The 113108-nt window shown below is 62.7% G+C and carries 110 protein-coding genes and 1 tRNA gene (1 of these 111 running past the window's edge); 44 read left to right on the forward strand and 67 right to left on the reverse strand.

Going from position 1 to position 113108, the window contains the following annotated elements; genetic code table 11:
- Nucleotides 1-276 precede the first annotated feature (276 nt).
- Nucleotides 277-1764 carry a glyceraldehyde-3-phosphate dehydrogenase gene (locus ACIQT2_RS16400; protein WP_402948481.1) on the forward strand — a complete coding sequence of 496 codons (1488 nt, stop codon included), beginning with the start codon at nt 277-279 and terminating at the stop codon, nt 1762-1764.
- The gene (locus ACIQT2_RS16405; protein ID WP_402948484.1) at nt 1761-2786 is read left to right on the forward strand and encodes an ATP-dependent 6-phosphofructokinase; all 1026 of its coding nucleotides are present in this window, start codon (nt 1761-1763) and stop codon (nt 2784-2786) included. The genes ACIQT2_RS16400 and ACIQT2_RS16405 overlap by 4 nt, the downstream gene beginning before the upstream one ends.
- Here the strand turns inward: ACIQT2_RS16405 and ACIQT2_RS16410 are convergent.
- The 9 genes from ACIQT2_RS16410 to ACIQT2_RS16450 form a co-directional block, all read right to left on the reverse strand.
- Nucleotides 2783-3103 carry a hypothetical protein gene (locus ACIQT2_RS16410; protein ID WP_402948487.1) on the reverse strand — a complete coding sequence of 107 codons (321 nt, stop codon included), beginning with the start codon at nt 3101-3103 and terminating at the stop codon, nt 2783-2785. The two genes, ACIQT2_RS16405 and ACIQT2_RS16410, sit on opposite strands and share 4 nt — an antisense overlap.
- Nucleotides 3100-3702, reverse strand: coding sequence for an Asp23/Gls24 family envelope stress response protein (locus ACIQT2_RS16415; protein WP_402948490.1), 603 nt, complete (start codon nt 3700-3702; stop codon nt 3100-3102). The genes ACIQT2_RS16410 and ACIQT2_RS16415 overlap by 4 nt, the downstream gene beginning before the upstream one ends.
- Nucleotides 3699-4274 carry an RNA polymerase sigma factor gene (locus ACIQT2_RS16420; RefSeq protein ID WP_402948493.1) on the reverse strand — a complete coding sequence of 192 codons (576 nt, stop codon included), beginning with the start codon at nt 4272-4274 and terminating at the stop codon, nt 3699-3701. Before ACIQT2_RS16420 ends, ACIQT2_RS16415 begins: the two co-directional genes overlap by 4 nt.
- Nucleotides 4275-4337: 63 nt before the next feature.
- Entirely contained in the window at nt 4338-4943 is a 606-nt protein-coding gene (locus ACIQT2_RS16425) for a hypothetical protein (RefSeq protein WP_402948496.1), read from the reverse strand.
- Nucleotides 4940-5521, reverse strand: coding sequence for a hypothetical protein (locus ACIQT2_RS16430; RefSeq protein ID WP_402948499.1), 582 nt, complete (start codon nt 5519-5521; stop codon nt 4940-4942). The genes ACIQT2_RS16425 and ACIQT2_RS16430 overlap by 4 nt, the downstream gene beginning before the upstream one ends.
- The gene (locus tag ACIQT2_RS16435; RefSeq protein WP_400335052.1) at nt 5518-5877 is read right to left on the reverse strand and encodes a hypothetical protein; all 360 of its coding nucleotides are present in this window, start codon (nt 5875-5877) and stop codon (nt 5518-5520) included. The genes ACIQT2_RS16430 and ACIQT2_RS16435 overlap by 4 nt, the downstream gene beginning before the upstream one ends.
- A complete protein-coding gene (locus ACIQT2_RS16440) occupies nt 5874-6065 on the reverse strand; it encodes a DUF2273 domain-containing protein (protein ID WP_400335050.1) in 192 nt (63 codons plus the stop codon). Before ACIQT2_RS16440 ends, ACIQT2_RS16435 begins: the two co-directional genes overlap by 4 nt.
- Nucleotides 6062-6535, reverse strand: coding sequence for an Asp23/Gls24 family envelope stress response protein (locus ACIQT2_RS16445; RefSeq protein ID WP_397324099.1), 474 nt, complete (start codon nt 6533-6535; stop codon nt 6062-6064). The genes ACIQT2_RS16440 and ACIQT2_RS16445 overlap by 4 nt, the downstream gene beginning before the upstream one ends.
- 125 nt (nt 6536-6660) lie before the next feature.
- On the reverse strand, nt 6661-7065 hold the full coding sequence (locus ACIQT2_RS16450) for a rhodanese-like domain-containing protein (protein WP_400335049.1): 405 nt from the start codon (nt 7063-7065) through the stop codon (nt 6661-6663).
- Nucleotides 7066-7354: 289 nt separating this feature from the next.
- Here ACIQT2_RS16450 and ACIQT2_RS16455 point away from each other — a divergent pair, with 289 nt between their 5' ends.
- The 3 genes from ACIQT2_RS16455 to ACIQT2_RS16465 are packed head-to-tail and all read left to right on the forward strand — an operon-like array spanning nt 7355 to nt 10339.
- Entirely contained in the window at nt 7355-7720 is a 366-nt protein-coding gene (locus tag ACIQT2_RS16455) for a metal-sensitive transcriptional regulator (protein ID WP_402948502.1), read from the forward strand.
- A 49-nt stretch (nt 7721-7769) separates the two neighbouring features.
- Nucleotides 7770-8003 (forward strand): heavy-metal-associated domain-containing protein, encoded by a 234-nt coding sequence (locus ACIQT2_RS16460; protein ID WP_397324105.1) that lies wholly within the window; start codon nt 7770-7772, stop codon nt 8001-8003.
- An 8-nt stretch (nt 8004-8011) separates the two neighbouring features.
- Nucleotides 8012-10339 (forward strand): heavy metal translocating P-type ATPase, encoded by a 2328-nt coding sequence (locus ACIQT2_RS16465; RefSeq protein ID WP_402948505.1) that lies wholly within the window; start codon nt 8012-8014, stop codon nt 10337-10339.
- Nucleotides 10340-10377: 38 nt separating this feature from the next.
- On the opposite strand, the gene ACIQT2_RS16470 is transcribed toward ACIQT2_RS16465, so the two are convergent.
- On the reverse strand, nt 10378-10650 hold the full coding sequence (locus ACIQT2_RS16470; RefSeq protein WP_397324107.1) for a DUF2277 domain-containing protein: 273 nt from the start codon (nt 10648-10650) through the stop codon (nt 10378-10380).
- 157 nt (nt 10651-10807) lie between these two features.
- Here ACIQT2_RS16470 and ACIQT2_RS16475 point away from each other — a divergent pair, with 157 nt between their 5' ends.
- Nucleotides 10808-11071, forward strand: a complete 264-nt coding sequence (locus tag ACIQT2_RS16475) for a WXG100 family type VII secretion target (protein WP_397324108.1) — start codon at nt 10808-10810, stop codon at nt 11069-11071.
- 119 nt (nt 11072-11190) lie between these two features.
- Here ACIQT2_RS16475 and ACIQT2_RS16480 read toward each other — a convergent pair whose 3' ends face one another.
- The gene (locus ACIQT2_RS16480; RefSeq protein ID WP_402948509.1) at nt 11191-12240 is read right to left on the reverse strand and encodes an EamA family transporter; all 1050 of its coding nucleotides are present in this window, start codon (nt 12238-12240) and stop codon (nt 11191-11193) included.
- A gap of 71 nt (nt 12241-12311) precedes the next feature.
- Here ACIQT2_RS16480 and ACIQT2_RS16485 point away from each other — a divergent pair, with 71 nt between their 5' ends.
- Entirely contained in the window at nt 12312-12860 is a 549-nt protein-coding gene (locus ACIQT2_RS16485) for a CGNR zinc finger domain-containing protein (protein WP_402948512.1), read from the forward strand.
- A 13-nt stretch (nt 12861-12873) separates the two neighbouring features.
- Here ACIQT2_RS16485 and ACIQT2_RS16490 read toward each other — a convergent pair whose 3' ends face one another.
- The 4 genes from ACIQT2_RS16490 to ACIQT2_RS16505 all read right to left on the reverse strand — a co-directional run bounded on the left by ACIQT2_RS16490 (nt 12874) and on the right by ACIQT2_RS16505 (nt 15773).
- A complete protein-coding gene (locus ACIQT2_RS16490; RefSeq protein ID WP_402948514.1) occupies nt 12874-13314 on the reverse strand; it encodes a hypothetical protein in 441 nt (146 codons plus the stop codon).
- A 114-nt stretch (nt 13315-13428) separates the two neighbouring features.
- Nucleotides 13429-13776, reverse strand: coding sequence for a hypothetical protein (locus tag ACIQT2_RS16495; RefSeq protein WP_402948517.1), 348 nt, complete (start codon nt 13774-13776; stop codon nt 13429-13431).
- Between the two features lie 74 nt (nt 13777-13850).
- Nucleotides 13851-14423 carry a hypothetical protein gene (locus ACIQT2_RS16500; protein WP_397324114.1) on the reverse strand — a complete coding sequence of 191 codons (573 nt, stop codon included), beginning with the start codon at nt 14421-14423 and terminating at the stop codon, nt 13851-13853.
- Nucleotides 14424-14432: 9 nt separating this feature from the next.
- Nucleotides 14433-15773 carry an MATE family efflux transporter gene (locus ACIQT2_RS16505; protein WP_402948519.1) on the reverse strand — a complete coding sequence of 447 codons (1341 nt, stop codon included), beginning with the start codon at nt 15771-15773 and terminating at the stop codon, nt 14433-14435.
- Nucleotides 15774-15816: 43 nt separating this feature from the next.
- Here ACIQT2_RS16505 and ACIQT2_RS16510 point away from each other — a divergent pair, with 43 nt between their 5' ends.
- Nucleotides 15817-16386 (forward strand): antibiotic biosynthesis monooxygenase, encoded by a 570-nt coding sequence (locus ACIQT2_RS16510; RefSeq protein ID WP_402948521.1) that lies wholly within the window; start codon nt 15817-15819, stop codon nt 16384-16386.
- Nucleotides 16387-16484: 98 nt separating this feature from the next.
- On the forward strand, nt 16485-16919 hold the full coding sequence (locus ACIQT2_RS16515; RefSeq protein ID WP_402948524.1) for a DoxX family protein: 435 nt from the start codon (nt 16485-16487) through the stop codon (nt 16917-16919).
- A gap of 209 nt (nt 16920-17128) precedes the next feature.
- Here ACIQT2_RS16515 and aztD read toward each other — a convergent pair whose 3' ends face one another.
- Nucleotides 17129-18415, reverse strand: a complete 1287-nt coding sequence (gene aztD / locus ACIQT2_RS16520; RefSeq protein ID WP_402948527.1) for a zinc metallochaperone AztD — start codon at nt 18413-18415, stop codon at nt 17129-17131.
- A 192-nt stretch (nt 18416-18607) separates the two neighbouring features.
- On the opposite strand from aztD, the gene ACIQT2_RS16525 reads away from it, so the two are divergent.
- The 3 genes from ACIQT2_RS16525 to ACIQT2_RS16535 all read left to right on the forward strand — a co-directional run bounded on the left by ACIQT2_RS16525 (nt 18608) and on the right by ACIQT2_RS16535 (nt 22897).
- Nucleotides 18608-19582, forward strand: a complete 975-nt coding sequence (locus ACIQT2_RS16525; RefSeq protein ID WP_402948529.1) for an acyl-CoA thioesterase — start codon at nt 18608-18610, stop codon at nt 19580-19582.
- 106 nt (nt 19583-19688) lie between these two features.
- Nucleotides 19689-22277, forward strand: a complete 2589-nt coding sequence (locus ACIQT2_RS16530) for a LuxR C-terminal-related transcriptional regulator (protein ID WP_402948532.1) — start codon at nt 19689-19691, stop codon at nt 22275-22277.
- An 8-nt stretch (nt 22278-22285) separates the two neighbouring features.
- Entirely contained in the window at nt 22286-22897 is a 612-nt protein-coding gene (locus tag ACIQT2_RS16535) for a hypothetical protein (RefSeq protein WP_397324122.1), read from the forward strand.
- Nucleotides 22898-23008: 111 nt separating this feature from the next.
- Here the strand turns inward: ACIQT2_RS16535 and ACIQT2_RS16540 are convergent, their stop codons facing one another.
- From ACIQT2_RS16540 to ACIQT2_RS16560, 5 genes are all read right to left on the reverse strand, one after another.
- Nucleotides 23009-23740: a hypothetical protein gene (locus ACIQT2_RS16540; RefSeq protein ID WP_397324123.1), complete on the reverse strand. Its 732-nt coding sequence runs from the start codon at nt 23738-23740 to the stop codon at nt 23009-23011.
- An 82-nt stretch (nt 23741-23822) separates the two neighbouring features.
- Nucleotides 23823-24479 (reverse strand): GntR family transcriptional regulator, encoded by a 657-nt coding sequence (locus tag ACIQT2_RS16545; protein WP_400335019.1) that lies wholly within the window; start codon nt 24477-24479, stop codon nt 23823-23825.
- A 122-nt stretch (nt 24480-24601) separates the two neighbouring features.
- Nucleotides 24602-25636: a transketolase family protein gene (locus ACIQT2_RS16550; protein ID WP_402948724.1), complete on the reverse strand. Its 1035-nt coding sequence runs from the start codon at nt 25634-25636 to the stop codon at nt 24602-24604.
- 5 nt (nt 25637-25641) lie between these two features.
- A complete protein-coding gene (locus ACIQT2_RS16555) occupies nt 25642-26535 on the reverse strand; it encodes a transketolase (RefSeq protein ID WP_397324126.1) in 894 nt (297 codons plus the stop codon).
- Between the two features lie 63 nt (nt 26536-26598).
- Nucleotides 26599-27936 carry an MFS transporter gene (locus ACIQT2_RS16560; protein ID WP_397324127.1) on the reverse strand — a complete coding sequence of 446 codons (1338 nt, stop codon included), beginning with the start codon at nt 27934-27936 and terminating at the stop codon, nt 26599-26601.
- Nucleotides 27937-28141: 205 nt separating this feature from the next.
- Between ACIQT2_RS16560 and ACIQT2_RS16565 the strand changes: the two genes are divergently transcribed.
- The 7 genes from ACIQT2_RS16565 to ACIQT2_RS16595 all read left to right on the forward strand — a co-directional run bounded on the left by ACIQT2_RS16565 (nt 28142) and on the right by ACIQT2_RS16595 (nt 34191).
- Complete coding sequence (locus ACIQT2_RS16565) at nt 28142-28984, forward strand: sugar phosphate isomerase/epimerase family protein (RefSeq protein ID WP_402948536.1); 843 nt, start codon at nt 28142-28144, stop codon at nt 28982-28984.
- A 28-nt stretch (nt 28985-29012) separates the two neighbouring features.
- The gene (locus ACIQT2_RS16570; RefSeq protein WP_397324129.1) at nt 29013-29786 is read left to right on the forward strand and encodes an SDR family NAD(P)-dependent oxidoreductase; all 774 of its coding nucleotides are present in this window, start codon (nt 29013-29015) and stop codon (nt 29784-29786) included.
- Between the two features lie 41 nt (nt 29787-29827).
- Nucleotides 29828-31567 (forward strand): dihydroxyacetone kinase family protein, encoded by a 1740-nt coding sequence (locus tag ACIQT2_RS16575; RefSeq protein ID WP_402948539.1) that lies wholly within the window; start codon nt 29828-29830, stop codon nt 31565-31567.
- Between the two features lie 10 nt (nt 31568-31577).
- The gene (locus ACIQT2_RS16580; RefSeq protein ID WP_400335013.1) at nt 31578-32036 is read left to right on the forward strand and encodes a ribose-5-phosphate isomerase; all 459 of its coding nucleotides are present in this window, start codon (nt 31578-31580) and stop codon (nt 32034-32036) included.
- Nucleotides 32037-32171: 135 nt separating this feature from the next.
- Nucleotides 32172-32552, forward strand: coding sequence for a DUF1304 family protein (locus ACIQT2_RS16585; protein WP_402948543.1), 381 nt, complete (start codon nt 32172-32174; stop codon nt 32550-32552).
- Between the two features lie 177 nt (nt 32553-32729).
- Nucleotides 32730-33773, forward strand: coding sequence for a metallophosphoesterase family protein (locus ACIQT2_RS16590; RefSeq protein ID WP_402948546.1), 1044 nt, complete (start codon nt 32730-32732; stop codon nt 33771-33773).
- Between the two features lie 43 nt (nt 33774-33816).
- Nucleotides 33817-34191 (forward strand): VOC family protein, encoded by a 375-nt coding sequence (locus ACIQT2_RS16595; RefSeq protein WP_402948549.1) that lies wholly within the window; start codon nt 33817-33819, stop codon nt 34189-34191.
- A gap of 153 nt (nt 34192-34344) precedes the next feature.
- On the opposite strand, the gene dnaB is transcribed toward ACIQT2_RS16595, so the two are convergent.
- Nucleotides 34345-35730: a replicative DNA helicase gene (gene dnaB, locus ACIQT2_RS16600; protein WP_397324136.1), complete on the reverse strand. Its 1386-nt coding sequence runs from the start codon at nt 35728-35730 to the stop codon at nt 34345-34347.
- A gap of 626 nt (nt 35731-36356) precedes the next feature.
- Between dnaB and ACIQT2_RS16605 the strand changes: the two genes are divergently transcribed.
- Together ACIQT2_RS16605 and ACIQT2_RS16610 are read left to right on the forward strand one after the other, a co-directional pair.
- The gene (locus tag ACIQT2_RS16605) at nt 36357-36794 is read left to right on the forward strand and encodes a hypothetical protein (RefSeq protein ID WP_402948552.1); all 438 of its coding nucleotides are present in this window, start codon (nt 36357-36359) and stop codon (nt 36792-36794) included.
- A 9-nt stretch (nt 36795-36803) separates the two neighbouring features.
- On the forward strand, nt 36804-37379 hold the full coding sequence (locus tag ACIQT2_RS16610; protein ID WP_400335007.1) for a hypothetical protein: 576 nt from the start codon (nt 36804-36806) through the stop codon (nt 37377-37379).
- Here ACIQT2_RS16610 and ACIQT2_RS16615 read toward each other — a convergent pair.
- The 5 genes from ACIQT2_RS16615 to ACIQT2_RS16635 form a co-directional block, all read right to left on the reverse strand.
- On the reverse strand, nt 37376-37735 hold the full coding sequence (locus ACIQT2_RS16615; protein ID WP_400335005.1) for a zf-TFIIB domain-containing protein: 360 nt from the start codon (nt 37733-37735) through the stop codon (nt 37376-37378). The genes ACIQT2_RS16610 and ACIQT2_RS16615 overlap by 4 nt on opposite strands.
- A gap of 37 nt (nt 37736-37772) precedes the next feature.
- On the reverse strand, nt 37773-38396 hold the full coding sequence (locus ACIQT2_RS16620; protein WP_402948555.1) for an FMN reductase: 624 nt from the start codon (nt 38394-38396) through the stop codon (nt 37773-37775).
- Between the two features lie 90 nt (nt 38397-38486).
- Nucleotides 38487-39434, reverse strand: coding sequence for an alpha/beta hydrolase (locus tag ACIQT2_RS16625; protein ID WP_402948558.1), 948 nt, complete (start codon nt 39432-39434; stop codon nt 38487-38489).
- A gap of 45 nt (nt 39435-39479) precedes the next feature.
- Nucleotides 39480-40523: an alpha/beta hydrolase gene (locus ACIQT2_RS16630; protein ID WP_402948561.1), complete on the reverse strand. Its 1044-nt coding sequence runs from the start codon at nt 40521-40523 to the stop codon at nt 39480-39482.
- A gap of 219 nt (nt 40524-40742) precedes the next feature.
- Nucleotides 40743-41039, reverse strand: a complete 297-nt coding sequence (locus ACIQT2_RS16635) for a DUF4287 domain-containing protein (RefSeq protein ID WP_402948564.1) — start codon at nt 41037-41039, stop codon at nt 40743-40745.
- A gap of 104 nt (nt 41040-41143) precedes the next feature.
- Between ACIQT2_RS16635 and ACIQT2_RS16640 the strand changes: the two genes are divergently transcribed.
- On the forward strand, nt 41144-42028 hold the full coding sequence (locus ACIQT2_RS16640) for a hypothetical protein (RefSeq protein ID WP_402948567.1): 885 nt from the start codon (nt 41144-41146) through the stop codon (nt 42026-42028).
- Nucleotides 42029-42030: 2 nt separating this feature from the next.
- Here the strand turns inward: ACIQT2_RS16640 and ACIQT2_RS16645 are convergent, their stop codons facing one another.
- A complete protein-coding gene (locus tag ACIQT2_RS16645) occupies nt 42031-42924 on the reverse strand; it encodes a diacylglycerol/lipid kinase family protein (protein WP_402948570.1) in 894 nt (297 codons plus the stop codon).
- Between the two features lie 188 nt (nt 42925-43112).
- On the reverse strand, nt 43113-43964 hold the full coding sequence (locus ACIQT2_RS16650; RefSeq protein WP_402948573.1) for a PhzF family phenazine biosynthesis protein: 852 nt from the start codon (nt 43962-43964) through the stop codon (nt 43113-43115).
- 58 nt (nt 43965-44022) lie between these two features.
- On the opposite strand from ACIQT2_RS16650, the gene ACIQT2_RS16655 reads away from it, so the two are divergent.
- Nucleotides 44023-44448, forward strand: a complete 426-nt coding sequence (locus tag ACIQT2_RS16655; protein WP_402948576.1) for a DUF1801 domain-containing protein — start codon at nt 44023-44025, stop codon at nt 44446-44448.
- A 134-nt stretch (nt 44449-44582) separates the two neighbouring features.
- On the opposite strand, the gene rplI is transcribed toward ACIQT2_RS16655, so the two are convergent.
- The 4 genes from rplI to rpsF all read right to left on the reverse strand — a co-directional run bounded on the left by rplI (nt 44583) and on the right by rpsF (nt 46302).
- The gene (gene rplI, locus ACIQT2_RS16660; RefSeq protein WP_347109016.1) at nt 44583-45035 is read right to left on the reverse strand and encodes a 50S ribosomal protein L9; all 453 of its coding nucleotides are present in this window, start codon (nt 45033-45035) and stop codon (nt 44583-44585) included.
- Between the two features lie 18 nt (nt 45036-45053).
- Entirely contained in the window at nt 45054-45293 is a 240-nt protein-coding gene (gene rpsR, locus ACIQT2_RS16665) for a 30S ribosomal protein S18 (protein WP_003800144.1), read from the reverse strand.
- Between the two features lie 63 nt (nt 45294-45356).
- Nucleotides 45357-45947: a single-stranded DNA-binding protein gene (locus ACIQT2_RS16670; RefSeq protein ID WP_397324155.1), complete on the reverse strand. Its 591-nt coding sequence runs from the start codon at nt 45945-45947 to the stop codon at nt 45357-45359.
- Nucleotides 45948-45996: 49 nt separating this feature from the next.
- Nucleotides 45997-46302 (reverse strand): 30S ribosomal protein S6, encoded by a 306-nt coding sequence (gene rpsF / locus ACIQT2_RS16675; protein ID WP_397324157.1) that lies wholly within the window; start codon nt 46300-46302, stop codon nt 45997-45999.
- A 228-nt stretch (nt 46303-46530) separates the two neighbouring features.
- Between rpsF and ACIQT2_RS16680 the strand changes: the two genes are divergently transcribed.
- The gene (locus tag ACIQT2_RS16680; protein WP_402948581.1) at nt 46531-46869 is read left to right on the forward strand and encodes a YnfA family protein; all 339 of its coding nucleotides are present in this window, start codon (nt 46531-46533) and stop codon (nt 46867-46869) included.
- Between the two features lie 60 nt (nt 46870-46929).
- Here the strand turns inward: ACIQT2_RS16680 and ACIQT2_RS16685 are convergent.
- Nucleotides 46930-47012, reverse strand: a tRNA-Leu gene (locus tag ACIQT2_RS16685).
- A gap of 113 nt (nt 47013-47125) precedes the next feature.
- Between ACIQT2_RS16685 and ACIQT2_RS16690 the strand changes: the two genes are divergently transcribed.
- Both ACIQT2_RS16690 and ACIQT2_RS16695 read left to right on the forward strand, forming a co-directional pair.
- Nucleotides 47126-47278 carry a hypothetical protein gene (locus ACIQT2_RS16690; protein ID WP_402948584.1) on the forward strand — a complete coding sequence of 51 codons (153 nt, stop codon included), beginning with the start codon at nt 47126-47128 and terminating at the stop codon, nt 47276-47278.
- Nucleotides 47279-47288: 10 nt separating this feature from the next.
- Nucleotides 47289-47948: a DUF1345 domain-containing protein gene (locus ACIQT2_RS16695; protein ID WP_402948587.1), complete on the forward strand. Its 660-nt coding sequence runs from the start codon at nt 47289-47291 to the stop codon at nt 47946-47948.
- A gap of 210 nt (nt 47949-48158) precedes the next feature.
- Here ACIQT2_RS16695 and ACIQT2_RS16700 read toward each other — a convergent pair whose 3' ends face one another.
- The 4 genes from ACIQT2_RS16700 to ACIQT2_RS16715 all read right to left on the reverse strand — a co-directional run bounded on the left by ACIQT2_RS16700 (nt 48159) and on the right by ACIQT2_RS16715 (nt 52519).
- A complete protein-coding gene (locus ACIQT2_RS16700; RefSeq protein ID WP_402948590.1) occupies nt 48159-48506 on the reverse strand; it encodes an ArsR/SmtB family transcription factor in 348 nt (115 codons plus the stop codon).
- Between the two features lie 85 nt (nt 48507-48591).
- A complete protein-coding gene (locus ACIQT2_RS16705) occupies nt 48592-49560 on the reverse strand; it encodes a DMT family transporter (protein ID WP_402948592.1) in 969 nt (322 codons plus the stop codon).
- Between the two features lie 31 nt (nt 49561-49591).
- Nucleotides 49592-51061, reverse strand: coding sequence for a class I adenylate-forming enzyme family protein (locus tag ACIQT2_RS16710; protein WP_402948594.1), 1470 nt, complete (start codon nt 51059-51061; stop codon nt 49592-49594).
- A gap of 15 nt (nt 51062-51076) precedes the next feature.
- The gene (locus tag ACIQT2_RS16715) at nt 51077-52519 is read right to left on the reverse strand and encodes a hypothetical protein (RefSeq protein WP_402948727.1); all 1443 of its coding nucleotides are present in this window, start codon (nt 52517-52519) and stop codon (nt 51077-51079) included.
- 221 nt (nt 52520-52740) lie between these two features.
- Between ACIQT2_RS16715 and ACIQT2_RS16720 the strand changes: the two genes are divergently transcribed.
- Nucleotides 52741-54270, forward strand: a complete 1530-nt coding sequence (locus ACIQT2_RS16720) for an aldehyde dehydrogenase (NADP(+)) (RefSeq protein WP_402948597.1) — start codon at nt 52741-52743, stop codon at nt 54268-54270.
- A gap of 129 nt (nt 54271-54399) precedes the next feature.
- Here the strand turns inward: ACIQT2_RS16720 and ACIQT2_RS16725 are convergent, their stop codons facing one another.
- The 8 genes from ACIQT2_RS16725 to ACIQT2_RS16760 form a co-directional block, all read right to left on the reverse strand.
- Nucleotides 54400-55812: an amino acid permease gene (locus tag ACIQT2_RS16725; protein WP_402948600.1), complete on the reverse strand. Its 1413-nt coding sequence runs from the start codon at nt 55810-55812 to the stop codon at nt 54400-54402.
- Nucleotides 55813-56048: 236 nt separating this feature from the next.
- Nucleotides 56049-57350, reverse strand: a complete 1302-nt coding sequence (locus ACIQT2_RS16730) for a M18 family aminopeptidase (RefSeq protein WP_402948602.1) — start codon at nt 57348-57350, stop codon at nt 56049-56051.
- 37 nt (nt 57351-57387) lie between these two features.
- A complete protein-coding gene (locus ACIQT2_RS16735) occupies nt 57388-58308 on the reverse strand; it encodes an intradiol ring-cleavage dioxygenase (RefSeq protein WP_402948605.1) in 921 nt (306 codons plus the stop codon).
- A gap of 62 nt (nt 58309-58370) precedes the next feature.
- Nucleotides 58371-59066 carry a response regulator gene (locus ACIQT2_RS16740; protein WP_400334982.1) on the reverse strand — a complete coding sequence of 232 codons (696 nt, stop codon included), beginning with the start codon at nt 59064-59066 and terminating at the stop codon, nt 58371-58373.
- Nucleotides 59063-60352 carry a sensor histidine kinase gene (locus ACIQT2_RS16745; protein WP_402948609.1) on the reverse strand — a complete coding sequence of 430 codons (1290 nt, stop codon included), beginning with the start codon at nt 60350-60352 and terminating at the stop codon, nt 59063-59065. The genes ACIQT2_RS16740 and ACIQT2_RS16745 overlap by 4 nt, the downstream gene beginning before the upstream one ends.
- Nucleotides 60353-60370: 18 nt before the next feature.
- A complete protein-coding gene (locus tag ACIQT2_RS16750; RefSeq protein ID WP_402948612.1) occupies nt 60371-61261 on the reverse strand; it encodes an ABC transporter permease in 891 nt (296 codons plus the stop codon).
- Nucleotides 61262-61275: 14 nt separating this feature from the next.
- Entirely contained in the window at nt 61276-62217 is a 942-nt protein-coding gene (locus ACIQT2_RS16755; RefSeq protein ID WP_397324191.1) for an ABC transporter ATP-binding protein, read from the reverse strand.
- Between the two features lie 163 nt (nt 62218-62380).
- Nucleotides 62381-63886, reverse strand: a complete 1506-nt coding sequence (locus tag ACIQT2_RS16760; protein WP_402948614.1) for a bifunctional phosphatase PAP2/diacylglycerol kinase family protein — start codon at nt 63884-63886, stop codon at nt 62381-62383.
- Here ACIQT2_RS16760 and ACIQT2_RS16765 point away from each other — a divergent pair.
- Complete coding sequence (locus tag ACIQT2_RS16765) at nt 63854-64663, forward strand: phosphatase PAP2 family protein (protein ID WP_402948616.1); 810 nt, start codon at nt 63854-63856, stop codon at nt 64661-64663. The genes ACIQT2_RS16760 and ACIQT2_RS16765 overlap by 33 nt on opposite strands.
- Here the strand turns inward: ACIQT2_RS16765 and ACIQT2_RS16770 are convergent.
- From ACIQT2_RS16770 to ACIQT2_RS16800, 7 genes are all read right to left on the reverse strand, one after another.
- Nucleotides 64608-65801 carry an MFS transporter gene (locus tag ACIQT2_RS16770; protein WP_402948618.1) on the reverse strand — a complete coding sequence of 398 codons (1194 nt, stop codon included), beginning with the start codon at nt 65799-65801 and terminating at the stop codon, nt 64608-64610. The genes ACIQT2_RS16765 and ACIQT2_RS16770 overlap by 56 nt on opposite strands.
- Nucleotides 65798-66553, reverse strand: a complete 756-nt coding sequence (locus ACIQT2_RS16775; RefSeq protein ID WP_402948620.1) for a DeoR/GlpR family DNA-binding transcription regulator — start codon at nt 66551-66553, stop codon at nt 65798-65800. Before ACIQT2_RS16775 ends, ACIQT2_RS16770 begins: the two co-directional genes overlap by 4 nt.
- 157 nt (nt 66554-66710) lie before the next feature.
- Entirely contained in the window at nt 66711-68393 is a 1683-nt protein-coding gene (locus tag ACIQT2_RS16780) for an ABC-F family ATP-binding cassette domain-containing protein (RefSeq protein ID WP_397324198.1), read from the reverse strand.
- Nucleotides 68394-68502: 109 nt separating this feature from the next.
- Nucleotides 68503-69768, reverse strand: coding sequence for an FAD-dependent oxidoreductase (locus ACIQT2_RS16785; protein ID WP_402948622.1), 1266 nt, complete (start codon nt 69766-69768; stop codon nt 68503-68505).
- Between the two features lie 13 nt (nt 69769-69781).
- Nucleotides 69782-71761: a penicillin-binding transpeptidase domain-containing protein gene (locus ACIQT2_RS16790; protein ID WP_402948624.1), complete on the reverse strand. Its 1980-nt coding sequence runs from the start codon at nt 71759-71761 to the stop codon at nt 69782-69784.
- A 58-nt stretch (nt 71762-71819) separates the two neighbouring features.
- Nucleotides 71820-72476, reverse strand: coding sequence for a response regulator (locus tag ACIQT2_RS16795; RefSeq protein WP_402948626.1), 657 nt, complete (start codon nt 72474-72476; stop codon nt 71820-71822).
- Complete coding sequence (locus ACIQT2_RS16800; RefSeq protein WP_402948628.1) at nt 72473-73765, reverse strand: sensor histidine kinase; 1293 nt, start codon at nt 73763-73765, stop codon at nt 72473-72475. Before ACIQT2_RS16800 ends, ACIQT2_RS16795 begins: the two co-directional genes overlap by 4 nt.
- A 195-nt stretch (nt 73766-73960) precedes the next feature.
- On the opposite strand from ACIQT2_RS16800, the gene ACIQT2_RS16805 reads away from it, so the two are divergent.
- Nucleotides 73961-75040, forward strand: a complete 1080-nt coding sequence (locus ACIQT2_RS16805; RefSeq protein ID WP_402948630.1) for an ABC transporter permease — start codon at nt 73961-73963, stop codon at nt 75038-75040.
- Between the two features lie 23 nt (nt 75041-75063).
- Nucleotides 75064-75762: an ABC transporter ATP-binding protein gene (locus ACIQT2_RS16810; protein ID WP_402948632.1), complete on the forward strand. Its 699-nt coding sequence runs from the start codon at nt 75064-75066 to the stop codon at nt 75760-75762.
- 48 nt (nt 75763-75810) lie between these two features.
- Here ACIQT2_RS16810 and ACIQT2_RS16815 read toward each other — a convergent pair whose 3' ends face one another.
- Nucleotides 75811-76209, reverse strand: coding sequence for a winged helix-turn-helix transcriptional regulator (locus tag ACIQT2_RS16815; RefSeq protein WP_400334956.1), 399 nt, complete (start codon nt 76207-76209; stop codon nt 75811-75813).
- A gap of 83 nt (nt 76210-76292) precedes the next feature.
- Between ACIQT2_RS16815 and ACIQT2_RS16820 the strand changes: the two genes are divergently transcribed.
- Complete coding sequence (locus tag ACIQT2_RS16820) at nt 76293-76898, forward strand: NAD(P)-dependent oxidoreductase (RefSeq protein ID WP_402948634.1); 606 nt, start codon at nt 76293-76295, stop codon at nt 76896-76898.
- 11 nt (nt 76899-76909) lie between these two features.
- Here the strand turns inward: ACIQT2_RS16820 and ACIQT2_RS16825 are convergent, their stop codons facing one another.
- From ACIQT2_RS16825 to ACIQT2_RS16845, 5 genes are all read right to left on the reverse strand, one after another.
- A complete protein-coding gene (locus ACIQT2_RS16825; RefSeq protein WP_402948636.1) occupies nt 76910-78352 on the reverse strand; it encodes a phytoene desaturase family protein in 1443 nt (480 codons plus the stop codon).
- On the reverse strand, nt 78345-79835 hold the full coding sequence (locus ACIQT2_RS16830; protein WP_402948637.1) for a glycosyltransferase family 87 protein: 1491 nt from the start codon (nt 79833-79835) through the stop codon (nt 78345-78347). Before ACIQT2_RS16830 ends, ACIQT2_RS16825 begins: the two co-directional genes overlap by 8 nt.
- 166 nt (nt 79836-80001) lie before the next feature.
- Complete coding sequence (locus ACIQT2_RS16835; RefSeq protein ID WP_400334948.1) at nt 80002-80142, reverse strand: hypothetical protein; 141 nt, start codon at nt 80140-80142, stop codon at nt 80002-80004.
- A 588-nt stretch (nt 80143-80730) separates the two neighbouring features.
- Complete coding sequence (locus ACIQT2_RS16840) at nt 80731-81312, reverse strand: histidine phosphatase family protein (protein ID WP_397324211.1); 582 nt, start codon at nt 81310-81312, stop codon at nt 80731-80733.
- A complete protein-coding gene (locus ACIQT2_RS16845; RefSeq protein ID WP_400334946.1) occupies nt 81313-82779 on the reverse strand; it encodes a CCA tRNA nucleotidyltransferase in 1467 nt (488 codons plus the stop codon).
- A 196-nt stretch (nt 82780-82975) separates the two neighbouring features.
- Here ACIQT2_RS16845 and ACIQT2_RS16850 point away from each other — a divergent pair, with 196 nt between their 5' ends.
- The 5 genes from ACIQT2_RS16850 (at nt 82976) to trxA (ending at nt 88837) form a co-directional block, all read left to right on the forward strand.
- Nucleotides 82976-83479, forward strand: coding sequence for an NUDIX hydrolase (locus tag ACIQT2_RS16850; RefSeq protein ID WP_090822121.1), 504 nt, complete (start codon nt 82976-82978; stop codon nt 83477-83479).
- Nucleotides 83480-83505: 26 nt separating this feature from the next.
- Nucleotides 83506-85515 carry a murein biosynthesis integral membrane protein MurJ gene (gene murJ, locus ACIQT2_RS16855; RefSeq protein WP_402948640.1) on the forward strand — a complete coding sequence of 670 codons (2010 nt, stop codon included), beginning with the start codon at nt 83506-83508 and terminating at the stop codon, nt 85513-85515.
- Between the two features lie 139 nt (nt 85516-85654).
- A complete protein-coding gene (locus ACIQT2_RS16860; protein WP_402948642.1) occupies nt 85655-87280 on the forward strand; it encodes an ABC transporter substrate-binding protein in 1626 nt (541 codons plus the stop codon).
- Nucleotides 87281-87520: 240 nt separating this feature from the next.
- Nucleotides 87521-88477: a thioredoxin-disulfide reductase gene (gene trxB, locus ACIQT2_RS16865; protein WP_400334940.1), complete on the forward strand. Its 957-nt coding sequence runs from the start codon at nt 87521-87523 to the stop codon at nt 88475-88477.
- 33 nt (nt 88478-88510) lie between these two features.
- Complete coding sequence (gene trxA / locus ACIQT2_RS16870; RefSeq protein ID WP_387437532.1) at nt 88511-88837, forward strand: thioredoxin; 327 nt, start codon at nt 88511-88513, stop codon at nt 88835-88837.
- A gap of 7039 nt (nt 88838-95876) precedes the next feature.
- Here trxA and ACIQT2_RS16875 read toward each other — a convergent pair.
- The 8 genes from ACIQT2_RS16875 to rpmH form a co-directional block, all read right to left on the reverse strand.
- On the reverse strand, nt 95877-97118 hold the full coding sequence (locus tag ACIQT2_RS16875) for a ParB/RepB/Spo0J family partition protein (protein ID WP_402948645.1): 1242 nt from the start codon (nt 97116-97118) through the stop codon (nt 95877-95879).
- 66 nt (nt 97119-97184) lie between these two features.
- On the reverse strand, nt 97185-98237 hold the full coding sequence (locus ACIQT2_RS16880) for an AAA family ATPase (protein WP_402948647.1): 1053 nt from the start codon (nt 98235-98237) through the stop codon (nt 97185-97187).
- Nucleotides 98238-98324: 87 nt separating this feature from the next.
- Nucleotides 98325-98975, reverse strand: a complete 651-nt coding sequence (gene rsmG, locus ACIQT2_RS16885; RefSeq protein ID WP_402948649.1) for a 16S rRNA (guanine(527)-N(7))-methyltransferase RsmG — start codon at nt 98973-98975, stop codon at nt 98325-98327.
- Nucleotides 98976-98981: 6 nt separating this feature from the next.
- Nucleotides 98982-99533 (reverse strand): protein jag, encoded by a 552-nt coding sequence (locus ACIQT2_RS16890; protein WP_400334932.1) that lies wholly within the window; start codon nt 99531-99533, stop codon nt 98982-98984.
- Nucleotides 99533-100507, reverse strand: a complete 975-nt coding sequence (gene yidC / locus ACIQT2_RS16895) for a membrane protein insertase YidC (RefSeq protein ID WP_402948651.1) — start codon at nt 100505-100507, stop codon at nt 99533-99535. Before yidC ends, ACIQT2_RS16890 begins: the two co-directional genes overlap by 1 nt.
- A gap of 16 nt (nt 100508-100523) precedes the next feature.
- Nucleotides 100524-100865, reverse strand: a complete 342-nt coding sequence (yidD, locus tag ACIQT2_RS16900) for a membrane protein insertion efficiency factor YidD (RefSeq protein ID WP_402948730.1) — start codon at nt 100863-100865, stop codon at nt 100524-100526.
- Between the two features lie 73 nt (nt 100866-100938).
- The gene (gene rnpA / locus ACIQT2_RS16905; protein ID WP_402948653.1) at nt 100939-101349 is read right to left on the reverse strand and encodes a ribonuclease P protein component; all 411 of its coding nucleotides are present in this window, start codon (nt 101347-101349) and stop codon (nt 100939-100941) included.
- A 41-nt stretch (nt 101350-101390) separates the two neighbouring features.
- Nucleotides 101391-101528: a 50S ribosomal protein L34 gene (gene rpmH, locus ACIQT2_RS16910; RefSeq protein ID WP_011776797.1), complete on the reverse strand. Its 138-nt coding sequence runs from the start codon at nt 101526-101528 to the stop codon at nt 101391-101393.
- Between the two features lie 465 nt (nt 101529-101993).
- On the opposite strand from rpmH, the gene dnaA reads away from it, so the two are divergent.
- The 8 genes from dnaA to ACIQT2_RS16950 form a co-directional block, all read left to right on the forward strand.
- On the forward strand, nt 101994-103415 hold the full coding sequence (dnaA, locus tag ACIQT2_RS16915) for a chromosomal replication initiator protein DnaA (RefSeq protein ID WP_400334927.1): 1422 nt from the start codon (nt 101994-101996) through the stop codon (nt 103413-103415).
- Between the two features lie 563 nt (nt 103416-103978).
- The gene (gene dnaN / locus ACIQT2_RS16920) at nt 103979-105103 is read left to right on the forward strand and encodes a DNA polymerase III subunit beta (protein WP_400271910.1); all 1125 of its coding nucleotides are present in this window, start codon (nt 103979-103981) and stop codon (nt 105101-105103) included.
- A gap of 91 nt (nt 105104-105194) precedes the next feature.
- Complete coding sequence (gene gnd, locus ACIQT2_RS16925; protein ID WP_402948656.1) at nt 105195-106079, forward strand: phosphogluconate dehydrogenase (NAD(+)-dependent, decarboxylating); 885 nt, start codon at nt 105195-105197, stop codon at nt 106077-106079.
- A gap of 24 nt (nt 106080-106103) precedes the next feature.
- On the forward strand, nt 106104-107297 hold the full coding sequence (gene recF, locus ACIQT2_RS16930; RefSeq protein WP_402948658.1) for a DNA replication/repair protein RecF: 1194 nt from the start codon (nt 106104-106106) through the stop codon (nt 107295-107297).
- Complete coding sequence (locus tag ACIQT2_RS16935; protein WP_402948660.1) at nt 107284-107838, forward strand: DUF721 domain-containing protein; 555 nt, start codon at nt 107284-107286, stop codon at nt 107836-107838. The genes recF and ACIQT2_RS16935 overlap by 14 nt, the downstream gene beginning before the upstream one ends.
- 335 nt (nt 107839-108173) lie before the next feature.
- Nucleotides 108174-110249, forward strand: coding sequence for a DNA topoisomerase (ATP-hydrolyzing) subunit B (gene gyrB / locus ACIQT2_RS16940; protein WP_400334920.1), 2076 nt, complete (start codon nt 108174-108176; stop codon nt 110247-110249).
- A gap of 62 nt (nt 110250-110311) precedes the next feature.
- On the forward strand, nt 110312-112984 hold the full coding sequence (gene gyrA, locus ACIQT2_RS16945; RefSeq protein ID WP_400334918.1) for a DNA gyrase subunit A: 2673 nt from the start codon (nt 110312-110314) through the stop codon (nt 112982-112984).
- Nucleotides 112981-113108 carry the 5' end (the start) of a DUF3566 domain-containing protein gene (locus ACIQT2_RS16950; protein ID WP_402948662.1) on the forward strand. 556 nt of this gene lie beyond the right edge of the window, so the window shows 128 of its 684 coding nt (coding positions 1-128); its start codon is at nt 112981-112983; the stop codon falls past the right edge of the window. Before gyrA ends, ACIQT2_RS16950 begins: the two co-directional genes overlap by 4 nt.

The following is a 113108-nucleotide window of genomic DNA, read 5'->3' on the forward strand; positions in this document are numbered from 1 at the left end:
CCACCACCACCCCACAAACACCCGCACCGAACACGGCCTCGAAGCCGCCGGCGCCACCACCATGGCCCTCATGTTCGCCACCATGACCACCTAAAACCACCACCACCCAAACCACCGGCCGGCACCACGCAGCGCCCACCCTAAAGAGTGGTTAAAACCATCCCGAATTAGCGTTTCCGGAACCTGGTCCGGGACGGACGATGGATGCTAAGCCCCTGAAGCATCCCGGAGGCTGGAAGCAAAACCTACCGACCCCTCTTCTGGAAAGGCAGTCCGATGCAAACCTCAGATACGTGTCTTGCAACGTGGATGGGCCGGGAGGCCCTTGCTGAAGCGATGATTCCGGTGATTGGCCGGCTCTACCGCGAAAACAACGTGGTGACCAGCATCCACGGCCGCAGCCTGGTGAACAAGTCCACCATGAGCATCCTCAAGGCCCACCGCTTTGCCCGCCGGATCAGCAAGGAAGAGCTCCTCCTCGAAGAGACTGCTCCCCTCCTCAATGCCCTTGCGGAATTGCAGCTCGGCTCGGCAGCCATAGACATCGCCCGCCTGAACCAGAAGTACAAGGAGAAGGGCAACGGAGCCTCCCTTGGGGACTTCCTTCGGACCGAACTGGCTGGAGTGGTCGGCAAGCGGGGCACCAACGCCGGCGCCAGCACCGACGTCGTACTTTATGGTTTTGGCCGCATTGGGCGTCTGCTGACGCGCATCCTCGTGGAGCAGGCCGGTGGCGGCCATGGCCTGCGGCTCCGTGCGATCGTTGTCCGCAAGGGCGCGGACAACGATCTCACCAAGCGCGCCAGCCTGCTTCGCCGCGACTCCGTCCACGGCTCTTTCGAAGGATCCATCAAGGTGGACAACGAGGCCAACACCATCACCGCCAACGGCGTCCGGATCCAGGTGATCTATTCGGACGATCCGGCCACCATCGACTACACCGCGTATGGCATCAAGGACGCGCTTGTCGTGGACAACACCGGTCGCTGGCGGGATGCCGAAGGGCTCTCGCAGCACCTGCTCAGCAAGGGCGCGGCCCGGGTCCTGCTGACCGCACCGGGCAAGGGCGATCTCAAGAACATCGTGCACGGCATCAACCACGGTGACATCACCGACCAGGACCGGATTGTCACCGCCGCATCCTGCACCACGAATGCCATCACCCCGATCCTGCAAGCGATCAACGACAAGTACGGTGTCATCCACGGGCACGTTGAAACCGTGCACTCGTTCACCAACGACCAGAACCTCATTGACAACTTCCACAAGGGCGACCGTCGTGGCCGGTCCGCAGCCCTGAACATGGTGATCACCGAGACGGGCGCCGCCAAGGCCGTGGCCAAGGCTCTCCCCGAACTGCAGGGCAAGCTCACGGGCAGCTCCATCCGGGTTCCGACGCCTGACGTTTCCATGGCCATCCTGAACCTGAACCTGGAACGCGGCACCACCAAGGACGAGGTCAATACCTACCTGCGCGAGATGGCCCTCCATTCGGACCTGCGGCAGCAGATCGATTACATGGATTCGCCGGAAGTGGTCTCCACCGATTTTGTCGGCTCCCGCCACACGGGCATTGTCGATGGCCTGGCCACCATTTCCACTGACAAGAACCTGGTCCTCTACGTCTGGTACGACAACGAGTTCGGCTACAGCTGCCAGGTGGTCCGTGTCATGGAGGAGATGGCAGGCGTGAACCGGCCGTCGTTCCCCGCGGCAAACGTGGTGGAAGAAGCCATGTCGGTGCTGGCGGCTGTGGGCTCATGAAGATTGGAATCCTGACCAGCGGTGGCGACTGCCCCGGATTGAATGCAGTGATCCGGGGCGCTGTCCTCAAGGGCATCGCCATCCAAGGGCACGAATTCGTGGGATTCCGCGACGGCTGGCGCGGTGTGGTGGAGGGGGATGTCATTGATATCCCCCGTGCCATGGTCCGGGGGATCGCCAAGCAAGGCGGCACCATCCTGGGCACCTCGCGCACCAATCCGTTCGAAAACGGCGGCGGACCGGATGTCATCAAGGCCCACATGGAGCGGCTGGGCATCGACGCGATCATCGCGATCGGCGGCGAGGGCACCCTCGCCGCAGCGAAGCGCCTCACGGACGCCGGACTGAAGATCGTTGGCGTGCCCAAGACCGTGGACAACGATCTCGACGCCACCGATTACAGCTTTGGTTTCGATACCGCCGTGCACATCGCCACAGAAGCCATGGACCGGCTGCGGACCACCGGCGAGTCCCACCACCGCTGCATGATCGCGGAGGTCATGGGCCGCCACGTCGGCTGGATCGCCCTGCACGCAGGCATGGCCGCTGGCGCGCATGCCATCCTGATTCCCGAGCAGAAGGTCAGCGTGGAGCAGATCGGCCAATGGGTCAAGGAGGCCCACGCCCGTGGCCGCGCACCGCTGGTGGTGGTGGCCGAGGGCTTCGTACCCGACCATCTTGAAACCCCGCACTCGGAGCGCGGGCTGGACACGTTCGGCCGTCCCCGGATGGGCGGCATCGCGGACCAGCTCGCCCCGGAGATCGAGGCCCTGACCGGGATCGAAACCAGGACCACCATCCTGGGCCACATCCAACGCGGCGGCGTCCCCTCCGCGTTCGACCGCGTTCTGGCCACCCGTTTGGGCATGGCCGCCGTGCATTCCGTAGTGGAAGGCCGCTGGGGATCCATGGTCGCCTTGAAGGGCACGGACATCCGCCAGGTTGGCTTCGATGAGGCCCTCGGCAAACTCAAGGTGGTGCCGCAGCGCCGCTATGAGGAGGCTGCGGTGCTGTTCGGCTAGCCCTCGATCTTCACAACGGACACCTCGACGACGGCAGCTGGCTCCTGGAGGCAGGTCCTGATTGCTTCGGCTACTTTCCGGGCCACGGCCGGAGCGGGGTGGCTTGCCCCAACACCGATACGTACTTTGACGGAGACCCCGTCCGGATTCTCCGAAAGGCCCACCAGGGGCTGGGCCTCCCCCGTCACTGCCTGGATGGCAGCACCGGCAAGTGATTGCCACAACGGCCGTGCGGGGAAGAGCGCGCTGACGCCATCCACGGCCTGGACAACCTGCGTCAGTTCCTCGGCGAGCGCACGTGCCACTGGTTCCGTCATGACTGCTCCTCGCGCGGGTTCCCGAAATCCGGGCCTGGGTCCAGGACGTCCGTGATGGTCACGTCGATCCCGGTGATGTTCATTTCGGTCTGCGTCCGCAGTGCCTCTGCCAAGGCTTCGCGGACCTGGGTTGCCCGTTCCTCAAGGTGGTGGCCGTACACCACCGCGATGTCCACCGTGACGGTAATTCCAGCCCCCGGATCCGTCACATCGCCCAGGAGGTGGCACTTTCCTGCGGCCGTGCCCGGAATGGCGTCCACCACGGAGCGAATGAGCGCGGTCACCGCGCCTTCAGTCTCCGACAGGACATCCGCCGGGTTGTCCGAAAGCAGGGGGATGGTCCGGCCTGGCCGAAGCTCCAGGCGCAGGTTGGACAGTATCGACTGCATCCAGTCGTCGGTGCCAGAGCCTGCCTCGGCTACGTCTGCATGCACCAGTTCTCCCGCGAAGCCGGACAACCGGCGGAGGGTGGCCAAACCTGATTGGCATTCCGGGCACGTCTCCAGGTGTCCTGGGTCGCTGAAAGCGCCGGTGTCCAGGTAGGCGCTCAGCTCCGCCAGGGAATGACCGCATTCCAGGGTGTCGGGGGAGGTGCTCATCGCCATTCCTCCATTCTGCGTGCAAGGGTGACGCGTGCCCGGGCGAGCCGGCCACGGACGCTGGCAGGGCTGATGTTCAAGGTCTCGGCGATCTCCTCGTAGCTTTGGTCGTTGAACTCCTTGAGCACCCAACATCGCCGTTGTTCCTCGGGCAAGGCGGCGAGGGCTGCTTTCAGGGCTTCCACCCCGGAGCCGTTGAGAGCTGCCGGTTCCGGATCCTGCGGGCTGAGCCGGGGTGCCTGGGGCTCCGACGTTTCCAAGGGTGCGTGGTTCCTGCGCTTGCGCAGGTAGTCCACGCCTCGACTGCCCAAGATCCTGAGAAGCCAACTCCTCACCGTGGACGGGTCCCGCAGGTTTTCCAGTTGCTTCCATGCCTGGACCAACGATTCCTGGACCACGTCGTCAGCATCGGCCCAGGATCCGGTCAGTCGGCGGGCGCTGGCGCGCATCAGTGGTCCATGCCTGCGGGCCAAGGCCTCAAAAGCTGCCGTGTCACCATCGGCGGCCCGACCGGCAAGAATGGCGTCCGGAACCAGGTCCAACGGATGCTGGGCCCGTTGTGCGTCTGTCACGCAACTCCTTCCCTCCCTGGCTTCCGCGAAGCCCGGGGAGGCTTCGCGATAACCCTTGAAACGTCATGTGGTCCGCCGGCGTTTGGCCAGGCTGCTCCTGTTACCGTTGGTGATTCGCACCAGCACCGGCATCGGATGGCCCATCCAGGCGTCGATTTCCTTGACCAACTCTTCGGCTGTGTCCGCCAGTTCCCGCGGAGATGCTCCTTGCCGGGCTTCGATCGCCAACCGCAGCATGGTCCCACGCCGCGATTCCCAAGCCGTTACCGACGTGGCGAGTACTTGCCTGTGGTCCGCGAGTGCTTCCTGGACTGCGAGCGAAACCAGGCCGGAGTCAATGACCGTGGTTCCGTCAATACCGTCCGATTGCCTGCCCATCACCGGGGTATGTCCACCGCCTTGGCGCGAAATCCATGCCAAGCACAGAGCGGCGCAGAGGAGCAGCGCTGCGATCCCTGCCACCAGCCACCAACTACGGAGAGGTCCGGCCAGCGGCGCGGACTCCAGGAGCTGGCGTGCCTGCTCGGTGGCGCGGGTGCCCGTTGAGGTCCACGTGGTTGCAGCAGAGGGCAATTGGCCTGCCGCGAAAACCGCCGCTCCCAGAATCACCAGGAGCAGCCCCAGAACGCCCAGGAGCAACCTGTTCAGTGCCCTGTTCGTGTTCCTCATTGGCCAACCACCCCTTCGTCCACTATGCGCACCGATGACGAAACCCGCCGCTTCAGTCCCAAGGCGGCCAGTTCGCCGTCGACCGCTGCTTTCAGTACCTCCGCTTTGAGTGGAACGCCCGACGTCGGACGCATCACCACCCGCACTGAACGGGCGCCTACGGTGGTGGTCACCTGTCCGGGCGCGAGTCCCGCTTCCAGCCGGCACCGCCGGGACAAAGCCGCCGCAATGAGTTGGTCGTCGACGACGATGGCGCTACGGTCGCTGCCGAGGGACCGCCGGGCTTTCCGCCCGGGGGCTGCAGCAGCAACCAGGACCAGCACGCCCAGCAGTGCAACCCCAACCCCGGACGCCCCCAAGGCGCCCGGGATGGTTGTTGCGGGGAGCTGGACCAACCAGTCCCCCACCCGGGGAGGATCAGCCAGCAAGGGCCGGTCCTTCAGAATCCACAGGACCGTTTCTGCCGCGGCCCAGAGAAACGCCAGCGCGAGCAGCGTTGCCACGACGATGGAGACCAGCGACCTGGATGAATGGGTTTCCCTGCGCAGCATCCTCTTGATGGTTCGGACGTGACTCATTGAACCCTTCCTTCCGGCCTCGGGGCACGCTTGGCGGCCGTGAGCCTGATGTCCACCCTGCCCAGCCGCATCCCGGTGAGGGCGAAGCCCCGAACCGCGATGGCCGTCCGTGCGCGCTGGGCCTGCTCGAAGACCGTGGGACCTCCCTGCAGGGCCCGAAGCGGTGGCGCTGCCAACTTCACTGTCACTTTCACGCCCAAGAGGCCGCGGTCATCCTCCAGTTCCGCGCCCACAGCACCGGGGCTGACGTGGAATGCCTGTGCCGTAACGGCCTCCAGGGTTTTGCGGAGCGCCGCGTGGGTGATCCTGGTGTGGCCTGCGCGTGCGCCGGTCACAGTCCCGGTCCCGCCGCTCATGATGAGGAGCGTTTGCCGCGCAGCGCGTCCAGTACTCCGGCGAGGTCAAGCCTTCCCTCCGCCGCCCTGCCCACGGCAGCGCCCACTGCCATGAACAGGGCCGTGACCAGGAAACCCCAGAAGCCGAAGGACAAGGCCACCACTGCCAGGACGGCGCCGGCCGCCAGGCCGGTTACCGTGGGGCTCACGCGACCCTCGGCTCATGGTCGGCGCCATCCGAGTCGTCGTCGCTCGGCACGTGGATGTCCGTAATGGTGACGTTGACCTCGGTGACTTCCATGCCCACCAGGTCCTCGATTGCGGTGTATACGGCGTCCCGCGCGTTGTCCGCCACTTCCTGGAGGGGGTGCGGGTATTCCACAACAAGTGTGACGTCTACTGCCACTTGCGTTTGGCCGACCTCGACGCTGACGCCCTGCGTCAGGTCCTTCTGGCCGACCTTCTCGCGCAGAGTGCCGATCGCACGGGCTGCGCCGCCACCCAGGGCGTGGACGCCGTCGATCTCCTGGATGGCGATGCCTGCGATCTTGGCTACTACGCCGTCAGCAACGGTGGTGAGCCCGCGGCCGTCCTTGCCTTTGAACTGGGGTGCTTTGGCAGCGGACTCCTTGCCGTTCTTGGCGGGGACGTCTGCCGGGGTGTGCGTCTGGATGGTCATGGCACTTCACTCCTCGTGTTCGTGGGCGCCTGTTTGCGCCGTTACAAGGAAGACGAGACTGGGGACCGGATCCTCACGCTCAGATTTATGTGATGTGCATCACTATTAATGCACGACGGCGATACTCACCCGGCATGGGCCGTCACCAAGGGATCGGGGTACTCCGCGCGAAGGCCGGCCGCCGTTTCCACGGGGAGTCCGTTCCTGATCCAGTACTCGATGCCGCCGATCATTTCCTTCACCGAATATCCCAACTCCGCGAAGGCGAGCGCTGCGAACGTGCTGCCGTTGCACCCCGGCCCCCAGGAGTACACCACCACCCGCGACCCGGGCGGGACCAGGCGGCCTGCGAGCTCGGGAATCTGTGCGGTTGGAAGATGTACCGCTCCGGGAATATGTCCGTGGTCCCACGATGACTGCCGGCGGGTGTCCACCACCACCAGGGAGCCCGGCTCGGCGTCGGCCACGTCCATGACGTCGATTTCGAGTTCCAACTTGGCCCGGAAGTACGCCGCCGGATCAGCGCTCATGATGCGCCCACCCTCGATGCCGTCCGGACAGCCGCCCGTCCTCCACCCTGTCCCGGCGATGCGCTCAGGGCATCCTTGCATTCAGTAGCCACTAAGTTTCCTATCCCGCTCTGGCGTATTGTTCGGCTCCGTAGCCGCGCTTCCAGCCTCGCACACCAGGCGCCGCCGCCACGCCCGCAGCGAGTCCAGGCATTCGGTCCGGATGGTGGCGTGGACCCATTGCCGGAGATCACAGAGATACCCCCTGGGGGTACTTGCGATATACCCCCTATGGGTATAGTTTGGGTTCATGAGCACGGTAGACCTGAACCACGGGAACTCGAACCTGCCGACCGTCGAGGTTGAGCTGGAGACGGCAACTCCGCACGGCTATACCAGCAACAAAGACGCCTACCTCCGCCGCCTCAAACGGATTGAAGGCCAAGTCCGCGGCATTGCCCGGATGGTCGAGGAGGACAAGTACTGCATCGACATCCTCACGCAGGTGGCTGCTGCCACCAAGGCGCTGCACGCGGTGAGCCTGGGCCTCGTCGAAGAGCACATCGGCCACTGCGTCGTCGGTGCCGCCTCCGAGCCGGATCCGGATGCACGCGCCGAACAGATCGACGCCAAAGTGAAGGAGGCCACCGATGCCATCGGGCGCCTGTTGCGGTAACCCCTCAAGCACACACCACGCCATTCAACTCACCACCAAGGAGCGCATCATGAGCCAAACCATCACCACCAACGTCAACGTTTCGGGCATGACGTGCGGGCATTGCATCTCCAGCGTGAGTGAAGAACTGGAGGCCCTCAGCGGCGTCGAAGAGGTCTCGGTAGACCTCAACCCCGGTGGCCTGTCCACCGTGACCATCACCTCCACCAGCGAACTCTCGCCGTCTGAAATTGGCGAAGCTGTCGCAGAAGCCGGCTACGTGGTGGTAGCCAACGAAGCCTAGGAGTTCCTTTGACCAACCAGGAGATCTTCAACCAACCCGAAACCCGGGTGGTTGAACTCGACATCGAGGGCATGACCTGTGCCTCATGTGTCAATCGAGTGGAACGGAAACTCGGCAAGCTTGAGGGCGTCGAGGCCACCGTCAACCTTCCCCTGGAATCAGCCCATGTCACCGTCCCGTCGACCGTCACGGATCAACAACTCGTAGACACTGTCAACGCCACGGGCTACAAGGCCACCGTCCGCCAACCCCCTGCCCCGCATGCCCATCACCACACCGGGCACCCGGATGACGGCGCCAGCGAGTCCTCGCACGCCGAACACGAAACCCATGCCGAACACGAGAACCACATGGACCATGGGCCTGCCGCCTCGATTCTGCGGCCGCGCCTGTACTTGGCAGCCATCCTTACGGTCCCCGTTTTCGCCATCTCGATGATTCCCGCCCTCCAGTTCCCCAACTGGGGCTGGGTGGCTGCCGCGCTGGCGTTGCCGGTGGTGAGCTGGGCTGCGTGGCCGTTCCATAAAGCAGCAGCCATCAATGCACGGCATGTCGCGTCCACCATGGACACGCTGGTCTCCATCGGCGTGATCGCGGCCTACGCCTACTCTGCCTGGCAGTTGGTGGCAGATCCACGGATGACCGAGCATCCCGGCATGGAAGGCATGTCCGGCGGGCTCTACTTCGAAGTCGCCGCTGTGGTCACCACGTTCCTTCTCTTGGGTCGCTACCTCGAGGCGAATGCGAAGGCGAAGGCCGGGAACGCCCTGAAGGCCCTGCTGAACCTCGGCGCGAAGGACGCCACTGTCCTGGTGGACGGACGGGAGCAGAAGATACCTGCCGACCAGCTGTTGGTTGACGACGTCTTTGTCGTCCGCCCGGGGGAGAAGATCGCCACCGACGGCATGGTCACGGACGGCGCCTCCGCCGTCGATGCTTCCCTTGTCACCGGGGAGTCAGTACCTGTGGAGGTGGGCCCCGGCAGCAAAGTAACCGGCGCAACCATCAACACCTCCGGCCGCCTGCTCGTGCGCGCCACCCGTGTTGGCGCAGACACCACGCTTGCCCAGATGGGTCGCTTGGTCAGCCAAGCCCAGACCGGCAAGGCACCCATCGCCCGGCTGGCTGACCGGATCAGCGCGGTCTTCGTGCCAATCGTCCTGCTCATCGCGTTCATCACCTTCGTGCTGTGGCTGTTCTTCTCCGGCGACCTCAATGCATCGTTCACGGCAGCAGTGGCCGTTCTGGTGATCGCCTGCCCCTGTGCGCTCGGCCTGGCCACACCCGTAGGACTGCTCACGGGCACCGGTCGCGGCGCGCAGCTCGGCATCCTGATCAAGGGTCCGCAGGTCCTCGAGGACACACGGCACGTCGATACCATCCTCTTGGACAAGACCGGCACGGTCACCAGCGGCAAACTCGCCGTGGACCACACGGCGGCACTCAACGGACATGACTCAGAGGATGTCCTCACTCTTGCCGGCGCCGTCGAGGCCGCGTCTGAGCACCCCATCGCCCACGCCATTGCGGGGGCGGCGATGGATGCATTGCCCGACGCCGTCAACCTGCCATCCGTGGCCAACTTCAGCTCGGCACCGGGCGGCGGAGTCCGGGGTACGGTCGCGCTGCACGGCACCGCCATGACCGTCGTGGTGGGTCGTTCCGGTTGGCTTGAGGAAAACGGAGTAACCCTGGAGGCCTCGCACAGGGCTACCCTCAGGGAACAGGAAAATGGTGGAGCGACAGCCATCTGGGTTGCCGTCGACGGACAGCCTGCTGGAATCGTCAGCTTGCGCGACACTATAAAGTCCGGTTCGACCGAAGCCATAAGGAAGCTGAAGGAGCTCGGCATTCGCCCCATGCTCCTGACGGGAGACAATGCCGCCGTCGCCGCCCAGGTGGCTGCCGCCGTCGGAATTTCACCTGAGGACGTCTTCGCCGGAGTCTTGCCCGAAGGCAAGGTTGACGCGGTACGGAAGCTGCAGGAGAAGGGTGCGACTGTTGCCATGGCGGGCGATGGCGTCAATGACGCAGCTGCCCTGGCGCAATCCGATCTCGGGATTGCCATGGGGTCGGGCACGGACGTAGCCATCGAAGCCTCGGACCTGACCGTGATGGGTAGCGACTTGAACCAATTGGTCCAAGCGATCGAGCTGTCCCGCAAGACGCTGTCCACCATCAAGACCAACTTGTTCTGGGCCTTCTTCTACAACGCGATCGGAATCCCGGTGGCCGCACTGGGACTCCTGAACCCGATGATCGCGGGCGCGGCGATGGCTGCGAGCTCGGTGCTGGTTGTCGCCAACTCGCTGAGGCTCCGGTCCTTCGGCAAGTAACCCCAACTGACAGCTACTTTGAGATACCGAGGCTTGAACTAGGCCGTTCCGAACCGCACGGCCGACCTTGCCCGGGCCTTGGCGGCTTCCTCTTCACGGTTCTTCGCGGGAGCATGGCTCACCAACGAATCGAGCAAGTGTTGCGTGATGTGGGCGATCTCGTGCACCGCCTCCGCGAAAGCTTCCTCATTGGCCTTGGATGGCTTGGTGGCTCCGCTGATCTTGCGCACGTACTGCAGCGCGGCGGCCTCCACTTCGGCGGACGTGGCACGGGGTTCGAAGTTATGAAGGGTCCTGATATTGCGGCACATAACCCCATGCTAACTATGGGCAGTCCTCCATGGGGAGGGGTGCCCATCGACGGTCCTTGGATTCCCGGGATAGGTTTTAGTCATGGATCTTCCGGATGAGCCGGAGGCCGCTGGGGATGCCGAAGAGCTCGGGTCCGAAAAAAGAAGGAGATATCTCATGGCTATTTGGGGTGCAGACGTTGATCAGCTTCGCCAGCTCGGTAACAAGCTGAAGGCCGGTGCCGAGACCATCGAGCAGCAGCGCTCTCAGCTGAAGGGTGCCCTGGACGGCACCGACTGGAAGGGCCCGGACGCTGACAAGTTCCGCAGCGAGTGGGACAGCCACCACGCTTCCAGCCTCAAGAAGGTTGCTGACGCTCTTCGCGACGCCGGTTCACGCGCTACGAAGAACGCTGAGCAGCAGCAGCAGGCATCCAACTAAGACAGTTGGGAAAGGCCCGGACGCTACGGCGTCCGGGCCTTTCGCCTTTAACTCCGCTGTGGGGCCCGCTTTGCGTCCCATCCCCCAAGAATGGAACGCAGAGCGGGCCCCACAACGCGTCAGTTGCGGCGCACCTCAGCGACCGGCACCTCAGCGACCGGCCCCGAAGGGATTGGTTCGACGTCGTTCGCGTGATCCAAAACCCGGGTGGCAGCGGCATCCGCACTTCGCCGGTCGCCGCGCAGTTCGTCGACGCGCACCAGGACCACGCCCCCAACGATCAGCACGCCACCCATCAACTGGATCGGGCCGGGCAACTCTCCGAGCAGGAGCCAGGCCCACAGGACGGCGAACAACACTTCGGTCAGCGAAACGAACGAGGCCACCTTGGACCCGAGGCTTCGCGCGGCCATGATTCCCGAGACATAGGCGAGGACCGTCGCGAGGATGATCAGTCCGGCAGCCGAAACCCACCACGGCGTTGTCCATGGCCCCAGCGACGTGTTGGCCGTGCTGAACGTCATCGGCAACAGGCCTATAGCGCCAACCAACCACATGACGGCTGCGCCAACCACCAAGCCACCGGAGGCGAGGACGAGTGGCGGGAGGGTGTCGTTCTCTTTGGCCGTAATGAAAAAGTAGATCACCAAGCACACGGCCGCAGCCATTCCCCAGAGCACGCCGATGAAGTCCACTTTGACTGAGCCAGTCAGGTCCAGAACCAGCACCAGACCGCCCAATGACAGCAAAGCGCCAAGGGAAGTCAGTGCCCGTGGCCTGCGGCGGCTTGAGATCCACAGCCACAACACGATCATCACCGGCGCCAGGTACTCCAGCAGCAACGCGACACCCACGGACAACCGCGCCACCGCGTTGAAGTAGAAGAGCTGGCAGCCGGCTACGCCAATGAGGCCGAAGAGCAGGATAGTGAGCCAGTTGTCCTTAAGTTGGTGCCAGCGCCCGCGAAGAACCACGACGGCGGGAATCGCCAAGATGAGCGCGGCACCAGTCAGGCGCACGGCAACCGCTGCACCCGGTGACCACCCGGTTTCGAGCATCGACTTCGCAAACGCGCCGGAAGTACCGAAGACTGCCGAGGAAATCACGGCGATGCCGAGTCCCGATGCCAGGAATCCTTTTGCATCAGCCATCGTCTTTGTTGCTGACACAGCAGCCTCCTGTCAGGAGTAAAGTGGGCTTATGGTCATGACAGTACCCCCGAATGATGTAAGGAGTCAAAGTGCTTTTTGCGCCTGACACCGAGGTGGCGCTCCGCAGCGTCGTCAATCTGATCAACACCGCGGCCAATGGCGACGAATCGTTGGCAACCATGGACGAGCTCGACGCTTTCCTCGACACCGAGGGATTTTCAGGCTCGCGGACCAAGACCGCCGCAGAACTGCGCAGCGTCAAGCGGCTGCGCAGCGAACTGGCCGCCTTGTGGACCGCCGATGAGGACACCGCTGCGAAGTCCGTGAACAAGCTCCTCGCCGACGCCAAGGCACTCCCCCAACTGGCCAAGCACGACCAATGGGATTGGCACCTCCACGCCACCACGCCCGAAGCTCCGCTGGCCGACCGCATGGGCACGGAAGCCGCCATGGCCGTCATCGACGTGATCCGCAGCAAGGAAATGGACCGGATGCGCGTGTGTGCCGCGGAAGACTGCGACGCCGTGGTCCTGGACCTCAGCCGCAACCGCTCCAAGCTCTATTGCGACACCGGCAACTGTGCCAACCGTGCGCACGTGGCAGCGTACCGGGCCAGGAAAGCCGCCGAAGGCGAGTAGGCAGTCGCCCCCACTAACCTTCCGGCCAGATGACCCGCTCCCCGGCAACCAAAGACATGTCCCCTAGCTCAACATCCCCGCCGGGCACGAGCCTATACGGCTGATAGAGTCCCAAGCCAAGCCCCTCGGCGTGCTCAGTAGCGATGTACACAGCGTCGGAGTCTTGCTCGCGCAGCCGCACGTCGGAAACCACCACCGCCGCACGAATGCTGTTTCGCTGGGCTGCCAGCGCCTCATAGCTTTCTGCGATGACATCGTTGGATTGCGGGTGCTCCTCCATGCTCGACTCGGTCGCGATGAATATCGGCTCACCATCAACGCCAATCGCAATGCTGAAGGGAAAGAACTCGCCGTACTTGGTCAGGCATTGCTCCGCGAATGGCAGAGCCAAATTGAGCAATTGGTCCAGATCGTCCTGCGCCGCCTGCGATACCGAATCCCGCCAAGAAGCCATTATTCCCCCAAAGTAGACACCACGGTTCGGACCACACTACCCCGGGCCCACCCCGCACCGTGGCTGATCACAAACAAAAAGCGCTCCCCCACCCAGGTGGAGAAGCGCTGGAAGTTAGTGGCCGCCGTCGTGCGTTTCAGGCTCGTCAGGCGAGTCCGGCGACGCGTGTCCACCGTGCGGACGCTTGGAACTGAGGTTGACGCCGGAGCCCTTTCCGAGGTGTTCGGCATTTTCCTTGTAGCTCATGGACAGCATGGCCGCGACCACGAGGCTCACGATGAACGCGATACCCGCGCCGGTAAAAGCGAGATCGAAGCGGGGCGTGTGCGCGCTGCCGCCGGAAGCGAAAATCAGCACGGCAATAAAGGCCAGGACAGCAAAGAATGCGGAGAAAACGAGCGGTCCCTTGACCGAGGTCCGCATCTTGCGCGGTTCTCCTGGTGTCTGGTCTGCCACGGTCATTCCTCCAATGATGGCGGGCCTGTTCGGCTCCCCGCCGGTTGCAAAAGTTCTACAACGAGTAGAACGTCCAACTACTAGTTTACGGCCTCGGGCGAAGCGCCCGGCACAGACGCCGGGGAAGCGGTCCGGGCATCGTGGCGCAAGGTCAGGCCGGACAGGATCCACAACACGCCGGTAATGATGGCCCCGCCGCCGGCAACGCCCAGCAGGGCGTGCGCGCCAAGCGAGATGAAGAACGGCAGCGCGATCGCCGTACCCACAGCGATCACCCCGGAAATGAGCCAATCCCGGGCGAGCCCGTCCCGCTTCATCACACCGCGGGTCAGTTCGGAAGCGCCCAGGACGAGCAATGCCACAATGGCCGAGAGCGCCACTCCGGCGTCCGATTGGGTCACCAGCGCGGCAACTCCTGCCAGCGCGATCACCACCGGAACAAACACAGGCAACGCGCGCCACATCCACACGGCCGCAGCGGTCGCAACGAGATAGAGGCCCGCGGCCCAGGCAAGAACCTCAACCGAGGGGCTGCTCCAGAATGCCGTGACCACCCCAAACACGAGCGCCACAGCAGCACGGATCAGCACGGGTTTCCAGGGATCGGCCACGGCGGCAGAAGGAGTCTGGGCGGAATCAGCTGGGAGAGTCACGCATACAGTTTAGTGCGAACCCAGCACCATCCACCGATCGGTTCGGGCGCGCAGCCCCAGCGTCACCCCGCGCGCCAGCATGTAGCCCAGCGCAAACGCGAGCCACAACCACACCAGCCCCGCCGCGCCGTCGGGCCTGACCACGTGGACGGCCGCCAAAAGCGGCAGGTAGACAGCAAGATTTACGACGCCGGCGATCGCCAAGTAGCGTGCGTCGCCGGCGCCGATGAGGACTCCGTCCAGGACGAATACGTAACCGGCCAGCGGCTGGCCGACCGCCAACACCCAGAGGGCGACGGTCAGTGCATGGTGCACACCGGTGTCAGACGTGAAAATGTAGCCGGCCCACGGAGCCGCCACGGCGAGGAGGACTCCTGTGATGACGCCAAACCCCAGGCCCCACCGGACCATGGTGCGGGTCAGTTCGCGGGCCCGCCCCGCATTCCTGGCACCGAGCTCCTTACCGATCAAAGCCTGGGCCGCAATGGCCAGCGCATCCAAGGCGAAGGCGAGGAAAGAGAAGATGGTCATGGCCAACTGGTGTGCGGCCAGGTTCACGGCGCCTTGTGCCGTGACCACCACAACGGTCGCCAGGATGGCCAACCGCAGGCTGAGTGTCCTGAGCATGAGCCACGAACCCACCTTGGTCATGGCCCGGATTCCGTGCCAGTCCGGCTTGAGCGAAACGCCATGGCTCCGCGCATTGCGGCTGACCATCACCAGATACACGGCGGCCATGGCCCATTGCGCAATGCTGGTACCGATCGCTGAACCGGCCACGGACAAGTGCAAGCCGTACACAAGGAACCAGTTCAGGACGATGTTGAGGGCAAATCCTGCGGTGGCCACCAGCAACGGGGTCCGGGTATCCTGCAGGCCCCTGAGGACTCCCGTGCCGGCAAAGATCAAGAGCATCGCAGCCAACCCGGGCATGGACCAACGGAGGTAATCCACGGCGAAGCCCTGCACGTCACCGCTTGCGCCCATGAAGCCAACCAGCGGCTCGGCGAAGACAAAGCCAAGGACGGCGAGGGCCACGCCCAACAGGAGCGCCAGCCACACGCCGTCGCGCCCTGCTGCCAAAGCCTTGCCAAGTTTGGCGTCGCCGATGGCGCGGGCGACTGCCGGCGTCGTCGAGTATGCCAGGAAGACCATCAACCCAACTGCGGTGTGCAGGACGGTTGACGCGAGCCCCACGCCAGCGAGCTGGTCCACACCAAGGTGCCCCACGATCGCCGAGTCGGCCAGCAGGAACAGTGGTTCGGCAATGAGCGCACCGAAGGCGGGCACGGCGAGCCGCAGAATCTCGCGAGCGTTCGAACGGGCGGGGGCGGTTGTGGTTTCAGGCACTAAACAAGGGTAGTCCGACTACTTGCGGGGTATGTTTGGGGCCGTGTCACACGAGCAACCCATCACAGTTTCCGTTGCCCGCACCATCCTCCCCGGGTACATCCGGCAGGCCAATGCCTGGGCCCATGCCGGCCAGGAACTCGCCCGCGAATGGCCGGGCTACCTGGGCTCCGGGTGGGTCCGCAATGGCGCCGGTTCCCACGAATGGCACATGCTGTACCGTTTCGCGGATGCCTCGTCCCTTCAGGATTGGGAACAATCCGAGGAGCGCCGGTGGTGGATCGACAGCGCGAGGGACATGATGGAGACCACCCGCGTGGAACGGCATACCGGCATCGAAGGCTGGTTTTCGCAGCCGGGCGACGTTTCGGTTGTCGTTCCGGAAACCGTTGTGCCGCCTCGCTGGAAGCAGGCCATCAGCATCTTCCTGCCCTTCTTCCCTTTGAGCCTCTTGGCCAACTTCCTGCTGCATCCGTTGACGCAGGAGTGGCCGCTGGTGCTGCAGGTTCTTCTGAACATCGTGATCCTGACGCCACTCATGACGTACGTCTTCCTGCCGATCACCACCCGGCTCCTGCAGCCTTGGTTGCAAGCAAAACCACGACGGCGGTAACCGTAACCTACCGCTGGGCGCTTTGGCGGCACCGAGAGAAACGTCACGAATCGTCGCGATTAGTTGACTCTTCAACTTATCTTCGGAAGGGTGGAAGCATGAACAAGTCCACCTTGACCACCACAGCCCTGACCATCCTGCGCATCATTGCAGGATTCCTCTTCGCCGCGCACGGTTGGCAAAAGTTCAACGAATTCACCATTGCCGGTACGCAAGCCTCGTTCGCCCAGATGGGAGTCCCGGGCGCGTCCGTCGTTGCCCCGATCGTCGCCACACTCGAACTCGTGGGCGGAATCACCCTCATCCTGGGCCTGCTGACGCGTGTATTCGGCGCCCTCCTTGCCGTCGACATGCTCGGCGCCCTGTTCCTGGTACATGCTCCGGCAGGCATATTCGCGGCCAACGGCGGATACGAGCTCGTTCTCCTCTTCGCAGGCGCCGCACTGGCCCTGGCTTTGGCCGGCGCCGGCCGGATCTCCGCGGACAACGCGCTCTTCGCACGCGAGGGATCCAAACTCCGCGTCCTCGCCTAAACCCCCCAACGCTCTCTCACCAAACACCCCCAAACCCCCAACGCTCTCTCACCAAACACCCCCAAACCCTCAACGCTCTCTCGCTTTCTTGAAGGGAGTGACAGAGCATCGGGAAATTGGGGTCCACAGGTGAGAGAGCGTTGGGATTTAAGGGGCGGTACGTGAGAGAGCGTTGGGATTTAAGGGGCGGTACGTGAGAGAGCGTTGGGTTATCCTTCGATGCCGGTCAGTTCGTTCGGCACGTGCTCAAGCTGCACCGACTTCCCCACCTCACCCGTTTTCAGGTCCACTGCATGAATGGTGCGGGTTGCAGGCTCGGTGACGAACGCCGTCGAACCCTGCACGAACAGCGTGGGCCGCGGGTCCTGCCATGTCTCCGACTCCTCCCAAGCGGACACCACAGGTATGGCCTTCTCCACCATGCCCGTCAGCGGATCAATGATGCGGAGGCTGCCGTCTGTGCCCAAGACCAAGGCTTCACCCGAGGGACCACGACCCAAAGACCGGAACGAATAGCTGGTTCCAAGGTCCACCAACTGCAGCTTGGCCGTCTCCGTGTTGACGAGCGAAATCCGCGTGGGACGCTCCAGCTTGGCGGCCTTGTCCACCTTGTAGTCACCCAGGATCACGGGCGATTTCTCCGAGCCCGCCTGGTTCCCCATGCGTCCATAGGCATCCGGGCTGGCAACCTTGGTGATGGCCCCATCCTTGTAGATCAGCATTCCATTGGTGCAACCCACCACCACCGCCTCGCCGGCAGCCACGGCCTCACCATGCACGCCCGGGCAGTCTTCGTTGCGGACCACTTCCTGCCGGTCCTGCCCCTTCCCCGCAGAAAGCACGGCGATTCCCGTGCGGCTTTCCTCGTTGCCCAGGGTCACGAGCAGCTTGCCGTCCTCAAGTTCCACGGCCACCCCATGATGGGCTTCCGGCGTCGAGTAAACGTCGGTGGCGGGGAGCGCATTGGCTTTGGCGAGGTCGGTGGAGGCGAAGCTTTCCACCTTGCCGGAACCGTCGCTGAACAGGACGGTTTTGCCTGCATGCCGGACCACGTGCCCGGCCTTGTTGGCCTCAAAGGCAAGCTCAGTCAACCGGGGATCGGCCGTATATGAGTGGCTATGGTCCCCATGCGGTTCGGTCCACGCACCGACGTCGAAGACCCGGAAGGCATCGCCCGTGGACACGAGCACGTGGCGACCATCCCCCGCCGGATTGACCCGGTTGAAGCCATCAAGCTGAGTCCCGGCCCCAACGGGCTCAAGCGTCTTCGCGTCAAGGGCTGCCAGGCCGCCGTCGTACGTGTACACGAGGCGGGGCGTTGGTGCGCCTGCCTCCTTGGTGGAAGCCGTACTCGGCGACGGGTTGGACGCGGCCTGGTTTGCGGGCGCTGCACACGCGCTCAGCAAAAGGGCGGAAAGCCCGACGGCGGCAAGCGCCCGGGTGGGCCGGCTGGGGCTCCGCAGGGACAGGGAAAGTGAGGGTGCTTTTTGTGACATGGCTTAAATGATATTGATTCTCATTATGAGGGCAAATCGAGTTGTCACAGTCGACGGCTGCCACTAACTGGTGGAACACGCCCGACACAAAAGGTGAGCCAGCGAATCGGCGGATTGGCGCGTCTGGCCCACGCGACAACAGGGCAGCGACTTACGCACGTAACAGAAACATGGCGCCAGTAAACTGCCAGCATGAGCGAGTCCCCCGCGAATTCAGTGACCCTCCGCTTCCTCGCAGCCCCCATGGACGTGGGCCACAGCGGTTCCGTCGATGCCGGCACGGTGCTGGAATGGGTGGACAAAGCCGCTTACGCCGCGGCTGTGGGCTGGGCAAAGTCCTACTGCGTCACGGCATACGTGGGCAACATCCATTTCGCGGATCCCGTGAACAGCGGAGACATGGTTGAGGTCACCTCCACCATCGTCTACACGGGCCGTTCATCGATGCACATCCATACAGTGGTGAGTTCCCGCGACCCCAAGGGTGGGCCGGAGACCATGCACAGCCAATGCATGGTGATCTTCGTAGCTGTCGGATCGGACGGGAAGCCCATCCCTGTTCCCCAATTCGAGCCCTCCTCTCCGGAAGAGGTGGAGGCCCGTGAACATGCACTCGCGCGCATTGAAGTGCGCGAGCAGATCGTCAACGCCATGAACGCTCAGGAATATACCGACGCCGGCACCGCCGAGCGCGTCACGCTGCGTTTCATGGCGTCCCCCACGGACGTCAACTGGGGCGGCAAGGTCCACGGCGGCATCGTGATGAAGTGGATCGATGAAGCGGCCTACGTCTGCGCCTCCCGCTATTGCGGCAAGGACACAGTGGCAGTGTTCTCCGGCGGTGTCCGCTTCTACCGGCCTCTACTGATCGGCCACGTGGTGGAGGTGGAAGCCCGCCTCGTCTACACGGGTGCCAAAGGTATGCACATCGCCGTACATGTCCGGTCCGGCGACCCGAAAACGCGTGAAATGAACCTGACCACCTACTGCCTCACCGTAATGGTTGCCCGTGACGAGACCGGGACGGCGGTTCCCATCCCTGCCTGGGTGCCGGTGTCCGATGAGGACAAGCAGCTTCACGCACACGCCCGGGAGCTCCTTGAGATTCGCGGACGTGCGCCTGGAAACAGGCTGCCAGACCACCTGTTGAAGGCCGCCGGCCACTGATCCTGCCGGCTTTGCCGGAAATCTTCCCAGTTCTCCAACACGATCCGCGCATGCGCTCCACATTGACTATGCAGGAAAGCAGCACCATGCAGTCGGAGAGCGGGCATTGCATAACCACACAATCGATCGCGTCCTGGGATACGTGGCCAAGGGCTTGGGTGTCAGGATCGTGGGCGCCCCCGGGAGCGGCAAGTCCACTCTCGTAAGGTCCCTGGTTGCCCGGCTTGAGGAAGACGGTGTTGAAGTCTTCGCCATGTTCGGCACACCCGCGCTGGCCGCCGTGCCCTTCGCCGGCGTCTCGTCCCTGGGACTCGACTTCAATTCCCGGACCATCGGAATCCTCGGTGTCTCGGACTACCTTTCGGCCCAGTTTGCCCGGACCGGGGCCCGCGTGATGGTGATCGACGACGTCGGCAACCTTGACCGGGAATCACTGGCCGTAGTGAACATTCTGCGGTCCCGCGCCAACGTGCCTCTGGTCATCACCGTGAATGACAATCCTCTCCATCCCACAGCACCTGCCGGCCTGTTGGCCTGTCTTCCCGAAGCATCAGTGGCTCTCCCCGCGCTCGGATTTGGACAGATCAACAAGCTCATCGCGAAGATTCTCGGGGCTCCGGCTGAGGTGGATGTCGCGGCCCATGTCCTCACCAAGTCGGGCGGTAATTTGCGTCTGGCCGTTCGTCTCGTAGAAAGCTCCGTCCTCAGTGGAGGCCTGTTGCTCAAGAACGGCCGCTGGTCCATGCCCGGTGCCGGTTTGATGAATGAACACCTGTACGGCGCGCTCGAAGCCCTGCTTCAGGGCCTGCGGACCCACCAGCTCCGCGCACTCCACAAGATGTCGTTGCTCGGACCCACACCCGTCAGCCAACTCGTAGCAACGGTGGGCGAAGATGCCTTGGACGATCTGGAGGTTGGCGGACTGATTTCGGTGGTCAGCAGCCCGGACGGCACTCCTGTGGCCACAGTCTTCCCGCCCCTGCTGGACGACTACCTCGCAGCACGCGCCGTTGGGTCCAGGAGGGTTCTTCAAAGCACCCTGACGGGAAGAGTTGGCAGCCACGCCCTTGCCGAGGCACCCACCAACCGCCTGCCCGCCGCAGTGGCCGCCATCCGCGAGGAAATGAACGGTAACCATGCGGCCACGAACCGCTATTTCCAGCAGCGCTCCGAGGCCATGGAGAGAGACCACTTCTCAGCATGGGAGCACCAACGGAACCTGGCCAACGCGGTGCCGCTTCTGGCCTGCTACTGGGGAGCGCCGGTGGATCCAGAACGGGTCCAGGAAGTCTTCAGCCGGACCGACATGGAGTCCGGCACGGCGGGGGAGCTGTTTTTCTTCACCATGACCCAGGCCTGGTGGATGTACACCGCGAGGGGCGACCTCAAAGGAGGCGTAGCACTTCTCCGCACCACGGCGTCCAGGGAGCCCCGCCTGCGCCCGGAAGCCGAAGCATTCATCAGCTTCCTCGAGGCATCGTGCGCCGCAGACGGCAAGGTGACCATCCCCGATCCGGAACCAGGACCGCCAGGGGGCGCCTTTGCCATCATCAAAGGAATCCTGGAGCTGTACAGCCTCAAACCTGGGGCAGCCCTGACCAGCATCGCTGCGGGCGACATGCCGGACGAACTCCAACGCTTCGAAACCTTCATACGCGGGTTGGCCCTGTTCGCGAGCGGACGTGTCGAGGAGTCCCTGATCCTGGCGCTTGCCTCGCGACAGAAGGCGATGCAGGAGATCGACCAATTCACCCTGGTGAGCCAGAGCTACCTCGCTGCCCTGTCCCTGCAGAACTACGGCTTGTTCGACGAAGCCGAGTATCTGATGGGGCGGTCCTTTTCCTTCGGCACACCCAGCCCCCTCCTGAATTCCTTGCACGGCGCCATGCTGCGTTTGTCCTCCTTACGCGCTGGGGATGGCGGCGGCACCGCGGGCACCCCGGCAAAAGCCCCCGACGTCGGCCCCCTCCCCGGAGTGGGTACGGGCCTGCTGGACCTGGCCGCCAGCCGTCCCGTCAGCGCGAAGTCCTTCGACCAGCTGGCCAGTCGTGTCGTGTCGAAGGCCTTGGCCCGCGGGTTCGTCTTCGAAGCCGTGCACACCGGCATTTTCGCCTTGGGGCTGCTGGCCGGCCCCCGGGTCCGGGACCTGCTCAAGGGCATCCTGCGAGAACGGGGACTGGCCGTCCATGACCAACTCCTTGCCGCCGCAGATGCTGCCATTGAAGGCGACGTGGCGCGGCTCCGGCACGTGCTGGACACCTACGTACCGGATGCAGACACGTACCACATCTGCATGCTTCTGCGCGGGGCCGGTCAACGGTGGCAGCTGAGCGGAGAACCGGATATGGCACGCGAACTCGCCCGGGCTGCCAAGGATTTCAGCGCCCGGTTCCGGCCAACCGGTACCCTCTTCGACTTCTGCTCAGAAGCACCAGGTTCTTCCCTCACAGTGCGGGAGATCGAGGTGGCGATGGTCGCGGGCCAGCAAAGCAACCAGGACATCGCCGAGCACTTGGGGATCAGCATCCGCACGGTGGAAAGCCACATCTCCAATGCTTTACGCAAAACGGACTCCACAACACGGAAGCAACTCGCGGACCTGGTTCAGGGGATCCCGGAGGAGTCCCGTGTGGGTGCTGTGGGAGGTTTCCCGGATCAAGAGACAAACCGGCTCAACGCCGTACTGGAAGGTTAAGGACAGCCATGACAAACCCTGTTGAATCCCACTGGGCGAATTTCCGTTCCCAGAAACTGAGCAAGGCCACCCAGGGCTCGCGCCTTCGGGTCATCAGCAATAACCGTCAGTTCACGTCGCTGGTGCATTGGGCCACGGTCTCGCTGCAGTCCAGGATGCCGGGAAGCGTGGTGGTGGCAGACGGCGCCATGCCGGACCTGGAAGGAAGCGTCAGCGATTTAGTGCAGGCCGGCAAACGGGTGCTCGTTTACGGCGGCGTCCTGCACAGTTCACGCGTCTTGGGCCTCATGAATCTGGGCGTGCGCGGCTACGTGCCCGAGACGGCAACGCTCCAGGTGCTGCTCAGTGCGGTCAAAAGCATTTCCGACGACGGCACGCACCTGCCGTTTGACCCCGACTCCGGCCGTGAATGCATCGCTTTGACGGCGGCTGAGGAAATTGCCGCGGACGCCTACCTTCTGGACGCCCAGGAGCTCCCGCGCATGGAGGTGGCAAGACGGCTGGGCATCGCCGATGCCACCCTGCGGAACCACCTCGCATCGGTTCGACGCAAGTTGGGGATAGGCCCGCGGACCAGCCGGGCAGCGGTGAGCCGCCGGTACCGCGCCACCCTGCGGTGAGCACGCGGCTTGAAGCAATTGCCCGGCACCGACACCGGTTTTCTCCGTGGCCAAGGCATCCCGGCTCAGTGTTTACTGCCGGCCTCCTCAGTGGTGCCATGCCTCAGCGGGCTACCACCGTCCAACGGCGTGCCACTGGTTGTCCGTGATGCTGTAGCCAATGTCTTGGAGGGCCTTGGCCAGCTCTCCCCTGGTGACGCAACGCAGACCGGCGTCCGTCAGCTTCTTCCGTCCACGTGCCAGATGTCCGCGCACCGTGGTGGTCCTGAGACCCAAGGCTTGGGCCAAGGCCGATGCGGTGAGCGCACGTCGGCGGGCATAGAGCTCCAGTACTTGGATTTCCCTGTCCGTCAGTTCCTTGCCGACGCTGGGCTGGGGAACCAGGGGCCGGGTTGATCCAAGAACCACGGCTTCAATCAGGCGGGGAATCTCCGCCGCCGTGCTGTCCGGGTCGAGGATGGCGACGGCTCCTTCAGCGGACAGCGCTGCCCGTTGGGAGGGGGTCACCTGGCCAAGCACCAAGCAGCGGCGTCCGGCAGCAGTCAGGGACCGCACTTTGAGCGGCAGCGGAACGAGGTCATCCGCATACGCGTCCAGGACCACCCACAGGGCGGCTTCGAGGGGATCCTGCAGGAGCAGCGAGGACCAGGACGTGTGGATTCCGCCCAACGTGACGGTGGTGGCACGCCTCTTCCACTCCCAGGCAACTGCGCTTGCCAGGATGGGGTTTCTGTGGACGAAGTCGACGTCGGGACGCTCGGCCGGCTCTGCGTCGGGTCCCGGTGAAGGTGAATCAGAGGACGGGTTTTCAGCGATGGGGGAAGGTGGGCGTTGAACTGGCACCCGGACAAACTAGCCTTCGCCTCAACGCTCCTCAGTGGCGGTGAGCGCACTCTCTCAGTGGTGGGCCAACAGTTTGGCCAGGCTATCCCACCAGGTTTTCTGCAGCACCGTCCATGTGCGAGATGATCGTTTCGCGTGCCTTCGCAGCGTTGCCCGTCTCGATCGCCGCAACGATGTCATAGTGCCTGCCAACACTCATGTTCCCCGTGGCCCGTTCCACCCCGGCGAACATGATGGACATGCGGATGGAGCCTTCCAAAGACTCCCACTGGTGCAGCAGGGTCTCGTTGCCGGAGAGGCGGCACAGCGTGCGGTGGAATTCAAGGTCAGCCTCGATCTGCTCTTCCAAGGAGGATTCACTCGCCTTGCCCATGGCCTCCACGGCCTCTCGCAGTTCCCTGAGGGCCGCTTCCTTGTCAGGCATGTCGCTGAGCGTGCGGGCGGCCAGCGATTCGAGGACCCCCCGGACGGAAAAGATGTCCCGGATCTCCTTCACGTCCAGGTGGCGGACGGAAAGGCGTCCGCGTGCTCCGGCGGAAACCAGGCCTTCCTGTTCAAGCTGGCGGAGGGCTTCGCGAAGTGTTCCCCGGCTGATCTGGAGCATGTCGGACAGCTCGGTCTCCACAAGATGCCGCCCGGGTTCCAGCTCGCCGCTGGTAATGGCACCCCTTAGAGCGATGAGTGCCTGCTCGCGAAGGCTCTTCTTCTCCAATCCCAGGAGGGATGCGCCAAGGGCCATGATCTTTCCTCAATATCTTCGGGCAACAGCCGACAGTCCGGTGTTAACTGTCGATACTACGGGCAGGGGCGCGGTCCCGGCAGTATCGCCGGTTCCGCGCCCCGTGCTTGTGACTTTCGCGGTCAGGCGAGTTCCGCCAGGACCTTGGCGACGATGCGGTCCACGGAGAGACCGTAACGTTCATGGAGTGTTGGCAGCGCACCGGCGTCGAGGAACTGGTCCGGGAGCGCGATGGGTACCACGCGCTTGCCGAGGCCGGCGCTTACGACGGCGGAGGCAACAGTTTCGAACAGACCGCCAACTACTGTGTGGTTCTCCAGGGTGACGGCGAGCCGGTCGGTGTTGAGTTCGGCCAGCACGGTGGCGGAGTCGAAGGGCTTGATGGTGGGGGTGTGCACCACGGCCACGTCCACGTTGTGCTTGGCCAAGGCGTCTGCCGCCTGCAGGGCGCGCATGGTCATCAGCCCGGAGGAGACAAACACCACGTCGTTGCCGCCGCGCAGGACTTTGGCTTTGCCGAGTTCGAACGTGTAGTCGTACTCGTCCAGCACCGTAGGCACGTTCCCACGCAGCAAGCGCAGGTACGTGGGTCCATCGGATGCGGCCAGTTGGGGAACGGCCTGCTCAATGTCCACGGAGTCGCAGGGGTCCACGATGGTCAGGTTGGGCATGCCGCGGAAGATCGCCATGTCCTCGGTGGCCTGGTGGCTGGGACCGTAGCCGGTGGTGAGACCGGGAAGGCCGCCCACGATGTTGACGTTGAGGTTCGGCTCGGCGATGTCCAGGCACAGGAAGTCGTAGGCACGTCGAGCGGCGAACACGGAGTAGGTGGAGGCGAACGGGACCAAGCCGGTCTCGGCCATGCCGGCAGCAGCACCGAAGAGCAGTTGCTCGGCCATGCCCATCTGGAAGAACCGTTCCGGGAAGGCCTTGGCAAAGATATGCATGTCCGTGTACTTGCCCAGGTCCGCGGTCAAGCCAACGATCTTGGGATTGGCCGCGGCCGCGGCCACCAAGGCGTGTCCGAACGGTGCGGAGGTGGTCTTCTGGCCGGGATCCGCGAACGAGGCGATCATCGCCGAGGTCTTCAGCTTTGGCTTCCCAGCCGAAGCCGAACCGCCCGCGGCCGGGCCTGCCGCCGTCGTGGTTGTTGTCACTGAGCTCATGCCGTGGCCGTCCCTTCGTATCCAGCGGTCAGCTGCTCACGGCAGATCTGCCATTCGTGTTCTTCGATGCGCATGAAGTGCGCTTTCTCGCGGGCCTCCAGCAACGGCACCCCGCGTCCCACTTTCGTGTCGCACAGGATCACCGACGGCTGGCCGGAAGCGCCCGAAGCAGCCCGGCGCCCGGCGATGTTGTCGAACGCAGCCAGCAACGCTCCGACGTCGTTCCCGTCCACCCGCTGGGTGTACCAGCCGAACGATTCCCACTTCTCCGTCACCGGTTCGGTGCGCAGCACCGTGTTCGTGGCGCCGTCGGCCTGGAGGGCGTTGATGTCCACCATCGCCGTCAGGTTTCCGAGCTGGTGGTGGTGCGCGCCCATGGCTGCCTCCCACGTGGAACCTTCGTCGAGTTCACCGTCGGAGAGGAAATTGATGACCCGGGAAGCAGAACCCTGCGCCCGCAACCCGAGGGCCATACCCACGGCGATCGTCAGGCCGTGGCCCAGCGAACCGCCGGAAATTTCCATGCCCGGGGTGTAGGTGGACATGCCGGACATCGGAAGGCGGGAATCATCCGAGCCGTAGGTCTCAAGCTCGGCCACTGGCACAATGCCGGCCTCGGCCAACGCCGCGTAGTGGCCGATCGCGTAGTGGCCCGTAGAGAGCAGGAACCGGTCCCGGCCTTCCCAATGCGGGTCCTCGGCCCGGAAGCTGAGTTGGTCGGAGTAGACAGAAGCGAGCATGTCCGCTGCGCCCAAGGCCTGGCCGACGTATCCCTGGCCCTGCACCTCGCCCATGTTCAAGGCGTGGTGGCGGATTCGGTAGGCGGCGGCGCTGATGCGGTCCACGCGTTCCGCAGCGGGGGCGGCCGTTTCGACTGGAGTGAGAGTCATTGGTTTCCTTCCGGAGACGGGCGCGGTCCGATGGGGAGAGCGCGCCCGACGTCGTGTGGGTGCTTAGGCGGATACCGAATGGGGCGTGTTGTTGGCAGCTTCTTCGGCGAGCTGACGCTCGCGCTTGCCCCAGGTTTCCTTGGTGACGACAGCAGCCCAGAGGCCGATCGCACCGTAGATGCTGAACAGGGCGGCCGGGCCCACCCATCCGAAGCTGACGAACAGCAGGGTGGTGATGAACGGCGTGAAGCCGGAAACCATGGCGGAGATCTGGTAGGCGAGCGAGGCTCCCGAGGACCGGGTCTTGGCCTGGAACAGCTCTGGGAACCAAGCACCCTGGGCGCCGGCGAGGGAGTTCTGGCACACAGCATAGGCGATCACGATGGTGGCGATGATGAAGATGAACAGGCCGGTGTTGACCAGGAGGAACATCGGGATGCCGAAGACCACTGCGAAGGCGGTGGACCAGATGTAGACCGGACGGCGGCCTACCTTGTCCGTCAGCTTGCCCCAGGCGTAGGTGGCGAAGATACCAATGGCGGCGGCGATGCAGAGGGCAACCAGGGTCTGGGTCTTGTCGGCGAGCTTGGTGCTGTGCAGGTAGGAAATCATGTACGTCACGGAGACTGCGTAGCCGGCGGTTTCGGCGATGCGGAGGCCGATGCCGCGGACGATGTTGCGCCAGTCGGTCTTGATGACTTCGACGATCGGGGACTTGACGATGTCACCCTTGGTCTTGACGTCCTCGAACACCGGGGATTCAGGCACCTTGGAGCGGATGATCAGGCCAACGGCCACCAGGACAATGCTGGCCAGGAACGGAACGCGCCACGCCCACTCGCTGCCCAGGCCGACGCTGCTCAGGAAGACGAGGTTGGCAAGCAGCAGTCCCACGGGGAAGCCGGCCTGCACAATGCCAGTGAATTGCCCCTTCTTGCGCCACGGTGCGTGTTCGTAGCTCATGAGGATCGCGCCACCCCACTCCGCACCGAAGGCCAGGCCCTGGATAACGCGGACGATCACCAGGAGTGCCGGCGCCAGGAGGCCCACCTGCTGGTAGGTGGGAAGCAGGCCGATGGCGAACGTCGCCAGGCCCATGAGGATCAGGGAGGCAACCAGGACGGGCTTGCGGCCGAGCTTGTCGCCAAGGTGGCCGCCGATGATGCCGCCGAGCGGGCGGGCAGCGAAGCCGACGCCGAGGGTCGCGAACGAGGCCAACGTACCAGTCACCGGGTCGGCGCCCGGGAAGAACGCCGTACCGAAGTACAGTGCGGCAGCGGTGCCGAAACCGATGAAGTCGTAGGTTTCAATGACTGCGCCAACGCCGGATCCTACGGCGACGCGCTTAGCTTCTTTGGTTCCGTGAACCGGACCACGCATGGTCAGAGCTTCATTGCTCATTGCTTATTTCCCTTTCGAAGAGTGGGGTGCTTCTCCGCAACCTCACTGTCGACAGTCAACATAATACGTCAACTGTGACCGACACCACCAGCATTGTCAACAGTCAACTCCAAAGGTTGACTGTTGACAGTTAACGACTGTAACGTGGTTTGCATCACTACAGGCCCTCTCCGGCGAGGACCGCACGACTTGAGGATCAACGACGATGTTCCATCACCGACTTGGCTGTTCTTCGATCAGCTTCCGCCACCAGGACTTGGCAACAGCCTTGGAGACCATGGGCGGCCTGGGGTTTGAGGAAATTGACCTCGGGGCACTCCCCGGCGTCTGCGACCATGTTCCCTACGTCCTGGACGCCGAGGCTGTCGAGGCGGTTGCCGCCGTCGTCAATAACTCGGGAATGCGCGTCCGCTCGGTCAACGGCGACGTCGGGGACCTGAACGCAACGCTCGACGCCGACGCCTCGCGAAAGCGCGAACGTCACCTCGAGATGCTGCTCAGCCTCGCGGCAAAGACCGGCGCGAAAGCGTTGGTTCTCCCCTGCGGTGCGATCGACCACGAGCCCGTCAGGAGCCTCGAGGAAGACATCGAAACCGTCGCTGCGCAGTTGATCCACGCGGCCGACCGGGCTGCGGAATTTGGAGTGGAGTTGTGGACGGAGTCCCTCCACTACTACCGGCTTTGCTGGAACACCGAACGTGCGCAGCTGCTCGCAGACCGCCTGGCCGGTTCCGACGTCGGAATCGTCATGGACTTCAGCCACATCGTTGCCTCCGGCGGCGATCCCGTTGACTTCGTTGACCGGTTCGGCGGGCGCATCAAACACGTCCACCTGCGGGACGCCGTTCCCGCAACCGAAACCGGGCCCGGGAACATCAACCTCAGCATCGGCAACGGCCAGGCGGACTTCGCCGGCGGCCTCTCCAAGCTCCGGGATGCCGGCTACACCGGCCACTTCTCGCTGGAGCTTGAAACCCGCGACGTCACGCACGACGAGCGCCCGGCTGCCACCGCCAAGGCCGGCAGCTTCATCTCAGACCTCATCTAGTACCCCTTCAAACCACCCAAGGAGCATCATGTCCACCATCCAGCGCACCGCCGTCCTCACCGGAGCAACCTCCGAGCGCGGCATCGGCCTCACCACCGCCCGCCGCTACGCAGCCCAGGGCTGGGGCATCGCCATTCTGGACCTCGACGGCGAGAAGTCCGCCAAGGTTGCCGCCGAGATCGCCAACGAGTTCAACGTCCCCGCCTTTGGCTACGAGATCAACGTGGCCGACGAAGCTTCCGTCACCAAGGCACAGGCCGCCGTTGCCGCTGAAGTTGCCGCCGGAAACCTGCCGGTTGTGGGCGCCCTGGCGAACATCGCCGGCATCACCTCCCCCGTCCCGTTCCTGGAAACCACGCTTGAGCTGTGGCACAAGGTCATGGACGTCAACGCCACCGGCACGTACCTGGTCACCAAGGCCTTCCTGCCGGACATGATCGCCAACGGCTGGGGCCGCATCGTCAACATGTCCTCCGTCTCGGCCCAGCGTGGCGGCGGCGTCTTCGGCAAGGTTCCCTACTCCGCAGCCAAGGCCGCGATCCTCGGCTTCACCAAGGCCCTGGCCCGTGAAATCGGCGAAACCGGCGTGACGGTCAACGCCATCACCCCCGGCGCCGTGGACACCAACATCCGGGTCGGCAGCACCCAGGAGCAGGAAGACGCCATCAACGCAGGTATCCCGCTGGGCCGCAACGCCACCACCGAAGAAGTTGCCGCAGTCATCACCTTCCTCTCCTCCGAGGACTCCGCTTACCTCACCGGCACCACCATCGACATCAACGGCGGCAGCCACATCCACTAGTCCGCACTCCCCTCGCCCGGACTCCAGAACCAGGACCCACCATGACCAGAATCTTCAACGATCCCGCCGACTTCGCCGACGAAGCCCTCGCTGGTTTCTGCGACGCCCACTCGGACCTTGTCCGCCAGGTTGAGGGCGGCGCGGTCCGCCGCAACAGGCCCTCCACGCCGAAGGTCGCCGTCATCACCGGCGGCGGTTCCGGCCACTACCCCGCATTCGCCGGAATCATCGGCCCGGGCTTCGCTGACGGTGCCGTGGTGGGAAACATCTTCACCTCCCCCTCTACCCAGCAGGCGTACTCCGTGGCCAAGGCAGCCAACTCCGGCGCAGGCGTCGTCTTCACTTACGGCAACTACGCCGGGGATGTCCTGAACTTCGGCATGGCCAGCGAAAGGTTGAATGCCGAGGGAATCCGTGCGGAGAACGTGCTGGTCACGGACGACATTGCCAGCGCTCCCTTGTCCGAGATCGAGAAGCGCCGCGGCATTGCCGGTGACTTCGTGGTCTTCAAGGTCATGGGTGCCGCTGCCGAAGCCGGGCAGGACCTGGAATCAGTGGTCCGGCTGGGACGGAAAGCCAACGATCACACCCGCACCATCGGGACCGCCTTCAGTGGCTGCACCTTCCCGGGTGCTGACCAGCCGCTCTTCAGTCTTCCCGAGGGACACATGGGCCTGGGCCTGGGCATCCACGGCGAACCGGGACTGTTCGACACCGAGCTGCCCACCGCCGTCGAACTCGGCAACGAACTGGTGCGCCGCGTACTGGCCGAAGCCCCCGCTGGCGCGCCGGGCCGCGTCGCCGTGATCCTCAATGGACTCGGCTCCACCAAGAACGAGGAACTCTTTGTCCTGTGGCGCACGGTAGCTCCGCTGCTCCGCGAAGCCGGGTACACGCTGGTGATGCCCGAAGTTGGCGAACTGGTGACGTCTTTGGACATGGCCGGGGTTTCGCTGACGCTGACCTGGCTGGACGAAGAGCTTGAAGAGTACTGGACGGCTCCGGCCCTGACCCCGGCGTACCGTCGCGGCTCCGTCGGGTTTGACGTCACTGCTGCCGAAGACGCTGTGGACGAAGCTGCTGCTGTGGACACAGCCGACTACTCCTCCACAGAGGAATCACGCGCCTACGCAGGCCAGTGCCTCGCGGCGCTGGAGACCACCGCGGGCTTGCTCCGCGACTCCGAGTCGATGCTGGGCGACATGGACGCCATCGCGGGCGACGGCGACCACGGACGTGGCATGGTCCGCGGATCTGCTGCCGCCCTTGAGGCCGCAGCCACGGCCTTTGCTGCAGGCGCCGGTGCTGGTTCCGTGCTGATCGCCGGCGGCGACGCGTGGGCCGACAAGGCCGGCGGAACGTCGGGTGTCCTATGGGGTGCCGGGCTGCGCGCCTTTGGCGAGCGGCTGGGCAATGAGCAAAGCCCGACGCCGGACGACCTCGCCCAAGCGGTTCAGGCCTTCGCAGAGCGGATCACGGGACTCGGAAAGGCGGAGATCGGGGACAAGACCATGGTGGACTCATTGCTGCCCTTCACTTCCTCCCTGACATCCGCCGTGGCCTCGGGATCACCTGTTTCCGAAGCCTGGGCAACAGCTGCGGCCGCCTCAGCCGACGCGGCCGCCGCAACCGCCGACCTCCGGCCACTCAAGGGCCGCGCCCGTCCCCTCGCCGAGAAGAGCATCGGCACGCCGGACCCCGGGGCGACGTCGCTCGCCATGGTGTTTGCCGCCGTCGGACCCCACTTCACCGCAGTTCACGCAACTGCCGCCATCAACTAGGAGTATGACCATGCGCATCATCGTGGGCGCCGACGAAGCCGGCGTTGACTACAAGGACCGGATCCTCGCGGACCTCCAGGCCGATTCACGGATCACCGAAGTGATCGACATCGGAGTCCACCGTGACGATGAAGACTTCACCAAGCCCTACCCCTACGTGGGCATCGCTGCAGGTGAAATGATCCGCGACGGCAAGGCCGACCGCGCCATCCTCTTCTGCGGCACCGGAATCGGCGTGGCCATCGCCGCCAATAAGGTCCCGGGCATCCGCGCCACCGCGGCGCACGACTCGTTCTCCGTGGAACGCTCCATCCTGTCCAACGACTGCCAGGTGCTCACCATGGGCCAGCGCGTTGTGGGCGTCGAACTGGCACGCCGCCTGGCCAAGGAATGGATCGGGTACGCGTTCGACCCCACGTCCGGGTCCGCCGCCAAGGTGAAAGTGCTGAGCGACTTCGAGGGCTGCTAGTTCCCCGTTCCGAAGGCCAGGCCCCGCGCGATGCGTGGGGCCTGGCCTTCTCTTTTCCCGGGTTCTTGAGGGCCATTCCCTGCGGGCGTATCCTTCACGGAAACAGCCGGATCGGACATGGCTTGGAGGACGCTCATGAACCTCGTGAGTCAGATTCTTGCCGGAGTTACCGCCCTGACGCTGATTGGCGTCGGAGTACTTGAGGTCTTCTTTCACGGCGATCAACGCTTCCACCGGATCTTCCTGATCAAACCGGAGGATGTCCGGGCCGTTCGGATGTGGGCCATGAACGTGGGTGCCTACAACATCGTGTTCGGAGTCGGTTTGGCTGTCGGCTTGTGGATGGTGAACTCGGGCAGCACAGCCGGTGGAACGTCAATCGTCCTGTTCTGCTGCGCAAGCCACGTGTTCCTTGGCTTTTGGCTGTGGGTCACGGAGAAGAGTTTGCTCACAAGCGCCATTGGACAGGCGCTGATTCCCGGGCTCGCAATCGTGTTTTACCTGCTGCTTCACTAGGAAGTTGTCTATACAAGGGAACGGTCTGATCAGTCAATGAACTGAACAAAACTGCTCACAATCAGCGATGATCCCTCAACTTGTCTACACAACACGGCCATCCGGCATTCCTTTGGGATTCACCTGCTCTCCCTAGCTTCAGAGAGTCAACTGACCGAACCCAATGAAAGGCTCCCCATGGCCTCCCCCAGCCGCCGCTCCGCAATCACCGCATCGCTCGCCGGCCTCGCGACCCTCGGTGCCACCGCCGCCGTCGCATCTCCAGCCCATGCCACCGGACAGGGACACGGCAGCAACCGCCCATCCGGCAAAGCGAGCATTTTTACCGTCATCAGCGATATCCAAGGCGACCTGGGCGACTTCGAACTCGCCCTCAAGGACATCGAGGCCACCAACCCACGCAGCCAAAGCGCCGGCTTGGTAGTCAACGGTGACATCACGCCGCGAGGCTACGACTTCGAGTACGACGCTGTACGCAAGGTGCTGGACTCCAATGCACACGCCCCCAATGTCCATTGGTCAATCGGCAACCACGAGTTCTATGTTCCCAAGTACTCCAACCCCAGCACACTGGCCCAAGCAACGTGGCCCAACGGCACCACGGAAGCCTCGCTCTTCCAGAGCTTCTACCGGTTCACCGGCCGCGACAAGGTCTACACGGAGATCGACCTCGGGGGTGTGCCCGGGCTGATCCTGGGCACCGAAAAGTACATGCACTATCACGACGCAAAGCTGTGGGATGAGGTGTGGCTCAGCGAGGAGCAGATTGCCTGGATCGAAGAGCGCCTCGACTTCTGGGCCCGCCGTGGACAACCCGTGATGGTGTTCACCCACCACCCCTTCCCCGATACTGTCTCCGGCACCCGAAACAACCTGTACAAGAAGGACTACCTGCAGGCAGATCGGCTCCTGGGAATCCTCGGCAAGTACAAGAACGTGTTCGTTTTCACGGCCCACACCCACTGGGCGCTGCAGCTGGCTGATTGGGAGGTTCGCCGGACAGTCCCTGGCACCGGCAACCTCCAGGGCTTCCAGGTCATCAACACCGGCGCCATCCAGACGCTGTGGGAGGACAACGGTACGGGTGGGGAGCGGGCCCTCGACGGCCGCGAGGCCAGTGGCCTTCAGGTTGAGGTGTACAACGACTGCGTTGTGGTGAGGGCCCGCGATTACCGGCGCAGCGAATCGATCAAGGAAGTGCAGATTCCGCTGTTCCCGTGACACGGCGGCAGGGCATGGAGTGTGCCTGACTAGACTGGCTCCCATGTCCTGCCGAATCAGCGAACTGGTCCTCAATTGCACCGATCCGGAACTGCTGGCAAAGTTCTGGAGCGACGTCCTTGGCTACGTCGAGCTCGACCGCGAGGATGGCGCCATCGAAATCGGCCCACCGGAGGCGGGCTTCGGAGGGCTGCAGCCCACTATCATCCTGAGCCCGAGCAATAATCCGCGCACGGGAAGGCTGCCCCTCCACATCGACGTCAACCCTGTGGACCGGGACCAAGCAGCCGAGCTGGAACGTCTGCTGGCCCTCGGAGCCCGGCCCGCCGACGTCGGGCAGACCGGCGACGAACACTGGCACGTGCTGCAGGATCCCGAGGGCAACGAGTTCTGCCTGCTGCGGAGGCAGCTGGGGTAGGATAGAGCTTGCAACGGGCATTAGCCCTGAGAAGTGGGTCTGGCAGTCTTCCGGATGGTATGACGAGCCGGACCCGCGTTGTTTAAGGCGTGCAGTCGAAGATTCCCTCGACCAGATAACTCCCGCATTACTGTTCCCAACGGTGAACGCCCCTTAGAACCCGCCTCCACCGCCCGAATCGCCGGCCATGTTGGCGAAGCGTGAGTAGTGGCCCTGGAAGGCCACCACGATGTCCTTGGTGGGACCGTTACGGTGCTTGGCGATCAGGATGTCCGCTTCACCAGCACGCGGAGATTCCTTGTCATAGACGTCCTCGCGGTGCAGCAGGATGACCATGTCCGCGTCCTGCTCGATCGAGCCGGATTCACGGAGGTCGGACACCATGGGCCGCTTGTCCTGGCGTTGCTCGGAACCACGGTTCAGCTGCGACAGCGCAATGACGGGCACCTGGAGTTCCTTGGCAAGCAGCTTGAGCGCACGGGAGAACTCCGAGACTTCCTGCTGGCGGGACTCCACTTTCTTGCCCGAGCTCATGAGCTGCAGGTAGTCGAGGACAACCAGCTTCAGGTCGTGCTGCTGCTTGAGCCGCCGGCACTTGGCGCGGATCTCCATGAGGGACATGTTGGGGCTGTCGTCAATGAACAGCGGGGCGTCGTTCATCCGGCCCATGGTGGTGGCGATCTTGGACCACTGCTCGTCCTTGATGGTTCCCTTGCGGAGATCCTGGAGGCTGATGGTGGCTTCGGCAGACAGGAGACGCATGGCGATCTCGTTCCGGCCCATTTCCAAGGAGAACATGACGGTGGCCATGTTGTTCTTGATTGCGGCGGAGCGGGCGAAGTCCAAAGCAAAAGTGGACTTACCAACGGCCGGACGTGCCGCGATAACGATCATCTGGCCGGGGTGGAGGCCGTGGGTGAGCTCGTCGAGCTCGTAGAAACCAGTGGGGACGCCCACCATGCCTTCGCCGCGGTGCCCGGACGCCTCGATCTCGTCCACCGTGGACTCCAAAACGTCCTTCAAAGCCACGTAGTCTTCAGCCGTACGCTTTTCGGCAACGGCGTAGACCTCGGCCTGGGCCTGGTTGACCAGGTCCTCAACCTCGCCGTCCTGGCCGTAGCCCATCTGCACGATCTTGGTGCCGGCGTTGACCAAGCGGCGCAGCACCGCGCGCTCCGCCACGATTTCGGCGTAGTACCCGGCGTTGGCGGCGGTGGGGACTGTCTGGATGAGCTCGTGCAGGTAGGCGGGACCACCGATGCGGTTGATCTCACCACGCTTGGTCAACTCATCCGAGACAGTGACGGCGTCGGCAGGCTCGCCGCGGCCGTAAAGGTCGATGATCGACTCATAGATGGTCTCGTGTGCAGGACGGTAGAAGTCGTGCCCACGAACGATTTCCACCACATCGGCGATGGCGTCCTTGGACAGCATCATGCCGCCAAGAACAGACTGTTCGGCTGCGATGTCCTGGGGAGGTTTGCGGCTCGCTTCGGAAGAGCGGGAGCCCTCGATTGAGTCCAAATGCGTTACTGACAAAGCCGTCCTCCATATGTGTACCGCTGTAGAGATGTGGGTCCCTCAGTGGTGCGTAAAGCGCAAGTGGACCTGGGATGGTTTTGCCCGAGCCTTGCGGACCAGCCGAGTGCTCCTGTTGTATCGGCTGGGGCCGACATTTTTGGCCCACAGCAATTCCACAACTTATCCACAGAAGTATCCCCAAGCGGTTTTGCGCGCCGCTGCCTGGGGGCTGCCGGGAGGACCGATTCCATCCTGAAAGAGGTACCCCAGCCACGTTAGCGGTGCTCTGCGTAAGCACAAAGCCGGTTATCCAGCGTGGTTGTGGATAACCTGTGGAATAAGCCGCGCTCGTTGTGCACAGTCTGTGCGTTACCCTGTGGATAGAGAAATTCTTTTCGCAGTAAATGGCGTCTGACCTGCGAAAACACTCATCACAAGCTGTGGAAGAAAGAAACTTTTAGTGGATAACCATCCACAGACGCCCAGCCCTAGCCCGCCCCCACAGGGTGCAATACGTCGAAAAACATACCTCAAATGTGATGCGCCTTACATGCCCCACCCCAATTTGACACTTTCCTCTCGGAAGCCTATGCCAGGTGCGGAATGTGCTGTGGATAACCAGCGATCTGGCATAAGCTCTAGGCATGGGGAATAACCTTGGCGACCTGCTGCTGACAGCCCTTCCTTTGGTAGTCCTGGTCGGTCTCCTCTGGGCCGTCTCGGCAGCCCTCAGACCCCGCGAGACAGGCATCTCCGACGCCGAGCGGTACCAACGCGAGCTGGCGGCCCGCTCGGCCGCGCACCAGGCGTCCCAAGTCCAGGCGGCACTAGCGTCGCGGGCGCGGATCGAAGCCTCCACGCAACCGAGCCAGAACCGGGCACAGACCACCCAGCACGGAGCGGGCAGCCCCGCCAACCGCAGCCAGGCTGCTGTCCTTCCCAACGGCCAGCTGAACCCGCAGTTGGCCTTTGAAATCCAAAACCTGGTCCGCAGCGGGCAAAAGATCCAAGCCATCAAGGTGCTGCGACAAGCGACCCACTCAGACCTCATGACCGCCAAGAACTACGTAGATCGGCTCTGACAAAACGCCATGGATTCGCTCCTTATCCCCCTCGTGATCCTCATCCTGGTCATCGTGGGCGTACTGCTCCTGATTCGCTCTTTCACCAAGCGTTCTGCCGAGAACAAGGCCAACACGACTGCCGCCAAGGCACCCAAGGATCCGGTACAGCTTGCCAGGGAGTCGGCAGCAAAGCTGAATGAAGAGCAGCACCGCCGCCTGTACTCACTGATCGCGCAAGGCCAGGGTATGGCCGCCATCAAGCTTTACCTGCAGGCCACGGGCGAAGGCCTCCGGGCATCGCGGGACGCCGTGGGCGCCCTGGCCGCGCACCCCCAGCCGTTCCGTCCGGAGGCACCCGCAAAGGACCTGCTGGCGGACGACGACGATGAACCGGAACGCTTCCCCTACAGGTACCGCGCAATCGTCAGCAAAGGCGATGTGACCCGCGAGGTCAGCAGCAACATGCTCAACGACGAAATCTACGGACGCATCCGCACTCTGGCCAAGAGCGGCGACGTGGAAGGTGCAGCGTTGGCGCTGACCCGCCACTCGGACATCACCATCAAGCAGGCCCGGGAGTTTATTGAACTCCTGGACGACTAGAAGTCGAAGAGATCGCCCAGGAACCCTTCCTTTTTCTTGCGCTTCCGCCCGTACTGGTCGCGGTTGGATCCATAGCGCCTGTCGTCATCGCGCCTGTCGTAGTCACGGCGTTCCCGATCGTCATACCGGGGCCGTGACTCAAAGGGGTTGTAGATGGGAGGCGGCGCGATGGGAGGTTGCGCTGGCGCTGCAGCCGACCGCGGCGGCAGCGATCCGGTTTCACCGTTGACACGATCAATGATCTTGTCCAATTCGCCGCGATCCAGCCACACCCCACGGCAGGTGGGGCAGTAGTCGATCTCCACGCCGCTGCGTTCGCTCATCACCAGGTCAACAAAATCAACAGGACACTTCATGCCTGCCTCAACGACCCGGGAGCCCAAATGGTTCGCCCTAGTGACCCGCCGAAATGCCCGCGAGCAACTGCTCGAACGGCAACGACTCCAGAACCGGTGCCTTATGCCCCGGCTGGGGGCCGCTCAGCAGTTGCGCGAGTTCACCGGCGGCCCTGTCCACCCGCACCGAAAGGGGCGATCCGCCGTCGTCCGTTCCCCAGTCCTGGGGTCCGGCGAAGACGCCGGTGGCAGTCATCCTGGTGCGCAGGTAGCTGAAGAGCGGGCGTATGGCATGGTCCAGGACCATCTGGTGACGGTCGGTACCACCGGTGGCACCCAGCAGCACAGCCTTGCCGTCCAAAGATTTGGGGTCCAGGACGTCAATGAACGACTTGAACAGACCGCTGTAGGAGGCACTGAAGACCGGGCTGACGGCGATGATGCCGTCTGAGTTCTCGACGCCGGCAATCACCTCGGCAAGCCGCGGCGCGGCATAGCCGGTGACGAAGTTGTTGGCGATGTCCACCGCGAGGTCGCGCAGTTCGACGACGTCAATCCTCACCTCATAGCCGGCCGACCGCAACTGCCGCTCGGCTGAGGCGGCCAGCTGGTCGGCCAGGAGGCGGCTCGACGACGGCACGCCGAGCCCGGCGGAAAGGACGGTGATGCGGCGGGTTTCCATGGCATTCTCCTGTTGCTCGATCTATCCCATCATACATGCATATGCATCTAAATGACTGAACAGGGCGGTGAGTGAATGTATTCCCGGCGCCTAACCTCCGGCGAGTTGACCCATGGAGGTGACGGTCGCCGTCGAAATCTGCTCCTGGGCGGCAGTTCGATCAATGGAAGCCTCCCCATCGCCCGGCTGGGCACCGTAGCTGCCGAAGTAGGCATGATTGCCTCCCTGGACAGTGACGAAGGTGGTATCGAGCGGAAGCAATTCACGGGAAAGGTAAATCTTGGCCGGAGTGCTCAGGCCGTCCGCGGTCCCGGAGACCGACAAGACGGACAAACCCGTCCGGTCCCGCAACGAGTCCAGCGGATAGGAGGCGAAAAGGACGAGTCCTTTCACATCGGGGTTCTCCAAGGCGAAGGAACTTGCGCTCACCCCGCCCAGGGAATGGCCGCCCACAGCCCACGAGTGAACTTCGGGGTGGGCAGACATGGCTGCTCGTGCCTGGCTGCCGTCGAGGAGGCTGAGCCCAAGGGGTTCCTTCAGGATGACCACCAGATAACCTGCGTTGGCTACGGGCCCAAGGACATCTTCGTACGCCTTCGCTTCGACGCGGGCTCCAGGGTAGAAGACCAGGCCTTTGCTGGGAGTGGAGTTCACTGGAGCCATGGCAATGTCCGTTGGAGACTCCACGATCGCAACGTTCCGTGCAGGCTGGGGACCAGCAGGTTGGTGCGCGAACGGGTTCAGCCAAGCGAGAGCCGCCACGGCTGACAACGCAAGCAATCGGCCCACCCATGCGCCAATGGACCGCAGCATGGAGCGCTTGGGCCGCGACCCCCGACCCCGCCACAGCAGGAACCCCCACAGGAGGCCTCCAGCGGCGGCAACCAGTAACAGCACCGGAAGCGCCGGGTGGCCGCGCAGGACGGCCGGGTTGCCGAGCAGCATGGCGGCCGGAACCACGATCAGCGCCGAGGCGCAAACAATGGAGATCCATACGAGCAGCGGAGCACGGCTGGTCGACGCTTTAGTGACAGGCATGGTCCAATAATAGTTCCATCATGGAGATACTTTTTACCGCAGTGGTCAGTTCCGCGACACGTGAGTGGACAGGAAATCGAGCGTTCGCTGCTTGGCGTCACGTGCCTCAACGAAATTCAAGTGGAACTGGTACTCGTGCGGCAGCGCTGGTTGATGGTCCGCAGGCCAGAAGAGTTCAGTCACCGGAACGCCGGCGGCCTTCAGGCGGTTGCTGTAGGGAACGGATTGCAGCCACGTCAGGCCATCCCCGTTGCCTCCGCTGATGAACGTAGGCGGCAAGTCAGAGGTGACGAACTCAAGGGTGGACATGGTTCCGCCGGCATAGGTGGAGGACCAGTCCTTAGTGCCCGTGTAGGCCCACAGGGAGGTCTTGAACCCCCAGGCGACCAAGCCATTCAGATCAGCCATGGCGCGCAGGTCATAGACCCCGCAATGCAGGATAGTGGCGGCAAGATCTTCTTTGCGCAGCGCCGGCTCGATCCCCAGGAGGTTCGCGTAGGCCGGATTCACCGTCAACGTGGCCATCTGGCTGGCGAGTTGCGCCCCCGCTGAGTCACCCGCGAGGACGATCCTGCCTGGATCCACCCTCAGCTCGGCGGCGTGGGCCTTGATATAGGCCAAGGCATCGTTGAGCTCCCGGACAGCCGTGGGGTACGTCGCCTCGGGTGCGATCGTGTAGCCCACGCCGATGGTGGTGTAGCCCTCAGCAGCAAGGATCCGGAGGTACGGCTCCACGTTGGACTGAGCACCGGAAATCCAGGCGCCACCGTGAATCCACACGATGGCAGGGAGCGCTTCGGTAGTGCCCTGGGGGCTGAAGGTGTCGAACGAGAGTCCGGGCTTGTATTCCACCCCCGGGTTTGTCTGCAGCGGCGTATCCGGAACGTAGGGCAGCATTTCATCAACGGTGTCCTTGGCGCCGCGTTCAAAAACACTGCGAATCACCATCGCCGACGGCCACGGAGTAGCTGAGAGGGCAAGCAGCACAATGAGCACCACAACGATGGCGAGATCCAGCTTCCTCAGCCGCCACGGTCGCTTCCGCCCGCCCGAGCGCTTTACTTCGCTTGCCCCTGGGCGCCGAACCACGCCCTTATCAGTTTGAGCGGACTCCAAAGGCCCCATTACACACTCCCCCATCTGTGTACCTGCCGATAATGCTAGGACGGAACCCCGTTGGAGCGAAGGAAATGTCCACGGTTCCTTTGGCAGGCGGCGACAGTGACGCCACGAGCAGGGTCCCCCTCACCGCCGTCGAACGTCGCGCTGTGGGAGCCGGGACGGCGGGCACCGCGGCCACTGATCGCCCTACGGAGCGGAAGGTTTACTGGCTTTGCCATCCAACCACAGCGTGTCCGACTCGTCGCGGTGCACACCGTCGGTCCCCACGTGTTTGCTGTCGATCTGAGGGCCCTTCTTGATGACATGGACCAGGGCCATGCCGTGGCCCCGCCCAAGGTCGTAGTCCGCCTTCAGCCACTCAAGAATGGTTCCGGCCTTGACCGCGGGGTCGTTGAATCCTTTGCCTTCCGCAATCTCCACCAGTTGGCGCGGCGTGAGGCCGGTCTTGTCCTCGATCGCATCAAGATAAGCCTGGAACGACATGGGTTCGCCCTTCATCCGTGATTCGTTGTGCGTAGGCGTGACTCTACGGGATGGGTGGACAACGGGGAATGTTCGAGGCGTTCGCGCGGTCCTAGACTTTTGGAATGGTGAGCCGATCATGGCGGTACGTGGTTGCACTGGTAGCCGTCTGCTTCCTGCCGGCCTGTGAATCTGCCGGCCAGGCACCCGCCCCTTCTCCCGCCGGCTCGCACGGGGAAACGCCCATCTCCGTGGAGGTCAACCAGTCGCGGGACCAATACGGGAAGCAAGCCATCCTCATCCAACTCACCAACAACACGGAGGCTAACCTCACTGTCAGTGACGCTGTGCTGCGTTCGAACCTGTTCCGGGGCGACATCACCTGGCGTCCGGAAGGCGGCGCCTTGGACTTGCCACCGAAGCAACCCAAGAGCCTCCCCGCCACCCTTCCGGCAGCAGCCTGCTTGAGTGCATCCGACGCACCCATCACGGCCACCATCCACTACACGGACCCGGCGCGTGAACCAAAGACGACCAGCACGGACGCGAGTGACCCTTTCAACGTCCTCCCGCGGAACTCCGACGAACTCTGCCTGTCAGCGGAGGCGGCCGCGACAGCGACCATCGTCTTGGACCCCGGCCTGGAGGTGGCCCCGGACGGGGCTACCGCCGTCGTACGCCTTGTCATCACCCCGGTGGGCACGTCCAGCGGGACTGCACCAGGCCTCACTATCGAGTCGATCGACGGGACCACGCTGCTGGCCGAAGTGCCGGGCGATCCTTGGCCCCGCAGTGTCACAGTCGCTGCCAACACCGCGCCACAGGTGGTGCCGTTGCGGATCAGGCCTGCTCGATGTGATCCGCACGCGGTCGCCGAGGACAAGGTGGGGACCCTGTTGCCCCTGAGGGTAACCGTTGGGGACAGGAAGGGCCTGCTGAAGGTGGCGGCCTCAACGGAGCTTCGGGGACGGATCTATGACTTCGTGAGCACAGCCTGCGGCACCGGCTGAGCTCAAGCGATGGTGGGCAAGGCTTCGTGGGCGCTCTCCACCGTGATAGTGGCTCCTGCTTCGACGTGCTTGACCTCGCCATCCATCTGGAACGGCAGCGGTTTGAGGGTGGTGAATTCGTAGCTGCTGACGCTCGGCTGGTCGCCCAGCCCCTGCGTCGTGGCGCGCAAAGCATTCAGGACCACGCGCCACTTGGGCATATGCGGGAAAAGAACCACCTCGAACTTGCCGTCGGCGGGAACGGCTTCTGCCTCGCTCAAAGTGGCATATTTGGCCATTTCGGGAATGTTGGCGAAAACCAGGCTGTCCACTTTGTGCTGCTTTCCATCGGGCAGCCGCATCTCGAAGGGTTCGAACTCGGAGAAGGTCTTGACCACGGACAGCATCTCGGTGAGAGCCCCCTTGCTGCCCTTTTCCAACTCCGTGGCCACCACGGGCGTGAGGCCGAATCCGATGTACGAGTGCGCGAATTCGGCCGGCCCGCCCTCTCCGGTATGAATCCGCAGCAGATCGATGTTCTTCACGTGGCCCTCGGCGATGGCTTCATCCAACGGCTTGGTCCCGACGGTGCGGCGATGGTCGTTCGCGTTGCCCGCAGCCATGACGGCGCACACTGCCTGGGGATTCTCTGCCTGCATCACCCCGTTGACTACCTCGTTGTAGCCACCATCGCCGCTAACGGACACCACCAGGACGTCCCCTCCGCCAGCTGCCGCCTCGCGGGCGAGTTCCACCGCGTGGCCGGCACGCTCGGTAGGGCGAAGAACGATGTTCGCCTCGTACGGGAGCCGTTCCTTGAGCTTTCCCTGCAGTTCCTCCGCCAGATCCGGGGCGTTTCCCGTGCTGTTCGGGTTGAAAATGATGACGATCGATTCAAAGGTCCGTGCGGAATCCATAGTTCTCCTCTATGTGCATGCAACGGGGATCAATCCGTCAGTGCTGCGCGTCAATCACATGGCGTGGAATGGGCGATGAAGGGATTAGCTGCCCTCACCATTTAGTCCAGTTTCATGAGTGTTTCACGGCAGCGGACCACGGTGAAGCCAGGGCACGCGCCGAGATGCCAACGGCCTACTGGCGCGCCCTACAACAGCACTGTTCCCTCGATGCACGTGACCGACGCCCCGCCCACCCAGATCTCCCCGTCCTGGGCTTTCACGTGGATGCGCCCTGCCCGGCCCAGGACCGTTCCCTGTGCGGCAACGTACTCCTGTGGCGCGCGGCCAGAGCCGATGAGCCACTGTGCCGCTCCGGCGTTGAAGCTGCCGGTCACTGGATCTTCCACCATGGCGTCACCAGGAACGAACGTGCGGACCTCAAAATCCGTTGACGAACCTTCCGTGTGCGGACCAATCACGCCCACCTTGAGGTCACCCATGGCCGCAACGTCCGGTTCGAGGGCAAGCACCTGCTCCGCCGATTCGAGGAGCACGCCGATCCATTCCGGTCCATTGACCAGCCACGATGCATCGAGGATAGCCTCATCGGGCACCTGGAGCGCCGCCGCCAACTGCCCACGGATTTCCGGCTCGACGGGACCGAAGCGCGTCAGCGGCGGCGCCGCGAAAGCCAGACGTCCGCCGTCGTGCTTCACTTGGACCAGGCCCGCCCCACATTCCTGAACCACTACGCCCTGGGACTTGGGCACTCCCCCGGCCTGCAGCCACGTATGTGCCGAACCCAACGTCGGATGCCCGGCAAACGGGAACTCCTCGCTGGCCGTGAAAATGCGGACACGATAATCGGCACGCGGATCCGTAGGCGGCAGCAGGAAGGTCGTCTCGGACAAATTGGTCCAGTTCGCGTAATGCTGCATGGTTTCAGTGCTGAGCCCTTCGGCGTCAACCACGACGGCGAGCGGGTTGCCGAAATAGGGCCGGTCGGAGAAGACGTCCACTTGGTTGAACGGGCGGACTCGCAAGGATTCATTGGTCACCGGTGCAGGCTATCACTGGGTTCTGGCATCACTTTCCGTCGTCTGGGAGACTACGCACATGGCAGAAAACAAGACCCAGCCAACGGATGTGCCGGTGGAAGATTTCCTTGCGGCCGTGGAGCACCCCACCCGTCGTGCGGATGGGCTGGAGTTGATGGACCTGATGGGCGAAATCACCGGCCAGAAGGCCTACATGTACGGCCCCACGATTGTTGGTTTCGGCAGCTACCACTACAAGTACGCCACAGGCAGGGAAGGCGACTCCCCCGCTGTCGCCTTCTCGCCCCGTAAGTCCAACCTGGTGTTCTACGGGCTCACGGAAGGTCCCGACGCCGATCGGCTGCTGCCTGAGCTGGGCAAGCACAAGACCAGCACGGCCTGCCTGTACATCAACAAGTTGGACGATGTGGACCGCGCTGTGCTGGCCGAGTTGATCCGCAGCGGCTACCACCACACCATGTCGGAGATCCACAACCCTGCATAAGGCAACGCGGGGTCAGTTACAGCCCTTTAGTCGCCGAACATGGGCCCTAAGTGACTCCGCGTTGCTCCTGGGGAAATGAAAAACCCCCGCCACCGGAAATCCGGTAACGGGGGTCCTTCAGATGCAGTCAAAGACTACTTGCTTGCAACGACCTCGAGGTCGATGACAGCAGAAACATCCTCGTGCAGGCGGACGTTGGCCTGGTACGAACCCACGGACTTGATGTGGTTCGGCAGTTCAACGTTGCGCTTGTCGATGGCGCCGAGGCCAGCGGCCTCAACAGCAGCAGCGACATCAGCAGGCTTGACCGTGCCGAAGAGACGACCGGACTCGCCGGCCTTCACCTCGAGCTTGACCTTCTTGGAGGACAGAGCCTGGGCCTGTGCCTGTGCAGCTTCAACCGAAGCGTGGGCGCGGGCAGCACGTGCAGCTTTGATGGACTCAACCTGCTTCTCGCCACCGCGGGTCCAGGTCAGAGCGAAGCCGCGGGGCAGGAGGTAGTTACGTGCGTAACCGTTCTTGACCTCGACAACGTCGCCAGCAGCACCGAGACCGGTTACTTCGTGGGTCAGAATGAGCTTTGCCATGTTAGTTAATCCCTTCCCTTAGCCGCGGCCAGCGCCGGAGTAAGGCAGCAGAGCAACTTCGCGGGCGTTCTTGATTGCCTGGGCGATCTTGCGCTGTTCCTGAACGGTAACGCCAGTGACGCGACGAGCGCGGATCTTGCCGCGGTCGGAGATGAACTTGCGCAGCAATGCTACGTCCTTGTAGTCGATGACAGTGATGTCAGCGGCCTTCAAGGGGTTGGACTTTGGTTTGGGCTTACGGAGTTCAGCCTTAGCCATCGTGGAGCTCCTTTTCTATGGAGCCCGTGGATGTTGATCCACGGGATGGTGGTGTTTTTGTGTTTAGAAGGGAGGTTCGGAATCCGGGCCATTGCCCCAGCCGCCAGCGTTGCTGACACCGGGCGTTGCCCAAGGGTCGTCCTGCTGTGCGGGCTGGTTGTTGCCCCAGTTTCCACCGGAGTTGCCGCCCTGGTTTCCACCAGGAGCACCGCCTCCAAAGCCACCGGCGTTGCCGCCGCCGAAGCCACCCTGCTGGTTGCCGTTGCCGGCACCAAACCCGCCGCCGGAGCGCTGGGTGCGGTTGACTTTGGCGTTTGCGTAACGCAGGCTCGGGCCGATTTCATCGACTTCGAGCTCAATGACGGTGCGCTTCTCGCCTTCCTTGGTTTCGTAGGAACGGCTCTTCAAGCGGCCGGAAACAATGACCCGAGTACCCTTCGTGAGGGATTCGGCCACGTTTTCGGCAGCTTCGCGCCACACCGATGCGCGGAGGAACAGGGTTTCCCCGTCCTTCCACTCATTGGACTGGCGATCGAAGGTCCGGGGAGTAGAAGCGATGGTGAAGTTCGCTACTGCTGAGCCAGACGGGGTGAACCGCAGCTCGGGGTCATTGGTGAGATTACCGATGACCGTAATAGTGGTTTCGCCTGCCATCTACTGCCTCCTTGTTCGTTCCTGCGGGGTAAAGATTTGAAGGGGCTGACTACTCAGCAGCAACCTTCTGGTCTTCGGGGCGGATGATCTTGGTACGCATGATCGTCTCGTTGAGAGACAGCTGGCGGTCAAGTTCCTTGGCGGTAGCCGGCTCAGCGGTGAAGTTCACCACGGCGTAGATACCTTCGGACTTCTTCTTGATGTCGTATGCCAGACGGCGACGGCCCCAGATGTCAACCTTTTCGATGGTTCCACCATCGGTAGTGATGACGTTCAGGAACTTCTGAAGCGACGGCTCTACGGTACGCTCTTCGACCTCGGGGTCGATGATTACCATCAATTCGTAAGGACGCATATGTGAACCCACCTCCTTTGGGCTAAGCGGTTACGGTATTTCCGTAACAGGAGGTTCATTTGCGATGCTGTGCATCGCTCCCCCGCCGAAGTTTCGGAAGGAGGGCGCAGCACAGACTTCAATATCTTAGTGCATCTCCTGCACTCAAAGCTATTCGGCCGAATACCGCACCGAAACCAGCCATCGCTCGTATGTGGATAACAGCCAGCTGCAGCGAATACTTGGACCATGACCATCCTCAAGTCGACGATTCTCTTCATCCTCGCGGCAGTCGCCGAGATTGGCGGCGCCTGGCTGATCTGGCAGGCCGTCCGGGAGGGCAAGGCGTGGTGGTGGGCAGGACTCGGCGTCGTAGCGCTGGGCATCTACGGATTCTTCGCAGCGTTCCAACCCGATGCGCACTTCGGGCGGGTGCTCGCCGCCTACGGGGGAGTCTTCATTGCCGGCTCACTGGCGTGGGGGATGCTCATGGACGGCTTCAGGCCGGATCGCTGGGACGTCATTGGCGCCGCTATCTGCATTGTCGGCGTCGGGGTCATCATGTTCGCTCCGCGCCCCGGCGGATGAACCGCGCAACCAGACGAAAAAACCCCCGGAAGATCATCGACCTTCCAGGGGTTTCCTGTGTGCGCGGAGGGGGACTTGAACCCCCACCCCCTTTCGAGGACTAGCACCTCAAGCTAGCGCGTCTGCCATTCCGCCACCCGCGCAGGGTGATTCGGAGAGCCGGTTTCCTTTTTCTCCGTAACAGCGTCAAAGACACTAACACGAACTTGGCCATTCTGTGGATTCTGACGAGGAAACCGACGGCTAGGGTGGGTCCATGGATGCACTGACCTCGCTTGCCCTCACCGCCGTGTTCGGCGCAATCTTCCTCTACCTCCTGTATTTCGTGGTCCGATCCGGAGTCAGGGATGGCATTCTCCAAGCCGACGAGCGGCGGGCCGCCAGGGATCACCAGGGCAGCCAGCGCTAGGGTGGACCGCATGAACGCCCCGAGGGTCAGGCGCAGCCGGCTGCGCTTTGTGGTGATGGTCATTGCCGGCGCAATCGCCACGGCTGTCACGGGTTCCACCGGCAACTGGGTGGACGCTCCTGCCGTGGCCTGGGCTGTGGCTGCGTTCATCTACGTGGCCTGGGTGTGGCTGGTGATTGCGCGCCTGGACCCGGAGGGGACCCAACGGCACGCGACATCCGAAGACCCTTCCCGCGGCGTCACGGACCTGCTGATTCTCATCGCCAACCTGGGGAGCCTCGCCGCCGTTGCGGCTGTCATCGTCAATTCACACGCGGACGATACCGCCGCCAGGCTGAATTCCGCCGCGCTGGCGATGGTCTGCGTGGCGCTTTCCTGGATGCTGGTTCAGACGCTCTTCACGCTTCGCTACGCCGAGCTGTATTACAGCCCCGGGGCAGAGGCCGGTGGTGCCGTTGGGGGCATCAGTTTCAACCAGGATCGGCCGCCCCAGTACACCGATTTCGCTTACCTGGCCACGAGCCTGGGCATGACCTACCAGGTTTCGGACACCAATCTTGAAAACCACAGGATCCGGGCCGAGGCGTTGAAGCACAGCCTGCTTTCCTACCTGTTCGGAACCGTCGTCCTGGCCGTGACCATCAATCTGGTGATCGGTCTGGCCCAGTAGCGGTGACAGCGGCCTAGGCCTCCGCGGCATCCGACGGCTCCAGACCGGTCGCGTACCTTCCGGTAGCCGCTCCGAAGGCGGCTTAAACGCGAACGGGACAGCCGCCGTCGTACGTTGACGGCAGCTGCCCCGCAGCGAACAGGCGCTTACGACGCCGGTCGGGAACCTACTTCGGAAAGCGTCCGGCGATTTGGTATTTATTCGTCGGGCCTATCGTGCTTGACGTTGCGCGTGCCGCATGTGCTCTACACGTGCAAGTTGCCCGAGCTGGTTCACGAAACCCGGAAATTGCTCTTCAAGCTCCTCGCTCCGCAGACCGGTCCACCGCGTGGTTCCTTCTTTGCGGGATGAGGTGACACCGGCCTCCCGCAGAGTCTTTAGGTGGTGGCTCATCGTCGGAAGCGGGATATCAACCTCCTCAGCCAACCAGGAGCATGTCCGCTCAGGACCATCCTTGAGGAGCTCAATCACGCGAAGCCTGACTGGATCCGCTACCGCGCGAAGCATGCTGACGACGCTAATACCGCTCAGGTCCGGGTGATGGAGCTGGGGGGCCATGATTCACTCTTCCATGAAGGGCTTTTATACCGCTATTTTCATAATTATGGAAGATTGATTCTAGCATGCCACGTATTGGGTGCGGTTACCTTTCAGATCGTCCGCTACCCGGGCGCGTGACTGACAGTTTGAGCCCTCGAACCGCGTCTCCAGATCGCCTGGAAAATAGGTTGTTGACCAGCAGCGCGGCGATGACGAGGCCGGCACCAAGTAGGGCAGTCACGCTCGGCTGATATCCGCGGATCATGGCTATTGCGAAGGTAACCACCGGGACGAGGTTCATAAACAGGGTGCCGTTCAACGGACCCAGGAGACCAATGCCCTTGTTCCATGACAAGACCGCTACAACGGCAGCGAAGATGATGAGGTAGGCCAGATGCAACCAACCTCCCAGCACGGCCTCCAGTTCAGGTTGAGCAACGTAACCTACTCCCGTAGCGATAAGGACCGCTGCGAAGATGCTGACACAGCCCATCACAGTCGTAAGGGTGGTGTATCGCAGGGCGGACCACCCCGGGAAGCCAGCAGCGCCCCGGGTGTACGTGACCCAACAGATCGCTCCGAGTAAGGCAAGCAATTCACCAAGGCCCAACTGGCCCGTGAAGAGACGACCGTAGTCGCCATCGCTTATGACCAAAGAGACCCCGGCGAAGGCCACCAAAATGGACGCGACCGTGTATCCGGCAGGCAGCTTCCTGGTGGCGATCGCCCCGACGACTGCCCCGATAGCGGGCATCATGGCCATGATGAGGCTGACGTTTGGCGCGCTGGTATAGCGGAGGGCCGTAAACGCGAGCAGGCCAAATCCGGCGAATCCGGCAGTTCCCAATACGAACAGCCTGCCCACCCGCCCATCGAAACTCAGTGCCCGAAGACCTTCGGCCCGCCAGAGCATCACTGCGAGTAGAGCAGCAGCGGTGACATACCGGATCAAAGTCATGTGGAATGCGTTAACCGTCGGGGCGAGGTCGTTGGCGATAGGGAACATGCCTCCCCAAATCAAAGGAGGGACCAGACAGAGGACCAGGCCGCGGGTGGCAGTGGATGAGTGCATTCGGAAAAGCCTTTCTATCAGGGCCAGGGCGCTAGACGGTGATGCTGGAGAGCGAGTTGTGGGCCAATGTCCGAGTGGCGTCGAACTTTCCAGTCGAATTGAATCGGAGGCGGTCTACAACATCGGTCTTGACCGGCATAACGACCCCGCGAAGCCGGGCGCACTGTAATGCCATGTACTGCAGCAGCACGGGGTCGGCGCTGACTCCTGGATCACTAGCCAGAACGATGTTTAGGACGTAGCAGGATGCTGAAACCTGGACCGCCGCCGCAGTGACCCCCGGCAGGAGCCGTAGATCGTCCTCAAGCCCGATGAGATCGCCGCACGCTGCAGCATCGATTTCCAGGCCTGCACGTCCGAGCAGCTCCAATGATCCATTGGGATTGATTCGGCCAACGTCGGAGGTCAGGATGAATTCCTGCCCTCCTAAGTCAATGGTCGGAATAGGCCCTGTTCCGTAGTCACTGGCGTTCATGTAGCTGTGGACAGCCACGCGGCCCGCAGTCCCGACAGGCTGTGGACGACCATGGCCGTCCGTAATGACAATGGTGGTGCCGTCGACCGGGCGCCCGGATGTACGGGGATTCGCAAGGAGATCCATTGGATCCGCAAGGGTATTCAAGCCGGTTTCTGTGGTTCCGTAGTAGGAATGCAGAACAGGCCCCAGCGTCTGATGAACCCTCCCGAGCAGTGTGGCCGAGAGGTGTCTGCCACCCGTGAGAAGGAAGCGCAGGTTGGTTCTAAACTGCCCGCTGTGATCCGCTCTCTGCAGTTCAGCAACGACCTCTTCCAGAACAGGTGGAACCAGCAGTGTTGCCGTGATGGAGCTGCCCTTGAGGCTATCGGCCAACGAAATGGGATCGGTGTCTCCAATAACAACCGAGGCTCCCGCCGTCATGAGGGTGCGGGTCCAACCGTGCCCCGACGCATGGGCGAGTGGAAGACCAAGCAGGAAAACGTCTGCCGGACTAAAACCGTATCGGCGGATGAGCATCTGACTTCGGCGCGCTTCGCTTGGTGACGTCCGAATCACCGTCTTGGGCATGCCCGTCGTTCCAGATGTGAAACCCAAGGCGCGGAATGGCCGGCTACGGAAAGCGATCGTTCCTTGTTGTCGGATGCTAGCCAAAGCCACAGCGTCGCGCTGGCATCCATCGGACGAGAGAAGAAGAGCGCCCTCTGCTGATGCTGTCGCGACAATGGCAGGGTTAAGGGCTTCGCGCTGATGAGCGCGGACGGTGTCAGGTTTGGAGGGGTCCAAGGCTACCCACGGCGTACCAAGCGACGTCAGCGCGCTGGCGAGGATGAACACTTCGGGTGTCGCCTCTGCTTCGATGGCAACGACGTCGCTGTCCTTGGGGAGATTGGCGTCGAGCCACCCCAGAACTCTATGGACATGATGCAGATACTCAGCCCAGGTCAGTTCGTTGCCCCGATGTCGAATAGCCACGTCATGGGGGCTGGCTGATGCCCGGCGGCGAATAATGTCGACGTTTATCACGGCTACTACCTCGATTCAGGCGGGTTGGACGATGTGGAAAACCCGTGCGCCGCTGGCTTCTTCTCGCAGGACAGCTTGCTGTTTGCGCTCACACCACGTGTCACCCGGGACTGCAATAGGAATGCCGGGCGGATAAGGGACGACGTATCGGTCCACAGTTGATCCGAGGCCAAGGGACGGACCGGCAGGTGTGGACGAGGCCGCTCGCCAGGCCAAACCATGCAGAGCGTGAACCAGGTCATCAGCGTCCTGTGCGCTGACGCCGATGTGAAAGTTGAACTGGAGTCCTGCCGGGCTACAACGCGAAACATAGATGCCGTAATCGCCATAGAGCCGACTCCCCGCTTCGACACCGCCGCCGATTGTCCGCGGGTCTATCGTCAGCTTCATTGGATCCTGGACCACACCATCAATGCCTTCAAATGGAGCACGGTCGGCAACCAAGGGGGCTGTCAGAGGATTGGCAGCCAGCCGCTGAGAGACTTCAAGGCGCAGACCAATAGCTTGCTCGATCAACTCGTCCCCGAAAACTTGCGCGTGGTGGCGTGCCAAGTCGAGGGACCCGAGAATAGTCCAAGACGGCGATGTTGTGTGCGTGCTGAAGATGGCGGCTTGGAGGGCCTCACGCGTGGCCTCGCCACCACTCGCCAACAGGATGAATGAGCCCTGCCTCATGGCACACATCGATTTGTGCGCGGATGCCGTCACGACGATGGGCGGCAGGCTGACATCTGCAGACCGAAGCTCGCCCACAGCGCTCATGGCTGTGTATGGGCGAAGCCGTCCCGAGAACGAATGGACCGCTCCCCACGCGGAGTCGATGAGCAGGGCCGTGGAGGGCGACGCCTCTATGAGTCGGGGAAGCACTTCCCGCATATCCAAGATGTAGCCGTCATAGGAGGTGGCCGTTATTACAGCCACCACATAAGGGTCACCCGAGTGTGCAGCAGCAGAGAGCCTACCCGCCATACTGTCGACGTCAGTGAGGGCACTGCCCCTCACATCGAGTGGCGGAACGGTCGTCATCGGCAGCCGCGCCGCCGTCGCCGTAAACATCACTGACTGGTGACACGCGCCGTCAATGAGCACCCTTCCCCCAGCACGAACAAGTGCCATAAGTGCGGCGCGGTTGGAGACCGTGGTCCCGCACGTACCAAAGAAGACCTCTTCGACTCCAAACGCAGACGCAGCCGCTGCTTGTGCCGCAGCGAGCGGTCCGTCCGGCGCAAAGAATGAATCCAGCGCCCTCCCGGAGAAGCTTAGATCGGCGGTCGGAAGCGCACCCCCAAAGAGTTCTTCGAAGCCCCGCCTGGCCACAGCAGGCATGTCCCGCGCCGCGCCCAGAAGCGGCAGCGCGTGGAAAGACCGCACGCCCCGCCCAGCTGCTATGTCCCCAAGCTTGGCCGCCAGCGGTGCAGAACTTGAACTGCTTTGTTCGTCCTTGATTGTCCGGTGCATAGTGAAACCCCCAGTTTCGTAATGCCAAAATTTTGAAATTTTACAAACATGAAAGTATGTTAAGTGGGAGTGCAGTGTCAATAGGACAAAGAGTGCAGCTAGCACAGTCGTCCCGGGCCTGGAGAGTCGCAACACCCGGATCGCACCCGGGATCCATTCGGGATCCACCCCTCGAGGACCCCCAAACTCTCCACCAATGAGCTACCCGAAAGGATTCGAAAATGCCCACCATCGCAGGTACCAACCCGTACACAGGTAAACGACTGGAGCCGATAGCGACAGAGAGCAGCGACGTCGATGTCGATCGCATCGCGCGTGGTTCGCGTTCAACATTCGGTTACTTACGGAAGCTCGGCCGGGAAGGACGTGCGAGGTTGCTGGAGTCAATCGCGGACGCTGTAGACATTGGGGCTGAGGGACTCATCAAAGCTGCCGATGAAGAAACCGGCATAGGGACAACACGTCTTGCAGCTGAACTCAACCGCTCCACCTACCAGATGCGGTTCTTTGCAGAGGTCCTGCGTGAGGGCAGCTACCTGGAGGCGACCATTGACACAGCCGGGCAGAGTCCCATGGGGCCTAGACCGGACCTCCGAAGGATTCTGCAGCCCATCGGACCTGTAGCCGTGTTCGGCTCCAGCAATTTCCCCTTCGCCTTTTCCATTTTGGGCGGTGACACAGCATCAGCCCTCGCCGCTGGCTGTCCAGTTGTCCTCAAAGCCCACAGCTCACATCCAAAGACTTCCGAACTCTCACACGATGTCATGGTGGCTGCGGCGAGGAACTTCGGGGCACCAGACGGAACCATCGGGATCGTCTTTGGTCAAGATGCCGGCAGCGCCCTTGTCAGACACCCACTGATTCAAGCGGTGGGTTTTACCGGCTCTCTGAGCGGCGGCACTGCTCTCCTGAACGTCATCAACAGCCGACCCCAGCCGATACCTTTCTACGGCGAGCTCAGCAGTCTGAACCCATTGATTGTTACGCCAAACGCGGCAATGGAGCGAGGGGCAGAAATTGGCGCCCGGCTCGCGGCCTCCATCACAACATCGGCCGGTCAGCTTTGCACCAAGCCCGGAGTAGCCTTTGTTTCGGAAGGACCGGATGGAGACGCCTTGGTGAGAGCCCTGGCGGAGGAACTCTCGGCTATTACCGTTGCCCCGCTACTGAATCAGCGCATCTTCGAAGAGTACGGCTCCATCACCAGCGCCTTGGATGACCTCGACGGTGTCCAACGGATCACTCCCAGGGTCGCTCAGGCCGAGAAGGGCTTCCACGTCAGTCCCGCTGTGTTCAGCATCAAGGCGTCGAAACTGGGACCGGAAGTAGTTCGCGAATGCTTCGGCCCCTCAGCACTCATTGTCCGGTACAGCACCCTCCCTGAACTGGAGAGCGCGCTCACCACCATGCTCGGCTCGCTAACCGTAACGATCCATTTCGGCACGGGGGACGAGAACCTAACGGCACGATTGACCGAGCTTTCCGTGCCGTTTGCAGGTCGCATTCTCTACAACGACTACCCCACCGGCGTGAACGTCAGCTGGGCACAGACTCACGGCGGGCCGTGGCCGTCTACAAACACACTCCACACTTCGGTGGGGTCGACTGCAGTCCGTCGGTTCCTTCGGCCAGTAACGTTTCAAGACGCACCTGCCTCACTGCTTCCCGATGAGCTCCAGGACGGGCCCAACACGATTCCACGGCGCATGAACGGCCGGTTGACACTGCCCGATGGGCCAACGTCACGATAGAACTCTGCGGCCCGACTCGTACTACGCCCGATACCTTCCTAAGGTGAGCCCCTTTCGGAGGCGGCTCAAACCCAAACGGGGCAGCCGCCGTCGTAAGTTGACGGCTGCTGCCCCGCAGCGAACAGACGCTTACGACGCCGGTCGGGAACCTGCTTCCGCGGGCTTGGCTTCCGCTGTGGCAGGGTGGGCCGGGGGACCCGCCTTCCGGTAACGAAACACGCCGATGCCGACCACGACGACGGCCAGGGCAAGCGAAAGGAACAGCGACTGGCGGGTGGATTCGAGGATCACCATGCCCACAATGAGTGCCACGATGCTGGCGATCGCAATCCACGTGAGGTACGGGAAGAACCACATCTTGAGTTCGAGACTCTTTGCGGCATCGCCCATGCGGCGGCGAAGGATGAGCTGGGATGTGGCGATGACCAGCCAGACGAACAGGGCGATCGCGCCGGAGGTGTTCACCAGGAACAGGAACACGGTGTCCGGAGCCAGGTAGTTCAGGCCAACGGTAATGAAACCCACCACGGTGGAAGCGAGGACGGCGGCTGCCGGGACACCGCGCTTGGAGATCTTGGTCCAGGACTTGGGCGCATCTCCACGCTGCGAAAGGGAGAACAGCATGCGGCTCGCCGTGTAGAGGCCAGAGTTCAGGCAGGACAACACCGAGGTCAGGACCACGATGTCCATGATGGTGCCCGCGCCAGGGATGCCGTACAGCTCAATGACTGCGACATACGGGCTCTTGGCCACGGAGGCACTGTTCCAGGGCAGGAGGGTAACCACGATCGCGATGGACCCGATGTAGAAGATGAGGATCCGCCATACCGTGGACTTCACGGCTTTCTTCACCGCGTCTACGGGGTTGGCGGATTCACCGGCCGCGATGGTTGCGATTTCGGCGCCGAAGAAGGAGAACACCACCACCAGGATTCCCGCCAGGACGGCACCCGGACCGTTCGGCATGAAGCCGCCCTGGTCCAGCAGGTTCGCCACGCCCGGGGCGGAAACACCCGGGAACAGGCCAAGGATCGCAGCGATGCCTGCGAGGAGGAAGATCACGATTGCTGCCACCTTGATGGACGCGAACCAGAATTCGAACTCACCATACGACTTCACCGAACCAAGGTTGGTCAATGTCAGAAGGACCATCAGGACGAGGGCCCAAACCCACTGGTCTACACCTGGAACCCAGCGATGCATGATGGCGGCACCGGCGGTCGCCTCGATGCCGAGGACGATGATCCAGAACCAGGCATAGAGCCAGCCGATGCTGAAGCCGGCCCAGCGGCCCAGGGCCTTGTCCGCATAGGTGGAGAAGGATCCGGTCTCGGGATTGGCGGCAGCCATTTCGCCGAGCATGCGCATCACGAGAATGACCACAAGGCCCGCGGCCAGATAAGCCACGAGGATACCCGGACCTGCTTGCTGGATCGCGGCGCCGGAGCCCACAAAGAGACCTGCACCGATGACGCCGGCAATGGCGATCATGGACAGGTGGCGGGGCTTCAGTGACTTGGAAAGTTGTTGGTCAGCGTGCATGGATGAGCGCCGTCCTTAGTGTTCTGGGAAAGGCCCTCGACTGATGTGCACTGGGCCACTTGGCTTTCCACACTAGCCAGCGAGGTTCCGGCCTAAGCTGTGCGAACGTACATTTTGATGTTGAGCGAAACAGGAGGATGCACAAAATGTATAGCTTGAGGCATCATTTGTTTCGCTGCAAGCACTATCGAAACGAGCCTGAAACGACTCCTTGACGCTTTAGCCTATGGGTCCGGTCACACCGCGCTTGCGAAGAACCTCTCAACAACCGTCGCCAGCAAGTGCGGGTCCTCCACGCCACACAACTCCCTGGCGGAGTGCATGGACAGCAGCGGAACGCCCACATCAACGGTCCGGATGCCCAGCCGCGTCGCAGTGAGCGGACCGATGGTCGAGCCGCACGGAATGTCGTTGTTGGAAACGAACTCCTGGTAGCGCACACCCGACTCCTCGCAGAGGCGCGCCCACAAAGCGGCACCTGTGGCATCCGTGGCATAGCGCTGGTTGGCGTTGATCTTCAGCAGCGGGCCACCGTTCAGCAGTGGCCGGTTGGTGGGATCATGGCGCTCCGCGTAGTTCGGGTGGACGGCGTGGCCCGCATCCGCAGAAACACAGAACGACGCCGAGAAGGCCTGCCGCCGCTGGCTCACCGAAGCGCCGAAACCATCGGAAATCCGGGTCAGTACGTCCTCCAGGAACGGGCCACACGCGCCGGACCGGGAGTTGGAGCCGATCTCCTCATGGTCAAAGGCAGCCAGGACGGCGATCGGTCCATTGGCTGGCGCGGCGGCGGAGTGGGCGAGCAGCGCCACCAACCCGGCGTGGGTTGAGGAAAGGTTATCCAATCGGCCCGACGCGAAGAACTCACCGTTGGCCCCGAAAACTGCCGGCGCCTGCGTGTCTGCCACCACGACGTCGTAACCGCCGATTTCCGCAGCATCCACAGCTGCCCCCTCGACGCGCGAGGCGAGCAGGCCCAACAAGTCCTCCCCGGCGGGATCGCCCAGACCGAAAATGGGGTTCATGTGCTGCTGCTTTGAAAGGGTAAGGCCCTCGTTGACGGTACGGTCCAAGTGGATGGCCAGTTGCGGGAAGCGCAGCAGGGGCCCGGTGTTGGTCAGGTGCTGGGTGCCGTCACGCATCACCAAACGGCCCGCCAGCTGCAGTTCCCGGTCCAGCCACGAGTTGAGCAGCGGGCCGCCATAGACCTCAACACCCGCCTGCAGCCACCCGAACTTCCCGGTGGTGGGTTTGGGCTTGAGCTTGAACGACGGCGAATCAGTGTGCGCCCCGAGGATGTTGAAGCCGCTGGTTGCACCTGCGTTGGCCGGCGTGACCCAGGCAATCAGGGCACCGTCACGGATCACGTAGTAGTTGCCCGGGCCGCCCTCCCACGGTTGAAGCTCCTCAAGCCCGGTGAAACCCGCAGCATCCAAGCGTCGGGCCGCCTCGTGCACTGCGTGGAAACTCGACGGCGACGCCGAAACAAAAGAGCCGAGGTCCTGGATGTGGTCTGCTGCGGAGGCGTTCGAAGGCATGACCCCGAGTCTAGTCCCGCTGCGCCGACGCGCCGGGCTACACCGTGACGTTCAGTGCAGCCGTGTAGCCAGCGGCCACTGAGCCGGACATAGTCGCGAGTTGGTATATGCCGCCGTCGTCACCAAAGACATTGTCCGAAGTCAGCGTCGTGTTGGGGAAGTTCTTGGCGCTGCTCTCGTACCCGCTCGACGCATAAACCTCCTTGCAGGCCGCCTCCGTCAGGGCGATCTGGGACACGGCCAGGACTTGGCCCGCGGAGCTGGTGTTGCTCAGCGACTCAAATACTTCAAAGTGAATATGTGGCCACCGGCCGTTGTAGGCCCCTGGATAGATGGTGGTGAACGTAAGCTGCCCGTTGGCGTCGGTCTCCTGCACTCCGCGGAGGTAGTTCTCGTTTTCCAGGCCACTGTCGTAGAGGGAGTACTTCCCGTTCCGGTCGCAGTGCCAGGCGTACACAGCCGCGCCGGCCAACGGGGAGCAGCCGTTCGCGTTGTCCAGGAGGGTCAGGGTTACCGTCAGCGGTACCCCCTCGGCCTTGGTGGTGGAGGCGCCGAAGCTGGACGTGATGTCCTTGCGCACCACTCCCGAGGCCTCCAGCACATTGGGACCGTTGGAGCCATCGCCCGGGTACGGACCCACCGTCTCCTGGGGAATCTCCACGCCACATTCCGCGAAGGCCCTGGTTACCGTGCTCGTTGCGGAAGGCGAGGCGGTCGCGGTTTCAGTCGACGTTGCAGTCGACACCGCACTGGCGGAGGACGACGGCGTGGCGCTGCTGCCTCCCGTACCCGGCGTGCAGGCTGCCAGGGCTGCTGCCGTTCCCGCGCCGAAGAGGACACCCAGGGTCCGTCTGCGGTTCAGGATCGTTGACAGGTCAAATTCAAGTCCGCGATCGTGGTTGGGATGCGGCTGGTCGGCCTCCGTGGAAGCTTGCGTGGGGCGCTGGAGTGAAGTCATGCCTCCATCAAACGCGGGCAGCCTATGGCTTGTACATGGTGAAGCTGTGCCGGGGCTGTGGGTCAGTAATCCGGGTTGCTCGGGACCACCAGGCCCGTCTCATAGGCGTAAACCACCACTTGCACGCGGTCCCGCAGCTGGAGCTTGCTGAGGATCCGCCGGACGTGGGTCTTCACCGTGGCCTCGGACAGGAAGAACTTGTGCGCAATCTCGGCGTTGGACAGGCCCTCGGCGATGGTGGTGAGGATTTCTGTTTCACGCGGCGTGAGCTCGTCCAGGAGCGGATCCCGGTGCGGGGCTGGAGCCAGTCCCGGCGCATGCCCGCCACGGACATAAGTTTCGAGCAGCCGTTGCGTGACCCGCGGCGCCACAACAGCATCCCCGCTGGCTACCAGGCGCACTGCATGCACCAGTTCGGCGGGCGCCACGTCCTTGAGCAGGAACGCCGAGGCGCCGGCCTGCAAACCCGAGAAGGCGTACTCGTCGAGGTCGAAGGTGGTCAGGATAATCACCCGGGAATCCGAGCCTGCATCCGAAATCCGCCTGGTGGCCTCAATACCGTCCATGGCGGGCATGCGGACATCCATGAGCACCACGTCAGGGTGCAGCTCCGCGACCAACCGCACGGCCTCCGCCCCATCCGAAGCTTCGCCCACCACGGTGAAATCGTCCTCACCCTCCAGGATGAGCCGGAACCCCATCCGAAGCAGTGGCTGATCGTCCACCAACAGGACCTTAATCATGCTGTCCCCAGTCATTCTTCCCCCTTATCGCCGTTCCAGCGCAGCTGGGCGTGTACTGCCCAGCCGCCGCGTTTTCCAGGACCGGCAGTCACGATTCCAGCATAAATTCCCGCACGCTCACTCATCCCTGCGATGCCTTGGCCTGATCCGATGCTGCTCGCCAGGTCCCCGCCACCCTCCCGGGTTCCACGGCCGTCGTCGAGCACGTCAATGGTGACCAAATCGCCGTCGCGGGTTAACTGCACGTCCACCCGGCTCAGCGACCGGCCGTAGCGAAGGACGTTGGTCAGCGATTCCTGGACGATCCTGTACACCGTCAACTCGAACGCGGGGTCGGCGGGCAGCGCCGGGCCCGTATGGGCGTAGTGAAGGGGCAGGCCGGCGGTGCGGAACCCGTCCAAAAGCTTCCCCAGGTTATGGCCCGCCTCCAAGGGTGCCAAAGGTGCGGGCCGCCCGGAATCGTCACGGAGAACGCCCAAGACACGCCGCATGTCGGCCAGGGCGGCCCTGCCGGTCCTGGACAGCTCGTTCAGCACGTCGCCTGCGCGTTCCGGATCCTTCTTGACCACCACAGCAGCCCCATCGGAAAGGCTGATCATGACCGTCAGCGAATGCGCCACAACATCGTGCATCTCGCGGGCAATCCTGTTGCGCTCCGTAACCTTGCCCAGCTGCGTTGTCCGCGCCACCCACGCAGCAATTTCCGCCTCGTGTTCACGCCGCTGCCGCACCGAAATACCGATTCCAGTAGCCAGGAGGTTGGACAACATGATGGTGACGGCCGTGGCGATGTTGTTGATGAGATGGAAATTCTCCGGCACGTCCTGGAGCGTGTCCAGATTGGTGGGACTGGTCCACATGAACAGGTACAGGAGGCTCAACGGCAGGCTCGCCGCCACGAAAACCAGCAGCGCGAGAGGCCGCTTCTTCGCGGTCGCCACCGCATAGAGGGCGAACCACAAACCAGCAGAAACGTTCGAGCCCCACGGGTTGAGGATGGTGGCCGCCACTTCGAAAAGCACGACGGCGGTAACCACCTGGAGCGGATAGCGTCGCCTGAAAGCCAGGACAGTCGCAATCAGCAGCAACAGCGACATCGCCAGCCACTTGCCCTCGCTGCCGGACGCAATGATGGTGGGCAGGGCAAGGATCACGTAGCAAAGGACCACCACGGCGTCCATGGCCCGCGGACGCTCGTAGAAGTACCGCCGGACACGGCCGCGCCGCCGTTGGGCGATTTCGGCGAAGGACGCGTCGGCCGCTGTGGCCAACGCGTCCCTCGCCTGTGGAGCTTCAGTCATGGATCGAGCCTAGACCGCCTAGACGTCCCGCTTCTTGATGGCGAACACGGCGGGGATGAGGAAGAGCAGGATGTAGCCGAGGAAAACCAGCCCGCCCTGCCACGGATCCAGTACGCCGTCCGTGTGCCCGATCGCCAGGAAGCGACCGCCTGCCTCGCTGGGGATGTACTGGGGGACGTACTTCCAGAAGTCGCCGGGAACAAGGCTCAGGAACCCGGAAGCAATGGAAAGGACAAAGAAGAGGGCCACCAGCACGGTAACGCCGCCTGCGGAGTTGCGGAGCAGCGTACCCAGTGAGAGACCAATGAGGGCCACGCCTGCAACGTAGAGGCCACCAGTGAAGACGCTGTACATGACGCCGTCGGTGGACCAGTCGAGCTTGATGTCGAGGCCCTGGAACACCGGCATGGCGATCAGGAAGGTGAGGACTGCGGCGATGGTGGTGATCACGTAGGAAATGACCACCAGGAGCAAAGCCTTGGCCGCAAAAGCCGGAATGCGCTTCGGAACAGCGTTCATGGTGGACCGGATCATCCCCGTGGCGTACTCCGAGGAGATGAAGAGCACGGCCAGTGCACCGAGGACCAGGGTGCCGATTTGGATTCCGGCGTTCGGCAGGTTGTAGAGGTCGAATCCGGAGCCCGCCGGGAACTGCTGCGTGATCATCTCGGCAGTCACCGGCTGGCCGGCGTTCTTCGCTTCCTTGATCATCTGGTCTATAAACGTGAACCGGATGAGGACGGCCAGCGCACCGACACCCACGGTGGCAATGAGTGTCAGGGCCAGCAGGATCACCGTCGACGTGAGGGACCGGAGCTTGATCCATTCGGACTTCACAACACCGGCAAAGGTCACACCCCGCCCGGCGGCGGCTACATGGGCAGGTGCGTTCGTTCGGCTTTCAGTCATGGTGCTCATCGTCCTTACTTTCCTTCCGCTGCGGCGGCGACGGGCTCGCCAGTGAGATGGGAGTGATATTCGACCTCGTCCTTGGTGAGGTTGAAATAAGCCTCTTCCAGGGAGGAAACCTGCGGAGTCAGTTCGTAGATCAGAACCTGGTTGTCCAGTGCCACCTGGGCGATCTCACGAGGCTGCAGACCAACAACTTCCAGGGTTTCGTTCTCGTTCTGGTCCACACGGACACCGTCACCCACCAACAACGTGGACAGTCGGCTTGCCGCCGAAGTACGCACCAAGGTCTTGGCCTGCTGGGCGCCGGCGATGATGTCCTGCATGGGCGCATCGGCAATGATCCTGCCCCGGCCAATCACAATCAGGTGGTCCGCGGTCTGGGACATCTCACTCATGAGGTGGCTCGACAGGAAGACCGTCTTGCCTTGGCTGGCGAGGTAACGCACCAAGTTGCGAACCCACAGAACGCCTTCGGGATCCAAACCGTTTACCGGTTCGTCGAGAATCAGCGTCTGCGGGTCACCGAGCAACGCAGCCGCGATTCCAAGCCGCTGGCCCATGCCCAAGGAGAACCCACCGGCCTTCTTCTTGGCCACCGCGCCAAGGCCGGTCATTTCGATGACTTCGTGGACCCGCGACGTGGGGATGTGGTGGGTGGCAGCCATTGCCAGCAAGTGGTTGTAGGCACTGCGGCTGGTGTGCACGGCCTTGGCGTCCAGCAAGGCGCCCACTTGGTGCAGCGGAGCCTTGTGCTGGGCGTAGTGGAGGCCGTTGACCGTGACATCACCTGATGTTGGCCTGTCCAGCCCCATGATCATGCGCATCGTTGTGGACTTGCCGGCGCCGTTCGGACCAAGGAAGCCCGTCACCCGGCCAGCCTGGACCGTGAAACTGACACCGCCAACGGCGGTCTTTTCGCCGTAGACCTTCGTCAGGCCTTTTGCTTCGATCATGGAAGCGTTCCCCTCCCTGGGCACGTGTCCGTGCGGATGAGTCGTGAATGCGGATGAGTAGTGAATGTACTTAAAACGCTAGTCACACGAAGGAAGGAAGTCGCCTGTCTCAGGGATGATTCAGGGTTCAGTCAGGGTAATCCTCGCGGATGACCGAAACGGCTCAGACCGCCGGGTCGAGGGGTGAATAGACCCGCAGGTTCCGCGGCTTGACCACGAATTCGGCGCTGCGGACACCGGCTTTCGGCTCCCCATCGACAGCCAGCACCAACGGCTCCCCGATTGACTCGATGCGCACCTTGGTCCCCTCGGTCAGGTGGGTCACCCTGGATGCGGCCACAGTTCCCGTCACGGTGGCCCACAGCAGTCGGGCCCGCGCGAACGGCTCATCCGCAGTGATCATGCGCAGATCGAACAATCCGTCGTCCAGCACCGGACGTCGAAGCGGCGCGTGGTCCCTGGGGTAATACCTGCCCCGGCCCATGTACAGGATCCACAGCTTGTGCCTGACGCCATTCACCAACAGGGTGGTGGGGGAATTGACCGCGAACGTCCGCAGCGATGCCACCAGGCCGGCGAGGGGCTTGCCCAATGCCGGCTGCAACCGTTCACGGCGCCGGACAAGGTTGGGGTAAACCCCTACGCTGGCCGTGTTGAGCATCGTCAATTCGCTGGTTTCCGGCAGCTCCGGCAGGCCCCTCTGCATAACGACGCTGCCAAGATCCACCAACGCGCCAGACCCATCAGCAGCCGCTTTCAGGACGTCCTCCATGGATCCGACGCCGAGGTCGCGGGCAAAGTGGTTCAGTGTTCCGCCCGGCAGCACCAGGAGTGGCAGGGAATGTTCGACGGCGGCAGCTGCCGCCGTGCCAACGGTCCCGTCACCGCCCCACACGCCCAGGGCAATAATGCCGGCCCGGGTGGCCGCGGCCTCAATTTCGTGCCCGATGTCTTCGCCTTCGGCAATCTCATGAATATGCGCTTTGGGAAATATCTTTCGGAGAAGCTCGCCAGTCTCCGGCGAGTAGGAGCCGCCCATGGCATTGACCGCAATACTCAACCCATCGCCGTCGGATATCTTCGGGAGTTCCACGGGCGTCCGCCGCGGAGTGGGCTCCGGGGGCTTGGCCGGCCACCATTTCCGCGTCACGATGGCCGAACCCACTCCCAAGGCCGAACCCAGCACCACATCAGACGGCCAATGCGCACCCGTATGGACCCTCGAGTAGGCAACGCCGGCAGCAACGGGAGCCAGGGCAAGGCCGATGGCCGGTGAAACCAGCCCGGCTCCAACAGCAAACGCAACGGCAGAAGCGGAATGGCCCGACGGCATGGACGAACTGACGGGCTGCGGATTCACGAAACGGAAAACAGGCAGATGTTCGGGCAATGGCCGCCTGCGGGGGAGTGCCGTCTTGAAAACCAGGTTGGTCACCGCCGAGGCCACGCCAAGGGCAAGCAGGCCGTGCAAGGCAGCGCGGCGGGGCTTTCCCGGAACCGTGGCCATGAGGCCCGCGATGCCGAACCACAGTTTGCCCTTGGTGGCCGCTGCTGAGAGCCGCCGGAAGAAGTCGTCGTGCTCACCCTGGGGCTGGCGTGAGACAGCCCTCACCAGGAAGTGATCAAACCTGGCGACGTGCTTTGGACCTTTACGCAGGAAGCCTTGCATCTGACCAGCGTAACGCCGATGCCGACGGTTGCCCGGCGCCTCCCCGGCGGTTCCAGCCCCGGTGGCTACCATGAGTGGATGGCCCGCCTCCTGCAACCGCGTCAACGGCCCACATGGCAGATCGCAACACCGGCCGTGCTGTTGCTCACCGCTTTTATTGTTCCGGGCCTGCTCATCCTCGCGGGAAACGGCGAGCCGGCGTTCAACGGCGTGGACACGCTGTGGCAGGCTTACGTCTTCACCCTGCACACGCCCCTCTGGGACCAAGTGAATGTGGTGCTGAACAGCGTGGGCTACGTGGGGATGCTCGTCCTGCAGCTTCTTCTTGGCGTGATTCTCTTGCTGTGGCAACGGCCCAGGACGGCCCTCTTCGTGATGGTCGCGGGGGTGACTGCGCTTGCACTCACCCAGCTGGCCAAGGTAGTGGTGGGCCGCCAACGTCCCGAGGGAGCCAAAGTCCTGACTGACACGGGCTCATACCCTTCAGGGCATGTATCGGCCATCACCACCTTTTTGGTTGTCATGGTGGTGCTCATCGATCGGTTCTGGATCAAGGCACTGGCCGCGCTGGGGATCCTGGCCATGATGATCAGCCGGACCTATCTGTCAGCGCACTGGCTCAGCGATGTCCTCGGCGCCGCTTGCCTGGGGACGGGCCTTGTCCTGCTGCTGTGGGTGCCATTTCGCCGCATATGCATTGCCGAGAATGAAAGCACCGGCCCTATTTGGCGGGCAAAGGCTTCGCAACACCGGCAAGCAGCAGGGCCACAAGAATAGGCGCGCCAATAGCCAGCAGGGCGTTGTGGATGCCCGTGTGGTCACCCAGGTAGCCCAGCAGCGGGGGCCCGGCCAGGAATGCGACGTAGCCAATGGTGGAGACCACCGAGACGCGCGCTGCGGCGTGCCGCGGATCGTCCGCCGCAGCGGACATACCCATAGGGAATGCCAAGGCTGCGCCGATACCCCACAGGGCAGCGCCAACAGCCGCCAGGACCACGTTGTCCGCGAAGACAAACAGCGCCAGGCCAACCGCCGCGGCGGCCATGCTGGCACGGAGCACAGTTACCCGGCCGAACTTGTCGATCGCCTTCCCGCCCACGAACCGCATGGCCGTCATTGCGGCCACGAAGAGCGCGAAGAGCAGCGCACCCGTTGCCTCGGAGGAGCCAAGTCCGTCCACAGCGGCCTTGGCTATCCAGTCGTTGCCCGCACCTTCGGTCAGCGTGGCACCCAGGACGACCACGCCGATGAGCAGCGTCCTGCCATCCCGCCAGGCCGAGGGGCCCTTGGAAGCCGCCGGACCGCCGTCGTGCGTTTCAGCAACCGCAGCCTGGTGCGGAAGGAAGAATCGCGGGGCGGTAAGCGAGAGGGTCACGGCGATGGCTGCGATCACCAGCAGGTGCACGGGCAGGCCAACACCGATTTGGGAGAGCCCGGCGCCGATCAGGGCGCCAACGAACGCGCCGCCGCTGAAGGCCGCGTGGAATTGCGGCATGATGGTGCGCTTAAGCCGGTGCTCGACGTCGGCGCCCTCAATGTTCTGCGCCACGTCCCACAAGCCGATGCCAATACCGAAGAAAAACAGCGCAATGGCTGTCGCCGGAACCGAAGCAGCCATGAGCGAGAGGGCGATCGCCGTTCCCGCACCGCCGGCCACGATGCCCGCAAGCCTCACCGTGTTGGCGGTTCCGATGCGGCCTACCACCCACCCGGCCGAAGGCAGCGCAACGAGGGAACCTACGGCGGTGCACAACAGTAGGGTGCCCATCTGTCCCGAGGTGAGGCTGAGCGTCTCGGTCACGGCGGGAATACGGGCCGCCCAGCTGGCGAAGACCAGGCCGTTCATGCCAAAGACCAGGAATGTGGCGATGGCCGCGGCGTTCACGTTCGGTAAGGTTCGGGTGTTGGTGGTCATGCAATCACAACTTCCACGGAGAGTTTGTCGAGCCGGGCAAGGTCTTCTGGGGAGGGTTTGAGGTCTGTCACGATTACGTCCACAGCCTCCATGGCGGCAACCAACGCCACCGCGCTGGCATTCCATTTACTTCCGGAGCCTGCGGCGATCACCCGGGCGGCCGACTCGAGTCCGGAGCGCTTCACGGCGGCATCATCGAGGTCGTGCGCCAGGAGCCCGTCTTTGAGGTTGAAGGCGCAAGGGGTGACGATCGCGGTGTCGAAGCGCAACGAACGGATGTTGGATTCGGCCATGGGTCCACGGAATGATTGTTCGCCCGGGATAAGACGGCCGCCGGGCAAAATGAGTTCGGCGCGTCCCCCGGCCAGCGCGTCCACGCTGTGAAGGGACATGGGCATGACGGTGAGGTCGCGGTTGGACAGCCTGCGCGCGATTTCCGTGGCCGTGGATCCGCTGTCCAGCCACACGTGCTCACGGTCCCCGAGGAGGCCGTCAACAACCGCTGCGATCCGTAGTTTGGACTCGTACTCTTCAAGTTCACGCTGGCCGTAGCCCGGATTATCGCCGCGCGCCAACAGGCTGCGGGCGCCACCGTGGACCCTCTTCAGCACTCCGTTGGCCGCAAGGATCTCCAGGTCCCGCCGGATGGTGGCTCCGGAGGCACCACACTCAGCCACCAACTCGTCAACCGTCACCGCCTCGCGGGTGCGCAGCAGCTCCCCGATGTAGCGGTGGCGGTCGGCAGTCTTCATGGCTCCAGCCTAACAAGCAGACGCGCACTTAATCACTTTTTGTGATCATTTGCTCACCCCGGACGCTCTCTCACCTAACACCCCTCAAATAGGATCGCTCTCGCAGTGGGTGCGAGAGCGATCCGGTTGAAGGGCGATTCGGTGAGAGAGCGTCGGGTTAGCGGGCGCGCTCTACCCGCTTCTCGTCCCACACCGGCTCTTCGGATTCGTACACTTTGCCGTCCGAGCCGAACACCAGGAAACGGTCGAAGGACTTGGCGAACCAACGGTCGTGCGTCACGGCAAGGACAGTGCCCTCAAAGGCATCAATCGCCCGTTCAAGAGCCTCGCCCGAATGCAGGTCGAGGTTGTCCGTAGGCTCGTCGAGGAGCAGCAGGGTAGCGCCGGACAACTGCAGCAAAAGGATCTGGAAACGCGCTTGCTGGCCACCGGACAATGACTCGTACTTCTGCTCCGACTGGCCGGCCAATCCATACGAATCCAGCGCACCCGCAGCCGCTTCGCGGGGCAACCCGGACCGGTGCTCGTCACCCCGGTGCAGGATCTCCAACAAGGTCCGCCCCAAAAGGTCCGGCCGCACGTGGGTCTGGGCAAAGAACCCGGGACGGATGCGGGCACCAAGCTTGACGGTGCCTTCGTGCGGAACCTCGGCGATCACGACGTCGGACACCGGCAAATGCTCACGCTCGGGGTCGGTTCCACCGGTAGCGAGCAAACGCAGGAAGTGGCTCTTGCCCGAGCCGTTGGACCCCAGCACACCCACCCGGTCCCCGAACCAGATCTCCGTGGAGAACGGCTTCATGAGCCCGGTCAGTTCCAGTTTCTCGGCCACGACGGCCCTCTTGGCGGTCCGTCCACCCTTGAGGCGCATGCGGACGTTCTGTTCGATGGGCAGGGCCTCGGGTGGTCCTGCTTCCAGGAACTTGGCGAGCCGCGTCTGTGCAGCCTGGTACCGGTTGGCCATGTCCGAGCGGAACGCGGCCTTGTTCTTGTACATGTTGACGAGTTCCTTGAGCTTCACGTGCTCCTCGTCCCAACGCTTGCGGAGTTCCTCGAAACGGGCGTTACGGTCCGCGCGCGCCTCCACGTAGGAGCCAAAACCTCCGCCGTGAATCCATGCACCGGCGCCATTGATGCCCGGCTCCAGCGTCACGATCCGACCGGCCGCATTGTTCAGCAACTCGCGGTCGTGGCTGATGAACAGCACAGTCTTCTTGGATTCATTGAGTTTCGATTCCAGCCAGCGCTTGCCGGGCACATCGAGATAGTTGTCGGGCTCGTCCAGCAGCAGGAGCTCGTCCGGGCCGGCGAACAGTGCTTCCAACACGAGCCGCTTCTGCTCGCCGCCGGACAGGGTGGAAGCCCGGCGGAACTGTGCCTTGTCGAAGGAAATCCCCAGGGCGGCCATGCAGACCTCGTCCCACACGGTTTCCACGTCGTACCCGCCGGCGTCACCCCAGTCCACGATTGCCTGGGCATAGCGCATCTGGGTGGGCTCGTCGTCGTGCTCCATCATGGCCAGCTCGGCTTCCTCAACGGCTTTGGCCGCCTTGGCGAGGCCCGGCTGGGCGGTAGAGACCAACAGGTCCCGAACAGTGGATTCATCGCGGACCTGGCCCACGAACTGGCGCATGATGCCCATGTTTCCCGAGCGTCCAACCACACCTTCGTCCGGCGTGAGATCGCCCGCGATGATCTTGAACAGCGTGGTTTTGCCGGTACCGTTCGGGCCGATCAGCGCCGTCTTGGTGCCATCAGGAACCTTAAAGGTCACGCCGTTGAGCAGTTGGGTGCCGTCGGAGAGGAAGTAGTCGATGCCGGAAACGTCAATATGGGCCACTGCCCCATCTTCCCATGGTGGGAGTTAATGCTCGACGGCGGCACTTGCGTGGGCGGGCACGGAACCATGGGCGGCGTCGAACCATTGGCCGGCAGGGGACCTTTGCGGGTCAGGCGTCAGGCTTCCGCCGCGCAAACCCGGGTGCGTGCTCAGGACGAGGGCCAAACGCGATCATCCGCGCGGGCAGCTTGTGGAAGCCCGGGAAATGGCGGATGACGAACAGCAGCGGCTTGGGTGGCCTGGGCTCATGTCCTGCCATGACCCGGGCGAACACTCCCCGGTGCAGCACGCGCTGGAACGTCTGGACGAGCACTGTTGGGAGCCAACGGCGCTTTTGCACGGCAGCGAGGTGGCTTTCGTCCAGGGTTGAGCTGAGCAGGGCGGGTGCCAGGATCCGGGCAGCGGCCACCGCATCCTGGACGGCCAGGTTGATGCCTACCCCTCCGGCCGGCGACATGGCATGTGCTGCGTCTCCGATCAGCAACAAGCCAGGCCGATGCCATCGGCTGAGCCTGTTGAGCTTGACGTCCAGGAGGTGGACGTCATCCATGGAGCGGATGGTGTCCACGCGATCCGCGAGGTCCGGACGCAGCCGTGAAATGCGGTCGCGGAAAGCCTGTACACCCTCTCGCCTCAGATCCGCGTCCAACCCCTTCGCTGCCAGATAGGCAATCTGGTGGTAGTCCTTGCGGGTCAGGCTGAGCAGCACGTCCCCGCGCCCAAACCGCGGAGAAATGGACGCCACAGGATCGTGTTCGGAAGCCGTCCGGGGAAGCCGGAACCACCACGTATCGAACGGCACGGAGAACTCCCGGGGCACCATTCCCGCTCGTTGGCGGAGGATGGAACCCCGCCCGTCACAGGCAACCGTGAGTCCGGCCCGCAGTTCCCCGGTATCCATGGTTTCGCCGGATTGGGGATCCCGTGTACGGAACCTGACTCCTTCCACGGCGCCTTCAGCATCCCTCACCAACTCCGTTGCCTCGGTGTTCATAAGCAGCGTGAAAGTCGGCTCCTGCCGGGCTGCTTCCACCAGGAAGTCCAACAGATCCCATTGGGGCACCATGGCCACATAGTTGTACGGCGCCTTGAGGAGGCCGAAATCAGCCAGGACCACGGATTCGCCGTCTTCGGTGGGCAACCGGAAGTTGTTCAGTTGGCTTTGGGGCAGCCGCCGGAACCCTTCACCCAGGCCCAGCTCATCGAGGAGCCGCACAGTGGAAGCGTGCACGGTGTCACCGCGGAAGTCACGCAGGAAATCAGCGTGCTTCTCCAGCACCGTCACGCGGAGCCCGGCACGCGCCAGCAATAGTCCCAGGACAATTCCTGCCGGCCCTCCGCCGACCACCAAGCACTGGGTATTGCTGGTTTCCATGGTTACTCCCTCATCATCCGGCAGCCGTCAGGAAGGTCTTCAGCAAAGGGCCGCTGGTGGTGGCGCCGAGTCCACCGTCCTCGACGAACACGGCCACTGCGAGGTCACCGTGCACTGCCACAATCCACGCGTGGGTTTTCGGCGGATCGTCGTTTCCGAATTCGGCAGTTCCCGTCTTGGCGCCCACGGGTGCTCCGGGAACCTGTGCCAGGAACCCGGCGTGCCCGGAGGTCACTACGGCACGCATCATGTCCGAAAGGGACGCGGCTTCTTCCTTGGTGATCGGTTTGGTGGATGCAGGTGACGCCGGGGCCGTTGCCGTAGCGGACGACGGCGATGCGGTGCCGCCTTCCGCGGTGGCCGTACCGGCGTCGGGGTTCTGTTGGGTTCCCGCGGCGTCGGCGTTGAGCACCAGTTGGGGCGAAACGGGCGCTCCGTTGGCAACGGAGGCAGCCATGACAGCCGCTGAGAGCGGCGAGAACAGCACCTTGCCTTGCCCGATCATGGACGCCGCGTGCTCGGTGCCGGCTGCCTCGCCCGGAACGGAACCGAGGAAGGCATCGGCACCCAGTTTGGGGGCCTCTACAGCAACGCCCAGCGCCGTGGCAGCAGATTCGAGTTGATCCTGGCTGACTGTGTCGCGGGCGTTGATGAACGCCGTGTTGCAGGAGTGGGCAAAAGCGTCGGTCAGTGTGACGTTGCCCAGCGAACTTTCGGGATACCCCTCGGAGTTCTTGAAGGTCCTGCCATCCACGGTCACCGTGGAGGGACAGTCAACCTTGGAGTCCGGCGTGGCACCGTTCCGGAACATCGCCAGGGAATCAACAATCTTGAACGTGGAACCGGGTGCATACTGGCCCAGCAGTGCTGTGTTGTAGCCGTTGCTGCCCGGCCCGGACGCCGCAGCAAGCACTGCGCCCGTTGACGGCTTGAGGGCAACGATTGCCGATGCTGGTCCAACGCCGGCCAGTGTCTCTTCGGCCAGTTGCTGGAGCTTAAGGTCCAGCGTGGTTTTCAGCGTGGTCCCCGCTTCCGCGGGAGTGGAGAAGAGCACCTTGGTTTCCGGCGTTGCGCCTTCGGCCGCAGGCTCGGCGGTGGCAACAACTTCCACGCCGTCCTTGCCGCGAAGCAAGGAGTCGTATTTCTGTTGCAGCCCGCCCGTACCGGTGGTATCCCCGGCGCGCAGGGCGCCGTTGGACTTTTCGATCTGTTCGGCGCTGGCCTGGCCAACACTGCCCAGGAGTGCGCGCGCGAAAGTGCGCGTGGGGGCAAGGGCCATGGAGTCGAGGATGCTCACACCACCCGGGATGGCCTTGATCTTGGCTTCAGTGATATCCGCTGTGTAGGCGCGCAGGACGATGCCCTCCACGAAGGCCTGTGGTCCGGAGCCTGCCACTTGCTTGGCATAGTCCTCTGCATCCAGGCCGAGCAGTTCAGCCATGGCCCGAGCCGAGGCGTCCCACTTGTCTTCGGAGGTTTTGGTTTTGTCGATACCAACCCGGAAGACAGGCCGATCTTCGACGATCGGAGCGTCCCCGGAACCCAGGATCTGCCCGCGCTGGGCAGCTACAGTCTTGGCCGAGAGCGTTTGGCCATCAGCGAGCTCCGGGGCAAGGAGGGACGGAGACCACTGGACTGCCCATTTGTCGCCTGACTTCTTAAGGGTCGCTTCCCGGCTGTATTCCCACTTGGCCGAGCCGATGTTCCAGCTGTAATTGAGGGGGAAGGTGGCCTTGTCGCCGTCGAGTTTGAGGTCCCCGGACTGGACGGATGGCTTGGCGTCAAGGCCTCCCACTACGGCTTTCAGTTCATCGTTGGCCGCCGATGCGTCCTTCCCGTCGAAGGCGAGTTGCCCGACGTCGAGCGCTTCCAAGGCGGAGGCCAGCTGCTTTGCGGCACTCTCCGCCCCAGAGCGGCCGTCATCGCAAGCGGTCAGCGAACCGGCCATCACCAGCGTAACGAGACCAAGGACCAGGTTCCGAAGTTTCCCCATTTGCGCCATTATGCCGGGTTCCCCTGACAGTTTCTTGTTGCGCCCACACCCCGGACGGTCACCGACCGCGGATGATCCTTTGCTGCGTGGCCACGGCAATCGCCGCCGTCCTGTTGTCCACGCCGAGCTTTGAGTAGATGTGCACCAGGTGCGTCTTCACGGTGGCCTCCGAGATGAAAAGCTGCTTGGCAATGGCCCGGTTGCCCATGCCCGTTGCCAGCAATTCCAAGAGCTGGACTTCCCTGGCACTCAGCGCCGGCGACGGGTTGCGGATCCGTCCCATAAGCCGTGCCGCAACTTCCGGGGCCAGCGCCGTCTGCCCCGCTGCGGCCTGTGAAACTGCCTGCAGGATCTGCTCCGGTGGGGCGTCCTTGAGCATATAGCCGCTCGCTCCTGCCTCCACGGCCGCGAGGATGTCGGCGTCGGTGTCGTACGTGGTGAGGATCAGCACCGGGGGCGGGGGAGTCCCGCCCTCACCGGCCTTGATCTTGCCCGTTGCCGTGACTCCGTCCATGCCGGTGCCCATCTGGAGGTCCATGAGCACCAGGTCCACCGGCTCTTCCAAGGCAGCCAAACGTCGAAGCTCCACCAACGCCGCAGCACCATCGGAGGCCTCTGCCACGACGCTGACGCCCGGAAAATCGGCCAGCATGGCTCGGAGCCCTGCGCGGACCACGGGATGGTCATCCACCAGGAGCACACGGATCCCGCTCATGCCGCACCCTCCTCGGGAAGCGGCAGGCGGATGGCCACCACCGTCCCCTCTCCCGGTGCGGACTCAATCTCCATGCTCCCGTCCAGGGCGGCAAGCCGCTCACGCAGCCCCGAAAGCCCGACGCCGGTTCCGTCGCCCCTCGCCGTGCCGGCCAGCGTCGTGGAATCAAAACCAACGCCGTCGTCGAAGACGTCCATCGTCACCTCGGTTCCTGGGAAGGACAGGGTCACGACGGCGGCATGGGCGTGGGCGTGCGCCCACACGTTCGCGAGGGAAGCCTGGGCCGCCCTCAGCAAGGTGGTCTGGTAGGAACCGGGGAGCTCCACGGGGGAGCCCACCAACTCGAAGCGGCAACGCAGATCGGTCCCCCTGGCAGCGGCTTCCGTCTCCGTCTTCGCGCAGAGCCTGGACAGGGTATCCACCAACCCCGACTGCGCCAGGTCGGGAGACCGCAGGCCACGGACAAAGCTCCGGGCTTCAGCCAGGTTGGCCGAAGCCGTTTCCTGGACAGTCCTCAACCGCTCCTGCGCTGTCTCCGGTTGTCCATCCGCCAGGGCCTTTTCCGCCGACCTTCCCATCAGGATGATGCTGGAGAACCCTTGGGCCAACGTGTCGTGGATTTCGCGGGCCAAACGCTCGCGTTCGGAGACCATGCCGGCCTCGTGCTGCGTGCGTGCGAGTTCGGCGCGGGTCCGTCGGAGTTCGTCGGCAACCAGCCGTTGGCTTTCGGCTTCCTGGAATAAGGCGCGGTACGCCATGCCCGTGACCACGGCGAACCCCGCCCCGAACAGTGGCCCCAGGATCATCGCAAGCTGCAATCCGCCGTCGGGCGTTCCCCGGCCGTGGAACCAGAGGGCGCCCACCAGCAGCGCCGTACTCACCACGATTGCCGGAAGCGCCGCCCGGCGCGGCAGGATGTGCAGTTGGAGGAAGAAGAGCGGGAAGGCCACCCAGGCGAAATCGCCGCTGACCAGCAGGAGCAGCAGCCACAGGAGCATGACGGTGGCCAACCACCAGCGCGCGTAGGGGGTGGGATCGAACAGCGACGCACCGCTCGCGTGCCGCTTCTCCAGCACCGTCCCGGCCAGGTAGACAAGTGCCAGGGCGCCGGAAAGTCCCAGGCCAGCGGCCAGGGCCACGGCCGAGGGCGCCGCGCCGGCGCCTGCCAGCAACCGGATCACCGCCACCAGCAACAGCACCGCGAAACCCACATGGAGGCTCACCCGGAGGACGCGGAGGATGGCGCCTGTGGGCGTCTCCAGTCGGTCTTCTCCGGGGTGTGCATTCACGCTTCCCAGCGTATCCGCGCCGCAGAGCGGATGAGCCCGAAAACCGCGGAATCACGCCTGAATCAACCATTCGGTTGATGGACCCCTCAACCCCACGTCCGCTGGTAATCCACCCCGCTTCCGATGTGCCCAAGCATGCCGGACGGAAAAGTGGAGTGTGCCGGGACAAAGCCCGCACCCAACCGAAGGAATCCGATGTTTCTTGCCATCCGCGACATCCGTTTCGCGAAGGGCCGCTTCGCACTTATGGGCAGTGTGGTGGCCCTCATCACCCTCCTGCTCGTCATGCTCTCCGGGTTGACCGCCGGACTTGGCGACCAGTCGACGTCGGCCATCAAGAACCTGCCGGTCCAACAGATCGTCTTCGGCGCACCGGCCGGCGGCGAACCCAAGGCCTCGTATACGGAGTCCGAAGTATCCTCGCGACAGCTCCAGGCCTGGCGCGACCAACCGGGCGTCTCGTCAGTTCAGGCCCTCGGCATCAGCCAGACCCGCTTCCAGTCCCTGGCCGGCGATGGATCGGCCACCGGAACGGCCAACGTGGCGGTCTTCGGAGGTGCACTGGCCCCTTCCATCGTTGGCGAGGGCACCGTGGTGATCGGCCAGACCGTGGCAAAGGACCTGGCCCTCCAACCCGGCAGCCGCGTACGCCTTGGCGGTACTGACCTGACCGTGGCGGACGTAGTTGAGGACCAGTGGTACTCGCACACGGGCGTCGTCTGGACCACCTTGCCGGACTGGCGAAGCATTGCGCACGCCGCACCGAATACGGCAACCGTCTTGGGAGTCACGTACGACGCCGGCGCCTCCGTGAGTGCCGACGCCGCCAATGCGGCGGCCGGGACGGTCAGTTCTGACGTTCTGGGTTCCTTCCAGGCTTTGGGGTCGTACAAGAGTGAGAACGGCTCGTTGATGCTGATGCAGGCCTTCCTCTACGGCATTTCTGCACTGGTGATCGTGGCATTCCTGACCGTATGGACCGTGCAACGCACCCGCGACATCGCCGTCCTCCGGGCCTTGGGTGGGTCTACCGGCTACGTTCTCCGGGACGCTCTGGCCCAGGCTGCTTTGGTTCTACTGGCCGGGACCGCCACGGGTGGCGCGGTGGGACTTGCCGGGGGATGGGCGGCCTCGAAGGCTGCGCCCTTTTTGGTAACACCCATGACCACGTTGCTTCCCGTTGCAGGCGTCCTGGTGCTTGGCCTGGCCGGTGCCGCCCTTGCCGTTCGACGCGTCACCACAGTTGATCCCCTCCTTGCCCTCGGCGGCAACTGATCCATTCCCGGAAAGGAATACACATGTCTGTTCTCAGCCTTGTCAACGTCACGCTCGAATATCCCGACGGTTCATCCACCCTCAAAGCCCTTGACTCCGTTAATCTTCGGGTGGGTCGAGGCGAGTTCCTGTCCTTGGTGGGTCCTTCTGGATCCGGAAAATCCTCGCTTCTGGCCGTGGCCGCAACACTGATCAAACCCACCTCAGGCGTTGTTGTCATTGACGGCGAAGACGTCACCGCAGTGACGGAGGCCGAACGCACCAGACTGCGCCGCGAAAAAGTGGGCATCATCTTCCAGCAACCCAACCTCCTGCCTTCACTGACCGCCGTCGAGCAGTTGCTGGTTGGCGAGCACTTGCGGGGGAAGGCGGCAAGGGACGGCCGTCTAAGGGCTGGGGAGCTGCTGGATGTGGTGGGCCTCAGCGCGGCAGCGAACAAGCGTCCGCACCAGCTCTCCGGCGGCCAGCGCCAACGCGTCAATATCGCACGGGCCCTCATGGGGGAGCCAACGGTCCTGCTGGTGGACGAGCCCACGGCGGCGCTCGATCACGAGCGGAGTGAGGCTATCGTTCGTCTCCTGCGCCATGTGACGGACCAGTTTTCAACGGCAACCGTCATGGTCACGCACGACACCGAATTCCTCCCCTTGACCGACTCCGTCGCGACCATGCGCGACGGCCGCATCAGCCGCGCCGTCGTCCCAGCCACCCCGCCCAACTAAGTCGCAGTTGTGCGCGTTTTGAGCCCTCATAACGCGCACTATTGCGACTTAGTTGGGGGCGCCGAGCACGGCTTCGTCCTGGGCATCGTCATACGCGTCCCGGGCTTGCAGGATGCTGGGCACGTGGCTCTCGGCCCATTCCCGCAGCATGCCCAGGGGTTGCAGCAGGGAACGGCCCATGGGGGTGAGCTCGTAGTCCACCCGGGGTGGAACTTGGGCATGGATGGTGCGGGTGATCAGTCCATCGCGTTCCAGGGCGCGCAGGGTCTGGGTCAGGACCTTCGGCGTGACCACGCTGACCATCTTGCGGAGCTCGGAGAAGCGCACGGGACCATCGCCCAGGACTTGGATCACCAGCGAAGCCCACTTGTCGCCGATGCGCTGGAAGATCACGCGGGAGGGGCAATCGGGGTCGAGAATGTTGCCGGGGAGGCTATTGGTATCCATGAGGTAACTAGGTTCCTTTGAAGCTATCAGTATCCAATGGATACCTTTGTGTCATTGCAAGGATACCAACCCCAAGGAGAGCAATGAAAATCGCAGTCTACGGCGCAACGGGCATGGTCGGCAGCCAGATCGTCAAGGAATCCCTGACCCGCGGCCACAGCGTCACCGCCATCTCCCGCAAGGGAACCGAGGTTCCCGGCGCCGCCGCCCAGGCAGCCGATCAGGCCGACAGCAAGGCGTTCGCTTCCATTGCAAAAGACCACGACGTCGTCGTGCTGGCAACGGGACCCAGCCGCACCGGCGGTGACCATGCGGAATGGCTCAATGCCATGGCTACGGCTTACAGCAACGCGGAGGGAACCCGCCTCCTGATCGTCGGCGGCGCAGGGACTCTGACAGTCGACGGCGTCCGACTGCTCGACTCCCCGGATTTCCCCGAAGCCTACAAGGCCGAAGCCACCACGGCCGCCAAGGCCTTCGAAGCCGTCAAGCAGAGCCCCGAGTCCCTTGATTGGACCGTCTTCGCGCCCGCACCCCTCATCCAGCCGGGTGAGCGCACGGGCGAGTACAAGGTGGCAAAGGACACCCCGGCCGGCAATTCCATCTCCTCCCAGGACTACGCCGTAGCCATGCTGGACGAAATCGAGAGCCCGGCCCACCGTCGCTCCCGCTTCACCGCGGCCAACTAGCGCGGGCAGAACTACGCCAGGCCCAGCCCGGGTACACGCTTCTGGAATATATCCTTCAAGGCATATTTCGCCGCGTTGTATCCGGGCATGCCTGTCACTCCGGGTCCCGGTGAGGTGGAGGACGAACACAGGTACACACCCGGAATCGGGGTCCGCCAAGGAACTGTTGAGAACACCGGCCGGCGAAGCAAGCCCCGCAGGTTCATCATTCCAGCGCTGAAGTCTCCACCCACGTAGTTGCGGTTGTAGGCGGCCAGCCCTGCCGCCGTCGTGGTTTTTGAAGCCACCACCACGTCGCGGAAGCCCGGCGCGTACCGCTCAAGGCGAGCAGTGACGGCTTCTCCCATGTCCACGTCCGAACCAGCCGGAACATGGCAGTAGGTCCACAGAATGTGCCGCCCGGCTGGTGCCCGGGTGGAGTCCACCAAGGACGGCTGTGACGCCAGGACATACGGCTCGCTGGGATGCTTCCCCATGGCTACAAGGTTCTCCGCCTCGGCCATCGCGGCCCTGGAGCCTCCCACGTGCACCGTTCCGGACTTGGCCAAGGCAGGATCGCGCCATGGCACGGGCTCAGAGAGTATGTAGTCCACCTTGCACGCTGCATTCCCGAACCGGAATGTTTCCAGGGCCCTCCGGTATCTGTCCGGCACCTCGGATCCAGCCAGCCGGAGCAGTGCCGGAGCAGCCACATCAAGCAGTATCGCCTTGGCCGGCCTCACTTGGTGGAGTGATTCAACGGCTTGCCCTGTGTGGATGGTGCCGCCATGCTCAACAAGGTCGTCAGCCATAGCCTTCGCGATGGACTGCGAACCTCCCACCGGAATGACCCAACCGCCGGCGTGGGCCAGCAAGGAAAGCATCAGCCCGGCACCCGTAGCGGTCAGCGATGGAAGCGCGGACACCGCGTGCGCCATGACGCCCGTCAGCAGGGCGGGCGCCGCTTCCTCCCTGAAACGTCGATTCCAGAACGGTGTGCCCTGGTCCAGGGTGGCCAGCCCCAATCGCAAGGCGGCGAGCGGATCCCGTGGAGCCCGCAGCAACTGGTAGGAAGAGATGTCCACAATTCCCGCGGCTCTCTCCAGCAGGGGCTGCAGCAAACGCCGATAAGCCGGCCCGTCGTTGCCAAGTTCGTCGGCCGTACGTTCCAGGGACTGGTAGGCCACGGCAGCACCGCCCACGTCCAAGGGAGCGCCGTGCTGCACCTCGGGTACGAGCAACTCGATGCGCTTGGCCAACTCGAACGCCCTGAAGAACGGCGATGCCACGGCCATCGGATGGACCGCCGAGCAGACATCGTGCAGGTAGCCCGGCCGGATAAGCTCGGATGTCCGGGTTCCGCCGCCGATCGTCGCGCCGGCCTCGTAGAGGTGCACGTCCAGGCCGGCCCGCGCCATAACCACCGCTGCTGCCAATCCATTTGGACCGGACCCGACGACGGCGACGTCAGCCATCGCTGGCAGCCTCCTCGCGCCGGGGTGCTTTAGACCGCCATGGCAGGGCGGACGCGGAAGGACGGGCAAGGTCGATCCGCAGCCAATCCTTTGCACCTGCAAAGGGGCCACCGTGCGGATCATCCTCACCCGATGCCCGCACAGGATCCTGCGAAGGATCCCAGATGTCCATCACCACGCGGGCCATCAGGTAGGCCGTGGCAACCATATGGAGGACCACCGCCAGCACGTACGCGGACATGTCAATGTTGTGCTGGGGTGCGCCGCCGCTGGTCGCCTGACCCAGATACATCCATATGGCCGCCCAGTGCAGCCCCTCGGCTGCCTGCCAAATGAGGAAGTCACGCCAGCGTGGGCGGGCCAGGGCCAGCAGCGGAATGAGCCAGATGACGAACTGGGGTGAGTACACCTTGTTGGTCAGGATGAACGCGGCAACTATCAGGAAAGCGAGCTGGGCCAGACGCGGACGCCTGGGAGCTGTCAGCGCGAGGATTCCGATCAGGGCACACGCAATGACGAACAGGTAAAGGGCCAGCGAGTTGATCGTTGCCGCATTGAGCTGCGTCCAGTGGAGCCTGTCCGCTGCCAGGTTGAAAGCGAACCACGGTGAGCTGTATCCAGCTGGCCTGTTCTGGGTGAACTCGAAGAAGTAGCGCCAGCCGGCCGGGTCAATCGCAGCGAAGGGCAGGTTGACCGCCAGCCAGGACGCCACCGTGGCGCCGGCCGTGATGAAGAAGGCACGGAGGCGACCCGTCCGCAGGGCCAGGACCAGCACAGCCCCCAGGATCAGGAGGGGGTAGAGCTTGGTTGCCGTACCCAGTCCGATGAAGATGCCTGCCCACACCAATTTTTCGCGCGAAAAAAAGTACATGCCCAGGGCCAGGAGTACTACTGCCCACATGTCCCAGTTGATGAAGCCGGCAAGGATGATCCCCGGCGCAAGGGCCACCATCGCTGCGTCCCAAGGACGGCGCCTGTTGATGCGGGCCGTCAGGAGGACCGTGACAATCCACGCAGCAACAATGAGCGTCGCGTTGACGTCGAAGTACCCGAGGATCCGTTCGTTGCCCACGCCTTTGCCCGGAACCAGCAGCGCCGTCAGGCCTGCAATGATGCCCATGAGCACCGGATACTCAAAGAGGCTTCCTTGGGTGAAGAAGGGGAAGGCGCCGTCTCCCAGCCCCCGGTTCTTGAACAACTCGGGGAAGTCTGAATAACAGGTGGCGTAGAACTGTGAGGGGGTTTCCCAGCCGTTGGCCCGGCAATAGTCCTTGGCCAGCACAGCCAACAATGCGGCCAGGACAGTCAAGATAATGAGCACCCGTTCCACAGTGAACGGTCCGGGGGAGATCTTGCCCGGCGAGGAATGGCGGCCGAGCGGACCACCTACCAGTTCGGTGAAGTTACGGAGCAAAGAGTCGCTGCGGCTGGGAACCACAAAGCGGGCCCGTTCTCGCTGCCGGTGCGGCTTCGTCTCCTGCATGAGTCGAGCTTACAGTCCGGCAAGCGGTCGCCCGTGCCATGGTGGTTCGCGTTAACGTGCCATGGTGGTTCGCGTTAAAAGGGGGAAGCCCACGCGTAGCCGCGCGGGCTTCCAAGGGTTCAGCGTGACCATGCGGCACCGGAGACTCCTTCGGGTGGGGGAGGCATCAGCGGATGACTCCCATCTGGTGCAGGACGACGTAAACGTCTTCACGGCGCTGGTCGAGCAGCTGGCCGTTGAACAGGGTGCGGTCCTTGGGAGCATCGGTGCTCTTGAAGAAGCGCAGTTCCTTGAGGTTCCTGGGCACGGTTCACCTCCTTTCCTTGGGTGAACGGCCGGAATTTGGGCACAATAAATAGACCCATTGAATTCAAGGGTCGAAAAGGCACAAATAGCCGGAATTAATGGACTAGTGAGCAGACCGGAACAGTGGAACACGAATTGTCCGCACGAAGAATACGGGCAATTAACCCAACAAGAAGCTGGTTCCGAACTATGGGGAAACTGCGTACCCGCGACGTACTGCGGTCCGCTCGCACAACTGAGCACTCATACAGACCGGGGTGGACCCCTGGATCTGGAACACCCCCGGCGTCAAGGCCGGGCCGGTGAAACCGGAGTGGTCAGTGGCTCCAAAAATGGCGCGCGTCAGCAGCAGAGGCCGGGGCAGCAGTGAAAGTCATCTTCCGTCCGCTAGTCAAAGTAATCATTTTTCCCAACCTCCTTCTCTGGCCGTAAGCAGCCCGCCAAGGCAATCAACCCGGCAGACTAACCGGGGAGTGCACGCTTTGTTCCCGGCAAGACGCCCTGGGAACGAGATTTAAGGTACAGCACAATTAGTGTATTTGGCCAGCCAAAATCGCAAATTCACCAAAATAATGTGAAAAATCTTCTTTCAGAGTCCCCAGCGGATAATCGTCGGAGTTCGTTTGTCCCAACCAAGGGTGCATACCTTTGCTGTGCCCAACAGGAAATGACGGCCTTGGGTGGCATCCATTTCAAGCCACCGGGCCGTGAGGATCCTGGAGAAATGCCCGTGTGCCACTACCAGGACGTTGTCCATTCCGGACTCGAGGACGCGGCCGATGATCTTGTCTGCCCGTGCCGCAACTTCGTCCAAGGTTTCGCCGTTGGGGACACCGTCGGTCCAGATGAGGTAGTCCGGGTTGTCCTTGCGGATGAGGTCCGAGCTGATGCCCTCGTAGTCACCGTAATTCCATTCCACGGCCAGCGGCTCATGCACGGCGTCCGGGAAGCCAGCCAGTTCGGCAGTGCGGCGCGCGCGGCGCAACGGGGAAGTCAGCACAAGGTCGAAGTCGATGCCTTCCAGCACCTTCCGCGCCTCAACGGCCTGCTGTTCACCCTCCACCGTCAGCGGAAGGTCGGTGAGTCCCGTGTATTGGCCACTCTTGGACCATTCCGTCTCGCCGTGGCGAAGGATCCAGAGTTGCGGGCGCGGGGAGGTCGCGGCGTTCAATTAAGGCTCCTCAGTTTCGGTTTCAGGATCGACGGCGGCGGACTCGGGTTGGTCTTCCCACCACGCCAGGAGTTTGGACTCGGCTTCCTCAGGGGAGAGCGGTCCGTGTTCCATGCGCTCTTCCAGGAGGAACTTGTAAGCGCGTCCGACGACGGGTCCCGGCTTGAGCCCCAGCAGCGCCATGATCTGCGCGCCATCCAGGTCCGGCCGAACGGCTGCCAGCGATTCCTGTTCCAGCAAGGTGGCAATGCGTTGTTCAAGGTCATCGTAGGCGAAGGACAGGCGGTCGGCCTTGCGCTGGTTGCGTGTGGTGACATCCGAGCGGGTGAGCCGGTGCAGCCGTTCCAGGAGAGGTCCGGCATCGGTCACGTAGCGGCGTACCGCGGAATCCGTCCAGCCGGCATCGCCGTAACCGTAGAAACGCATGTGCAGCTCAACCAGCCGTGCGACAGCCTTGATGGTGTCGTTGTCGAAGCGCAGGGCTTTCATGCGTTTCGCCGTCAGCTTCGCGCCCACCACGTCGTGGTGCCGGAAGCTTACCGCGCCGCCCGGTTCGAATTTGCGCGTAGCCGGCTTGCCGACGTCGTGCATCAAGGCTGCAAACCGCAGCACAAAGTCGGGACCCGGGACCGCGCCGTCCAGACCCGTCTCCAGGTCCGCGGCCTGTTCCAGGACTTGCAGCGAGTGCTGGTACACGTCCTTGTGCCGGTGGTGCTCGTCGGATTCGAGGCGGAGGGCGGAAACTTCCGGGAGGACATACTCAGCCAGCCCCGTGTCCACCAGCAGGTCGATGCCGACGCGGGGTTGCGCCCCATTGATGAGCTTGATGAGTTCGTCACGGACACGTTCTGCCGAGATGATCTTGATGCGATCAGCCATCTGGGACATGGCCAGCCGGACGTCGTCATGGACGGAGACTCCAAGCTGCGAGGCGAAACGGGCTGCCCGCATCATGCGCAGGGGATCGTCGGAGAAAGAGGCCTCGGGAGCTCCCGGCGTGGCAAGTTCGGACGCGTGCAGATCGCGGACCCCGCCGAAAGGATCAACCAGTTCCAGGCTGGGCAGCTTGAGTGCCATGGCGTTGATGGTGAAGTCGCGGCGAAGGAGGTCGTCCGTCAGGGAGTTTCCGAACGCCACTACCGGTTTGCGTGAATCGGCATCGTAGGCCTCGGCGCGGTACGTGGTGATTTCAATCTGGAAGCCGTCTTTGCGCATCCCGATGGTCCCGAAGGCGCGACCGATCTCCCAGAAGTTGTCCGCCCATTTCCTGATGACGGAGATGGTCTGGTCCGGTGTGGCATCGGTGGTGAAATCGAGGTCCGGGGAGGTCCTGCCCAGGAAAAGGTCGCGCACGGGGCCGCCTACCAGCGACAGTTCGAATCCGGCATCGACAAAGCGCTGCCCGAGATCGAGCACCACCGGGTCGATGGTGAAGTTAACAGAAGAGCTGTCCAGTACGTGCGCCATAGTCCCTTAAGCTTGGCAGATTTTTGGGCGGCGTTGGGCCACGGAAGGCAGCAAATACGCAGTGCTGCGGAACCGCTGTCTTTTGCAGTCCACCTTGCGGCCATGTCCCGGTCATCACTCGAGGGCAAGAGTCGTTAGAGTGGACTTCATGGCCAATCCCGTACCGAGCGCTCCCGGCAGGAGGACAAACGCACCGTTGCCGTCGGCAATCGGCGCGCACGTCGCGCCTGCCCCGCAGCACCCGGTCCAGGCCTCGCTTCCCACTGTCGAGGAAGTATCGGCGGGCGGCGTCGTGGTGGACACGTCCGACGGCGAACTCCGGGTTGCGATCATCGCCCGCCTTAACAGGGGTGGCCGGCTGGAGTGGTGCCTGCCCAAGGGACACCCGGAAGGCCGCGAAAACAACGAGGAAGCTGCCGTTCGCGAGATCGCGGAGGAAACGGGCATCGAGGGAAGCATCCTGGCCCCGTTGGGAAGCATTGACTACTGGTTCACAGTCAGCGGCCACCGCGTGCACAAGACGGTCCACCATTTCCTCCTGCAGGCCACCGGCGGCGAGCTGACCATCGAGAACGATCCGGACCAGGAAGCAGTGGACGCTGCGTGGGTTCCCATCCAGGAATTGGCCCGGAAGCTCTCCTTCCCGAATGAACGCCGCATCGCCGATTTGGCACGGGAAGTGCTGCCGGAACACCTCTGAGCCGGGTACATGGGACGATAAAGGCGATGTCTGAAGCCAAAACAACCCAGTCCGTTCAATCCGGAGAAGCACGTTCCAGCGCCATCATGGCCGCGGGAACGTTGGTTTCCCGGTTCCTTGGCTTCGCTAAAACGTGGATGCTTGGTGCCGCCTTGGGCCTGGGTTCCACGGTCACTGACACCTTTATTAACGCGAACAACCTGCCCAACCTGATCTTCCTCCTGGTTGCCGGTGGCGTGTTCAATGCCGTCCTGGTACCCCAGATCATCAAGGCGAGCAAGGCCGAGGACCGTGGAGCGGATTACCTCAGCCGGCTCCTGACCCTCGCAGTCCTGGTGCTCCTGGCCCTGACCGCGATCGTAACGTTGGCGGCACCGCTCGTCATCGACCTCACCACGCAGGACTACTCGGAGCAGCAGAAGGCCCTCGCGGTCACTTTCGCGTTCTGGTGCCTCCCACAGATCCTCTTCTACGGGCTATATGCCCTCCTTACCCAGGTCCTCAACGCCCACGGAGCGTTCGGGCCTGCCATGTGGGCTCCCATCCTGAACAACCTCGTGGCCATTGCGGGCCTGGGGATGTTCATCTGGATCCTTGGTGCCAACATCACCAATCCGCACACGCTGGATAACTGGGGACCGGTACAGACCTTCTTCGTGGCCGGTTTCTCCACCATCGGCGTGGTGGCCCAGACGGCCATCCTGCTCATACCGGTCCTGAGGCTGAAGCTGGGCCTCCGGCCGCGCTTCGGTTGGCGGGGCGTTGGACTGGGCCAGGCAGCGAAGCTGAGCGTGTGGACGCTGCTGACTGCCGCCGTCGGGCAGTTGGCGTTCCTTTATGTCATGAGGATCGCCACGATTCCCGGCGCCGAGCGGCTTCGGCTGAGCAACGCGGGGGAGACCACCGCGGCCTCCACGCTTCCCGGCAACGCGGTCCTCGAGGTCGCGAGCCAGTTGTATCTTCTGCCCCACTCGATCATTGCCCTGTCCTTGGCCACTGTCCTCTTTAACCGCATGACCCGTGCGTCCCAGGACGGCAACAAAGCAGAACTCCGCGACGCCCTGTCGCACGGCCTCCGGACCATGGCGGTCGCCACCGTGTTCGGTGCCTTGGCACTGTTCGCCCTCGCCGGCCCCTTGGGCATGTTCTTCTCCGGCGGTGAGCCACAGGACGGCGTCATGCTGGCGCAGACGTTGACCATCCTTGCCCTCAGCACCCCTTTCATGAGCGCCAACTTCATGATGTCCCGCGTCTTTTATGCCAACGAGGACGCCCGCACACCCCTCTACGTTCAGTTGCTGCTGGCCGTGGTTTACGTGGTGGGCGCGTTCATCATCCAGTTCCTGCCGGTGGGACAGATCATTTACGCGATCGCCGTCCTCTATACCCTGGGCAACATCCTTTCCGTGGTGATCAGCGTGGTGTTCCTTCGCCGCTTGCTGGGCCACCTCGACGGTCCACGCATCGCCAACTCGTATATCCGTATGGGCTACGCAGGCCTTGGCTCGGCCATTGCCGGGGCCCTGGCCCTGTGGTTGCTCGGCAGCTACCGCGCCGACGGATTCGCTTGGAGCAGCCGGCCCGCCGCCCTGGTGACGGTCGTCGTCGTCGGGCCTGTCATGTTGGTTGCCTACCTGCTGTTGCTGCGGGTTTTCCGCGTCACCGAACTTCGCGACCTGCTGCGACCGTTGCTGGGCCGCCTGGGCCGGGGCGTTCCGGTCCCCGCCGGCGCCGCTGCTGAACCCACGACGGCGGCACGCGCCACGGTCTCGGACGATACCGGCCTGATTCCGCGCATCTCGGGCGAATTCGACGCCGCATCCTTCAGGGCCGGCCCGGCACTCGAGCCGGAACCCGCCGTCGAGCGCCACCCTGATGTGGTTGGCGCAGCCGAGTACATTCCGGACGAAGATGTGCCCAGTACGGCCATGGGCGGGAAGTTCCGTCCCCAGGTACCGCTGCCCGGACGCCGGACCTACCAGGGCGAGGCTGGACGGAATCCCTACTTCCCTGTGGAGGACAACAGGAAGAGGTAAAGCGGCGGCGCCGACGTGGGCGCAGGGCGGCTATCGGCTAGGCTAGAAACGAATATAGGTAGTTGCAAAAGCGGTTTTCCCGGCTCAGTGGGTGCCCGCCTGCAGGACCCGCAGCTCCCGGACAGCCTAGGAGGAACACGTGTCCCACCCGATCGACGTCGGATCAGTACTTGGCGGCCGCTACAAGGTCACGGCCACCGTATTGACCTCGCATGACCAAGATCTGGTGCTCGACGGCGTGGACCAAGTCCTCAACCGTCCCGTGAGCATCCTTGTTGCCGGACCCGGAAATGCCGAGCAGGTAGCCCAGAGCGCCCGCGAAGTCGCCACGGGGGAGCGCCCGGGCCACGTCCAGATCCTGGACCTCGGAGTCAGCGACAACACCACGTACCTGATCACCAACCACAGCACCGCGCCTGACCTGCTGGACCTGGTGGTCGCCACCAACCCGCCCTACGTGGAACCGTTCTTCACGGAGGCCCTCGGCACCGAGATCTTCGGCCAGTCACGCACCTACGAGCCCGAAACATACGACGGCCTGTATGAGGATGACGAGCACGAAGCCGAGTACATCCAGTACGACAACGACGGCTACCCCATCCATAGCGAGAATGCTCCCGAGGCCCCCGCTGCGCCCGCGGGCAACGTGCCTCCCAAGCCCGAAGCGACACCTGCCGCGGGCAAGGGGTTCGGCGCCAAGATCGCTGCCGCGGCTGCAGGCGCCGGTGCGGCCGGTGCCGCTGCCGCCGCAGCCCTGAAAAACGCCGGTTCCAAGACGAACGACGCCGGTGCTGGCGCTGGCTCCTCGGGGTCGGACCTGCCGAGCGCACCGGCACAACCGCCCACCCAGGCTGTGTCCACCCCGCCGGCCGCTCCGGTTTCTTCGCCGCAGCCCCCCACCCAGGCGGTATCCGCACAGCCGGCCGCTCCGGTTTCTTCGCCGCAGCCATCCACGGAACCCAAGGTTTCGCTCTGGTCCCAGGAAGACTACGGCTTTAGCGGAGAAGCAGCTACCGGTGGCTCCGGTTCGGGTTACGACCGTGCGGCCAGCAGTTTCCCGGCATCGGCGGCCGCGGCCGATGACTATGACGACGAGGTTTACGAGGACGAGGCGCCCCAGCGCGAACCCCGTTCCCTGCGCTGGCTGGTTGGCGGATTGCTCGCCGCCGTGCTGGTTGTGGGCCTGGTCCTCGCCGTCACCAACCTCGGCAGCCTGTTGCCCAGCTCCAAGCCAGCGGCTACCCAAGACACCACGGCACCACAGGCCTCCGGTTCCGAATCCGCCGAACCGACCCCATCGGAAACTGCGCCCCCGGCTGCTCCGCCGGCCATCCAGGAAATCACCCGCTTGGGTAACTTCGAATTCGCGGCGTCCTTCGACAAGGACCTCGTGAAGGCGTTCGACGGCAACGCAGCCAGCTATTGGTCGGATATGGAGTTCGCGACTCCCGACTGGGGCGGGCTTTCAGGTGAGATGCCGCTGGTAGTCAAGCTCAAGGAACCCGCAGAGGTTAAGTCCGTGGTCTTGAACCAGCTTGGTGGCTCTGGCGGCAGCATCAGCGTCTACACGAACGATCGTCCTGCCATGGACGGAGCCAAGCTGGTGGGCACCAACAGCTTCACCTCGCCGGAGCTGACCATGCCCCTGGCCGCTCCGGCGCAGACACAGTACGTCATTGTGGTCATCAAGTCCCTGCCCAAGCTGGCAGCACCAAAGACCCGTTTCGGTTACGGACTCCGTTTGGCCGAGGTCACCATCCAGTAGCCCAACCCAACCAAGTAGCAGTAGAGGCCGTTTTGACTCATCAGAACGGCCTCTTCTGCTACTTACCTTGGCGTCACCGCTTCGATTTGGCACGCCTGCACCCGGTACCCTGAATAATGGTGGATTTCAGGGTGCTTCCCTGTCCCCAGATTCCAACGGAATATTTGGAGCCTTACGGGGGTTGAGTCAGGTGGCTGCCCCGAAAGCCGCAGCATCGATCAAGGAAGAGGTTCACGCCACGTGAGCATTGCAGAAAACAGCGCATCGCAGGTGCGTGACGTCATCATCGTCGGCTCCGGCCCGGCCGGCTACACTGCCGCCGTTTACACCGCCCGCGCCAACATGAAGCCGCTGCTCATTGCTGGTTCCGTTACCGCTGGTGGCGAACTGATGAACACCACGGACGTGGAGAACTACCCCGGATTCCCCGAGGGCATCATGGGTCCTGACCTCATGGAAAACTTCGAGAAGCAGGCTGCCCGCTTCGGCACAGAAATCCTCTTCGAGGATGTCACCGAACTGGAGCTCGACGGCGACATCAAGACAGTCACCATCGGCACGGGGGAGAAGTTCCAGGCCAAGGCCATCATCCTTTCCACTGGTTCTGCCTACCGCGAGCTCGGCTTGGAGAACGAGAAGCGCCTCTCCGGCCACGGCGTCAGCTGGTGTGCAACCTGCGATGGTTTCTTCTTCAAGGACCAGGACATTGCCGTGATCGGTGGTGGTGACTCTGCCATGGAGGAGGCACTGTTCCTCACCAAGTTCGCCAAGTCCGTTACCGTAGTGCACCGCCGCGACACCCTGAAGGCTTCCAAGATCATGGGTGACCGGGCGCAAGCGCACGAGAAGATCAACTTCGTGTGGAACACGGCCGTTGAGGACGTTCTGGGTGGCGACAAGGTCACGGGCCTGAAGCTCAAGAACCTCGTGGACGGCACTGAGTCCGAACTCGACGTGACGGGCGTCTTCGTGGCCATTGGCAACGATCCCCGAACCGATCTGGTCAAGGGCAAGGTGGACCTCACCGCCGAAGGAACCATCGCCGTTGAAGGCCGCAGCTCGCGTACCAACATCAAGGGCGTGTTTGCTGCTGGCGACGTCATCGACCCCACGTACCGCCAGGCCATCACAGCCTCGGGCTCCGGTTGTGTGGCGGCTCTCGACGTAGAGCACTACCTGGCCGACCTGCACTCCTAAGCTGCATCCAGCAACCATACGAAGGGAAAAGTTATGAGCAACGCCAAAGACGTAACTGACGCAAGCTTCAGCACGGATGTCCTGGCTTCCGAGAAGCCGGTTATCGTGGACTTCTGGGCAGAGTGGTGCGGTCCGTGCCGCAAGCTCGGTCCCATCCTCGACGAAATCTCGGTCGAGTACAGCGAAAAGGTGGACGTCGTTAAGCTGAACGTCGACGACAACCCCGCTATCGCAGCCCAGTACGGCATCACCTCCATCCCGGCTGTGTACCTCTTCAGCGGGGGAGAGGTGAAGAGCACCGTCATCGGCGCCAAGCCCAAGCAGTTCTTCGAAAAGGAATTCTCGGACGTCCTGTCCTAGTTCCTGATTCACCGTCGGAAGCCGGCGGCTCCTGCCCCTTATGGGGACAAGGTAGCCGTCGGCTTCTGGCTTTTTCGGAAATGAATCCCTAGCGGTTGCTTTAGTGGCAGTCCTTGGCCAGGGAACCCTGTACTTCGCCAGTCGAGAGAAATTTGGCGTGGCTTACCTGGAGTGGGCTCTTTGGGGCGGCACGAAAACACACTTTCTGTGACGGCTCGTAGGATACGACACTGCAGTGCTGAGCGACCTCTTGAATTATCCGTCTTGGACCCGGCGTTACGAAGAGGCGAGCCGCGGACCCGATCAACTCTTCGAGCAGTCCTGCGATGGACGCTGGCTGAACCAATCCACGACGTTCTGCAATGTTTCACGTGGAACGAGCGCTTAGTGCGAACTCTCAGTTCATCTGAGCTTTGGAGCCACAGCATCTGCGATCCACCCCGATGAGGTGTGGAACCATATCCGAGACAACACGAGACCTCCTGGACGGGAGGCGGGCTTGCACTGATCGACCGACCCTTCTTTCACCGACGTCTGGTTCAGCTATCGGCTGCGAAGCTGCGCGGATCCACTTCGCTCAGCCGGCTACTCCGTTTGCTCTGCCCCTCCACGTCACGGTCCATGCAGTTCACCCTTTGCCACCGATCAGATTCCCAATTCGCCCATCAGGAAGATTGTTTTCCACCCCATGCGCCCTCCATCGGGCTTCCAGCTGCTGAATTGGGGCCGCCGCACCCTTCACCTACTTCGGTGTTCGCTCTGATCCCAACCACCTGCATGTCTTTCGCACTACCGTGAAACGCACTCACACATTCGCATAAGGCACCTCTATGTGCGGACTCGACGTAGCGATCGTTGTTTCACGTGAAACAACGATCATCCACACTGCTGAGTACCTCCTCGGTGCCAACACCGCGGGGTGGGGGCTCCTCCCGCGACGCGTCACTGGCCGCAGTGCCAGGAGGGCGCGAGCAACCTAGACGCCATAGGGCCTCCAGTACCCAGAAGGTGAGAACAGCCCAGACGCCACACTGGCTGCAGTACCCAGAAAGCGAGAACAGCCCAACGCCACACAGCACGGTCAGCGTCGTCCGGACTCCCAGCCTCTCTTAACGCCATAGTCATCATCACCGAATCACCTTCACCGCAGCCATATCGTTCCCGTAGACTCCCCAACACAACTGCTAACCTCATCGCACGCGGCCTGCCTCCGAAAAGCGCGCAACCACCGCGGCAAACCTTCATCGGGATGACCCCGAAATAGATTGAGCAACACCTTCAATGCAATCACAACTCTTATGCGGGACAGTGCGACTGCCTGTCTGGATACCAAAAGTATGAGGTCTGCGGAGGAGCGGCACCCGATCCAATCGCCCGACACAGATTCCTGTCCGGGCAATCCGCCAGATTCAAACTGTTGGTGCTCATTCGGCCGACGGGTGACGCAGCCCTGGGACCAGCGGGCAGTGAAGCCGATCCTCCGGTTCCTGACGCGCATTTGAACACCAACAGCCGACCTGGTGACCCTGGCTCTGGCCCTGGAGGCGCATCCGGCACCCACAGCCGACTTCCCGCCACTGAGACACACCCCATCAGCAGCCAACTTCGCGGCCCCGCTGACTCACCAGGCTAATAGAAACCGACACTGCACCTCGAACACCCCACAAGCGGCTGGCGTCCAACTTCACGACCCCAAAAGGCCTGTAAGAGCCCGTGAAATATCGCCATGGAAACCTGGACGACACCGCCGGCGAACACACAGGGCGTCTAGGCCACGACAAAACTCCAGAACTTTGTCAGGCGATCTCACCGCTACAAGACATGGCTAACGACACGACCCGTCGGCAACGTGACATCGGAAGGGTGCCGTTGGGCTCGTGAGCCGCCTTTCCGGCCGAAACTCCCGCTAGAACGACCCCAGCCTGGAAGTGGCTACGAAGGGGTTTCCTAGACCGCCCACAAACGCGATCACATGGACCCATTGGCTCTATTCGGGGCTCGGTATCACCTGGGAGACTGCGTCTGCTGCTCCCGGAGTTCCATACGGAATCCAGTGGATCAATGCTGAGGGCATGTCGTCTGATAGGACCTCTCTACGTCCAGCCCGTACCCACGGAGGTAACTGCTCCCGCGCCTCCCCACCGCTCGTCACCGCTCGTCACCGCTCGCTCGGATGTAACTACACCCGCGCCTCCGCACCTCTACCCACTGCTACCCACAGCATCCCGCGGTCCTGCTCGGTCCTGCTCGGTCCCTTCTTGGGTTTTGATTGGCCCTGCAGGCTGTAGGCCCTCCACGCTCCACATGCGGACGCAGATAGTTGCTGGTCAGTTCCGCAGACTTGCCCAAGAGAACCGGGGCGCCCTCTTCGACACTGCAAAGAGCAGCCCTTCCGACCGTAGTAGCCTGGCAACCTTCGATGGAACTCGGAGTCAGAGCAGAACTTGTTTCACGTGAAACATAGGTCCAGCTCCCTAAAAGTAGTCACAACTCCGGGTTGCCGCCGGACGGCTCCTTCCGCATCGATGGTTTCAAAGGTCGGGCATCCTAACGAGCGGACCAGGCTTCGGACTCACCGCTGGATGATAGAGGGACCGATGTTTCACGTGAAACAGCAACGACGACCATGGGCACGAAGGCAGCGTCCTCGCCAACTCAGGGTACAAGGCAGCGTCACGCACCTAGAAGGCCGGCTTTCGACTGTAAAACTTGGGCGCCTACGCCTAAGGTTCGCAACGAGGAAGGGCGCTTGGATCACGGCATGCCACCAGCAGCATCATCTCGGCCAATCAGCGTTACTCCCTGGCGCCCGACCCTGCGCGAAGAGACATCCGATGAAACGACCCTCTGCGTCAGCCTCGGACCCTGTTGGCTAGTCTTAGCTCTTAGTGCATTCAAGATCGACTTCGCAGTTCCGTCCTGCGCCCCAGTTACAGTTAGGGGCAGGAGGGACTTGCTGGATGTGCGGGCACGCTAGAGGCTCAAGGCGGAGCCCCCGATTGCGCCATGCCTGATAGTGTGACCACGAGACTCTGACTAAGGACGCCCATCGATGAGTCGGCGCATCGGACCGTGTAGGCAGCCCGGACCTCACACACCGCGCGACCTATTCACAAAGTTATCCACAGGTTTATCCACTGCCGTCCATACCCATCGTCGTCGACCTTCTGCAAGGGAATCGAGTGCACGAAAGCTTGGTAGTCCCGCCGAGTTGGCGACATGCATGAGCTGTGGCTGAGTCCACCGGGGCACGCCCGCCAGAATCTCCATAAATCAACGAATTCTCCGGCAATATGACAATAATCTCACCATGCCGCGTCGGACTGCCGGCCTTACCACAGGAGTTGCTCGTGTGGTGCCAAGATGGGCCCAAGCGGAGCTCAGGCCCAGCCTCAGAAGAACGATCAACTCTCCCGAGACCCCCCGCGTTATCCCCAAAGTTATCCACAGGGATATCCACCGGGTTTTCCACTTCCAACATCTGGATTCACAGGCGGGGAGTGAGCGATCGAAACTGCCAGGATCCAGAGGCGGCACCATGTTTCACGTGAAACAGACAACGCAGCTTGGGCGTCTGATCGGCCTCGACGGCGTTGCTTCGGAATGAGTAGCTTCGAACGTAGCCAGTTCGCAGTCGATCACACGGCCCAAAGACTTAGGTGCTTCCTTGGACCCTGCCGAACGGACGAGCTCCGAAACGTACAACATCAGATCTCTTTCGAATCACCCTGATCCAGAACTGGGCACCCAGGACTCATCGTATTATTGACTTTGGGATGAGAGAGCGCGAGTGTCCACGTACTTGCAACTCGTCAATCCGTTGGTCGTGAAGGCATAGTCGCCTGCAGGCACCATCGGCACTTACGTCTGCTGTTCCGCGTTCAGTCCGACCAAGCCGAGGAGGCGCGACAAGGAGGCCCGGTTGGGTCTTGGTCGATCAAGGCCCACGGTACGCTGTCACCAAAGCTCACCGACGGTCCCGAGCACACAGTGGAAGAGAACACCCGCTGTGTTCTCATGGATGCGCGGGCCTTATCCAAAGTATGACTCGGACCTTCGTGTCCACAGCCCAGTCAACGAGTCGGCGCCACGATCTGAACAGCACGGTCGGACGCAGAGAGTCGAGTAGGCCGCGTCCTACGCAATCGGGGGATATGGGCTGGGAAGTGCGTCACGTAGGAGTGGGAGCCGATTACTGCCGCGCGTATGGATGGTTGATAGACGCTTCCGTACCACTTCGAAGACTACGCCCGGCCATTGCGTGAAGTTTACACCCACGTGTACCGGCCATGGCCTGGCCCAGCATGAGAGTGAACTGTGTGTGCACAGCACTCCCGGTACGGTCATGCGAGCGGACAATGTCACTAACCACTGCCGCACAGCAACCGATCGTGTAGCCGAACAATTCCGAAAGCTGCTCAGGCGCGTATCAAGGCAGTGGACTGGACTTCGTGGAATAGCATTCTGCTATGAGCCGCCGCCTCTGTCTGAAGAATGCAGGGTACGAGGGTGCAGGGTACGAAGGTACGAGGTTTGGGCTGTGGAGTGCGCCTGAGCACACCCGAGTTCGTTACACTCTCGTGTCTGGACCCTTCTGCACCCTTGTCATGCAAGAGTGCTGCAACCCGCCGCAGGAGAGCTCTGGGAGTGGGCGCGCTCGTTGGTCACGTCGTAGCTGGTCCTGATGCTCGCAGTCATGAGTACGTACGCCACGTGCCTCAGTCTTTGTTGGAACTCATGTTCACAGTCATGAGTACGCCACAGCGCCCCTGTCTTAGCTTGGGGACACCGCTTCGGCGCAATCTCCGCACTACCGTCGACCATAACCAGGCGCATCGGAACCCGTGGCGCAGCGGGAAACAGGGGAGGGTCCATTATCTCTGTCTCACGTAAAGCCGACTCTCCTGACTGAGGCTGCTCAACTCAAACAACTTCGTCAGCCATGCGCGAAGGCCATCAGGTTCTGCGAAGATCGATACAAGACCCTAAAGCGTGACTGTTGTGATCGCGACGGCCAGCGGCAACGAACGCCCTTTGTATGTTGGGCATACGTCGATAGACCAGGAAACCAGGCGAGATGCACGACGACCCGTCACCCGACTGCGACCAACTCAATCTGAACGGGTATGGTTCGCAGTTCTTCCACCTATGCGACCCTCTACTCCTCGCGTGCACTCCACCCAGTCGGCTTCACATCCTCAGTCGATCGCACCATTGATACTTGGGCTCGTAGAGTGTTCCACACCGATTCTGAAGCGAGGGCCGCATGGACGCACCTTTGAGTCCTCACTGATACCTCATCACCAACCAGAATAATTCGAGGTTGGTGTCCCCAGCCTACTTCCTGAAGTTGCGGGGGAGTTGCTCTTCCGCCTCAAGACCCAGTCGATCGAACGGCGTTTCACGTGAAACAGTGCTGCAGCCAAGCGGCGAGCGTCCGAACCAGCGCACTGCCGTCCTCTACCGTCAGATGCAATTTCGTCCCACGAACACTCCGAATACGGGAGGATTGAGGAATTCCACTCCCCAAGGGCTTTGGCGCTTCATACAACGCTCAGCTTCGACCACGATGGTCTGCCATCATGCACCATGTTTCACGTGAAACGCCACGCCTTCGAGCCAAGGTGAGTGCGTTCAGCTGCGTCCGACTCTGTCTCAAGAACCCTAGGAAGGCGACATTCAAACGGGCCTCTGCCGTCGCACAACGACCCAGGGCATCGTCACGGCAATTCCCGACGAACCCATCCATCCGAGATAAATTGGGATGGCACTCAACGCTGCGTCCTTAGGTGCCTCAGCCGGCCGGATCTGAATTCTCCAGGAATCCCTGCAACATTGCACTCCCTGGGGCCGCTCGAAATCAACACTCATTGTTTCACGTGAAACTAGGCATCAACAGTCACAAGGAGAGCTCATGGAGAAGCTTACGCTCCTGGGCCTGTGTTCTCACCGGGCAGAGCCAGGGCCCGCCCTGAGGGGCACATAACGCTCAGGAGGCTCACCGCGAGACAACAAGGACATCAGCACTTCGAGTCTTCATGCGCATGGTGGAGCCGACATGGAGCATCCACGCTCTATCTAGAGACCGGCGTCGCCGTACGTCGAGTGAATCCGCCCAAAGTCGCCCTGTTTCACGTGAAACATTCGCCCTCCGCTGCAACAAGCGCTGTGGATGCACATCCCTGTGCCACGCCGGACTCCAAAGCATCCCTTAGCAGCACCTCTAGGACGGCGACACTGAACAATTAGCCCGCTTGCCGCGAGGTAAGCACTGAATCCGCCGGGAGCGAGCACCTCCTAGCAACGCGCGAGTGGCAGAAAACGAGGGTATTCACGGCACACCAGTCCACTCACGAAAGAACGAGCACTATGGTAGCAACCGTAGCCCGTACGCTCCAGGCCTCAGTGTCCTGTTCTGGGCTGTCAGCGGCGGAAGGGGAGAGTTGCATTCCAACAAATGCCCCGTGCGCTCGAAAGCTTCCCAGGAGTGGCACATGCCTGCTGAGCGGTGAGTGGGGAACGAACCCGGGAACGCCCCGTCCGCTCGAAAGCTTCCCAGAAGGGGCACATGCCTTGAACGGTGCGTGGGGGACCGAACCCGTGAATGCCCCGCCGACCGAATGGCTTCCCCGGGAGGAGCAAATGCTTACCCAGCGGTGAGTGCGACAACAGACCCGCAAATGCCCTATGCTGCCCCGCACCAGCTCTCGGAGACGACCGAATGTCCGCTAAGCCGGGTCTGGAACCGAATCCGTAGGCACCCCGTCTCCCGCACGGCGGGGCGTCGAGACGCCGAGAGGCCTGCTCAGCGGCCGCTCCGCGAGCAAGAGCTGACCTGGCGGCCCTCTCGGATGGGCACACGGCATCCTACGAATAGCCAAACAAAGGCAGAGACAAAACCATAGCTACACCGGCTAAACCCACGTTCAGAACACGAGATCTTCCAGGCACGCGGTAACGCGCCTCCACTCACGTCACCCAACAATAATGGGGCCCACTTCGCAGGAAGTGAACCCCATTTGAATTGAATGAAGGAGAACTAGCCCTCAGCTCCGGGACTAAGGACATCCATGATGCGGTTGAGGTCCTCGACGCTGGCAAACTCGATGCTCACGCGTCCCTTGCGGGCTCCGAGGGTGATCTTCACATTGGTATCCAGACGATCGGACAACGACGATGCCAAGTAGTCCAAGCGCTCGTGACGGGCATTGGGCTTGGGGATGCTGTTCTTAGGCGGCGTCGTGGGGTCCTGGTACAGGGCCACAGCCTCCTCGGTAGCCCGTACGGACATACCTTCAGCCACGATCTTCTGTGCTAAGCGCTCCATGGCGGCAGCATCGGGCAGTGACAGCAGGGCACGAGCGTGTCCTGCTGAGAGAACGTTGGCAGCTACACGGCGCTGGACCAACGGTGGAAGCTTCAGCAGCCGGAGCGTGTTGGAAACCTGCGGACGGGAACGTCCAATACGATCCGCGAGCTGCTCATGCGTGGTGCCGAAATCCTCAAGGAGCTGCTGGTAGGCGGCTGCCTCTTCCAACGGGTTCAGTTGGCTGCGGTGAAGGTTCTCAAGCAGGGCGTCCCTGAGGAGGTCGTCATCCGTGGTGTCGCGCACGATTGCAGGGATCGTATCGAGGCCGGCGGCCTGAACTGCCCTCCACCGACGCTCGCCCATGACAAGCTCGTACGGTTCTCCACCCTTTTCAGTTGAAGTACGTACAACAATTGGCTGGAGGACGCCGATTTCCCTGACCGAGTGCACAAGTTCCGCCATGTCTTCTTCGTCGAAGACAGTACGCGGTTGCTTACGGTTGGGGTGGATGTCCGTAACGGGAATTTCGGCAAACCTGGCGCCGGGGACCTCCACCAATTCGACGTCCGACGCTGAAGGTACTGGTGCACCCGCAGCAGCAGCCGGTGAGGAGGCCGACGTCGTACGCTCTTCGGAAGGGGCCTTCGCCGAGGTGGCAGCGGAACGCTTGGCAGCCGGAGCCTTGGCGGCAGGCGCCTTCGCCGCGGTCTTGGCAGGAGCCTTTTCCGTGGAAGTCGAACGTGCACCACTCGCGGTCTTGGAACCTGAGTCCTTGGACTCGGAAGGTGACTCTACAACTGGAGCATCCGCGGTGGGTGCCTCGGTAACTGGTTCGGCCGCTTTGCGTGCGTCGGGGAAGAACAAGTCCACCGGACGCGAAGGCGACGCGCCATTGCCTGCGGACCCTGCGGCGGCGGAGCTGGGGATGAGAGCCCCAAGACCCCTGCCCAGGCCTCTTCGCTTTTCGCTCATTGATTCATCCCTCCGATGGATAGCCGAGCGCGGGGCGACTCAGGCTGTTGCAGTGTTTCAAGAATTCTAGCGTTCAGCGATTTCAGCAGCGGCTTCCATGTAGGACAACGCGCCGCTCGATGAGGGATCATACGTCATGACCGTTTGCTGATAGCTGGGCGCTTCGGAGATACGCACCGAACGCGGCACCACGGCACTCAGAACTTGCTGGGGGAAGTGTTGACGGACCTCCGAAGCCACCTGGGCCGCGAGGTTGGTCCGACCGTCATACATCGTCAGGAGAATGGTCGAAACCTCCAGGTCCGCATTGAGGTGCTTCTGGATCATTTCGATGTTCTTGAGAAGTTGGCTGAGCCCTTCCAGCGCGTAGTACTCGCACTGAATGGGAATCAGCACCTCACTGGCGGCGCAGAAAGCGTTGACGGTCAGGAGGCCGAGGCTCGGCGGGCAGTCGATGAAGATATAGTCGAGCCGGCCCTCACCGTTCTTTTCGCGCTCCTTGGCGTAGACGTCGATCGCCCGGCGCAGCCGCTGTTCGCGGGCTACGAGGGACACGAGTTCAATCTCGGCGCCAGCCAGGTGAATGGTTGCCGGCGCGCAGAAAAGGTTGGGGATATCCGGGCACGGCGCAACAACATCGTTCAAAGGAAGGTCGTTGATCAGGACGTCGTAGATGCTGTCCACATCTGCGTGATGCTCGATGCCGAGGGCGGTGGAGGCGTTGCCCTGTGGATCAATGTCGATGACGAGTACGTTGAGCCCCGCGGACGCCAGCGCGGCCGCGATGTTGACAGTGGTGGTGGTCTTACCAACACCACCCTTCTGGTTGGACACTGTGAAGATTCGTGTCTTCTCAGGCCTTGGCAACTGGCGGCCGATCAGCCGCTCGCGACGCCGGGTCTCGTGCGCGAGCTCGCGGGCAATGGGGCTTGAATCGTCCATGGAGTCCATGAGGTTAGGCCCATCGTCGGTAAGGGTTTCACGTAAAACAGCGTTTTCAACCGATTCGGTACGCACAATCGCGGACTGCAGAGATGCGGAGGGTGTGGCCATGGACCGCGCAGACCCCAAAGACATAAATGGGGGGATCCGCTGCGTGGAGGTTTCGCTACTGCCCACTGGTCACACTCTCACTCTCATTCGGCGCTTGCTGCCGTTCTCTAGCCTAACCGCTCCGCCGCCGACACGCGGGAAAACAAGCCCTGCCTACGCCGTCTTTCCGGGCTTGTTGACGATGATCCTCACCACGGTGGTAGGTTCCTCCAAAAGCTCCTGTCCGCAAACCACAACGGACGTTTCAACGCCGCCGAGCTTACGAATGACCTTCTTGGCCTTCTCGATTTCGTCCGCCGCGCTCCGACCCTTGATGGCGACTACCTCGCCCTTGCCGTTGAGCAGCGGGATGGTCAGTCCAGCCAGGTTGGTCAGCGCGGAGACCGCGCGGGCGGTCACTACGTCGGCATCGACGAGACCTACGGCCAGTTCCGCACGCGTCCGCATGACGGTCACATTATCCAGTCCGAGGTCGTCCACCACTTCCTGAAGCCAGATCACCCGACGTTCAAGCGGCTCGATAAGAGTCAGTTCCAGGTCGGGACGGGCAATCGCCAGGCACAGGCCCGGCAGTCCGGCACCGGATCCGACATCGGCCACATGCTTGTCCTTGGCAATGGCGGATTCGATGACGGCACAGTTCAGGACATGCCGGCCCCACAAACGGGGAACCTCCCGGGGACCTATCAGTCCGCGTTCAATACCGGACGTTGCCAGGTGCTCCACATAGCGCTTGGCGAGATCCAAGCGTGCCCCGAAAATCTTCTCAGCTGCCTGCAGTTCAGTTGCGGAAATCTCAACCATGAGCCGCTAGTCAGCCGAAACCACGATGTGCCGGCCTGCGCCTTCACCCTCGGATTCAGAAACAAAACCAAGATCGGCCACGGCGTCGTGAACAATCTTGCGTTCGTAGGCGCTCATCGGTTCGAGGGCAACCGTTCCGCTGTTGGCTTTGACCTTGGCCACGGCATCCTCGGCGATCTGCTGGAGAACACCGGCACGGTCCTTGCGGTAGCCGTTGATGTCCAGCACCAGGCGGGAGCGGTTCTCCGTTGCAGAAAGAACGGAAAGCCGGGCCAGTTCCTGAAGTGCTTCAAGGACCTCGCCATCGCGGCCTACCAGGCTCTCCAAAGCTTCGGACTCGTCCTCAGCAGCAATTGAGATGTAGGTACGCCCATTGCGGACCTCAATGTCGATATCCCCGTCGATGTCTGCGATATCAAGGAGCTCTTCGAGGTAATCGGCGGCAATGTCGCCTTCCTCTTCCAGGCGGCTAGCCGTCTTGGACAGCGTCTCTTCCTGGGCGTCGTCCTGGTCTTCAGTCACGGCGGCAGTTACTTCCTCGGTGCTCTCAGCAGACATTACTTCTTCTTCCTGTTCTTACGTTGCGGCTGGACGCGCTGCGCCCTGACTTCAGCAGCAGCGGCGGCAGCGGCAGCCTCGGCGTCGTCAATTTTCTTGCCACCCAGCAGCGGCGGCAGGCCCTTGGCGGCCCGACGCTCCTCGAGCGCCTTGGCGGCCGGGGAACCCGGAGTGGGCATGCGGCGGATAACGAAGAACTGCTGACCCATGGTCCAGAGGTTGGTGGTGGTCCAGTAGATGAGGACACCGATCGGGAAGTTGATGCCACCAATACCGAACACGAGCGGCAGGATGTAGAGCATCATCTTCTGCTGGCGCATGAACGGGCTGGCGAGGGCTTCCTCGGACATGTTTTTGGCCATGATCTGCTTCTGCGTGATGAACTGCGAGGCAGTCATGGCGAGGATCATGATGATGGAGAGAACCCAGACAGCAACAGCACTACCGCTGCCGCTGGGGTCACCGTGCAGCAGCGAAGCCGACAAGGGCGCACCGAAGATGCTCGACTGATCGAACTGCACAACCTGCTCGTGGCTCATGGCGCCAACGCCGGATCCAGCCTTGGCGTTGTTCGAAATGCCGGACAGCACCTGGAACAGCGCGAAGAAGAACGGCATCTGGATCAGCATCGGCAAGCAGGCCGAGAACGGGTTGGTGCCGTGCTTCTTGTACAGCGCCATCTGCTCCTGCGCCATGGCCTGGCGGGACAGCTGATCGGTCTTGCCTTTGTACTTGGTCTGCAGCTTCTTCAGGTCAGGCTGCAGGAGCTGCATGCCTCGCTGGGCCTTGATCTGCTTGACGAAGACCGGAATCAGGGCAGCGCGGATCACCAGCACCAGGCCGATGATGGACAAGGTCCACGTCCAGCCGTTCGCGGCGGGAAGGCCAATGAAGCTCAGTCCCTCGTGGAAGCCAACCATGATGATTGACACCAACCACTTGAACGGAAACATGATTGTTTCAAAGAAGTCCATACGATATCCCTATTCGTCAGGCCGCAGGGCGGCCTTCTTCATCAGCCTGAGCAGCCAGGAACTGGTCCGGGTTGTTCAGTACAACAATTGTGGGCGTCCGGCCTTCAGGCCAATGACGATGCCCGGCGGGGACGTGGTCCACACCGCCGGCATTCCAGGGGTGGCATTTGGCGAGCCTTCTGGCTGCAAGCCAAGTGCCCCTGACGGCGCCATGCACCGTGACAGCCTCGAGCGCATACGCCGAGCAGGACGGAAAAAATCGGCAAACCTGGCCGTACAGGGGCGAGACCACTTTGCGGTAGGCCTTCAACAGGAGGATCAACACGTTCCTGGGCAGGTCCCACACGAACCTGCCGATTCCGGCGAGCCAGCTTTGGGAGGGAACCTCGTCAGCGGGGTCACCAAAGGAAGGAACGACGGCGGCACTATGGTTATGCACGCGGTGTCCCTTCCGTAGTGGTGCCGTTGCTGTCCGGCGAAGTGTTGCGCGGAGCTGAGCCACCCAGTCGCTTCGTCGTCACTGCCAATGCGGCGTTGTAGTCCGCGAGCAATTGATCCCAACTGGCTGATGCAGCTGAAGGCAATGCGCGGACTACCACCGCCAGGCCCGTTCCATGCTGTTGCAAAGACAACGCGCCTGCTTCTCTCAGTCTCCTCTTAACGAGGTTCCTGGTCACGGCGTTCCCGACGGCTTTGGAGACAATGAAGCCGATTCGACTCGGCTCCGCGGCCCCGATAGGAGCCGTATATAACACTAAGTTCCGGCGTCCATTGCGGACGCCGGAACGTACAGTTGTTGAAAAGTCGGTAGACGTCCGGAGACGGTTTGGGGTGGCTAGCACCGACGAACCCCCGAAAGGACCCTGACCGACAAGTCAGTTATTTAGGCCGACAGCTCGACGCGGCCCTTGCCGCGACGGGCAGCCAGGATGGCGCGGCCGGCACGGGTACGCATACGAAGGCGGAAGCCGTGCTTCTTGGCCCGACGGCGGTTATTCGGCTGAAAAGTCCGCTTGCTCACGTTAGTTACTCCAGTGGATCAAAGGTGCGCCCACCCGATCAAAAGGGGAAGAACTGGCCGACGCTAAGTTTTGTATGTGCCTGCCGCCGTTGCCTCCCGCACGGTAAACGTACAGGGGTGCAACTGATCGCAAAAGCGGACACAAAGGACTTCACAACGTTAGGGCAAAAAGGGACCCCCAGTCAAACCGGGAGCCACCCGGGAAGCTGTCCACAACTGTGGCAAACCATGGGAACAAGCCTGTGGATGAAGTGGCTCACAACGCCCGATCCAGAACAACAACGGTGTAATTATCCACAAGCAACTTCCCAGCTATCTTCTGGGGAAATCATCCCCTAGAGTGGCTCAGTAGCCCATTGTCCACCCGCTGTGCATAAGTCTGTGGATTAATCCCCGGAACCGCCGCATGTCGGAGGCTTTTCGGCTGCCAGCAACGCCGGCAAGCAAGCATTTAGGAACACATTGATGACAGTAGACGAAGCCAACCACGCCAATACTGTCGGAAGTTCCTGGCGCAGGGTGCTGAGCCTCCTGGAACAAGACGACCGGGTTTCACCCCGTCAGCGCGGTTTCGTCATCCTCGCCCAGGCACAGGGCCTCATCGGTTCCACGCTCCTGGTTGCCGTGCCCAATGAGCTCACGAGGGAAGTCCTGCAAACCCAGGTCAAGGATGCTTTGGACGATGCACTCCGCAGCGTCTTTTCCGACGACATCCGCTGCGCCATCGACGTGGACACCGATCTGGTGCCCGTCCACGCGGAGCCGGAACCCGTCGTCGAGCTTTCCGCTGCCCCGGACCTGGCCATGGAACCGAAGCCGCAGCCCACGCCGCCCAGCACTTCGCACGAGTTTGGCCGGCTGAACCCGAAGTACATTTTCGACACCTTCGTGATCGGTTCCTCCAACCGCTTCGCCCACGCTGCGGCCGTGGCCGTAGCCGAGGCGCCGGCCAAGGCCTACAACCCGTTGTTCATCTATGGCGACTCCGGGCTGGGCAAGACCCACCTCCTGCACGCCATTGGCCATTACGCCCGGCGCCTCTACAGCGGTATCCGCGTCCGCTACGTGAACTCCGAAGAATTCACCAACGACTTCATCAACTCCATCCGCGACGACGAGGGCACCAGCTTCAAGACCACGTACCGCAACGTGGACGTGCTGCTGATCGACGACATCCAGTTCCTGGCGGGCAAGGACCGGACCCAGGAAGAGTTCTTCCACACGTTCAACGCCCTGCACAACGCCAACAAGCAGGTTGTCATCACCTCTGACCAGCCGCCCAAGATGCTTGCCGGCTTCGAGGACCGCATGACCTCGCGATTCGAGTGGGGGCTCCTGACGGACATCCAGCCGCCCGAACTTGAAACGCGCATCGCCATCCTCCGCAAGAAGGGCCTCAGCGAAGGCCTGTCTGCCCCGGACGATGCTTTGGAGTACATCGCCTCGAAGATTTCCAGCAACATCCGCGAACTCGAGGGCGCCCTCATCCGGGTCACGGCGTTCGCCAGCTTGAACCGCCAGCCCGTGGACGTGGCCCTCGCAGAGATGGTCCTCAAGGACCTGATCACCGACGACGGCGCCCAGGAGATCACGGCAAAGCAGATCCTCGACCAGACCGCGGACTACTTCAAGCTCAGCATGGAAGAACTCTGCAGCAAGTCCCGTACGCGCACCCTTGTGACCGCCCGTCAGATCGCGATGTACCTCTGCCGGGAACTCACGGACATGTCCCTGCCGAAGATCGGGCAGGAGCTGGGCGGCCGCGACCACACCACGGTCATCCACGCCGATCGGAAGATCCGCGAGCTGATGGCTGAGCGGCGTGTGATTTACAACCAGGTCACCGAGCTCACCAACCGCATCAAGCAACAGCAACGGGACTCCTGAATCCACATCACACCGCGCACTACATACCTTATTAACAGGCGCATGTGGATAACCCTGTGGATTGTTAAGGGGACAAGCGCGGTTAATGGGCTTAAAACCCTTAAGCCGTCTGTGGATCGTTAAAAAGTGGCTTTGGAGTTGTCCCCATCCACACCCTGTTTAAAACCCAGTTAACGCACACTCCGTGAACAGGCCTTAACCGCGGAACTGCGCGGCAGGAAGCACTTATCCACAGTTTCCACAGCAGTTATTAACACTACGAATCCCAAAAAATCGAAATCCCTCAAATAACAATCTCCCTCTCCCGCACACCGTCTGCCCCAGGGACAGGACCAACGGACAGCCGAGGCTGTCCACATAGGACGAGTCCGGGCAAACGGGGATGGGTTAATCCCAGATGTTCCGGCTAAGCTGTCAGCAGCGCTCCCATCCCTGGGTATGTTTTGTAGTTCGTTAAGCGCGGACCATGCAGCTCCCGGTGCCGGAACGCGGATTTTTGGTGGGTTCCAAGCAGGAATCCGCAGCTACTACTTGGCAGCAGCAATGAAAGGCGGCACCCCTCCGTGAAGTTCAGAGTCGACCGCGACGTCCTGGCAGAAGCCGTTACGTGGACCGCGCGGTCGTTGTCTCCGCGGCCGCCCGTACCTGTGCTTTCCGGCCTCCTCCTCAAAGCCGAGGCTGGAACCGTAAGCCTTTCAAGCTTCGACTACGAGACGTCGGCACGTCTGGAAATCCCCGCCGACATCACCACCGAGGGCACCATCCTCGTCTCCGGACGACTCCTGGCAGATATTTGCCGAAGCTTGCCTTCCGCTCCCGTGGAAGTTGAAACCGATGGCAGCAAAGTCACCCTCACGTGCCGTCGAAGCAGCTTCCATCTGGCAACCATGCCCGAATCCGAGTACCCCGCCTTGCCCGCCTTGCCGGCCATCAGTGGCACGCTTCCCGGCGATTCGTTCGCCCAAGCTGTTTCCCAGGTGATCATTGCTGCCAGCAAGGACGACACCCTCCCCATCCTTACCGGTGTCCGCATGGAGATCGAGGATGACATGATCACCCTCCTCGCAACGGACAGGTATCGCCTGGCGATGCGCGAAGTTCCGTGGAAGCCCGTCACTCCAGGCATTTCCACCAGTGCGCTGGTCAAGTCCAAGACCCTCAACGAGGTTGCAAAGACCCTTGGCGGAAGTGGTGACATCAACGTCGCCCTTGCCGATGACGACAGCCGCCTCATCGGCTTCGAAAGCGGCGGACGCACCACCACTTCGTTGCTGGTGGATGGGGACTACCCGAAGATCCGGTCACTTTTCCCGGACTCCACGCCCATTCACGCAACCGTCCAGACCCAGGAACTGGTTGAAGCCGTTCGCCGTGTGTCACTCGTGGCCGAACGCAACACTCCTGTTCGCCTCGCCTTCAGCCAGGGGCTGCTCAACCTCGACGCAGGCACCGGCGAAGATGCCCAGGCTTCGGAAGAACTCGAAGCCCAGCTTTCCGGCGATGACATCACCGTTGCCTTCAACCCGCATTACCTGGTAGAGGGTTTGAGCGTCATTGAGACCAAGTTTGTCCGGTTCTCGTTCACGTCAGCTCCCAAGCCGGCCATGATCACGGCCCAGGCCGAAGCTGACGGCGAAGACCAGGACGACTACCGCTATCTGGTAATGCCGGTCCGCCTGCCGAATTAACCGCCGATCGTTGATGGTCCACTACCCGGATCGCCAACGAATGACGCGGCCTGCAACTTTCCCGCCACCCTCCGCAGAAAAGAGTCACACTGTGCACATTGGACTGATCGGTCTTGGAAAAATGGGTTTCAATATGCGTGAGCGCATGCGGAACGGTGGCATTGAGGTAACTGGTTTCGACCGCAATCCGGACGTCACCGACGTTGCAACGGTCGATGACCTTGTCGCCGCCCTGCCCACACCAAGGCTCGTCTGGGTCATGGTTCCTTCCGGTGCCATCACCGATGCCGTCGTCACGGAACTCGGCGGGAAGCTCAGCCCCGGTGACATGGTGATCGACGGCGGCAACTCGCGCTTCACCGAAGACCAGAAACACGCCGCAGCCTTGGCCGAGAAGGGCATCCGCTTCGCAGACTGCGGCGTTTCCGGCGGTGTGTGGGGCCTGCAGAACGGTTACGGACTCATGGCCGGCGGCTCCGAGGAAGACATTGAGCTGGCCATGCCGGTATTCGATGCCCTCCGTCCGGAAGGCGACCGCGCGGACAGCTTCGTCCACGTTGGCGGAGTCGGCGCCGGCCACTACGCCAAGATGGTCCACAACGGAATCGAATATGGCCTGATGCAGGCGTACGCCGAAGGCTACGAACTGCTGGCTGCCAAGGACATCGTGAAGGACTTGCCCGGGACGTTCCGGGCGTGGCAGAAGGGAACCGTAGTCCGTTCCTGGCTCCTGGACCTCATGGTCAAGGCCCTCGACGAAGATCCCGGCCTCGCCTCGATCGACGACTATGTGGAAGATTCCGGTGAGGGCCGCTGGACGGTTGAGGAAGCAATCGCCAATGCCGTCCCGGCTCCCGCCATCACGGCCGCATTGTTCGCCCGCTTCGCTTCCCGCGAGGACACTTCGCCTGCCATGAAAATGGTTTCCGCGTTGCGCCACCAGTTCGGCGGACACGCTACCCGCCCGGCCAACTAAGGCCGCAGGAGTCCAGCAAACGGCGTGTACCTCGAACATCTCTCGCTGACCGACTTCCGGAGCTATGCCCAGGTTGACCTGAAGCTTGGCCCGGGCGTTACTGTCCTGGTGGGTTCCAACGGGATCGGCAAGACGAACCTCATGGAAGCCATCGGGTATCTGGCAACGCTGAGCTCACACCGCGTCAGCTCAGATGGGCCGCTGCTCCGGTTCGGAACCGAACGTGCCTTGATCCGGGCACGGCTGGTGCGTGGCGAACAGTCCAGCATCATCGAGCTGGAGATCAACGCCGGCCGTGCCAACCGTGGACGCATCAACCGCGGAAATCCGGTGCGGGCCAGGGATATCCTGGGCATTTGCCACACCGTGTTGTTCGCTCCGGAGGACCTCGCCCTGGTCAAGGGGGATCCATCCAACCGCCGCCGTTTCCTGGACGAACTCCTGGTGGGCCTGGTTCCCCGGCATGCGGCGACCCGCAGCGACTATGACCGTGTCCTGAAGCAGCGGAACGCGCTCTTGAAATCCGCGCGGACCGGAAAGTTCACTGCAGGGCACGAGGCAACCCTGGATGTCTGGGACCAGCACATGGCCCGCGCCGGAGCCCACCTCCTGCACGCACGGCTGGAACTGGTGGAGCGCCTGCGTCCTCACCTGAACAGCGCCTACGCACAGTTGACTGACGGTTCCAAGGACGCCGGCGCGGTCTACCGCTCTACCATCCAGGGCATCCTTGACGACGACGGCGGTGCAGGCGCCCCGTCAACGGAACCTCCGGCGTCGGCCGATGACCTCCGGCTGCTATCCGTGGACGAGCTCACCGAGCGGTACATCCAGGCGTTCGCAGCAAGCAGGAAGAAGGAACTGGAACGTGGGATTTCCTTGGTGGGTCCGCACCGGGATGAACTCGAACTGGTCCTGGGCCAGGCACCTGCCAAGGGCTACGCCTCGCACGGCGAAACGTGGTCCATGTGCCTCTCCCTGCGGTTGGCCTCCTATTACGTGATGCTCGACGACGCCCGAACAGGTGGCACGGCACCGATCCTCATCCTGGACGATGTCTTCGCCGAACTCGACGTCCAGCGGCGGCGTAAACTGGCAGCAATCGTGGCCGGTGCCGAACAGGTGCTGGTGACCGCCGCCGTCGACGCCGATATCCCGGAGGAGCTGGCCGGACGGCGCATAACCGTTGTTCCGGGAGGCATCGATGGCGAGGGATAGCGCCGACGGACGTCAACCCGGCCGGGATCCTGACGAAATCGACGCAGCCCAGGCCGCCTTGAACCGCATGCGCGAAGCCGCGGCCGCCCGCGGTGAAGTGCGCCAACGCGCTCCCCGTCCCGGATCCACTCCCAAACGGACCGGCCTGCGCGACACCAAGGGATTTTCGCAGTTCCATGGAAGTGGCCGTGATCCGTTGGGCCTTGGAAAAGTGGTGGGCCGACTGGTTGCCGAACGCGGCTGGACCTCGCCGGTTGCCGTGGGATCCGTCATGGCCGAATGGGATGCCCTGGTAGGACCGGACATCGCGGCCCACTGCACACCGGAGAGCTTTACAGACACCTCCCTCCAGGTTCGTTGCGATTCGACGGCATGGGCCACCCAACTCCGTTTGCTGAGCACCAGCTTGCTGGAAATGTTTCGGAAAGAGCTGGGCGACGGTGTTGTCACGAGCATCCAGGTCCTCGGTCCGTCGGCGCCGAACTGGCGAAAAGGTGGTCGCAGCGTGAACGGTCGGGGACCCCGGGACACCTACGGCTGAACGGCGTGCAGGGCGATTCAACGCCCCCGGACCGTATAGGCCCCCATCGGGACCTCCACAGGGCCGTTCCAGAGGGGGCCAGTGGCCTCCCATCGGCATATTCAGCTCTCGGCTGCCCTCGTATTTGCAGGGATTCGGGCTTTTCCACGATAGAATTGGCCTAGATACTGAGCGCCGGTGAAACACCGTCAGGGGTTCGGGATCCATTGTGGTGGATCCAGGACCCCCTTCGTTGGAGTAATCGGCGCAATCAGTCACGTGCCTTTGAAGGTTCCGCGCATGCCGGACCCGACGCGGCGCGGCCGTCATCTATCACAGAGGAGTCGAAAGCGCCTGTGGCTAACGACAATGCAGAGACCTTGGCAGTAGAGCCCGCGGGGGAGGCAGCTTCCACGCCGGCCGCGGCGGAAGCACCCAGGGAATATGGCGCCAGCGACATCACCGTGCTGGAAGGGCTCGAAGCCGTCCGCAAGCGCCCCGGCATGTACATCGGCTCCACCGGACCAAGGGGTTTGCACCACCTGGTCTATGAAGTTGTGGACAACTCTGTCGATGAGGCCCTGGCCGGCTTCTGCAGCCACATTGAAGTTACCCTCCAAGCCGATGGCGGCGTCAACGTTGTGGACGATGGCCGTGGCATCCCCGTGGACATCCACCCCACGGAAGGCAAGCCCACGGTTGAGGTGGTCATGACCATCCTGCACGCCGGCGGCAAGTTCGGTGGCGGCGGATATGCCGTTTCCGGCGGCCTTCACGGCGTGGGTATTTCCGTGGTCAACGCTCTGTCCCGGCGCGTGGAGACGGAAGTGCGCCGCCAAGGCCACGTCTGGCGTATGTCCTTCGCCGACGGCGGCAAGCCCCAGGGCGAACTGGTCCAGGGTGAAGCCACTGAAGAGACCGGTACGTCGCAGACGTTCTACCCTGACGGCACCATCTTCGAAACCACCGAGTTCGACTTCGAGACCCTGCGTGCCCGTTTCCAGCAGATGGCGTTCCTCAACAAGGGCTTGAAGATCACGCTGACGGATGAGCGGCCGCCCGCAAAGTCAGGCGAAGACGATCTGGATCTCGACGCCGTGGCCACCGAAGGCGAAGTCGCTGCCGAGCACCGGACGGTCATCTACGAATACCCGGACGGTTTGCTGGACTACGTCAAGCACCTGAACTCCAACAAGAAGGTGGAAATCGTCCACGAGGATGTCATCGCCTTCGAAACCGAGGACACCGAGCGCCACATCTCCGTGGAAGTAGCCATGCAGTGGACCACCGCATACTCGGAAAGCGTCCACACTTATGCGAACACCATCAACACCCACGAGGGTGGAACGCACGAAGAAGGCTTCCGTGCTGCGATGACGTCCCTGATCAACCGCTATGCGCGGGAGAAGAGCATCATCAAGGAGAAGGAAGACAACCTCACGGGTGACGATATCCGCGAAGGTTTGACCGCGGTCATCTCGGTGAAGCTGTCCGAGCCCCAGTTCGAGGGCCAGACCAAGACCAAGCTCGGCAACTCCGAGGTCAAGGGCTTCGTCCAGCGCGTGGTCACGGACCAGTTGGGCGATTGGCTGGAGCGCAACCCCGGCCCTGCCCGCGATGTGATCCGCAAAGCCATCCAGGCAGCCCAGGCCCGCATGGCTGCCCGCAAGGCCCGCGACAATGCACGCCGCAAGAGCCCGCTGGAATCCTTCGGCATGCCCGGCAAGTTGTCCGACTGCTCCTCCAAGGACCCGTCGCGTTGCGAGGTCTACCTTGTGGAGGGTGACTCCGCAGGTGGATCCGCCAAGCGCGGCCGCAACCCGGAAACCCAGGCCATCCTCCCGCTTCGAGGCAAGATCCTCAACGTGGAGCGCGCCCGCCTGGACAAGGCCCTTGGCAATGCCGAGGTCCAGTCCATGATCACGGCCTTCGGTACCGGTATCGGCGAGGACTTTGATATCTCCAAGCTGCGTTACCACAAGATTGTGCTCATGGCCGATGCCGACGTCGACGGCCAGCACATCACCACGCTCTTGATGACGTTGCTGTTCCGCTACATGCGCCCGCTGATCGAGAACGGCTATGTCTATCTGGCCCAGCCCCCGCTGTACCGGATCAAGTGGTCCAACGCAGCACACGACTACGTGTTCAGCGACCGCGAACGGGATGAAACCATCCGCAAGGGTGCGGCACTGAACAAGCGACTCCCTAAAGACAACGGCATCCAGCGTTATAAGGGCCTTGGCGAGATGGACTACACGGAACTGTGGGACACCACCATGGATCCCGAACGTCGGACGCTCCTTCAGGTCACCATGGATGACGCCTTGGCGGCAGACCAGACCTTCTCCGTGCTGATGGGCGAAGACGTGGAATCGCGCCGAAACTTCATCCAGCAGAACGCCAAGGACGTCAGGTTCCTTGATATTTAGGGCCCCACAGGGTTCCTTAATATTCCAGAACTGACATATACCTGAAACGGAAAACTTAGACTATGAGCGACGAAACTCCTGAAGTCCCGGCGGAAAACCCCGAGTCCGAGGATGTGATCCTCGAGGGCGATGTGCTGACGGACCGTGTGGAACAAGTAGACCTGCAGACAGAAATGCAGCGCTCCTACCTGGACTACGCCATGGCCGTCATCGTCGGCCGCGCGCTGCCCGACGTCCGTGACGGACTGAAGCCCGTCCACCGCCGCGTACTCTACGCCATGTTCGACGGCGGCTACCGCCCCGACCGTGCGTTCAACAAGTGCGCCCGCGTTGTGGGTGACGTGATGGGTACGTACCACCCGCACGGCGACATGGCCATTTACGATGCCTTGGTCCGCCTGATCCAGGACTGGACCATGCGGTATCCGCTGGCCCTGGGCCAGGGCAACTTTGGTTCCCCGGGCAACGACGGCGCCGCAGCTCCGCGTTACACCGAAACCAAGATGGCCCAGCTGGCCATGGAGATGGTGCGGGACATCGACGAGGAAACCGTCGACTTCCAGGACAACTACGACGGCAAGAACCAGGAACCCACCATCCTGCCGGCGAGGTTCCCGAACCTCCTGGTCAATGGCTCCTCCGGCATCGCCGTGGGCATGGCAACCAACATTCCGCCGCATAACCTCCGCGAGGTGGCTGACGGTGTGCAGTGGGCGCTGGACAACCCCGGTGCAACGCGTGAAGAACTGCTTGAGGCGCTCTTGGTGCGCATCAAGGGACCGGATTTCCCCACGGGCGCAACGATCCTGGGCCACAAGGGCATCGAGGAGGCGTACCGGACCGGCCGCGGCTCCATCACCATGCGGGCTGTGGTGAACGTGGAGGAGCTCCAGGGCCGTACCTGCCTGGTGGTCACAGAGCTTCCCTACCAGGCCAACCCGGACAACCTGGCCATCAAGATTGCCGAACTGGTCAAGGACGGCAAGATCCAGGGCATCGCCGACCTTCGCGATGAGACGTCCGGCCGTACCGGCCAGCGCCTGGTGATCGTGCTCAAGCGCGACGCCGTGGCCAAGGTTGTGCTGAACAACCTGTACAAGCACACGCAGCTGCAGGACAACTTCTCTGCAAACATGTTGGCGATCGTGGATGGCGTCCCTCGTACCCTGAGCCTGGATGCCTTCATCCGGCACTGGGTTGCGCACCAGATGGATGTCATTGCACGCCGCACCCGGTATCGCCTGCGCAAGGCTGAGGAAGAAGCCCACATCCTGCGCGCGCTGCTCAAGGCGCTGGACATGCTGGACGAGGTCATTGCCCTGATCCGTGCCTCCAACACCACGGAGGCGGCACGCGAGGGCCTGATGGAACTCCTGGAGATCGACGAACTCCAGGCGCGCGCCATCCTGGACATGCAGCTTCGCCGACTTGCAGCGCTGGAACGCCAGAAGATCCAGGACCGCCACGCAGAACTCGAAGCCATGATCGAGGAGTACAACGCGATCCTGGCCTCGGAAGAACGCCAGCGCCAGATCATCAGTGAAGAGCTCGCCGAGATCGTTGCCAAGCACGGAGACGACCGCCGGACGCAGATCCTCATGGGCTTCGACGGCGATATGTCCGTGGAGGACCTGATCCCCGAAGAGGAAATGGTCGTGACCATCACGCGTGGTGGCTACGTCAAGCGGACCCGCAGCGACAATTACCGTTCGCAACAGCGCGGCGGCAAGGGCATCAAGGGTGCGCAGCTGCGCGGTGACGATGTTGTTGAGCACTTCTTCGTGACAACGACGCACCACTGGCTGCTGTTCTTCACCAACCTGGGTCGCGTATACCGTGCCAAGGCCTACGAACTTGCTGAAGCCGGGCGTGACGCCAAGGGCCAGCACGTAGCCAACCTGCTCGCGTTCCAGCCGGACGAACACATTGCCCAGGTTCTGGATCTCCGCGACTACCAGCAGGCTCCGTACCTGGTGCTGGCCACGAAGAACGGCTTGGTCAAGAAGACCCGGCTTGAGGACTACGACACCAACCGGTCCGCCGGCGTTATCGCAATCAACCTGCGGGATGAAGACGAACTGGTCTCCGCCCAGCTGGTCAGCGAAACCGACGACCTCCTGTTGGTTTCCCGCAAGGGCCAGTCCATCCGATTCACGGCCACGGATGATGCCCTGCGTCCCATGGGACGTGCGACGTCCGGCGTGACGGGTATGAAGTTCCGTGAAGATGACGAATTGTTGGCCGCGGACGTTGTCCAGGACGGATCCTTCGTCTTCGTGGTCACAGAGGGCGGCTACGCCAAGCGCACCGCCGTGGACGAATACCGCCTGCAAGGCCGTGGTGGTTTGGGTATCAAGGTTGCCAAACTGGCCGAGGACCGGGGCGACTTGGTGGGAGCCCTGATCGTGCAGGAAGAGGATGAAGTCCTGGTGGTCATGGAGGGCGGCAAGGTTGTCCGCTCGGCCGTCAGTGGCGTCCCTGCCAAGGGGCGTGACACCATGGGCGTCATCTTCGCCAAGCCGGACAAGAACGACCGCATCATCGAGGTTGCCCGCAACAGCGAACGCGGTTTGGAAGGCGAAGAATCCGAAGACGGGCAGGACGATGACGTAACGTTGGCTGCAGAAGACGGCGCTGCTGAGGCGATCGTCACGTCAGAAACGCAAAACGACGCAGACCCGGATACCGAAGCGGGCGCGGAGCTGAATGAAGACAACACCGGAGGTAACGAGTGAGTAATTCCGACTCATATCCCAAGCCGAGCACAGGTGTCCCCGGCGGACTCCGGCAGCCAGCAGGCAACACCCAGTCAGGGACGCCCGCACCGCCGCAGCAGCGCCCTGGCGCCGGCGCAGCCCG

The organism is Paenarthrobacter sp. NPDC090522 (assembly GCF_044769225.1).
In the GTDB taxonomy this organism is placed as follows: Bacteria; Actinomycetota; Actinomycetes; order Actinomycetales; family Micrococcaceae; genus Arthrobacter.

Excerpts from the sequence above, each read along its gene's own strand:
- ACIQT2_RS16400 (WP_402948481.1), top strand. The coding sequence starts at position 277 with ATGCAAACCTCAGATACGTGTCTTGCAACGTGGATGGGCCGGGAGGCC.
- ACIQT2_RS16405 (WP_402948484.1), top strand. The coding sequence starts at position 1,761 with ATGAAGATTGGAATCCTGACCAGCGGTGGCGACTGCCCCGGATTGAAT.
- ACIQT2_RS16410 (WP_402948487.1), bottom strand. The coding sequence starts at position 3,103 with ATGACGGAACCAGTGGCACGTGCGCTCGCCGAGGAACTGACGCAGGTT.
- ACIQT2_RS16415 (WP_402948490.1), bottom strand. The coding sequence starts at position 3,702 with ATGAGCACCTCCCCCGACACCCTGGAATGCGGTCATTCCCTGGCGGAG.
- ACIQT2_RS16425 (WP_402948496.1), bottom strand. The coding sequence starts at position 4,943 with ATGAGGAACACGAACAGGGCACTGAACAGGTTGCTCCTGGGCGTTCTG.
- ACIQT2_RS16430 (WP_402948499.1), bottom strand. The coding sequence starts at position 5,521 with ATGAGTCACGTCCGAACCATCAAGAGGATGCTGCGCAGGGAAACCCAT.
- ACIQT2_RS16435 (WP_400335052.1), bottom strand. The coding sequence starts at position 5,877 with ATGAGCGGCGGGACCGGGACTGTGACCGGCGCACGCGCAGGCCACACC.
- ACIQT2_RS16445 (WP_397324099.1), bottom strand. The coding sequence starts at position 6,535 with ATGACCATCCAGACGCACACCCCGGCAGACGTCCCCGCCAAGAACGGC.
- ACIQT2_RS16450 (WP_400335049.1), bottom strand. The coding sequence starts at position 7,065 with ATGAGCGCTGATCCGGCGGCGTACTTCCGGGCCAAGTTGGAACTCGAA.
- ACIQT2_RS16455 (WP_402948502.1), top strand. The coding sequence starts at position 7,355 with ATGAGCACGGTAGACCTGAACCACGGGAACTCGAACCTGCCGACCGTC.
- ACIQT2_RS16460 (WP_397324105.1), top strand. The coding sequence starts at position 7,770 with ATGAGCCAAACCATCACCACCAACGTCAACGTTTCGGGCATGACGTGC.
- ACIQT2_RS16470 (WP_397324107.1), bottom strand. The coding sequence starts at position 10,650 with ATGTGCCGCAATATCAGGACCCTTCATAACTTCGAACCCCGTGCCACG.
- ACIQT2_RS16475 (WP_397324108.1), top strand. The coding sequence starts at position 10,808 with ATGGCTATTTGGGGTGCAGACGTTGATCAGCTTCGCCAGCTCGGTAAC.
- ACIQT2_RS16490 (WP_402948514.1), bottom strand. The coding sequence starts at position 13,314 with ATGGCTTCTTGGCGGGATTCGGTATCGCAGGCGGCGCAGGACGATCTG.
- ACIQT2_RS16495 (WP_402948517.1), bottom strand. The coding sequence starts at position 13,776 with ATGACCGTGGCAGACCAGACACCAGGAGAACCGCGCAAGATGCGGACC.
- ACIQT2_RS16515 (WP_402948524.1), top strand. The coding sequence starts at position 16,485 with ATGAACAAGTCCACCTTGACCACCACAGCCCTGACCATCCTGCGCATC.
- aztD (WP_402948527.1), bottom strand. The coding sequence starts at position 18,415 with ATGTCACAAAAAGCACCCTCACTTTCCCTGTCCCTGCGGAGCCCCAGC.
- ACIQT2_RS16525 (WP_402948529.1), top strand. The coding sequence starts at position 18,608 with ATGAGCGAGTCCCCCGCGAATTCAGTGACCCTCCGCTTCCTCGCAGCC.
- ACIQT2_RS16535 (WP_397324122.1), top strand. The coding sequence starts at position 22,286 with ATGACAAACCCTGTTGAATCCCACTGGGCGAATTTCCGTTCCCAGAAA.
- ACIQT2_RS16545 (WP_400335019.1), bottom strand. The coding sequence starts at position 24,479 with ATGGCCCTTGGCGCATCCCTCCTGGGATTGGAGAAGAAGAGCCTTCGC.
- ACIQT2_RS16555 (WP_397324126.1), bottom strand. The coding sequence starts at position 26,535 with ATGACTCTCACTCCAGTCGAAACGGCCGCCCCCGCTGCGGAACGCGTG.
- ACIQT2_RS16560 (WP_397324127.1), bottom strand. The coding sequence starts at position 27,936 with ATGAGCAATGAAGCTCTGACCATGCGTGGTCCGGTTCACGGAACCAAA.
- ACIQT2_RS16565 (WP_402948536.1), top strand. The coding sequence starts at position 28,142 with ATGTTCCATCACCGACTTGGCTGTTCTTCGATCAGCTTCCGCCACCAG.
- ACIQT2_RS16570 (WP_397324129.1), top strand. The coding sequence starts at position 29,013 with ATGTCCACCATCCAGCGCACCGCCGTCCTCACCGGAGCAACCTCCGAG.
- ACIQT2_RS16575 (WP_402948539.1), top strand. The coding sequence starts at position 29,828 with ATGACCAGAATCTTCAACGATCCCGCCGACTTCGCCGACGAAGCCCTC.
- ACIQT2_RS16580 (WP_400335013.1), top strand. The coding sequence starts at position 31,578 with ATGCGCATCATCGTGGGCGCCGACGAAGCCGGCGTTGACTACAAGGAC.
- ACIQT2_RS16585 (WP_402948543.1), top strand. The coding sequence starts at position 32,172 with ATGAACCTCGTGAGTCAGATTCTTGCCGGAGTTACCGCCCTGACGCTG.
- ACIQT2_RS16590 (WP_402948546.1), top strand. The coding sequence starts at position 32,730 with ATGGCCTCCCCCAGCCGCCGCTCCGCAATCACCGCATCGCTCGCCGGC.
- ACIQT2_RS16595 (WP_402948549.1), top strand. The coding sequence starts at position 33,817 with ATGTCCTGCCGAATCAGCGAACTGGTCCTCAATTGCACCGATCCGGAA.
- ACIQT2_RS16605 (WP_402948552.1), top strand. The coding sequence starts at position 36,357 with ATGGGGAATAACCTTGGCGACCTGCTGCTGACAGCCCTTCCTTTGGTA.
- ACIQT2_RS16610 (WP_400335007.1), top strand. The coding sequence starts at position 36,804 with ATGGATTCGCTCCTTATCCCCCTCGTGATCCTCATCCTGGTCATCGTG.
- ACIQT2_RS16615 (WP_400335005.1), bottom strand. The coding sequence starts at position 37,735 with ATGAAGTGTCCTGTTGATTTTGTTGACCTGGTGATGAGCGAACGCAGC.
- ACIQT2_RS16620 (WP_402948555.1), bottom strand. The coding sequence starts at position 38,396 with ATGGAAACCCGCCGCATCACCGTCCTTTCCGCCGGGCTCGGCGTGCCG.
- ACIQT2_RS16625 (WP_402948558.1), bottom strand. The coding sequence starts at position 39,434 with ATGCCTGTCACTAAAGCGTCGACCAGCCGTGCTCCGCTGCTCGTATGG.
- ACIQT2_RS16635 (WP_402948564.1), bottom strand. The coding sequence starts at position 41,039 with ATGTCGTTCCAGGCTTATCTTGATGCGATCGAGGACAAGACCGGCCTC.
- ACIQT2_RS16640 (WP_402948567.1), top strand. The coding sequence starts at position 41,144 with ATGGTGAGCCGATCATGGCGGTACGTGGTTGCACTGGTAGCCGTCTGC.
- ACIQT2_RS16645 (WP_402948570.1), bottom strand. The coding sequence starts at position 42,924 with ATGGATTCCGCACGGACCTTTGAATCGATCGTCATCATTTTCAACCCG.
- ACIQT2_RS16655 (WP_402948576.1), top strand. The coding sequence starts at position 44,023 with ATGGCAGAAAACAAGACCCAGCCAACGGATGTGCCGGTGGAAGATTTC.
- rplI (WP_347109016.1), bottom strand. The coding sequence starts at position 45,035 with ATGGCAAAGCTCATTCTGACCCACGAAGTAACCGGTCTCGGTGCTGCT.
- rpsR (WP_003800144.1), bottom strand. The coding sequence starts at position 45,293 with ATGGCTAAGGCTGAACTCCGTAAGCCCAAACCAAAGTCCAACCCCTTG.
- ACIQT2_RS16670 (WP_397324155.1), bottom strand. The coding sequence starts at position 45,947 with ATGGCAGGCGAAACCACTATTACGGTCATCGGTAATCTCACCAATGAC.
- rpsF (WP_397324157.1), bottom strand. The coding sequence starts at position 46,302 with ATGCGTCCTTACGAATTGATGGTAATCATCGACCCCGAGGTCGAAGAG.
- ACIQT2_RS16680 (WP_402948581.1), top strand. The coding sequence starts at position 46,531 with ATGACCATCCTCAAGTCGACGATTCTCTTCATCCTCGCGGCAGTCGCC.
- ACIQT2_RS16690 (WP_402948584.1), top strand. The coding sequence starts at position 47,126 with ATGGATGCACTGACCTCGCTTGCCCTCACCGCCGTGTTCGGCGCAATC.
- ACIQT2_RS16695 (WP_402948587.1), top strand. The coding sequence starts at position 47,289 with ATGAACGCCCCGAGGGTCAGGCGCAGCCGGCTGCGCTTTGTGGTGATG.
- ACIQT2_RS16700 (WP_402948590.1), bottom strand. The coding sequence starts at position 48,506 with ATGGCCCCCCAGCTCCATCACCCGGACCTGAGCGGTATTAGCGTCGTC.
- ACIQT2_RS16705 (WP_402948592.1), bottom strand. The coding sequence starts at position 49,560 with ATGCACTCATCCACTGCCACCCGCGGCCTGGTCCTCTGTCTGGTCCCT.
- ACIQT2_RS16715 (WP_402948727.1), bottom strand. The coding sequence starts at position 52,519 with ATGCACCGGACAATCAAGGACGAACAAAGCAGTTCAAGTTCTGCACCG.
- ACIQT2_RS16720 (WP_402948597.1), top strand. The coding sequence starts at position 52,741 with ATGCCCACCATCGCAGGTACCAACCCGTACACAGGTAAACGACTGGAG.
- ACIQT2_RS16725 (WP_402948600.1), bottom strand. The coding sequence starts at position 55,812 with ATGCACGCTGACCAACAACTTTCCAAGTCACTGAAGCCCCGCCACCTG.
- ACIQT2_RS16730 (WP_402948602.1), bottom strand. The coding sequence starts at position 57,350 with ATGCCTTCGAACGCCTCCGCAGCAGACCACATCCAGGACCTCGGCTCT.
- ACIQT2_RS16735 (WP_402948605.1), bottom strand. The coding sequence starts at position 58,308 with ATGACTTCACTCCAGCGCCCCACGCAAGCTTCCACGGAGGCCGACCAG.
- ACIQT2_RS16740 (WP_400334982.1), bottom strand. The coding sequence starts at position 59,066 with ATGACTGGGGACAGCATGATTAAGGTCCTGTTGGTGGACGATCAGCCA.
- ACIQT2_RS16745 (WP_402948609.1), bottom strand. The coding sequence starts at position 60,352 with ATGACTGAAGCTCCACAGGCGAGGGACGCGTTGGCCACAGCGGCCGAC.
- ACIQT2_RS16750 (WP_402948612.1), bottom strand. The coding sequence starts at position 61,261 with ATGACTGAAAGCCGAACGAACGCACCTGCCCATGTAGCCGCCGCCGGG.
- ACIQT2_RS16755 (WP_397324191.1), bottom strand. The coding sequence starts at position 62,217 with ATGATCGAAGCAAAAGGCCTGACGAAGGTCTACGGCGAAAAGACCGCC.
- ACIQT2_RS16760 (WP_402948614.1), bottom strand. The coding sequence starts at position 63,886 with ATGCAAGGCTTCCTGCGTAAAGGTCCAAAGCACGTCGCCAGGTTTGAT.
- ACIQT2_RS16770 (WP_402948618.1), bottom strand. The coding sequence starts at position 65,801 with ATGACCACCAACACCCGAACCTTACCGAACGTGAACGCCGCGGCCATC.
- ACIQT2_RS16775 (WP_402948620.1), bottom strand. The coding sequence starts at position 66,553 with ATGAAGACTGCCGACCGCCACCGCTACATCGGGGAGCTGCTGCGCACC.
- ACIQT2_RS16785 (WP_402948622.1), bottom strand. The coding sequence starts at position 69,768 with ATGGAAACCAGCAATACCCAGTGCTTGGTGGTCGGCGGAGGGCCGGCA.
- ACIQT2_RS16790 (WP_402948624.1), bottom strand. The coding sequence starts at position 71,761 with ATGGGGAAACTTCGGAACCTGGTCCTTGGTCTCGTTACGCTGGTGATG.
- ACIQT2_RS16795 (WP_402948626.1), bottom strand. The coding sequence starts at position 72,476 with ATGAGCGGGATCCGTGTGCTCCTGGTGGATGACCATCCCGTGGTCCGC.
- ACIQT2_RS16805 (WP_402948630.1), top strand. The coding sequence starts at position 73,961 with ATGTTTCTTGCCATCCGCGACATCCGTTTCGCGAAGGGCCGCTTCGCA.
- ACIQT2_RS16810 (WP_402948632.1), top strand. The coding sequence starts at position 75,064 with ATGTCTGTTCTCAGCCTTGTCAACGTCACGCTCGAATATCCCGACGGT.
- ACIQT2_RS16815 (WP_400334956.1), bottom strand. The coding sequence starts at position 76,209 with ATGGATACCAATAGCCTCCCCGGCAACATTCTCGACCCCGATTGCCCC.
- ACIQT2_RS16820 (WP_402948634.1), top strand. The coding sequence starts at position 76,293 with ATGAAAATCGCAGTCTACGGCGCAACGGGCATGGTCGGCAGCCAGATC.
- ACIQT2_RS16825 (WP_402948636.1), bottom strand. The coding sequence starts at position 78,352 with ATGGCTGACGTCGCCGTCGTCGGGTCCGGTCCAAATGGATTGGCAGCA.
- ACIQT2_RS16830 (WP_402948637.1), bottom strand. The coding sequence starts at position 79,835 with ATGCAGGAGACGAAGCCGCACCGGCAGCGAGAACGGGCCCGCTTTGTG.
- ACIQT2_RS16845 (WP_400334946.1), bottom strand. The coding sequence starts at position 82,779 with ATGGCGCACGTACTGGACAGCTCTTCTGTTAACTTCACCATCGACCCG.
- murJ (WP_402948640.1), top strand. The coding sequence starts at position 83,506 with ATGTCTGAAGCCAAAACAACCCAGTCCGTTCAATCCGGAGAAGCACGT.
- trxA (WP_387437532.1), top strand. The coding sequence starts at position 88,511 with ATGAGCAACGCCAAAGACGTAACTGACGCAAGCTTCAGCACGGATGTC.
- ACIQT2_RS16875 (WP_402948645.1), bottom strand. The coding sequence starts at position 97,118 with ATGAGCGAAAAGCGAAGAGGCCTGGGCAGGGGTCTTGGGGCTCTCATC.
- rsmG (WP_402948649.1), bottom strand. The coding sequence starts at position 98,975 with ATGGTTGAGATTTCCGCAACTGAACTGCAGGCAGCTGAGAAGATTTTC.
- ACIQT2_RS16890 (WP_400334932.1), bottom strand. The coding sequence starts at position 99,533 with ATGTCTGCTGAGAGCACCGAGGAAGTAACTGCCGCCGTGACTGAAGAC.
- yidC (WP_402948651.1), bottom strand. The coding sequence starts at position 100,507 with ATGGACTTCTTTGAAACAATCATGTTTCCGTTCAAGTGGTTGGTGTCA.
- dnaA (WP_400334927.1), top strand. The coding sequence starts at position 101,994 with ATGACAGTAGACGAAGCCAACCACGCCAATACTGTCGGAAGTTCCTGG.
- ACIQT2_RS16935 (WP_402948660.1), top strand. The coding sequence starts at position 107,284 with ATGGCGAGGGATAGCGCCGACGGACGTCAACCCGGCCGGGATCCTGAC.
- gyrA (WP_400334918.1), top strand. The coding sequence starts at position 110,312 with ATGAGCGACGAAACTCCTGAAGTCCCGGCGGAAAACCCCGAGTCCGAG.